This is a genomic window from Mesocryomonas lacus, assembly GCF_055730105.2.
In genome coordinates, this window is record NZ_JBUZWF020000004.1 from 395016 (window position 1) to 509360 (window position 114345).

General features: G+C 64.8%; 98 protein-coding genes, 3 tRNA genes and 3 pseudogenes (2 of these 104 running past the window's edge). 53 read left to right on the forward strand and 51 right to left on the reverse strand.

Translation table 11 applies throughout. The features are described from left to right. The 17 genes from ACZLZQ_RS16115 to ACZLZQ_RS16195 all read left to right on the forward strand — a co-directional run. Positions 1 to 670: the 3' portion of a hypothetical protein gene (locus tag ACZLZQ_RS16115; RefSeq protein WP_472950243.1), read on the forward strand. The gene continues 1646 nt to the left of window position 1, outside the view; 670 of the gene's 2316 nt are visible here — the last part of the coding sequence; the start codon falls outside the window, past its left edge; the stop codon is at positions 668 to 670. 9 nt (positions 671 to 679) lie between these two features. Beyond that, positions 680 to 865, forward strand: a complete 186-nt coding sequence (locus ACZLZQ_RS16120) for a hypothetical protein (RefSeq protein WP_472950244.1) — start codon at positions 680 to 682, stop codon at positions 863 to 865. Next, positions 837 to 1340 carry a hypothetical protein gene (locus ACZLZQ_RS16125; RefSeq protein WP_472950245.1) on the forward strand — a complete coding sequence of 168 codons (504 nt, stop codon included), beginning with the start codon at positions 837 to 839 and terminating at the stop codon, positions 1338 to 1340. Before ACZLZQ_RS16120 ends, ACZLZQ_RS16125 begins: the two co-directional genes overlap by 29 nt. Positions 1341 to 1348: 8 nt before the next feature. Then, complete coding sequence (locus ACZLZQ_RS16130; RefSeq protein ID WP_472950246.1) at positions 1349 to 1696, forward strand: hypothetical protein; 348 nt, start codon at positions 1349 to 1351, stop codon at positions 1694 to 1696. Positions 1697 to 2309: 613 nt separating this feature from the next. Beyond that, complete coding sequence (locus tag ACZLZQ_RS16135; protein ID WP_472950247.1) at positions 2310 to 2900, forward strand: DUF4376 domain-containing protein; 591 nt, start codon at positions 2310 to 2312, stop codon at positions 2898 to 2900. Positions 2901 to 2980: 80 nt separating this feature from the next. Further along, complete coding sequence (locus ACZLZQ_RS16140; RefSeq protein WP_472950248.1) at positions 2981 to 4201, forward strand: phage tail sheath C-terminal domain-containing protein; 1221 nt, start codon at positions 2981 to 2983, stop codon at positions 4199 to 4201. Beyond that, positions 4201 to 4704, forward strand: a complete 504-nt coding sequence (locus tag ACZLZQ_RS16145; protein WP_472950249.1) for a phage major tail tube protein — start codon at positions 4201 to 4203, stop codon at positions 4702 to 4704. The genes ACZLZQ_RS16140 and ACZLZQ_RS16145 overlap by 1 nt, the downstream gene beginning before the upstream one ends. Before the next feature lie 23 nt (positions 4705 to 4727). Then, a complete protein-coding gene (locus tag ACZLZQ_RS16150; RefSeq protein WP_472950250.1) occupies positions 4728 to 4991 on the forward strand; it encodes a phage tail assembly protein in 264 nt (87 codons plus the stop codon). Positions 4992 to 5005: 14 nt separating this feature from the next. Continuing rightward, complete coding sequence (locus tag ACZLZQ_RS16155; RefSeq protein ID WP_472950251.1) at positions 5006 to 5134, forward strand: GpE family phage tail protein; 129 nt, start codon at positions 5006 to 5008, stop codon at positions 5132 to 5134. Then, positions 5135 to 7357 (forward strand): tape measure protein, encoded by a 2223-nt coding sequence (locus tag ACZLZQ_RS16160; RefSeq protein WP_472950252.1) that lies wholly within the window; start codon positions 5135 to 5137, stop codon positions 7355 to 7357. Positions 7358 to 7368: 11 nt separating this feature from the next. Beyond that, positions 7369 to 7764, forward strand: coding sequence for a phage tail protein (locus ACZLZQ_RS16165; protein WP_472950253.1), 396 nt, complete (start codon positions 7369 to 7371; stop codon positions 7762 to 7764). Beyond that, positions 7764 to 7979, forward strand: a complete 216-nt coding sequence (locus ACZLZQ_RS16170) for a tail protein X (protein WP_472950254.1) — start codon at positions 7764 to 7766, stop codon at positions 7977 to 7979. The genes ACZLZQ_RS16165 and ACZLZQ_RS16170 overlap by 1 nt, the downstream gene beginning before the upstream one ends. Continuing rightward, positions 7976 to 9259, forward strand: a complete 1284-nt coding sequence (locus tag ACZLZQ_RS16175) for a contractile injection system protein, VgrG/Pvc8 family (protein ID WP_472950255.1) — start codon at positions 7976 to 7978, stop codon at positions 9257 to 9259. Before ACZLZQ_RS16170 ends, ACZLZQ_RS16175 begins: the two co-directional genes overlap by 4 nt. A 94-nt stretch (positions 9260 to 9353) precedes the next feature. Further along, positions 9354 to 10430: an N-acetylmuramidase domain-containing protein gene (locus ACZLZQ_RS16180; protein WP_472950256.1), complete on the forward strand. Its 1077-nt coding sequence runs from the start codon at positions 9354 to 9356 to the stop codon at positions 10428 to 10430. Beyond that, positions 10430 to 10720 (forward strand): hypothetical protein, encoded by a 291-nt coding sequence (locus ACZLZQ_RS16185; RefSeq protein ID WP_472950257.1) that lies wholly within the window; start codon positions 10430 to 10432, stop codon positions 10718 to 10720. The genes ACZLZQ_RS16180 and ACZLZQ_RS16185 overlap by 1 nt, the downstream gene beginning before the upstream one ends. Before the next feature lie 172 nt (positions 10721 to 10892). Next, positions 10893 to 11210 carry a hypothetical protein gene (locus ACZLZQ_RS16190; protein WP_472934137.1) on the forward strand — a complete coding sequence of 106 codons (318 nt, stop codon included), beginning with the start codon at positions 10893 to 10895 and terminating at the stop codon, positions 11208 to 11210. Beyond that, positions 11207 to 11644, forward strand: a complete 438-nt coding sequence (locus ACZLZQ_RS16195; RefSeq protein ID WP_472950258.1) for a hypothetical protein — start codon at positions 11207 to 11209, stop codon at positions 11642 to 11644. Before ACZLZQ_RS16190 ends, ACZLZQ_RS16195 begins: the two co-directional genes overlap by 4 nt. A 5-nt stretch (positions 11645 to 11649) precedes the next feature. On the opposite strand, the gene ACZLZQ_RS16200 is transcribed toward ACZLZQ_RS16195, so the two are convergent. After that, complete coding sequence (locus tag ACZLZQ_RS16200) at positions 11650 to 12219, reverse strand: hypothetical protein (RefSeq protein ID WP_472950259.1); 570 nt, start codon at positions 12217 to 12219, stop codon at positions 11650 to 11652. A gap of 52 nt (positions 12220 to 12271) precedes the next feature. Next, positions 12272 to 12718 carry an LbetaH domain-containing protein gene (locus ACZLZQ_RS16205; protein WP_472950260.1) on the reverse strand — a complete coding sequence of 149 codons (447 nt, stop codon included), beginning with the start codon at positions 12716 to 12718 and terminating at the stop codon, positions 12272 to 12274. On the opposite strand from ACZLZQ_RS16205, the gene ACZLZQ_RS16210 reads away from it, so the two are divergent. After that, on the forward strand, positions 12708 to 13043 hold the full coding sequence (locus tag ACZLZQ_RS16210) for a hypothetical protein (RefSeq protein ID WP_472950261.1): 336 nt from the start codon (positions 12708 to 12710) through the stop codon (positions 13041 to 13043). The genes ACZLZQ_RS16205 and ACZLZQ_RS16210 overlap by 11 nt on opposite strands. Positions 13044 to 13121: 78 nt before the next feature. Here the strand turns inward: ACZLZQ_RS16210 and ACZLZQ_RS16215 are convergent, their stop codons facing one another. Next, positions 13122 to 15107: a beta strand repeat-containing protein gene (locus ACZLZQ_RS16215; protein ID WP_472950262.1), complete on the reverse strand. Its 1986-nt coding sequence runs from the start codon at positions 15105 to 15107 to the stop codon at positions 13122 to 13124. A 545-nt stretch (positions 15108 to 15652) separates the two neighbouring features. Then, positions 15653 to 16024, reverse strand: coding sequence for a hypothetical protein (locus ACZLZQ_RS16220; protein WP_472950263.1), 372 nt, complete (start codon positions 16022 to 16024; stop codon positions 15653 to 15655). 1273 nt (positions 16025 to 17297) lie between these two features. On the opposite strand from ACZLZQ_RS16220, the gene ACZLZQ_RS16225 reads away from it, so the two are divergent. Next, positions 17298 to 17954, forward strand: coding sequence for a response regulator (locus ACZLZQ_RS16225; protein WP_472950264.1), 657 nt, complete (start codon positions 17298 to 17300; stop codon positions 17952 to 17954). A 60-nt stretch (positions 17955 to 18014) separates the two neighbouring features. Here ACZLZQ_RS16225 and ACZLZQ_RS16230 read toward each other — a convergent pair whose 3' ends face one another. After that, positions 18015 to 19307, reverse strand: a complete 1293-nt coding sequence (locus tag ACZLZQ_RS16230) for a sensor histidine kinase (protein ID WP_472950265.1) — start codon at positions 19305 to 19307, stop codon at positions 18015 to 18017. Between the two features lie 351 nt (positions 19308 to 19658). On the opposite strand from ACZLZQ_RS16230, the gene ACZLZQ_RS16235 reads away from it, so the two are divergent. The 6 genes from ACZLZQ_RS16235 (at position 19659) to ACZLZQ_RS16260 (ending at position 37032) form a co-directional block, all read left to right on the forward strand. Beyond that, positions 19659 to 28997, forward strand: coding sequence for a peroxidase family protein (locus ACZLZQ_RS16235; protein WP_472950266.1), 9339 nt, complete (start codon positions 19659 to 19661; stop codon positions 28995 to 28997). A 106-nt stretch (positions 28998 to 29103) separates the two neighbouring features. After that, positions 29104 to 30879 (forward strand): type I secretion system permease/ATPase, encoded by a 1776-nt coding sequence (locus ACZLZQ_RS16240; protein ID WP_472950267.1) that lies wholly within the window; start codon positions 29104 to 29106, stop codon positions 30877 to 30879. Positions 30880 to 31174: 295 nt separating this feature from the next. Continuing rightward, entirely contained in the window at positions 31175 to 33775 is a 2601-nt protein-coding gene (locus ACZLZQ_RS16245; RefSeq protein ID WP_472950408.1) for a cadherin-like domain-containing protein, read from the forward strand. A 39-nt stretch (positions 33776 to 33814) separates the two neighbouring features. Continuing rightward, complete coding sequence (locus ACZLZQ_RS16250; RefSeq protein ID WP_472950268.1) at positions 33815 to 35140, forward strand: HlyD family type I secretion periplasmic adaptor subunit; 1326 nt, start codon at positions 33815 to 33817, stop codon at positions 35138 to 35140. 899 nt (positions 35141 to 36039) lie between these two features. Next, positions 36040 to 36246 (forward strand): hypothetical protein, encoded by a 207-nt coding sequence (locus tag ACZLZQ_RS16255; RefSeq protein ID WP_472950269.1) that lies wholly within the window; start codon positions 36040 to 36042, stop codon positions 36244 to 36246. A gap of 342 nt (positions 36247 to 36588) precedes the next feature. Then, the gene (locus ACZLZQ_RS16260; RefSeq protein ID WP_472950270.1) at positions 36589 to 37032 is read left to right on the forward strand and encodes a thermonuclease family protein; all 444 of its coding nucleotides are present in this window, start codon (positions 36589 to 36591) and stop codon (positions 37030 to 37032) included. Between the two features lie 464 nt (positions 37033 to 37496). Here ACZLZQ_RS16260 and ACZLZQ_RS16265 read toward each other — a convergent pair whose 3' ends face one another. After that, complete coding sequence (locus ACZLZQ_RS16265; protein ID WP_472950271.1) at positions 37497 to 37766, reverse strand: hypothetical protein; 270 nt, start codon at positions 37764 to 37766, stop codon at positions 37497 to 37499. 124 nt (positions 37767 to 37890) lie between these two features. Between ACZLZQ_RS16265 and ACZLZQ_RS16270 the strand changes: the two genes are divergently transcribed. Further along, positions 37891 to 39267 (forward strand): methyl-accepting chemotaxis protein, encoded by a 1377-nt coding sequence (locus ACZLZQ_RS16270; protein WP_472950409.1) that lies wholly within the window; start codon positions 37891 to 37893, stop codon positions 39265 to 39267. Positions 39268 to 39507: 240 nt separating this feature from the next. Continuing rightward, a complete protein-coding gene (locus ACZLZQ_RS16275) occupies positions 39508 to 39741 on the forward strand; it encodes a hypothetical protein (RefSeq protein ID WP_472950272.1) in 234 nt (77 codons plus the stop codon). A gap of 606 nt (positions 39742 to 40347) precedes the next feature. Here the strand turns inward: ACZLZQ_RS16275 and ACZLZQ_RS16280 are convergent. From ACZLZQ_RS16280 to ACZLZQ_RS16300, 5 genes are all read right to left on the reverse strand, one after another. Beyond that, positions 40348 to 40773, reverse strand: a complete 426-nt coding sequence (locus tag ACZLZQ_RS16280; RefSeq protein ID WP_472950273.1) for an SRPBCC family protein — start codon at positions 40771 to 40773, stop codon at positions 40348 to 40350. A gap of 204 nt (positions 40774 to 40977) precedes the next feature. After that, positions 40978 to 41649, reverse strand: coding sequence for a class I SAM-dependent methyltransferase (locus ACZLZQ_RS16285; protein ID WP_472950274.1), 672 nt, complete (start codon positions 41647 to 41649; stop codon positions 40978 to 40980). Positions 41650 to 41854: 205 nt separating this feature from the next. Beyond that, the gene (locus tag ACZLZQ_RS16290) at positions 41855 to 42751 is read right to left on the reverse strand and encodes an NAD(P)/FAD-dependent oxidoreductase (protein ID WP_472950275.1); all 897 of its coding nucleotides are present in this window, start codon (positions 42749 to 42751) and stop codon (positions 41855 to 41857) included. After that, complete coding sequence (locus tag ACZLZQ_RS16295) at positions 42741 to 43208, reverse strand: Rrf2 family transcriptional regulator (protein ID WP_472950276.1); 468 nt, start codon at positions 43206 to 43208, stop codon at positions 42741 to 42743. The genes ACZLZQ_RS16290 and ACZLZQ_RS16295 overlap by 11 nt, the downstream gene beginning before the upstream one ends. Positions 43209 to 43296: 88 nt before the next feature. Next, positions 43297 to 44070, reverse strand: coding sequence for a methyltransferase family protein (locus ACZLZQ_RS16300; RefSeq protein ID WP_472950277.1), 774 nt, complete (start codon positions 44068 to 44070; stop codon positions 43297 to 43299). A gap of 139 nt (positions 44071 to 44209) precedes the next feature. Here ACZLZQ_RS16300 and ACZLZQ_RS16305 point away from each other — a divergent pair, with 139 nt between their 5' ends. Beyond that, a complete protein-coding gene (locus ACZLZQ_RS16305; protein WP_472950278.1) occupies positions 44210 to 44992 on the forward strand; it encodes a pentapeptide repeat-containing protein in 783 nt (260 codons plus the stop codon). Between the two features lie 237 nt (positions 44993 to 45229). Here the strand turns inward: ACZLZQ_RS16305 and ACZLZQ_RS16310 are convergent, their stop codons facing one another. Both ACZLZQ_RS16310 and ACZLZQ_RS16315 read right to left on the reverse strand, forming a co-directional pair. Beyond that, positions 45230 to 45613, reverse strand: coding sequence for a rhodanese-like domain-containing protein (locus tag ACZLZQ_RS16310; RefSeq protein ID WP_472950279.1), 384 nt, complete (start codon positions 45611 to 45613; stop codon positions 45230 to 45232). Positions 45614 to 45638: 25 nt separating this feature from the next. Next, positions 45639 to 46172 (reverse strand): annotated as a pseudogene (locus ACZLZQ_RS16315) (MBL fold metallo-hydrolase); the annotation flags it as partial. 119 nt (positions 46173 to 46291) lie between these two features. On the opposite strand from ACZLZQ_RS16315, the gene ACZLZQ_RS24290 reads away from it, so the two are divergent. From ACZLZQ_RS24290 to ACZLZQ_RS16325, 3 genes and pseudogenes are all read left to right on the forward strand, one after another. After that, positions 46292 to 46483: a hypothetical protein gene (locus tag ACZLZQ_RS24290; protein WP_502306320.1), complete on the forward strand. Its 192-nt coding sequence runs from the start codon at positions 46292 to 46294 to the stop codon at positions 46481 to 46483. Positions 46484 to 46524: 41 nt separating this feature from the next. Then, a pseudogene (locus tag ACZLZQ_RS24295) lies at positions 46525 to 46806 on the forward strand (efflux RND transporter permease subunit); the annotation flags it as partial. Between the two features lie 165 nt (positions 46807 to 46971). Then, positions 46972 to 47193 (forward strand): hypothetical protein, encoded by a 222-nt coding sequence (locus ACZLZQ_RS16325; protein WP_472950280.1) that lies wholly within the window; start codon positions 46972 to 46974, stop codon positions 47191 to 47193. 143 nt (positions 47194 to 47336) lie between these two features. Here the strand turns inward: ACZLZQ_RS16325 and cysG are convergent, their stop codons facing one another. From cysG to ACZLZQ_RS16380, 11 genes and pseudogenes are all read right to left on the reverse strand, one after another. Beyond that, positions 47337 to 48836 carry a siroheme synthase CysG gene (gene cysG / locus ACZLZQ_RS16330; protein ID WP_472950281.1) on the reverse strand — a complete coding sequence of 500 codons (1500 nt, stop codon included), beginning with the start codon at positions 48834 to 48836 and terminating at the stop codon, positions 47337 to 47339. After that, entirely contained in the window at positions 48817 to 51489 is a 2673-nt protein-coding gene (locus ACZLZQ_RS16335) for a molybdopterin-dependent oxidoreductase (RefSeq protein ID WP_472950282.1), read from the reverse strand. Before ACZLZQ_RS16335 ends, cysG begins: the two co-directional genes overlap by 20 nt. Positions 51490 to 51493: 4 nt before the next feature. Continuing rightward, on the reverse strand, positions 51494 to 51844 hold the full coding sequence (nirD, locus tag ACZLZQ_RS16340; protein ID WP_472950283.1) for a nitrite reductase small subunit NirD: 351 nt from the start codon (positions 51842 to 51844) through the stop codon (positions 51494 to 51496). After that, on the reverse strand, positions 51841 to 54297 hold the full coding sequence (nirB, locus tag ACZLZQ_RS16345; protein WP_472950284.1) for a nitrite reductase large subunit NirB: 2457 nt from the start codon (positions 54295 to 54297) through the stop codon (positions 51841 to 51843). The genes nirD and nirB overlap by 4 nt, the downstream gene beginning before the upstream one ends. Positions 54298 to 54329: 32 nt before the next feature. Next, on the reverse strand, positions 54330 to 55130 hold the full coding sequence (locus ACZLZQ_RS16350) for an ABC transporter ATP-binding protein (RefSeq protein ID WP_472933392.1): 801 nt from the start codon (positions 55128 to 55130) through the stop codon (positions 54330 to 54332). A 32-nt stretch (positions 55131 to 55162) separates the two neighbouring features. Beyond that, entirely contained in the window at positions 55163 to 56065 is a 903-nt protein-coding gene (gene ntrB / locus ACZLZQ_RS16355; RefSeq protein ID WP_472933391.1) for a nitrate ABC transporter permease, read from the reverse strand. A gap of 41 nt (positions 56066 to 56106) precedes the next feature. Beyond that, positions 56107 to 57411, reverse strand: coding sequence for a CmpA/NrtA family ABC transporter substrate-binding protein (locus ACZLZQ_RS16360; protein ID WP_472950285.1), 1305 nt, complete (start codon positions 57409 to 57411; stop codon positions 56107 to 56109). A gap of 357 nt (positions 57412 to 57768) precedes the next feature. Beyond that, positions 57769 to 58998: a CmpA/NrtA family ABC transporter substrate-binding protein gene (locus tag ACZLZQ_RS16365; protein WP_472950286.1), complete on the reverse strand. Its 1230-nt coding sequence runs from the start codon at positions 58996 to 58998 to the stop codon at positions 57769 to 57771. Positions 58999 to 59008: 10 nt separating this feature from the next. Then, the gene (locus ACZLZQ_RS16370) at positions 59009 to 59599 is read right to left on the reverse strand and encodes an ANTAR domain-containing response regulator (protein WP_472933388.1); all 591 of its coding nucleotides are present in this window, start codon (positions 59597 to 59599) and stop codon (positions 59009 to 59011) included. 121 nt (positions 59600 to 59720) lie between these two features. Then, a pseudogene (locus ACZLZQ_RS16375) lies at positions 59721 to 60290 on the reverse strand (recombinase family protein). Between the two features lie 612 nt (positions 60291 to 60902). Then, positions 60903 to 60992, reverse strand: a tRNA-Ser gene (locus tag ACZLZQ_RS16380). Positions 60993 to 61228: 236 nt separating this feature from the next. On the opposite strand from ACZLZQ_RS16380, the gene msrB reads away from it, so the two are divergent. The 5 genes from msrB (at position 61229) to ACZLZQ_RS16405 (ending at position 65668) form a co-directional block, all read left to right on the forward strand. Then, positions 61229 to 61636, forward strand: a complete 408-nt coding sequence (gene msrB, locus ACZLZQ_RS16385) for a peptide-methionine (R)-S-oxide reductase MsrB (protein WP_472950287.1) — start codon at positions 61229 to 61231, stop codon at positions 61634 to 61636. A 391-nt stretch (positions 61637 to 62027) separates the two neighbouring features. Further along, positions 62028 to 62495 (forward strand): iron-responsive transcriptional regulator RirA, encoded by a 468-nt coding sequence (gene rirA, locus ACZLZQ_RS16390; RefSeq protein ID WP_472933385.1) that lies wholly within the window; start codon positions 62028 to 62030, stop codon positions 62493 to 62495. Positions 62496 to 62780: 285 nt separating this feature from the next. Beyond that, the gene (locus ACZLZQ_RS16395) at positions 62781 to 64025 is read left to right on the forward strand and encodes an aromatic ring-hydroxylating oxygenase subunit alpha (RefSeq protein ID WP_472933384.1); all 1245 of its coding nucleotides are present in this window, start codon (positions 62781 to 62783) and stop codon (positions 64023 to 64025) included. Positions 64026 to 64035: 10 nt separating this feature from the next. Then, a complete protein-coding gene (locus tag ACZLZQ_RS16400; RefSeq protein WP_472950288.1) occupies positions 64036 to 65121 on the forward strand; it encodes an FAD-binding oxidoreductase in 1086 nt (361 codons plus the stop codon). Positions 65122 to 65263: 142 nt separating this feature from the next. Further along, positions 65264 to 65668, forward strand: a complete 405-nt coding sequence (locus ACZLZQ_RS16405) for a Fur family transcriptional regulator (protein WP_472950289.1) — start codon at positions 65264 to 65266, stop codon at positions 65666 to 65668. Between the two features lie 43 nt (positions 65669 to 65711). Here the strand turns inward: ACZLZQ_RS16405 and ACZLZQ_RS16410 are convergent, their stop codons facing one another. Beyond that, positions 65712 to 66461: a DUF1007 family protein gene (locus ACZLZQ_RS16410; protein ID WP_472950290.1), complete on the reverse strand. Its 750-nt coding sequence runs from the start codon at positions 66459 to 66461 to the stop codon at positions 65712 to 65714. Between the two features lie 126 nt (positions 66462 to 66587). Beyond that, positions 66588 to 67451, reverse strand: a complete 864-nt coding sequence (gene rlmB, locus ACZLZQ_RS16415; protein WP_472950291.1) for a 23S rRNA (guanosine(2251)-2'-O)-methyltransferase RlmB — start codon at positions 67449 to 67451, stop codon at positions 66588 to 66590. A gap of 204 nt (positions 67452 to 67655) precedes the next feature. Here rlmB and ACZLZQ_RS16420 point away from each other — a divergent pair. The 11 genes from ACZLZQ_RS16420 (at position 67656) to ACZLZQ_RS16470 (ending at position 78949) form a co-directional block, all read left to right on the forward strand. Beyond that, positions 67656 to 67739: transfer RNA gene (locus ACZLZQ_RS16420), tRNA-Tyr, on the forward strand. Between the two features lie 71 nt (positions 67740 to 67810). Next, positions 67811 to 67884, forward strand: a tRNA-Gly gene (locus ACZLZQ_RS16425). A 681-nt stretch (positions 67885 to 68565) separates the two neighbouring features. Next, positions 68566 to 69765 (forward strand): septal ring lytic transglycosylase RlpA family protein, encoded by a 1200-nt coding sequence (locus tag ACZLZQ_RS16430; RefSeq protein ID WP_472950292.1) that lies wholly within the window; start codon positions 68566 to 68568, stop codon positions 69763 to 69765. Positions 69766 to 69919: 154 nt separating this feature from the next. Continuing rightward, complete coding sequence (locus ACZLZQ_RS16435; RefSeq protein WP_472950293.1) at positions 69920 to 71098, forward strand: D-alanyl-D-alanine carboxypeptidase family protein; 1179 nt, start codon at positions 69920 to 69922, stop codon at positions 71096 to 71098. A gap of 22 nt (positions 71099 to 71120) precedes the next feature. Continuing rightward, on the forward strand, positions 71121 to 71825 hold the full coding sequence (tmk, locus tag ACZLZQ_RS16440) for a dTMP kinase (RefSeq protein WP_472950294.1): 705 nt from the start codon (positions 71121 to 71123) through the stop codon (positions 71823 to 71825). Next, positions 71822 to 72871 (forward strand): DNA polymerase III subunit delta', encoded by a 1050-nt coding sequence (locus ACZLZQ_RS16445; protein ID WP_472950295.1) that lies wholly within the window; start codon positions 71822 to 71824, stop codon positions 72869 to 72871. The genes tmk and ACZLZQ_RS16445 overlap by 4 nt, the downstream gene beginning before the upstream one ends. Positions 72872 to 72960: 89 nt before the next feature. Next, the gene (gene metG / locus ACZLZQ_RS16450; RefSeq protein WP_472950296.1) at positions 72961 to 74499 is read left to right on the forward strand and encodes a methionine--tRNA ligase; all 1539 of its coding nucleotides are present in this window, start codon (positions 72961 to 72963) and stop codon (positions 74497 to 74499) included. Beyond that, on the forward strand, positions 74499 to 75305 hold the full coding sequence (locus tag ACZLZQ_RS16455) for a TatD family hydrolase (protein ID WP_472950297.1): 807 nt from the start codon (positions 74499 to 74501) through the stop codon (positions 75303 to 75305). Before metG ends, ACZLZQ_RS16455 begins: the two co-directional genes overlap by 1 nt. Then, positions 75302 to 76114: an MBL fold metallo-hydrolase gene (locus ACZLZQ_RS16460; protein WP_472933372.1), complete on the forward strand. Its 813-nt coding sequence runs from the start codon at positions 75302 to 75304 to the stop codon at positions 76112 to 76114. The genes ACZLZQ_RS16455 and ACZLZQ_RS16460 overlap by 4 nt, the downstream gene beginning before the upstream one ends. A gap of 128 nt (positions 76115 to 76242) precedes the next feature. Beyond that, positions 76243 to 77847 (forward strand): GMC family oxidoreductase, encoded by a 1605-nt coding sequence (locus ACZLZQ_RS16465; RefSeq protein ID WP_472950298.1) that lies wholly within the window; start codon positions 76243 to 76245, stop codon positions 77845 to 77847. Positions 77848 to 77860: 13 nt separating this feature from the next. Next, positions 77861 to 78949, forward strand: a complete 1089-nt coding sequence (locus ACZLZQ_RS16470; RefSeq protein WP_472950299.1) for an enoyl-CoA hydratase/isomerase family protein — start codon at positions 77861 to 77863, stop codon at positions 78947 to 78949. A gap of 80 nt (positions 78950 to 79029) precedes the next feature. Here ACZLZQ_RS16470 and ACZLZQ_RS16475 read toward each other — a convergent pair whose 3' ends face one another. Then, entirely contained in the window at positions 79030 to 80412 is a 1383-nt protein-coding gene (locus ACZLZQ_RS16475) for a PepSY-associated TM helix domain-containing protein (protein WP_472950300.1), read from the reverse strand. Positions 80413 to 80518: 106 nt separating this feature from the next. Beyond that, the gene (locus ACZLZQ_RS16480) at positions 80519 to 80845 is read right to left on the reverse strand and encodes a hypothetical protein (protein ID WP_472950301.1); all 327 of its coding nucleotides are present in this window, start codon (positions 80843 to 80845) and stop codon (positions 80519 to 80521) included. 315 nt (positions 80846 to 81160) lie between these two features. On the opposite strand from ACZLZQ_RS16480, the gene gnd reads away from it, so the two are divergent. Continuing rightward, on the forward strand, positions 81161 to 82138 hold the full coding sequence (gene gnd, locus ACZLZQ_RS16485; protein WP_472950302.1) for a phosphogluconate dehydrogenase (NAD(+)-dependent, decarboxylating): 978 nt from the start codon (positions 81161 to 81163) through the stop codon (positions 82136 to 82138). A gap of 77 nt (positions 82139 to 82215) precedes the next feature. On the opposite strand, the gene cydX is transcribed toward gnd, so the two are convergent. Genes cydX through ACZLZQ_RS16500 form a run of 3 tightly spaced genes read right to left on the reverse strand, consistent with a single transcriptional unit; the run spans position 82216 to position 85174 of the window. After that, positions 82216 to 82359 (reverse strand): cytochrome bd-I oxidase subunit CydX, encoded by a 144-nt coding sequence (cydX, locus tag ACZLZQ_RS16490; protein ID WP_472950303.1) that lies wholly within the window; start codon positions 82357 to 82359, stop codon positions 82216 to 82218. Positions 82360 to 82395: 36 nt separating this feature from the next. Then, complete coding sequence (gene cydB, locus ACZLZQ_RS16495) at positions 82396 to 83544, reverse strand: cytochrome d ubiquinol oxidase subunit II (RefSeq protein WP_472950304.1); 1149 nt, start codon at positions 83542 to 83544, stop codon at positions 82396 to 82398. 28 nt (positions 83545 to 83572) lie between these two features. Beyond that, complete coding sequence (locus tag ACZLZQ_RS16500; protein WP_472950305.1) at positions 83573 to 85174, reverse strand: cytochrome ubiquinol oxidase subunit I; 1602 nt, start codon at positions 85172 to 85174, stop codon at positions 83573 to 83575. A 120-nt stretch (positions 85175 to 85294) separates the two neighbouring features. Between ACZLZQ_RS16500 and cydD the strand changes: the two genes are divergently transcribed. Beyond that, positions 85295 to 87073 carry a thiol reductant ABC exporter subunit CydD gene (gene cydD / locus ACZLZQ_RS16505; RefSeq protein WP_472950306.1) on the forward strand — a complete coding sequence of 593 codons (1779 nt, stop codon included), beginning with the start codon at positions 85295 to 85297 and terminating at the stop codon, positions 87071 to 87073. Continuing rightward, on the forward strand, positions 87070 to 88725 hold the full coding sequence (gene cydC / locus ACZLZQ_RS16510; protein ID WP_472950307.1) for a thiol reductant ABC exporter subunit CydC: 1656 nt from the start codon (positions 87070 to 87072) through the stop codon (positions 88723 to 88725). The genes cydD and cydC overlap by 4 nt, the downstream gene beginning before the upstream one ends. 70 nt (positions 88726 to 88795) lie before the next feature. On the opposite strand, the gene ACZLZQ_RS16515 is transcribed toward cydC, so the two are convergent. The 9 genes from ACZLZQ_RS16515 to ACZLZQ_RS16555 all read right to left on the reverse strand — a co-directional run bounded on the left by ACZLZQ_RS16515 (position 88796) and on the right by ACZLZQ_RS16555 (position 98575). Beyond that, the gene (locus ACZLZQ_RS16515; protein WP_472950308.1) at positions 88796 to 90037 is read right to left on the reverse strand and encodes a c-type cytochrome; all 1242 of its coding nucleotides are present in this window, start codon (positions 90035 to 90037) and stop codon (positions 88796 to 88798) included. Then, entirely contained in the window at positions 90034 to 90780 is a 747-nt protein-coding gene (locus ACZLZQ_RS16520; protein WP_472950309.1) for a cytochrome c oxidase assembly protein, read from the reverse strand. Before ACZLZQ_RS16520 ends, ACZLZQ_RS16515 begins: the two co-directional genes overlap by 4 nt. After that, the gene (locus ACZLZQ_RS16525; RefSeq protein WP_472950310.1) at positions 90777 to 91154 is read right to left on the reverse strand and encodes a hypothetical protein; all 378 of its coding nucleotides are present in this window, start codon (positions 91152 to 91154) and stop codon (positions 90777 to 90779) included. Before ACZLZQ_RS16525 ends, ACZLZQ_RS16520 begins: the two co-directional genes overlap by 4 nt. Then, positions 91154 to 93727 (reverse strand): cytochrome c oxidase subunit I, encoded by a 2574-nt coding sequence (gene ctaD / locus ACZLZQ_RS16530; protein ID WP_472950311.1) that lies wholly within the window; start codon positions 93725 to 93727, stop codon positions 91154 to 91156. Before ctaD ends, ACZLZQ_RS16525 begins: the two co-directional genes overlap by 1 nt. Next, entirely contained in the window at positions 93724 to 94608 is an 885-nt protein-coding gene (locus tag ACZLZQ_RS16535) for a cytochrome c oxidase subunit II (RefSeq protein ID WP_472950312.1), read from the reverse strand. The genes ctaD and ACZLZQ_RS16535 overlap by 4 nt, the downstream gene beginning before the upstream one ends. A 298-nt stretch (positions 94609 to 94906) precedes the next feature. Further along, complete coding sequence (locus ACZLZQ_RS16540; protein WP_472950313.1) at positions 94907 to 95911, reverse strand: alpha/beta fold hydrolase; 1005 nt, start codon at positions 95909 to 95911, stop codon at positions 94907 to 94909. A 77-nt stretch (positions 95912 to 95988) separates the two neighbouring features. Then, positions 95989 to 97086, reverse strand: a complete 1098-nt coding sequence (locus ACZLZQ_RS16545; protein ID WP_472950314.1) for a serine hydrolase domain-containing protein — start codon at positions 97084 to 97086, stop codon at positions 95989 to 95991. A 447-nt stretch (positions 97087 to 97533) separates the two neighbouring features. Beyond that, positions 97534 to 98427, reverse strand: a complete 894-nt coding sequence (locus tag ACZLZQ_RS16550; RefSeq protein WP_472950315.1) for an NAD-dependent epimerase/dehydratase family protein — start codon at positions 98425 to 98427, stop codon at positions 97534 to 97536. 1 nt (position 98428) lies between these two features. Continuing rightward, on the reverse strand, positions 98429 to 98575 hold the full coding sequence (locus ACZLZQ_RS16555) for a hypothetical protein (RefSeq protein WP_472933352.1): 147 nt from the start codon (positions 98573 to 98575) through the stop codon (positions 98429 to 98431). A gap of 259 nt (positions 98576 to 98834) precedes the next feature. Here ACZLZQ_RS16555 and mazG point away from each other — a divergent pair, with 259 nt between their 5' ends. Further along, positions 98835 to 99701, forward strand: a complete 867-nt coding sequence (gene mazG / locus ACZLZQ_RS16560; RefSeq protein WP_472950316.1) for a nucleoside triphosphate pyrophosphohydrolase — start codon at positions 98835 to 98837, stop codon at positions 99699 to 99701. Positions 99702 to 100011: 310 nt separating this feature from the next. Here the strand turns inward: mazG and hflX are convergent, their stop codons facing one another. From hflX to dusB, 7 genes are all read right to left on the reverse strand, one after another. Then, positions 100012 to 101400, reverse strand: coding sequence for a GTPase HflX (gene hflX / locus ACZLZQ_RS16565; RefSeq protein ID WP_472950317.1), 1389 nt, complete (start codon positions 101398 to 101400; stop codon positions 100012 to 100014). After that, complete coding sequence (gene hfq, locus ACZLZQ_RS16570) at positions 101401 to 101652, reverse strand: RNA chaperone Hfq (protein WP_472933349.1); 252 nt, start codon at positions 101650 to 101652, stop codon at positions 101401 to 101403. Positions 101653 to 101855: 203 nt separating this feature from the next. Then, positions 101856 to 103220: a nitrogen assimilation response regulator NtrX gene (gene ntrX / locus ACZLZQ_RS16575; RefSeq protein WP_472933348.1), complete on the reverse strand. Its 1365-nt coding sequence runs from the start codon at positions 103218 to 103220 to the stop codon at positions 101856 to 101858. Beyond that, positions 103220 to 105463: a sensor histidine kinase NtrY-like gene (locus tag ACZLZQ_RS16580; RefSeq protein ID WP_472950318.1), complete on the reverse strand. Its 2244-nt coding sequence runs from the start codon at positions 105461 to 105463 to the stop codon at positions 103220 to 103222. The genes ntrX and ACZLZQ_RS16580 overlap by 1 nt, the downstream gene beginning before the upstream one ends. A 90-nt stretch (positions 105464 to 105553) precedes the next feature. After that, positions 105554 to 106999: a nitrogen regulation protein NR(I) gene (ntrC, locus tag ACZLZQ_RS16585; RefSeq protein WP_472950319.1), complete on the reverse strand. Its 1446-nt coding sequence runs from the start codon at positions 106997 to 106999 to the stop codon at positions 105554 to 105556. Positions 107000 to 107012: 13 nt separating this feature from the next. Next, positions 107013 to 108140, reverse strand: a complete 1128-nt coding sequence (locus ACZLZQ_RS16590; RefSeq protein WP_472950320.1) for a two-component system sensor histidine kinase NtrB — start codon at positions 108138 to 108140, stop codon at positions 107013 to 107015. 1 nt (position 108141) lies between these two features. Beyond that, positions 108142 to 109143 (reverse strand): tRNA dihydrouridine synthase DusB, encoded by a 1002-nt coding sequence (gene dusB / locus ACZLZQ_RS16595; RefSeq protein ID WP_472950322.1) that lies wholly within the window; start codon positions 109141 to 109143, stop codon positions 108142 to 108144. Positions 109144 to 109352: 209 nt separating this feature from the next. Here dusB and ACZLZQ_RS16600 point away from each other — a divergent pair, with 209 nt between their 5' ends. Then, positions 109353 to 110540, forward strand: coding sequence for a bifunctional 2-C-methyl-D-erythritol 4-phosphate cytidylyltransferase/2-C-methyl-D-erythritol 2,4-cyclodiphosphate synthase (locus ACZLZQ_RS16600; protein ID WP_472950323.1), 1188 nt, complete (start codon positions 109353 to 109355; stop codon positions 110538 to 110540). Continuing rightward, entirely contained in the window at positions 110537 to 111052 is a 516-nt protein-coding gene (locus ACZLZQ_RS16605) for a CinA family protein (protein ID WP_472950324.1), read from the forward strand. The genes ACZLZQ_RS16600 and ACZLZQ_RS16605 overlap by 4 nt, the downstream gene beginning before the upstream one ends. Here ACZLZQ_RS16605 and ACZLZQ_RS16610 read toward each other — a convergent pair. The 4 genes from ACZLZQ_RS16610 to lpdA form a co-directional block, all read right to left on the reverse strand. After that, positions 111025 to 111489 (reverse strand): type II toxin-antitoxin system RatA family toxin, encoded by a 465-nt coding sequence (locus tag ACZLZQ_RS16610; RefSeq protein ID WP_472950325.1) that lies wholly within the window; start codon positions 111487 to 111489, stop codon positions 111025 to 111027. The genes ACZLZQ_RS16605 and ACZLZQ_RS16610 overlap by 28 nt on opposite strands. 1 nt (position 111490) lies before the next feature. Further along, positions 111491 to 112468 carry a lipoyl synthase gene (gene lipA, locus ACZLZQ_RS16615; RefSeq protein ID WP_472950326.1) on the reverse strand — a complete coding sequence of 326 codons (978 nt, stop codon included), beginning with the start codon at positions 112466 to 112468 and terminating at the stop codon, positions 111491 to 111493. 40 nt (positions 112469 to 112508) lie between these two features. After that, a complete protein-coding gene (locus tag ACZLZQ_RS16620) occupies positions 112509 to 112772 on the reverse strand; it encodes a GlsB/YeaQ/YmgE family stress response membrane protein (protein WP_472933339.1) in 264 nt (87 codons plus the stop codon). 457 nt (positions 112773 to 113229) lie between these two features. Further along, on the reverse strand, positions 113230 to 114345 hold the 3' portion of the coding sequence (gene lpdA, locus ACZLZQ_RS16625) for a dihydrolipoyl dehydrogenase (protein WP_472950327.1). 339 nt of this gene lie beyond the right edge of the window; only the last 1116 of its 1455 coding nucleotides appear in the window; its start codon lies beyond the right edge, outside the window; it ends in the stop codon at positions 113230 to 113232.

Here is a 114345-nt window from a genome sequence, read left to right on the forward strand (position 1 = left end):
GGCGCAGGGCGACCTGACGTTCGATTTCAACTTCCGGATCAACGGCTGCCGGTTCCGCAACGCTCGGACCGTGATCGACTTCAAGTCGATGACGCTCGCTGAGGGCATGACGCAATTCCATCTGCTCTACCCGAACTGGGAGCCGGACGGCACGGCCATATCCTGGGAGTTCCAGCCGGTCTATGGCGGGCAGAACGTCCTTTGGTACAAGATCGAGGCGACCGCCGGCGCAAGCCCACTGGTCGGCTTGCCGGGTATGGTTAATCTGCGCTGCACGCTGCTGACGACGCCCGACCTGGCGCCAATGATCGAGCTGTCGGCCGATGCCGTCTACAAGACGGCACGGGTCCGCAACACCTTCCTGGCGGTTTCGAAGCCGATCAACCTTGGCCTGACGACGACCATCATTGAGACGCTGACAGTCATCGACGACTTCGACCCCGCGGTTCACACGTTCACGCCGCGGATCATGGTCGGCAACGGCCCAGCGCTCATTGTGCCTGACAGTTCCACCACCGTCGTCGATACCGACAAGCCGTCTCGTCGCGCCATCCTGTCCCGCTACACCGTGCCGGCGGGAACCTCGATCGTGCGGAACGCGCCAGGCGGCAGCACTACGAACATCGTGAATGTCTTCTTCGTCCAAAACACCGCGCTGTTCGCCCTCTAGGAGCCCGCCATGCCTGCTGAAATGACGCCCGCCTACACGGATGAGGCCACCTATGCCGTCAAATTCATGCGGCTGGTGTTGTTTCGCCAGTCGAAATATTTGCCGCTGCCGATACATGAGATGAGCGGTGCTTTCCTGAAACAGATCATTGAACAGGAGGGTGCCGATGTCGTCGACAGTGCCGAGCCGCGATAACGATTACAGGTTCCCGCCGGCGCCCGCCAAGGCGGTCCTGACGCGCGAAGCATGGGACGGCGTAATGGCCGACCTGTCTGCGCGGCTGGCCGCCGTAGAGGCGCAGCGGACGGAGCTTGTGGACCTAATCAACGACCTGTCGTTCAACGCTCAGGCCCGCATTGATGAGGCCATCACGCCTCTTATCGAGCAGACGCAAGCGCAGCTTGCCGATCTTCAGGCGGACGCTGAAGCATTGCGGGCGCAGGTGGATCTCATCCTATCGGGCGGCATCCCGGCAGCCGACGTTGTGGAGAGCGTGAACCGCGTTTTTCTCTCCGCCGGTGAGAAGGCCGCGCTCGCCGAGGCGCTGCTCGATATCGCCGCCGTGGAGTCTGACGTCGCGGACATCGAAGCGGCTGAGTTGATCCAGAATGCTCGGCTGGCAGCGCTGGAAATATCGTCGCCCTTCACCTTCGCTTACGCCTTCCGATAGGAGCCGCCATGGCCAGCCAAAACCTCAAGTCGCCGCCGGGCTTCACGCTAACCACCGCTGCCGCCCAAACGCTCTACACATGCCCGACCGTCGCACCTCAGTACCGAGAGATCGTTCAGGTCACGTTCAACAACATCGACGGCGTCAACGATGCTGCGCTGCCTGTTTGCAACTGGATCGACGCCAGCGCCGCAAGCGCGGCGACGGCCATTCTGCCGGTCAACGCGAAGGTCGCGAAACTGGACAGCGTGATGGTGACGAAGACGCTCGACCCCGGGGACAGCATCGTGGCCAACGCTTCAGCGAACGGCGACATCTCTGCTGTCATCGAGGTTGTCGGGCGAGAGCTAGTCTGATGCGTACGCGCGGCGGTGTGCGGCGCGGCTTCTCGCGGCTGAGCGACCGGGTCGGACTCGGTAGCGCGCTGATTTTCGGGAAGAACTATTTCGCCTCCCAGACTGTGACTGTGCCGAAAGACGGCACCTATTCAATTGGCGTCTGGGGGCCCGGTGGAACGGGCGGAGGCGGATACACTGTTAGCGGAGCGTCTGGTGGGTTTTGCTTAAAGACCCTCGATCTGATTGCTGGAACCGCTATCGTTATAACCATCGGCGCTACATCAACCCAAGTTGTCGTTGCCGGATTTACGCTGACCGCCACCGCCGGCGGCACAGGCTCAAACTCAGGCGTCTCAGGTACAGCAAGCGGCGGCGATGTGAACCTAAACGGGTCTGCTGGTAAGACGACGGGCGACGGGAACCCCGGCCTTGGCGATAATGGTGGTGCTGGTGGTTTAGCTGCAGGTTCTGCCGGCGGGGCCGGCGCTCCGGGCGCTGGGGTATTCCAGGGCGGGAGGGGGGGGCAAGCAGCTCAGAACGGTGAAAGCCCAGGGGCTGGTGGGGCTAGGACAGCTAGCGGAATGACTAGCGGCGGCGCTGCTCAAGTTTCGATATTCGGAGTAGGAGCGCTATGACCGACCTTTTCATCCGCCCCGGCATCGATCCGCAGCCGCTCCCCTTTGACGCTCACGACGAGACCGGGCGCCTCTGGACAGACCTCGCGGGGAGCGCCGAGGGTCGCAAGGCGACTGGCTGGAACAAGCTGGCGCCCGCGCAGCCGCAATTCGACCCCGCTACGCAGGAGATGGTGTGGAGCGGAAAAGCCTGGGTCATTTCCGATCTACCGCCTCCGCCGGCCCCAACCTCCGACGATGTCAACACGGAACGCGACCGTCGCATCGCCGCCGGCTTCGACTTCAGCGGCAAGCCTTACGACTATGATGACAAGTCGCAGAAGCGGATTACGGGCGCGGCTACACTCGCAGGGTTCGCGGCCGGTGCCGGCGCTGAGCTTGGCAATCTTCGCTGGCATGGCGGCCCTGAGGACTTCGTGTGGATCGCACAGGACAACAGCCTTGTCCCGATGGACGCGCCGACGTGTTTCGCCCTCGGCCAGGCCGCCGCGGCATGGGAAAGCTCCAACGTCTTTGCGGCGAAGGCTATCAAGGACGCGGGCATCCCGGAAGACTATGCGGACGACGCTTACTGGCCGGCTCGCTAACAGCTTCGCGCCATATGCGACAATGACGATTTGCAAACCCCCGGTTATACCGTGTCAACGCGAGTAAACCGGGGGCCGACATGGCGGGCACTGACTTTCTGCATGGCGTCGAGGTCATCGAGATCGATGATGGTCCACGCCCAATCCGAACGGTTCGCTCGGCCATTATCGGCATCGTTGGAACCGCTCCCGATGCGGACCCGGTTGCCTTCCCGCTAAACACCCCCGTTCTGATCGCTGGCTCGCGCCTTGAAGCGTCGAAGCTCGACGTTTCCGTTGGCGCCACGCGCGCCGGCACGCTTCCGAACGCCGTCGATCTCATCCTCGACCAGATCGGCGCAGCCATCGTCGTCGTCCGCGTCGCCGAGGGCGCAGTCGGAGCAGGGCAGGCAGCGGGCACGTTGTCCAACATCCTCGGCGGCGCTGCGAACGGCACATATCAGGGCGTCCACGCTCTGCTTGGCGCTCAGTCGAAGCTCGGCGTTGCGCCGCGCATTCTGCTGGTTCCCGGCTTCACCGGCGACCGCCCCGTCGACCCCGACAATGCCGGCACTTACCTTGCCAACCCGGTCGTGTCCGAACTTGTCGGCATTGCCGAGCGGCTCCGCGCCATCATCGTGGCGGACGGCCCGAACTCCAATGACGCCGCCGCCGTCGCTTACACCGGCGATTGGGGGTCCAAGCGGGTCTATGTCGTGGACCCGTTCGTCAAGGTTCAGCGCGGCGCTGCCATCGTCAACGAGCCGGCGTCGTCCGTTGTCGCCGGCTTGATTGCCAAGATCGACAACGACCGCGGCTTCTGGTGGAGCCCGTCGAACCAGAACGTCAACGGCATCCTTGGCACGGCGCGCCCGATCGACTTTGCCCTCGGCGACGTCAACAGCCGCGCCAACTTCCTCAACGAAGCGAACGTCGCCGTGATCATCCGCGAGGACGGTTACCGGCTGTGGGGCAACCACACCTGTTCGTCCGATGAGAAGTTCACGTTCCTCAACGTGGTTCGCACGGCCGACATCATCAACGACAGCATCCTGCGGGCGCACCTGTGGGCCGTCGATCGCAACATTACTAAGACGTACATCGACGACGTCGAGGAGTCGGTCAACGCCTACATCCGCACGCTGGTCGCCATGGGTGCGATCGCCGGCGGCCGGTGCTACGCGGACCCCGACCTAAACAGTCCGACCAGCATCGCCGAAGGCAAGGTCTGGTTCAATGTCGAGTTCACGCCGTACTACCCGGCCGAGCACGTCATTTTTCGCTCGCGTATTACTAATGACTATTTGGAAGATATTGTCTGATGGCTCGGCTTCCGCGACTTCTCAAGCACTTCAACCTATACATCGACGGCGAAGACTATGCGGGGCGAGCGGACACGCTCACGCCGCCGCCGCTCTCCTTCACCATGGAGGACCACCGCGCGGGCGGCATGGACGGCGTTATGGCGCTGGAAATGGGCATGGAAAAGATGACGATGACATTCGTCATCTCCGACGCTACGCCGGCTCTGATCTCGCTGATGGGCCGCGCTTCGGTGCCGCTCGTTGCGCGTGGTTCTGTCCATGCGCAGGGCGTCGGCAAGCCCGAGCCCGTCGTCATCAACACACGCGGCTTCTTCTCGGGCCTCGAAATGGGCGAGTGGCGCGGGGCCAACAAGGCGGTCCAGACGCTGACCGCCGAGCTGGAATACTACCGCTACCGCCAGGCGGACGTCGAGTATTGCGAGATCGACGTCATCAACATGGTCCGTAAGTTCGGCGGCATCGACCAGCTCGCCGAGCACCGCGCCAACATCGGCCTGTAGGCCTTCTAACGACAGGAGCCGGCATGTCGGCAAGGACCATCCACACTCTCAAAGAGCCTGTCCTCGTCGACGGCGTCGAGAAAAAGACGATCGAACTGCGCCGTCTCAAGGGCAAGGATCTCCGCGCCATGGGCGAGGATAACGGCAACAACGTCGACAAGATGTTGAGTACCATCCAGCGCCTGTCAGGCTGGCCGCCGGAGGCCATGGACGAACTCGACGCCGCCGACATCGAGGCGATTGGCCTCATCGTCGAGGGTTTTATGGGTCGGAAGCGGCGAGCCTAGAGGTCATTGAAGAGATGATCGCGAACATCGCCGTCGTCTTTCACTGGCCGCCTTCCGAGATGTACGAAATGGACATCGCCGACCTCAAGCGATGGCATGAACGGGCGGAGGCGAGGGCGCCGCAGGCCCGCAAGGGGTCCTAGATGGCGAGCACGACCGTTGACGTCATCCTCAGCGCTGTTGATCGCATCACGGCGCCTATCAACGCTATCCAGCGCCGCATTGACCGCCTGACAGCGCCGGTCCGCAGGGTCTCAAAGGCCATCGGCAACATCGGCCGGGCTGCCGGCATCGATAAGCTCGCTGGCCGGCTTTCCAACCTTGGATCATCCATCGCAAATGTCGGCCAGCGAGTGTCGACGCTGGCGCTTGGCTTTGGCGGGCTCTTCGCCGTTGGCGCCGGGGCAGGGCTGTCGCAGTTCATCAGCGTCAACTCAGAATTTGAGAAGTTCGGAGCGGTCCTAGAGACGGTTCTGGGTAGCTCGGATCAAGCGAAGTCGTCGCTGTCGTGGATTTCGGATTTCGCGGCAAAGACGCCTTACGACCTGGCGGGAGTCACCGATGCCTTCGTCAAGCTCACCTCCTACGGCATGAAGCCTATGGATGGCGCATTGCTGTCCGCCGGCAACGCCGCGGCAGCCATGGGCAAGCCGCTCAACCAAGCCGTCGAGGCGCTCGCCGACGCGATGACCGGCGAAAACGAACGCCTGAAAGAGTTTGGCATCACGACGGAAAAGACCGGCAATAAGATCCGGTACAATTGGACGCAGAACGGCAAGGCGATGACCGCCGTTGCCAATAAGAACTCCCGAAAGCAGATTGAGGCCGTCATCACCGGTATCTGGAATCGCCAGTATTCCGGAGCGATGGATAAGCTGTCGACCACCTGGGACGGCATGACGTCCAACCTCGGCGACCAGTGGGCGCGGTTCATCCTGCGTATCGGCGACGCCGGCGCCTTCGACAACGTCAAAGGCATCCTTGAGGACGTGCTTAGCTGGTTCGACCGGATGGCGAACTCCGGCAACCTCGACGAGTGGGCGAAGAGCATCTCAGACAGCATCTCGGGTGTGGCAGACGAGTTTCGGAAATTCCTGCTCGGTTATGACGTCGTTGGCGACAGCTTGAAGGACAGCTTCCATGTGCCCGGCTTCCTTGACGAGTTCCCGACCCATCTGAAGGATTTCACGACAGCTCTTGGCGACGTAGCTGCAAACGTGAAGGGGCTTCATGAGGCGATGAAGCCCGCTATTGACCTTGTAGGAGGGCCGGGAAACGCGGCGCTTATTGCGTTGGGCGGAATAACATTCGGGCCGTTGATCGCTTCGCTTGCGGCTTTGGCGTTCGCTTTCGGCGGCCTGGTCGTGGCGATCTCGCTGCCAGTGTGGCTTGCCATCGGAACCATCGCCCTGCTCGGCGCCGCCGTCTACGCGCTATACGACAAGTGGGATGAATTCTCTGCGTATTGGGCCAACCTGTGGACCCGTATCGGCGACGCCTTCAACGAGTCGTGGACGACAGGCGTCATTGCCGTCCTGCAGGAATTCAACCCGCTCAAGCATATCCTTGTGGGGATGAATGCTCTCATCGAGTATTTCACCGGCATCGACCTGCTGGCCGAAGGTGACCGGATCATCGGCAGCTTCATCGACGGCCTGGCTCAGGGCCTTGCCGATGGCATCGACAAGCTGACGGCGGCTATGCCGGACTGGCTCAAAGAGAGCCTCGGCATTGAGGTCAAGGCGCCTGTCGTCGCGAATTATGGCGAGGGCTTGCTCGGACAGGCGGGCGTATCTCAAAGTCAGTACGACGCGGCAGGCAGTGTGCTGCCGCCACCAGAACCGCGCCGCCTTCCCGAGCCGACAGCGCCGGCCTTCGATCCCAATAAGGTTTTCAACGGCTCGCCGACGTTCATGTTCGGCGAGGCGCCGAAGCTTGATCTACAGATGCCGGACGTCGGGCCGGCTAGCATTGCCCCGCCGTCGTTCGATTGGAAGCCACCGGAGATCAAAGTCGCGCCGGTTGCTCCGCCTACGCCGACGCCACCACCGGTTCCGTCAGCTTACAGTAGCAGCCTCCTTGGCAGCGCGGGCGTAGCGCAATCCGGCTTGCCGCAGTCGGGGGGATCTGGACCGGTCCAGACGAGCCAGATCGATGCCGCGTCGGTCTCGGTCGGCTCTGCGACCTTCCCCGAGCCGATTGTCGCGAACCAGCCGCAAAACGTGAATGCGCCATTCAATGTCGGCGGGGTCACCATTTCAGGCACGGGGTTGAGCGCGCCAGAGGTGCAGGCCGCAATTCAAGGCGCAATGGCCGCATCGTCGGCGAAGCATGCTGCCGCCATCCGCTCCGCGCTCAACGACTAAGGGAGGCCACCATGCTTGTCATGATGGGCCTCGGCCCTTTCCGGTTCGGCCTTGATACCGCCGCCTATCAGACGCTCACCCGCGCGACCGAGTATCGCTGGGAAAGCCAAGAGCGCATCGGCCGACACCCGGCCATGCAGTTCATCGGAGAGGGGCATACGACCATCGATCTCGATGGGACAATTCTGCCGCTCTTTCGCGGCGGTCTGTCTCAGATTGATCGCATGCGGACGATTGCCGGCACAGGCACACCTCAGTTCCTGGCGTCCGGTCGCGGCAAGATATTCGGGCAGTTCGTCATCATGAGCGTCAGCGAGACGCAGACTATCTTCCTGCCGAACGGCGTCGCGCGAAAGCTCGAGTTCTCTGTCCAGCTTAAATCCTATGGCCCGGATCGGGGGTACTGATGGCAGACACCTACATCGCGAGCGACGGCGACATGGTCGACGCAATCTGCTGGAAGCACTACGCGAAAGGGCAGCAGCCGTTGGCCGTCGAGCGTGTCTACGAAGCCAACCGAGGCCTGGCGGATCTCGGCCCGGTGCTTGCCGCCGGCACGGTCATTATCCTGCCCGACCTTCCCGCGCCTGAGGCAACACCGATCGTCAGGATTTGGGGATGACGCCATTCTGTCGCATCACCGCCGGCGGCGTAGACATCACGGGGTCGCTCACCGACCGCCTGATGTCGATCGAGGTACATGACGAGGCCGAGGACAAGTCCGACCGCGTTACGATCACGCTCGATGACCGGCCGCGGTTCGCCGACAATGCAGTCGCAGCCATGCCGGCATTCGGCCTGACGCTCGGCGTGGTGATGGGCTACGTCGAAGGCGCGAGCCGGAATATGGGCAGCTATCTCATCGACAACATCGACGTCGCCTCGCCGCCACGGACGCTGACGATCGAAGGCAAGCCGGCGAACATGCCATCATCGTTCCGCACGCCGCGCAGCGGATCATACCATCAGAAGACAGTGCAGGAGATCGTTGACGAAGTCGCGGGACGGAACGGTTTCACGGCTCACGTCGACCCGGACCTCGCGGACATCGTCGTGCGGCACATCGACCAAAACGGCGAGTCCGACCTGAACTTCGCCAACCGCCTGGCGGCCGACCATGATGCTGTTGCCAAGCCGGTAGACGGTCGTCTTGTCGTCGCCAAGCGCGGAACCGGCAAGGCGATCACTGGCGCCACTCTGCCGACCATCACCCTGACCGAAGCCGACTGTTCGCAATGGAAGTTCAGCTATTCGGCACGAGACGAAGCGGGCGAGAGCGGCAAGGACATGGGCGCGTCCGAGTCTGCAGGCCAGCAAGCCGCCGGCGACAGCCGCTTGCCGGAAGTCGTCCAGTTCGATGTCGGCGGGACCAAGACACCGGCAGGGACCGAAAGCGCCAGCGGCAAGAAGGGTGGGGTCCGAGCCTACTGGACCGACATCCGGACAGGCGAGCGGAAGGAAGTGACGGTCGGCTCCGAGCCGTATCAGGATCTCCGGCACACCTACCACAATGAGGCCGAGGCGAAGGCGGCGGCATCCTCGACGAAGAACAAGGCGTCGCGCGGCAAGGCGTCGTTCTCCTGCACAATCGGGGGGCGTGTCGAGGTGCAGGCCGAGGCCGTGCTCATGGTGCCGTTCCGGTCGTACATGCCGAGCAAATGGCGGATCAAATCGGTCTCGCATCGCTACGAGCCTGGCGGTGGCTACACCACCGGAATCGATGCCGAGCTTTTCGACGATGCCGCGGATGACACGGCAGGTGGCGTCGGCAAGACCACGCCGACGAAAGATGACACGGTCGATAAGGACGCTCCGAAGAAGGCGAAGAAAGGCGGCAGGAAGGGCAAGAGCAAGGGTGGCGACGACGACACCGGTGGCGCAACCGAGGTCAAGCTCTTCTAGGCGTTGATATACGACAATCGCCCTTCGCAAGACGTATGCTAAACGTCAACCAAGATGCTGATTTCTAAGGGCCGCGGCTCTTGCGGAGACGTCCATGTTCACAAACGCGCAGCGGTTTGAAGTCGGCGAGGCGGCTCGGGCTTTCGGGCTTCCCGAGGCTCACGTCCTCGCCATCACCAAGGTCGAGAGCAACGGCGTCATCTTCGCGACCGTGAGCGGCGAACAGAAACCGGTCATCCGTTTCGAAGGGCATATCTTCTATCGGCGCCTGGCGGGGAAAGAGCGCGACGTCGCCGTTGCCAAGAAGCTCGCTTCCCCGAAGGTCGGCGGGATCCCGAACCCCTCTGAGCAAGCCGATCGCTGGCGACTCTTGGCAAAGGCCATGAACATCAACCCGGCTGCGGCGCTGGAAAGCTGCTCTTACGGCGTTGGGCAGGTGATGGGCTTCCACTGGAAGGCGCTCGGTTACGCCAGCGTGCAGGCGCTCGTTGCTCGGGCGTGCGAGGGGCTTGGCGGCCAAGTCGAGCTGATGCTCCGCTTCATCCGCGAGAACGGCCTCACCGACGAGTTGCAGCAGGGTCAATGGGCGCCGTTCGCCCGCGGCTACAACGGCGACGGCTACAGGGCCAACAAGTACGATACGAAGATGGCTGCTGCTGCGGCCGAGTTCGGCGGCCTCATTTCTGAGAGCCCCGGCATGCTCCGTATGGGCTCGACCGGCCGCAGAGTTCGCGAGCTGCAGGCGTTGCTCATCCGCGCTGGCTACGCCGTCAAAGAGGACGGCGACTTCGGGCCGACGACGAAGAAGGCGCTGGCGGCATTCCAGACGGCGCGCGGCCTTACGCCGGACGGCATCTATGGGCCGCAAACCGAGACGGCGCTGGCGGACCTGCGCCAGGCGGCCAACGACAGCCCCGGCCACCAGTCGATTGCTAAGGTGCTCGATGTCCAGAAGGGGCTCGGCGCAGGCCTCGGTGCCGCGGTAACCATTGCGGGCGCTAAGTCTGCCCTGCAGGAAGCCGCCATGCAGGTGGCCAGTGTCGGCGTGCAGTCGGCAATCGTCGACTACCTGCAGACGGCACTTACGGTCGGCATCACCGGATGCACGATCGCTGGCCTTGGCTATGCCGTCTACGGCTGGATCAAGAGCAAGCGGACGGTGGAAGCCTGATGCTCACTGCTATCGCCGCCATCATCACCAACCGCGCGTTCCTGCCGTTCGCTGGCGGCCTCTTGCTGGGCTGGATCTTGTTCATGCCCATCGGCCAGTGGCGCGGCTGGACTGACGGCAATGCAGCCGGGCGCGCCGCCATCCTCTCGGAAATCGCACTGAAGGCCGCCGAGGCCGAAAAGGAAAGGGTGTCCGACGATGCGGCCCTATCGAAGCTGTCTGACCATGACCTTTGCGTTCGCAGCCTTCGCGCTAGCGGGATGCCAATCGACCTCTGCGCCGACCTGTAGTGGCTTCCGGCTCAATGATCTTTCGCCGGCAGGAACCGTCGCGCTCATCCAGGCTGACCGGCCCGGCGCCGAGCGGGTCATCGGCAACGATGCCAACTATCGACGGCGAGCCTGCTGACCGGCAGCCAAACGACGACGAGAGCTGACGATGTCGAACAGCAGGATAGGTGCTATGGATAGCCAGCGCCGCCATGAGGACGCCGGCCTTCCGACTCCTCAGGCGATGACCCAATTGCCGGAAAAGACGAAAGCGTTCCTTGGGCAGCTGAGAGAGGAGGAGGTCGAGACGCTTCAGCGTTTCTCTCGCCTCAGCAAGGAGGAACAGGAAAAGTTCTTTGCTGGCGTGAAGTTTATCACCTCGGCGATCGGCGTTGGGAAGGTCATGAAGTGGGCAATTTTGGCCCTCGTCAGCACGTTCTTTGGCTTCATGCTCCTGTGGGACCAGATCGTAAAATTCCTCGATTTTATCGGAAAGGCGAGCGGAAAATGATCAAGATCATTGCTGCGGTAGTGTTCGCTGTGCCTGGCGCCATGCTCGGCATTTGGGCCTCGGACCGGGCGCCGACCACTGATACTATCCGCGTTGAGGTGATGCCGGCCATCATCTCCGCCGGCGGGGAGGGTGAGGTCGTGTACACCTACCAGCGCTTCCGCCAGTGCCCGCGCCGTTCGGTTCAGGAGATCATCGACGCGACTGGCCGCATCTATTCGGCTGGCGTCCAAGAGAGCCCGCCATTTGCAAACCGCCTGAAGGAGCGACCGGACACTTTTGCCCAGCCGATCAAGATACCGCTGACTGCTCGGCCTGGTCCGGCAATTTACCACGTCATGATCAAGGACTTCTGCAACCCGCTGCACTACGTCTGGCCGATTTCGAAGGAGATCAACGTGCCTTTCGACATCGGGCCGCAGCCTGGTCACTGAGTGGCCTACCTGACGAAGGTGATGCCCTCGCCCCGCAGAGCTGCGTCTACGTCAATTAGTGGTGCAGCTGAGTTTATTTTTAAGCGCTTGTCCTCGGGAAGCAGGTAGAAAGCCCGCATGAAATTTATTGCGTGAAACGGCGCAACCTTGGCATCATCACGCTGGGGGCGCAGCCAACGATTAATTGTTACATGATGAATACCGAGCAGCCGTGAAAGAGATCGTTGATTGACGCGGCATACCGCCATCATGGATACTAGCTCCTGCCCCCTCGCTGATAGAAGCTTTACCTCTCTCAGCGAGGTCTTCGGTGCGTTATCTAATTCCATCATAACTGCATGGATGTCGATTACAGGAGTCAAATCTCCTAAACGTACGCGCGACACATCGGGCAGTAATAGGTAAGCCCTTAGAAAATTAACAGTGTAATACGGGGGCTCTACTGTGCCCTGTCGTTCTGGGCGAACCCAGAGATTAACGTTACCGACTTTGACCCCCATGAGTGATGCAATGAATGCTTGTGAAACTTGCAGGCCATGTATCATCGCGATTAGCTCGCGGCGATTGTCTGACATCGTTTCGTATCGCAAATCACCGGCATTTATCCGCATTTTCTGAACTCAGGTTTCACGAAGACCCTCGCGCATTTGCCCCATTGGAAGGCATGTTAGTCCTTGAAGGACGCTTGTCGAGACCGGCCGGCGTCCTTCGTCCATTTAGGCTAGGCGTTCGCTGGCTGGGGTGTGGTTTGATCAAACACGAATTGTTGGCCGTTCTGACGGTGATGCGTTGGAGGGTGTCGAGGAGGGTGTCAATGGAGCCGGCCGCGGCCTTTGCGGCGATCTGAGCGAGAGCGACGGCGCACTGGCGCCAGTCGATCGGCGCGTCCCGCATCCGCGCGAGGTCGTAGCGCCACCAGGGCGCGCGCTGCAGGGCGGCGATGGTGGCTGCGTCGAACCGCCCGCGGATCACCTTGGCCGGAACCCTGCCGACGATGCTGTAGGGCGCGACGTCCTTCGTCACGACGCTGCCATAGCCGACGATCGCCCCGTTTCCGATGGTCATGCCGCCCATCACCGCCACCCGCGAGCCGATCCAGACGTTGTTGCCGATGGCGACGGGCGAAAGCTCGTCGTGCCGCCCCGATCGAGCAGTAGCGCCCGACATGGACAAGGTTGAGCGTCGACTGGGGGAAGACGTAGCTGTAGGCGCCGAGATGGCAGTCGAGGAGCCTGGCATTCGAGAACAGCCGGATGGTCGGCTCGAACTGCAACTGTCCGGTGATCAGCGGATCGCCATCTGTGATCAGGCCACGCTGCAGAAACCAGTCGCGGTTTCTGTAGGCGTTGATAGGCGTCATGGGAAGGGCATTGTCCGGAGAACGCAGCAGTCGCCGTAATGCGATGACATTTGCGTGGTCGGTTTAAGTGAAAAAAGGGCGGTCTCGCGACCGCCCTTTCTAAAGTTTGAAAACTAATTAGGACGCGAAGAATTCAGATGCGTCCAAGGTGCCGGTAAAGCCAGTGACGTTGATGACGATATCTGCGCTAGCACCATCGAGAACCAAGTAGGATCCAGCACCCGCCCCAGCCGTGAAGGTAAGGATCTGAGCTGTATTATCGCCATTGGTAGCCAATGCGGTCGTGATGGCGGCGTTAACCTCAGCAACAGTTGCGGTTGCTGTAGTAGCCGTCGTGACGACCGTCACGCCTGTAGTGAAGCCCCCAAACTCAATCCTGTCTGCAGAAGCGCCGGCCGCACCACCGAAAGCTGCGTCCGTGATGACATCAGCAGTTGTGGAGACTGTCGTGCTGTCGCCAGCAACGAAGGTAAACGAATCGCTACCCGCGCCGCTGGTAAGGACGTCACGACCCGCACCGCCGATGATCGCGTCATCGCCAGCACCACCGATAATGGTATCGGCAAACGCGCTACCCGTAACCGAGAACGAACCGTCGGTCTCAGCAGAGCCGACAAAGTTCAGGCTATCTGCATCAGAAGCATCGAAAGAGACAGTCTCTTCGGATCCAACCAGCGTATCGGCGGTGACAACCGAAACGGCGCCGTCAGCGATGATAGTCTCAAAACCGGTGACATTCGTCAGTTCGGCAGTGCCAGCACCGCTGTCGGTAAACGTCAGGGTGTCCGTACCACCAGCACCGCCGTCGACGGTATCAAGCGAGTTCAGCGTAGTATCGAACGTGATCGAGTCATTGCCCAGACCGCCGTAGATCTGATCATTACCGCCGCCGCTGTCGATGGTGTCATTACCGCCGTTGCCGTAGATCACGTCATTTCCAGCGCCACTAATGATGCTGTCTTCGCCGTCAGCAGCATCGGTGAATCCGTTGCCGCCATAGATCGTCGAATCACCGGGACCGGTAACCGTGATGACCTCGGTGGTGCCGACATCGTTCGTGCCGCCGTAGATTACAGCGGTCGCGGCTGCATTGTTCAAATTGACCGAAATCGTGTCCTCATCGAGACCACCGTAGACGATCGTCGAGACGTCCGCATCAACGAAGATCTGATCAATGCCAGCGTTACCGTAGACAACGCTTGCGCCGCCGGAGATGAAAATCTGGTCGCCAGCATCAGCTTCGTCACTAACGCCAAGGCCGCCATACACCGTGGCGTTCGCCTGGGCGGCCAATGCAACCTGAATCGTATCGATATCTGCAGTGCCACCGTAGACTACTACATCGCCCAAAGCAGCGTCAGTCACTACCCCGGGGCCGAAGAAGGTACCTACGGTGATGGCATCGGTGCCGAGGCCGCCATAGATCGTGGAAGAACCACCGGTCTGCGTGACGTTGATATCATCTGTGCCGGCGTTACCGTAAATAGTCGCCGTGCCAGCGTTTGTAATATTGAACGTGTCATTAACGCCGCCAACGGTCGACGTGTCAACGACGCCGCCACCACCGTAGTAGGAGCTGGTCTCGCCAGCCAGGACACCAGCCGTGATAACGTCTTCACCAGCGCCGCCGTAGATGACGTCGTTGCCGGAAGTGCTGGAGATAGTGTCGTCACCGCCGTTGCCGTAAATGCGGTCGTTGCCGGTACCCGACGTGATGGAGTCATCACCATCATTAGGATCAGTGACGCCCGAACCACCGAGGATGAAGTTGTCGCCGTTGCCGCCAACAATTGTATCCACGTTTGCAGTGTCGGTCCGACCGATGAGAATGTCGCCACCTTCGCCGCCAACAACCGAGAAAGCGCCGAGTTCACCGAGCTGGATCACGCCGCCGTTGTCGGCCGCAAAGTTCAGGCTCTGAAGATCAGCAAGCAGCACCCCGGTTAGGGTCAGCGAGCCTGTGGTCGTGGTAACGACGACATTGGCGCCCGACTGCGTGAAGTCGACGATTTCCGAAGCAGGGACCTGGAAGATGATGGTGTCCGAGGCCGGATTGAATGTCGCAGTCGTCAGGCTTTCACCTGTAAATGTGTAAATAGCCATTTATTCGTCTCTCCTTGGAGCATTTAGGACGGGTGCCGCCGTGCAGGCGCGCACCGCCCCCCTCAGATCTCTGCTACCCACTGGTATCCAATGGTGACGCAAGGGCAGATATGCACGTCCAGAGCCATCTAAGCAAGCTGTCAAGTCGGGTGACATTACCCTTAGGTTAGGTTGGTGCTAAGAGATCACACATAGCGAGATTGAGGCGCACAAACCGCCGTAAAGTAACAGGTTTTCAATGTTTCGTCGCGACAAGGCTGCCGTGATCCACGGCGCACCAAGATGCTTTCAGCGCCTTAGGTTTCGCTATGATGATCAGACCCCCAGAGAGTGATTCGGCCGGTCTGGTAAAAATGTCGGTTCAGCTTCGGGGCGTGGAGCGCGAACTGCGGTTCGTCCGGTCCTGGGACAAAGGGCCTAGTTGCCTGTCTGGCGGTCAGCCGACATCGTGTGTTTGGCTCAACTGGATGTAGGCGCGAATGAAATTGATTGCGTAGAAAGCGGTTCAACGCATTTTCCCGGCGCGACGTCACGGATCATGCTTATCAGCGGCGGCTCCGTCGTGAGTTCGTCGTGCTGATCGAAGGCGTAGCATAGTCTGGGCGATAGAGGGCATCAGCTTCCGCTCTTTCAATGCCGTCGACGAAGACGGCATTGCGCCATTGAACGGGCAGGGGGAGCGTTACGCCTTTCTCAAGGTAGGGCTGAAGCTCGGCCTCGTGGCGTAGCTCCAAGCCCACCGACTGCGGCAGAAGGCGATCATACTCGTCCTCGAGGAACGCCGCGACCTCGCGTGGCGATCCGGCTATGTGGCCCCTGGCGTTGTAGACTGGCATTCGCAAGCCGGTCAGGCCCCACATCCATTGCCCTTCATCCGAACCGGATGTCAGCAGGCCGACCCAACCGAACTGCAGCACACAATCCGTTCCGCCGAAAGACGTATTGCTGCCACCCGAACTGCGGCGCCAGCTATATCAGAGGGTGGCCATATACAGAACGAAGCACGAACCATGGCTCAGAGTCGAGTGACATCGGACGAGTGCTGGCGTGGTAGCAGCTTGGCAGCACCTTGGTAGCAGACTGGTAGCAGAACCGTAGCAACGGGTAGCAACGCAAAATATTTCATAACGATCTAAAGCGAGGATTTTGCTAGCAAAATGCCTTTAACGGCAACGCATAACAAAGTTTGCGATATGATTTGTAATCAGGGGGTCGCGGGTTCGAGCCCTGCAGCCGGCACCACTTAAACTCCTGCGCAGTAAGGCTTTTGGAGTATATCGGGAGGTATCATGCCAGCCGCCATGTTGCACCCGTGCCCCCCTCGTGACCCTTTGCATGCGACACGGCTCGGAGCTCCCCCGGGATGTAGCGAGGCCAAGAACCCCGAATCGATAGACGTTAGTGTCTAACTCGGATCCTTAAGAAGTATAACTCTATGCCGGCAAACGCCTTGCCTTGAGCAGGGGGGCGAGGCGGGTGTTTGAAGCCGCTCGATCTTCCGTTGCGGCCTCAGAACGCTTCCAGAAAATCCCGTGTTGGGTGGGAAGTTGTCTCCGTCCTACTCCAGCTCTTGGCAAAGCCGATGCGTAGGAGGCAAAATCATTAATTGAATTGCGGTCTTCCGCCTGTTCGGCACGGAAGGTCTCCGCAATCGTCCCGAAGTTTGTTTCCGGGACCGCGCAGCGTACGAACCGCGGTAGTTCCAGGCGGTCCCCCTCGACGCTGAAGCTGCATGTCGTGTCCAAGAGCTGGATTAGGCGATAAGACCAGCCGACCTCGATGTCAGTTTTTGTCTCGCGAGCGGCGTCGACAACGCGGCGTCGCCGCACAGCGGATGCGATATCGTCGAGGTGTGCGTTCATTCAATTTGTCTTGGCGCGGAAGAGTTGGTCGATCTGGCCCATATGGTGATCACGGCGGTTGATCTCATGGGCAGGTTGGCCAGCAGCAGGCGCCAGAAAAGCCCGGGGTCTCCCAGAGAAGTCACAAGCTTTGTGAGGAGCAATGGAACAGGCAGTCAATCAAAAATGATAGCAGGATTTAGTTAGCGTGCTACTGATCTTGGTATCACTCTTGGTTAATTCTCTACCTCGTCATCTAAGAGTTGCATAGGCCGGACTGAACCTTCACTTGACACTTCCGCACACCAAGCAAATGATAAAGAGGTAATCCTCATTTGCCGGTGCCAATATGCCCGTCTCTATATTGATTGTTGACGATCATCCGGCCTTACGAACTGGCCTGGTAATATTACTGTCTGGCGTGCATGATTATTCTGTTGTCGCCAGTGGTGGAAGCGTGCGGGAGTTGATCGAGCTTTATTCAACCCACGCTCCGCAATTGGTAATTGTCGATATCTATATGCCCGGCGATGTTTTTGGCGCTATTTCACAGTTGAGAATGCAAAATCAGTCGCTAAAAATATTGGTTTTTACCGCATCTGATCGCGTGGACCATGCCATCAATGCGTTAGAGTCGGGCGCGAACGGATATCTCCTCAAGGGAAGTACATTGGAGGAGTTGATCGGCGCGGTATCGACTGTGCTCAAGGGGGAGACATTCGTGACCCCCAGCCTATCAGGCAAAATCATTTCGTCCCTCAGCAGCAAAAAACCGGAGGCAGAACAGGTTAAACTCAGCTCGCGCGAGGAGCAGATCATCAGGCTTTTGATGCGCGGTCTAACGAATAAGGAGATCGCCTCGATCTTGGCGATCGGCGAGAAGACCGTGAAACATTATATGACGATATTAATGCAGAAAATGAACGCGAGAAATCGAGTAGAGGTTGTCATCGCTGCTCAGCAAATAGGTGAATACAGAAATAGCAAATCCCTGCAGGTAAACTGAATGGTGGTAGCGCTCATTTCAATGTAAAACATTAAGTTGGCAACATAGCAGTAATTGATATTAAGCAAGGCTACTGGTCGGGAATGCGACGATCAGGCTGGATTTCCCCCCTTTTCGGCTGTCGAATTCAACGGTTCCGCCAAAAGTTTGTGCTCGTTGGCGGGCGGACAGCAGTCCAAGCCGCGGTCGGTCTAAGTCCGTCGGCGGCCCGGTGTCATCCGGCGCCGCATTCTCGACGATAAAGCGGAGTCGCTGGTCCGTCATCCGCGCGGTGACAGCTTGCTCTCTTCCTTTGGCGTGCGTCGCGGAATTATTCAGGGCTTCCTGCAAGATCCGGTAGATGCAGGCCCTGAGTTCGAGGGATGTCTCGGGCATTTGGTCAAGTTCCAGTTGCACTGCCGTCCCTGTCCTGCGTTCGTGCCGGCTTACGACGAGATAGATGGTTTCCTCGAGGTTGAGCTCTGCAAGTTCTGGCAGAATGAGCCCCGCGGACATCGAGCGGAGTTCCGTGATCGCCTCCGCAATGAGATTGGCCGGCATCGACGCGCCGGACGTCATGTCGGACTGTTGCCCGGATGCCCCCACCTGCAACATCGCGAGCGCCAGGACCTGAATTGGGCCATCATGAATATCGCCGCCAATCCGGCTCAGCAGCAACTCCGTCGCCTGTGCGGCGTGGCGCCGCGACTGGTCTGCGAGCGACTGTAGCATCCTGACCTCGTGGCGATAGCGAAGGGTGGTGCGCGCATGCTGGCGAATGGCCAGCCGCTGCCGTTTGATGGTCTTTGAAGCTTGGTTCACCAGGCCGAACAGAACGAGGATGGCGAGCAGGCTGAACAGAATGCCGATGGTCCAGCTGCCGACCAGGGTCTTGGCCAGACGGTCACGGAAAACCGACAGAGATTGGTAGAATTCCCCGACCATCACGACACGGCCGTCGAGATTGCGAAGGGGAATATAGATTTCTACGATTTCCTCATTGTCGATCCCGAGAGAACTGTTGTGCGTATCGGGTTTGATAAAGTCTTGGGCCAGCATCCCGGAGGCTGCCTTGGTGACCTCTTCCGAAGCAAAACGGCGTCCGATCAGACCCTGATAGGTGCTGAACACGACCGTGCCGTCCGGTCGCCATAGCGTGACCGCGCGGATGCCTGACTTCGACATCAAGGCCGTCACGTCCAGCTTTAGTGCCTCCTCCTCCACCTCGGTCAGGCCGGCGTCCGAACTGGCCCGGACATGCGGTTGGATCACCGCCTCCATGTACAGCGAGGCCATCTCGGCGTTCGCTTCGAATAGCGTCTTCGTGACCCACCAAGACTGGGTCACGCCCGCCAGGGACAGGATCGCGATCATCAAGGCGACCGATGCGACCATGAATTGTGCGGAGAGGCTGAGCCGCGCCCAGAGGCGCCGTGGCGCATAATGCGATCTCATTTATTGGACCTTGGTCGGATCATCTTTTCGACCTTTGTATTCAGCGCATCGGGACCAAGGCCCCGAAAATTCGTCCGACCTTAAGTCCTTCCGCAGCTGTAACAAAGCGTAAAGAATGTAATTCTGATTTTTCAGTATCGTTTCGCATTCTTGCGCGGGGCTGTGATGTCGATGGATTGGCGCATCTACTTCGCGCATAGCCGTTATAGTTGGTAAGGCTGCCTGCGATCGTGCTGCACTGCAATTATTCATTCTGAGGGAGTTAAAGCGATGGCCGTCAAGCTGAACACAGCAGACCTTCAGTTTATCCTGCGGCAGATCAAGATCGCCGAGGCGAATTCAAGCGGCATTCCGTTGATCGAACTTCGAACCGGTCCGGACGGAAGCCTTCTGACGGACCGCAGCCTCTACGATGCCACGAGCGGCGTGTGGCTCGGCGATCCCGCGGCACCGAAAGCGATCTCCGATCCGCACCTGCCCTACGGCCTTCGCACCGTCGACGGTTCCGACAACAACCTCGTCCCGGGCCGGGGCACATGGGGTTCCGCCGGCCAGCCGATGCCGCAATTGTTGGAGCCTCGGTTTCTGGACGATAATGACGGCGACGAGATTTCATTCGGCCCCGGCCAGGCGCCGATAAGCGGCGGCAACTACGGCAATCCGTCCAATATCGTCGACAGCGATCCGCGCACCATTTCCAACCTCATCGTCGACGTCACCCTCAACAATCCGGCCGCCATTGCCGCGGCCCTGCAGCTCAGCGGATCGACGAATGTGATCGCCGACCAGCAGGCGATTACCGCGGCCTTCGAAGCGCTGAAGGCGGCCCGTGCGTCCGACCCTGGCGGTCCTCATACGGAGCTGGAGAACGCGCTGGATGAGCTGGTCGAGGCAAAGGGCCTCGTCGTCACCAACGGTTCGATCAATATCCTCAACGTTGCGCCGGACGACGGGCTGTCAAAACCCTTCAACCCTTGGATGACCTTCTTCGGTCAGTTCTTCGACCATGGTCTCGACCTGATCTCGAAGGGCGGCAACGGCACTGTCTATGTTCCGCTCGAGGCCGACGATCCGCTGATTGCCGGCAAGGACGGCGCTCTCGGCACCGACGACGACCTGCCCGAACACCTGCGCTTCATGACCTTGACGCGCGCGACGCCCGTCGACGGCTCGCAGCGCAACGTGACGACTCCCTTCATCGACCAGAACCAGACCTACACCTCCAACCCCTCGCATCAGGTGTTCCTGCGCGAATACGTCCTCGTCAACGGACAGCCGCAGGCCACGGGCCGGCTGCTCGGCGGCGCGGATGACGGCCTTGCCACCTGGGCCGATGTAAAGAACCAGGCGAAGACGATGCTCGGCATCGACCTGCAGGACTCCGACGTCGGTTCCGTGCCGATGCTGCTGACGGACGCCTATGGCGCGTTCGTTCGTGGCGCGAACGGGCTGCCGCAGGTGATGGTAGGCATCTCGCCAACAGGCGAGGCGGTCTATGCCACCGGGAGCCTTGAGTCCGGGCAGGCTTTAAAACTTTCCGCCATCCAGCTGGCGGTCGGTACGGAACTGGTGGGTGTCGGCGGCGCGATCAACATGATCGAGGCGGGCGAGACCGTCGGTGCGGCCCGGACGCTGAACGCCTTCCTCGACGATATCGCGCATACCGCCGTCCCTGTTCTCGTCGGCGGCGTGCTGCAAAAAGACCTAGACAATAGTGCCGGCAATGAGGTGGCGGTTAATTCGACCGGGCGCAATACCGAGTACGACGACGAGCTTCTCGACCGGCACTACGCGACCGGCGACGGACGCGGCAATGAGAACATCGGTCTCACCGCCGTTCACCACCTGTTCCATTCCGAGCACAACCGTCAGGTTGCCGCACACAAGATGACCATCCTGCAGTCGGGGGATCTTGCCTTCGTCAAAGAGTGGGTCACGAGCCCGATGAGCCAGGAGACGCTCGACGCGATCAACAGCGGACTATCCGCGGCCACGAACAAGGCCGCATTCTTCGCGCTTCTCGAGGACGACGACATCGCATCCGGCGTCGCCGGCGTGAAGCTTGCCTGGGATGGCGAGCGGCTGTTCCAGGCCGGCCGCTTCGCAACGGAAATGCAGTACCAGCATCTGGTTTTCGAGGAGTTCGCCCGCAAGGTTCAACCGCTGATCGATCCCTTCGTCTTCAACCCGGTAACCGACATCAATCCGGCGATCTTTGCCGAGTTCGCCAACACGGTCTACCGTTTCGGCCACTCCATGCTGACGGAGAGCATGCCGCGGATCGGGCCGGACGGCAAAACCATTGTTCACGTCGATGCCGAGGGGAACGAGCTGACCGGCGAGCTCGGTCTGATCGAAGCCTTCCTCAACCCCATCGCCTTCGACAATAACGGTCAGCTTTCGCCCGACGAGAGCGCCGCCGCCATCATTCGCGGCATGACGATCGAACGGGGCTCGGAGATCGACGAGTTCGTCGTCGACGCGCTGCGCAACAACCTCCTGGGCCTGCCCCTCGACCTCCCGGCGTTGAACATCGCCCGCGGCCGCGACACCGGCACGCCATCGCTGAACGACGCGCGGGCGCAGCTCTATGCCGCGACGCAGTCCTCCTTCCTCACACCCTACAAGAGCTGGGTCGAGATGGCGGGCAACCTCAAGAACCCGATGTCCATCGTCAACTTCATCGCCGCCTACGGCACCCATTCCACGATTGAAGCCGCCACGACGCTCGAGGCCAAGCGCGCCGCCGCCATGGCTCTCGTCTTCGGCGACGACGATTCCCTGGACCCGAACGAACGGCTCGACTTTTTGAACGCACGCGGCGAGTGGGCCAGTAAGGAGACCGGCCTCAATCTGGTCGACCTCTGGGTCGGCGGCCTCGCCGAGAAGCAAATGCCGTTCGGCGGCATGCTGGGCTCGACGTTCAACGCCATCTTCGAGGCACAGCTCGAGAACCTCCAGGATGCCGACCGCTTCTACTATCTCAGCCGCACCCAAGGTCAGAACTTCCTGAACGAACTCGAGCAGAACTCCTTCTCGAAGCTGATGCTGGCCAACACAACCCTGGCCGATCCCGGCGCCGACGGCATTCGCGGCACGGAGGACGACATCGTCACGCGCCACATCGGCATCGATGCCTTCGCCGACTACGACTACGAGTTCGAGGTGAACGTCGCCAACCAGCTCGACCAGAACGGTGCGGAGGGCGGCAAGGACCCGACGGGCATCGACCCGCTTCTCGAGGCGATGGGCCTCAGCAAGGTCCAGCGTGACGATCCGCGGACCATCAGCATCGACGAGAGCGTTGCCGATCCGACCGCCGACCAGTCCGGCGCGACCGGCCACTACCTGAAGTTCACCGGCGGCGAGCACGTCCTCGTCGGCGGCACGGCCGGCGATGACACGATCATCACCGACTTTGGCGACGACGCGGTCTGGGGGGATGCCGGCGACGACCGGATCGAGTCCGGGGCGGGCGTCGATCTGGTGAACGGCGGTGGCGGCGACGACATCATCACCGACAGCGGCGACAGTGGCGACTTCCTCAAGGGTGAGGAGGGCAACGACGTGATCGCCAACTCCAACGGCATCGACATCCTGATGGGCGGTCGCGGCAAGGACGTGATCTTCGTCGGTGTCGACGATACAGAGGTGTTCGGCGGCGATGGCGACGACTTTATCCTAGGCGGCGACGGCGTGAACCTGCTCATGGGCAATGAGGGCAACGACTGGATGGAGGCCGGCGGCGCCTTCGACACCACGGCCGGCGACAATTCCGAACTCTTCTTCAACTCAAAAGTCGTCGGTCACGACGTCATGTTTGCCGGTAATGACGAGCACGACTTCGACGCGGAGTCCGGTGACGACATCATGGTCCAAGGCGAGAGCGTCATGCGCAGCGAGGGCATGTTCGGCTTCGACTGGGCGATCTTCAAAGGCAATGCTCGCGACGCCTACGCCGACATGCGCATCCCGATCTTCACGACCGAGGAAGCCGACATCCTGCGCAACCGCTTCGACAAGGTCGAGGCCCTGTCGGGCTGGGAGAACGATGACACGCTGATTGGCGACGACCGCACTTCTGAAGCTCTTGCGGGGGCTGAGGAGCCAGGCGCGCCGACCGTCGGCGCCAACGAGAATGTCTTCTTCGGGGACGGTCTGGACCAGGCCGGCATCGACCGGATCGACGGGTTGGACGAGATCGTCTCGGTCTCGGGCAGCGGCTTCTTCGACGCCGGCAATATTCTTCTCGGGGGCGCTGGCAGTGATCTCCTGACTGGCAATGGCGGCGACGACATCCTCGATGGCGACCGCTGGCTCAACGTGCGCATCCGCATCACCAAGGCCGACATTCCTGCGACCGGGGGCGTCAACGCAGCGACCGTCGACAGCGCCGAAAACGAACTGACCAGCGTCGACAGCCTCAAGCACATCTTCACGGCGACGCAGGTCTCGAGCGAAGATCTGCCGTCCGCCTGGGCCGGAAAGTCGCTGTTCGAGCTCATGATCTCGCGCGAGATCCGGCCAGAGCAGATGCACATCGTTCGTGAGATCAAGATGAGCGGCCCGTCGAACACGGACGTCGACACCGCCGTCTTCTCTGACGTGCAGGCCAACTACACGCTGTCTCGCCGCGCCGACGGCTCGGTCGTCGTCACCCACAGCACTCTCACCAACGGCCTTCCCGACGACGGGACGGACACCTTGCGCAACATCGAAAAGCTGCAGTTCGCGGATGGCAGCGTCGACGTCGCCATGGTGCTCGACCAGCCGTTCGAACGGCTTAACATCACGGCACCGAACGGGGACGTCGGCACGCTTGAAGCCGTCTTCACTGATCTTGATGCGACCCGGCCCGTCACGCTGCAATGGCAGGTCCTCGGCGCCAACGGCAGCTGGCGCGATGTCGGAGCCGGCGACGGCGCCGTGGCGGGCGCCCGCTTCACCCCGACCGCCGCCCTTGCCGGCAGCGAGATCAGGGTCGTCGCGAACTGGACGGGCACGCTTGCCGGCTCCGGTGCACAGCGGACGGTTTCGGTCGAGACCGGTATCGTCGGTACAGCGGCCGACGAGGATCTGGCGGGCTCTACGGCGCCCCACGTCATTCTCGGGCTCGCCGGCGATGACGATATCGAGGGCGACGCCGCAAACGACGTTATCGATGGCGGTGACGGCGACGACCGGCTCGACGGCGGCGACGGCGACGACACGCTTCGCGGCAATGACGGCGCGGATGTTCTGGTCGGGCGCACCGGCAACAACCGGCTCGACGGTGGCGCCGATGACGACGCGCTGTCCGGCGGGCACGGCAACGACACCATCGATGGCGGCACCGGCACCGACACGGTGGCCGTCAGCGGCCCCGTGGAGGCCTACTCCTTCGAGCGCAGCGGCGCGGCGATCATCGTGCGCGACAATCTCGGGCTCGAGGGCGACGGCGTGGACTCGCTGGTGAATGTCGAGCTCCTTCAGGTCGGTGACATCGACGTCTACACGCTCGGCGCGGACGGTACCGCGGCTGCCGACATCGTGGTCGGCACGGGTGGCAGCACCACGCTTTCCGGCAACGCCGGCAACGACCGGATCTTCGCCGGGGCCGGCAACGACTCCATCGCCCATCGTTCCGGCGACGGCAGGGACTTCATCGACGGCGGCGCCGGCGTCGACACCTTCCAGTTCGACGGCACCGCCGCAGCGGAGACGTTCCGCGTCTACACCCGCCTCGCTTGGCAGCAGGCCGGCAACAGCCTTCTTGGGCTCAGCGAGGAGACGGAGATCGTCGTCACCCGCAATGGCACGACTGATGCAAGCGTCGTTGCCGAACTCGCCGGTATCGAGGAGATCCACATCAACGCCGCGGCCGGCGGCGCCGTCGGCGGAGATGCCGTTCTCGTCATCGGCGACTTTACGCCGACGAGTTTGCTCCTCAGCACGATCACCATCGACGGCGCAGCCGGCGACGACACCATCGACATCTCCGCGCTCGGCTCCGCGCATCGGATCGTCTTTCGGTCGCATGGCGGCAACGACACGATCGTCGGCAATCTACGGCCACTGGACGTAATCCAGCTTCCGGCGGGACAGTCGCTGGCGTCCTTCAGCCTCACGTCCAATCCCAACGGTACGAACACCTTCTCGAACGGCTCTCACTCGATCACCTTCACCGGGGCAGTGCTTCCCCAGTTCCAGGAGACCGCGCCCGGGCAGAACGGCGGCGCCGACGGGGGAGAAGACGAAGGCGAGGGCATCACCGGCGCTTTCAGCTACACGGCGCTGGATATCGATGGCCTTGAGGCTTTGGTTAAAGGCCAACGGCCGGCAGCCGCCGGCGATGACGACGTGCCGGTCGGGCCGCGCAATCTCAGCGGCTTCGGCAACAATGTCGACCATCCGACCTGGGGCAGCGCCGAGCAGCCCTTCCTTCGTCTGACCGAGGCCCATTATGGCGAAGCGGACGCCTTGGGAAATCGGGCGATCAACCCGCTCTTCGAGGGGCTCGACGCCCGCGAAATCTCCGACATCCTCGGCGTTCAGGAAGCCGGACTGCCGCTGGCGGGCAACGATGCCAACATCTTCTTCATGGCCATGGGGCAATACATCGACCATGGGCTCGACTTCCTGCCGAAAGGCGGCAACGGCACGATTGCCATTGGCGCCCCCGGCGGTGGTGGTGCTCCCGGCACTGCCAACCCCGCCGACCTGACCCGCGGCACGGTGCTGGCCACCGACGCGGACGGCATTCCGCAGCACGAGAACCAGACCTCTCCCTTCATCGACCAGAACCAGGCCTACGGGTCGAACGCGCTGGTGGGCCAGTTCCTGCGCGAAAGCGACGGCGCCCAGGGCCACGGCATGCGGCTCCTGGCCGGCGTTGCGGATCCCTCGAACCCCGATTTCAAGCTGCTGCCAACCTTGCGGGAACTGATCCAGCACCACTGGAACGCCAACACCATCTTCACCGCACCGGGCCTGCCCGGCGGCTCGATCAGCTTCCGCGACTACTATACGAATTTCACATTGGCGCAGGGCGTGACGGGCACGCTTTTTGACAGTGCCACCGGCACTTACAATCAAAGTGTCCTGGACAGCGTGGTCTCGAACTTCATGGGGTCCGGGTATCCCCTGCTGATCGACACCAATCCTTTCGTCAACGTGCTCGACCACTTCGTGGCGGGTGACGGACGTGTCAACGAGAACTTCGCGCTGACCTCGATCCATACGATCTGGGCACGAAACCACAATTTCCACGTCGAAACACTTTTGGCCTCCGGTTTCCAGGGCACCGCCGAGGAGGTGTTCCAGGCCGCCAAGATGGTCAACGAGGCCGAATATCAGCGGGTCGTCTTCGACGAATATCTCGACACGCTGATCGGTGGGATAAGATCGCCGGGGACCCATGGCTTCGAGGAATACAATCCGAACGTCGACTCCGGTATCAGTCACGAGTTCGCCGCCGCCGTGTTCCGTTTCGGCCACTCGTTGATCGGCCAGACGATGGAGGTCCGCGGCGCCGACGGCAGTACGACGAGCGTCAATCTCTTCGACGCCTTCCTGAACCCCAGCAACGCCCCCGGCGTCTTCAACGGTCAGCTCCCTCCAGGCTACGTTCCCCAGCCGGGCTATGCCCAGCATGGCGTCGGCAACATCATTGCCGGAACCGTCGGACAGCCGGCGGAGGACGTCGACTTCAACATAGTCGATGCCGTGCGCAACGATCTCGTCCGCATTCGGGCCGATCTCTTCGCCTTCAACGTCGCCCGCGGCTGGGATGTGGGTCTCGGCACGCTCAACCAGGTCCGCATGGACCTCGCCAAATCCACCAATCCCTATATCCGGGACGCGGTGGGCTTCGCCGGCGGCGATCTGTCAGCCTACGTCTCTTGGGAGGATTTTCAGGCCCGCAACGGTCTCAGTGACACGGTCATCGCGCAGTTCAAGGAGGCCTATCCGGACCTCGTGCTGAGCGCAGCCGACATCGCGGACTTTCGCGCCATCAATCCGGACATCACCATCGCGATGCAGGCGGACGGCACCGGCATCGTCAAGGGGATCGACCGCGTCGATCTGTGGGTCGGCGGCCTGGCCGAGGCGCACATTAACGAGGGCATCGTTGGGCAGACCTTCTGGGTCGTCCTGCATGAGCAGTTCGATCGCCTGCAGGACGGCGATCGTTTCTACTATCTCTCTCGCTTCGAGAACTTCGACTTCTACGAGAACTTCATCGACGGCCAGCAATTTGCCGACATCATCGCCCGCAATACCGGTCTCGAGAACCTCCCCGAGCGTGTCTTCGAGACCAATGAAGGGGTTGGTGCGCCCGCTGGCGGACAGGACGAGGATGAAGATGAAGATGATGACGACGACGACGATGACGCCGGAGGTGGACAGGGCGACGGTGACGAGCCCGTCGGCTCGGGTGACGACGACGACGATGACGATGACGATGACAACGATGGCGAAGGTGACGGCGACGAGCCCGTTGGCTCTGGCGACGACGACGACGAAGACGACGAAGACGAAGACGGGGAAGGCGATGGCGAAGAGCCCGTCGGCTCAGGCGATGATGACGACGACGACGACGATGGCGATGGCGACGATGAGGGCTCCGGCGACGAGGATGATGATGGCGAAGTCGACCCCGGCAATGGGGATGGCGACGACGACGGATCGGACAACGAGGGCGACGATGATGGCGGAACCGTCGTGGTTCCTCCCCCGGTGGTCGTACCGGCCGGACAACCGCTCATGGGGACGGCAAACGGCGACACGCTGAGCACGGGAGACGGCGACGACGCCATCATGGCGCTGGACGGCGACGACATCGTGATCAGCGCCGGCGGTGCTGATGTCGTGACGGCGGGTGCCGGGGGCGACCTCGTCAAGCTCGGAAGCGGCGCCGATGTCGGCTTCGGCGGTACCGGCAACGACCAGATCTTCGGCGGCGAGGGGGCGGACCTTCTCTTCGGCGAGGCGGGGGACGATACGCTGTTCGGCGAAGCCGGCGACGATGCCATCGAAGGCGGCAGCGGCAGCGACGACGTCTTCGCCGGTGCAGGCGACGATCTGGTGCTGGCGACACGAACGGATGGCGACGACACCTACTGGGGTGAGGCGGGCACGGATACGCTCGATTACTCCGCGATCTCGGCGAATATTACCGTCGAGCTCGGGTCGGGAGCGCTCAACCGGGGCTCGGTCACGAGTGCCCAGAGTGGCGAAGACGTCGTCTACAGCTTCGAGAACTTCCTCGGCGGCTCCGGTGCCGACCGGATCGTTGCCAACACGCACGTCAATGTCATGGACGGTGGTGCCGGTAACGACACCTTCGTCTTCCAGACGGCGGACGCGGCGGACGGGGACGTGATCACCGGCTTCCAGCCCGGCGACAAGATCGATCTGTCACCGCTGAACGGCGGCCAGCCTCTATCGCTCATCACAGGCTCCGCCTTCACCGCAACGGGCCAGGTCATGGTGACCCACGAGACGCGTGCGGACGGAGACCACACCCTTGTCCTCGGCAATCTCACGTCGGACGCGGGCTCCGAGTTCACCATCGACATTCAGGGGCGTCACAACCTCGGGGTGAACGACTTCCAGGGCGTCGCCTGAGGACCAAGCTTGGCCGGCAGGCCGATGTTCAGCCTGCCGGCCAAAGACAGACGGGGATGGCAGACGCAGGGGTGCAAGGCGCGGGACGCTTTAGAGGGGCAATCGGATGACACATCAGCGCAAGAGTGGCGCCGCGAACGGGCAGAGGTTCAAACGCGTCGAAGGATACAAAGGGGTCGTCCTGTTTCTGTTCGGGCTGTCGGGCATCATCAACCTGCTGGCGCTGACCGGATCTTTCTACATGCTGCAAATCTACGATCGGGCGCTGACAAGCGGCAGTGTCCCAACGCTGCTCGCCCTTTCAGCGCTGGCGATTGGCCTCTATTTGTTTCAAGGCTGCTTCGACGTCCTGCGGTCGCAGATTCTGGTCCGCGTCGGGTCGCGCATCGACACCCGCCTCGCGCCTCTCGCACACCAGGTGGCGATCGAAATGCCGCGCTATGGCTATTCCACCGCCGATGCGCTGGAGCGCGGCCGCGACGTCGACGTCGTCCGCGGCTTCGTCGCCAGCCAGGCACCGATCGCCTTCTTCGACTTGCCTTGGATGCCGCTCTTCCTCGCCTTCATCTACCTCCTGCATCCAATGCTCGGCCATCTGACGGTCGCGGGGGCGATCGTGCTGATTGCCTTGACGGTCCTGACCGAACTGATGACCCGCCGCTCCAGCGTCGAGATGTACCGGGCCGCCTCGATCCGGGCCAATCTCGCCGACTCCCATGCCCGCAATGCCGACATTCTACGAGCCATGGGGTTCGGCGGCCGGGCCGTCGAGCGCTTCACTAAGGCGAACAAACGGCATGCGGCGCTGCAGACCCGGACGAGCGATATCGGCGGATCGCTGAGCGGCGTCTCCAAGGTGGTGCGCATGCTGCTTCAGTCCGCGCTGCTCGGCCTCGGTGCGTATCTCACGATCGGCGGCGAAATTTCAGCCGGTTCGATCATCGCCTGTTCCGTCGCCTCGGCACGGGCGCTGGCCCCGATCGATCTTGCCATCGGCAACTGGAAGAACTTCACCGCCGCGCGCCGCTCCTTCCGCCGGCTAAAGGAGACCTTGGCAGCGATGGACGACGACACGGCCCTGCTGGATCTCCCGGCGCCGACGCAATCGCTGAAGGTCGAGGGCATGACCGTCGTGGCGCCCAATAGCGGCACCGTTCTGGTCTCCGACGTGTCGTTCGAACTCCGGAGCGGGCAGGCGCTCGGGCTGATCGGCCCGAGCGGCGGCGGCAAGACGAGCCTTGCCAAAGGCATTGTCGGGGTCTGGCCATTGTTGCGCGGCAGCGTGCGGCTCGACGACGCCGAGCTCAGCCAGTGGAGAACCGCCGAGCTCGGGGCGAGCCTTGGCTATCTTCCGCAGGATGTCTCCCTTCTCGACGGGTCGATCGCTGATAACATCGCGCGGTTCGATCCGGACAGGAAGGTGCGCGGGATCGTCGGTGCCGCCAAGGCCGCTGGTATCCACGAGATGATCGTGCGGCTGGAGACCGGCTACCAGACCGAACTTGGTTTTGGTGGAACGGCTCTGTCCGCTGGCCAGCGCCAACGGATAGGTCTTGCACGCGCCCTCTATGGAAATCCGTTCCTGGTGGTTCTCGACGAGCCCAACTCGAACCTTGATGTCGAGGGCGAAGCAGCGCTGACGGAGGCGCTCTGCAAGATCCGGCAGCGCGGTGGCATCGCTATCGTCATCGCGCATCGCCCGAGCGCGCTGGCGGCCTGCGACATGGTCGGCGTCGTGCAGAACGGCAAGCTCGTCGCCTTTGGGCCGAAAGAGGAAATCATTCGCCAGCCCGGGCGCGCCGCCAATACCGCTGCCGCCTCCGTCGCCTTTGGCGGGGCGTCACCGCCCCGGTCCACGGCCACCGCGTCGCCGGTCCTGTAAGGAGACGAAGATGGAAGAGCGTCTCGCCCTCGGACTGCCCAACGCCAAGGAAGCTGACGCTCCCCGACGGAAATTCGCGGTAGAGGAGAAGGGCACGCAGCTGAATGGTTTTGCGGTCTTTCCGCTCTTTGTTGCGTCGCTTTTGGCTGCACTGCGGCAGTTCTTCTCGGAGGACGAGCCTCGCGAAAGGCCGCCTGGCTCGCCGTTCCCCGACCATGGCATGCCGCCGCCCGTTCCGGAGGCGGGCGCAACGGACCCATCCATCGCCCGGACATTCGCCTCCGACGATCAAATCATGGCGTTTCCGTCGGGTCTCGATGCCTCGCCGCTGCAGCGGCTTGAGATTGATCGACTGTCTTTCCAGCGGTCGAGAAGCGATGACGGCACCCCGCAGTCCCATCGGCAGAGTGCCGGGACGGCGAACGATAATCATGGTCAGCCAGACATCAGAAGCCTCGATGGGGGGGCGCCGGCCCCCGGTGAAGCAGGGGCACTGCGCCCGGTCGAGCGGCCTCAGGGTGCGAACCCGGCACCCTCGTCATCTCCGCCGGGACCTTCCATTCCCTGGCCCTCCGCCGACGGACTGGGCCCGGCCAGCGCAATTCCCGACGTGAACGGGCCGGGTGCACCCTCCGGGCAGGCCGGGACTGATGGGCCCGCCGGACCCGGCGGCGACGACGACGGCAACAACGGCAACGAGGGCAACGACGGCTCGGGTGGTGGTCAGCCCGGTGACGACGACGGGGACACCGGAGGGGATGGCGGTGTCGCGCCGCCCTCGGCTGGCGGCAAGCAGAACCGTCGGCCGGTTCTGTCTGGTCCCGTTCAACTCAATGACGGCACGATGGGCATTGCGGTCATCATCAGCATGTCCGAATTGCTCGCCGGGGCCAGCGATCCGGACGGCGACCGTCTGATCGTTCGTCTGTTGCAGGTGAGTTCGGGCGAATTGCAGCGCATCGGACTCGAGCAGTGGCTCTATACGCCGGCCGTCGGGGATACCGGCGAGGTCACGTTCACCTACCAGGTCTCCGACACCCAGGAGGTGGTGGCCCAGACCGCTTCGATGCTGCTGAAGACGGCGCATGGCGCATCGATCAAAGGGACCCAAGGCGACGATCTCCTCATCGGCACGCCGCTGGACGACGCGATCGATGCCGCCGACGGAAACGACATCGTCTACGGCCGCGAGAGCGATGACGGGATCAAGGGTGGCAAAGGCGACGACCGTCTCATCGGCGGCGAGGGCGATGACGTGCTTTGGGGGAGCGAGGGCAATGATGTGCTCTTCGGTGGCGACGGTGGCGATACGCTCTTCGGCGAAGAAGGCCGCGACATTCTCTATGGGGACGACGGCGACGACATTCTCCTCGGTGGGAGCGAGGATGATTTCCTCTACGGCGGTGTCGGTGCCGACAACTTGGACGGTGGTTCCGGCCGGGACGCCTTATTTGGTGAGACAGGCGTCGACATTCTCGATGGCGGTTCCGACGCAGACACGATCGACGGCGGACTCGGCGCCGACACGATCTTCGGTGGGGACGGGCAGGACTCCATCATGGGCGGCGAGGGTGCCGACGTCATCAGGGGCGGCAGCGGCGACGACGTCGTCGACGGCGGGTCCGGCTCGGACCTGCTCTATGGGGACGAAGGCGGCGACGATCTCAGGGGCGGCGCCGGGGCTGACACGATCTCCGGCGGGGATGGCCGGGACACGCTGAACGGCGGGGAAGGCGTCGATCTCCTCTCCGGCGGCAACGGAGACGACGACCTCGCGGGAGGCGCGGACGCGGACACGCTGCAGGGCGGCGACGGCGCGGACACGCTCAATGGCGGCGCCGACAACGATACCCTTTACGGCAATACCGGCGACGATCTCCTGGCGGGCGGGTCGGGGGACGACCTCGTCTATGGCGGGGACGGTGCCGACTTTGCCGACGGCGGCGAGGGAAACGATGCCGTCCAAGGCGGCGATGGCGCGGATACGCTGCAGGGCGGTGCCGGGGCCGACCAACTCTCCGGCGAAGCGGGCGACGACACGCTGGCCGGCGGCGCCGGCGACGACACCCTCTACGGCAATGCCGGCGACGATCTCATGGCGGGCGGGGCCGGCGATGACCTGGTCTATGGCGGAGACGGTGCTGACCTTGTCGACGGCGGCGAGGGCGACGATGTCCTAGACGGCGGCGAAGGCGCAGACGGACTGCAAGGTGGGAGCGGCGCCGACGAGATTTCCGGGGGCGCGGGCAGCGATACGCTGACCGGCGGCGATGGCGCCGACATGCTCAATGGCGGTTCGGGGGGCGACGTCCTCGTTATCGACGCTGACGGGAGCGTCGACATGATTTTCGGGGGGGACGGAGACGACACCGTCGATCTCTCCGACATTGTCTTCGACGCCGATGTCGATCTGCCCGATGGCTGGGTGTTCATCGGCAACCAGCGCGAGGCCCGGCTCTTCGAAATCGAGAACGTTCACGGCGGAAGGGGCAATGATCGGCTGGTCGCCAATGATGAGGTGAACATCCTCTACGGCGAGGGCGGCAACGACACCTTCCTCTTCCGCTCCCTCGATGCCCTGCAGAACAAGGGCGGTCCCCGCGACCACATCATGGACTTTCAGCCCGGCGATCGGATTGATCTCTCCCAGATCGCCGGGGAGGGCGAGTTTAGCGCCCAGAAACTGTTTTTTGCCGGTGCGGCCGCGGCAAACATCGCGCAACTCGGCGCGATGACCTTCGAGCACCGCATGGTGCAGGATGCCGAGATCACGGTTCTGCAAGGCCAGCTCAACAATGATGACGTCAGCGATTTCGAGATTGTCATCGATGGCCATCACGAATTGACCCGTCAGGACTTCATTCTGGCGGGCCGCGATCTCGACCAGACGACGTGAACAGGCCGGTTCCTTCGAAACGAAGGGGAAGCAGATGGGATGGGGAAGACGATGAATGATGCTGGCGAACGACCCAAAGCTTCCTCTGAGCCTTCTTCGGGCATCGGCTCGCGGGTGGCCGTGGCCAGCCTTCTTGGCGCGGCCCTCATTCTGGGCTGCGGGGGCTGGGCGGCACAGGCCGAGCTTTCCGGTGCGGTCATCGCTCAGGGAAAGGTCGCCATCCGCTCGCAGGTCAAACTGATCCAGCACCGAGACGGCGGCATCGTCGGCGATATCCGCGTGTCCAATGGCGATCGCGTTGCGGCGGGAGCGGTTCTCATCCGCCTCGACGAGACGCAGACCAAAGCCGAGCTCGGCGTGGTCCGCACGCAACTGGCGGAGTTGGAAGGGCGCCGTGCCCGGCTCCAGGCCGAGCGCGACGGGCTGGACAGCGTCACCTTCTCCCAGCGTTTCACGGAAGCCACGCAGACCTCGGCCATTGCGGCCGGTGAGACCCGCCTGTTCGAAAACAACAGGGCGACGCGGAACGCGCAACGGGCTCAGCTTGCCCAGCAGATCGATCAGTATGGCGAGCAGGTCCGCGGGCTCGAGGCGCAGAAAACGGCCAATAGCGCAGAGCGCAAGATGGTCGCGCACGATCTCGAAAAGCTGCGCCCGCTCGTCAAGGTCCGGCTTGTGGAGGAAACCAAGACGCGTCTGATGGAGCGTGATCTCATCACGATCGACGGCCTCAGCGGCGAAATTCTCGCCAACATCGCGCGGGTGAACAGCCAGATCAGCGAGGCGCGGCTGAAGATCATAGAGCTCGACCAGCAGGTGCGCACCGATGCCCAGCGCGAACTCCGCGACCTCGATGGCCGCTTCGCGGAGCTCGAGCAGCGGCTCCTCGCCGTGGAAGACCGTTCCAAGCGGATGGAACTGCGCGCACCGATGGCCGGGATCGTCAACGATCTGTCCGTTCACACCGTCAACGGGGTGATCGAACCCGGACAGACGGTGATGTCGATCGTGCCCGACGGCGAAGACCTGGTCGTCGAGGCCCGCTTCATGCCAGGCGATGTCGATCAACTGATGAGCGGACAGCCTGTCCGTCTTCGTTTCTCGGCCTTCAATCAGCGAACGACCCCTGAAGTGCCCGGACGCGTCGATGTTCTGGCGGCAGCGCCGACCATGGATCCGGCCACCGGGCAACCCTATTTCCTGTCGACCGTCACCATCGAAGGCGGGGCGCACGCGGTCGCCGGCAAGTCACTTGTTCCCGGCATGCCGGTCGAGGTCTTCGCATCGACCGGTGATCGAACTGCCTTGTCCTATCTGTTGAAGCCCTTCTCCGATCAGATGATGCGATCCCTCCGGGAGGAATAATCCATCCAGCTTCGATGCGCGGCAGCAGACAGTATCTTCGCCGTTCGTGGCCATGGCACGTGCGTCCGCATGGTCAGCGAGATTTGACGGTCGGGTGCGGTCTCTTTCTGACGCGCCATTGTTCGCATGTCGCGCATTGTGTGGCAGAGCGCCTCGATCCGCTCGTTCAAACGCCTCTTGCGGATCTCGGCAACGTCCGTCTCCTGCCGATCGACGGAGTCCAGCTTGTCGAGGTAGCACTCGATGCTCGACTTGCGCCCAGAGGAGGCGGATCGAACCCGGCGTGTAGTTCTTGTCTGGCGTGTTTACGGCCCTGAACCAACTGCCCTAAACCGCCACAGTGCCGCCCGCGATCAGCCCGATCCGACGGCACAGGATGACGAACTGTTTGCACGTGGCACGAACCTCTCCGCCGTTGTCGCGTCAAAAGTTTACGATCGTCTCAAAGTCGAGGCGCAAGCTTGACCGTCAGCCAAATGCTGCCGGATGACAGATTGGTCCTTAAAGCTCCGACCCTTTATCCTAAGAGTGACTTTATTCCTTAAATGATAATGAAGTTAATCTATATAACCTGATTTTATAATTGCGCAGCAAATGTGGTAAAGTAAAAGCAACAATTATGAGGCCCAAGCGAACCTGGACAGCATCGTATCTTCACCTTATTCGGGAACTTGCGCTGGTGGGCGCATCGGCCTCATTGCGGGCCATGATTTTACTGATCGTCTAGGATGGCGAGATGGCTGACACCTCGGACGCACGCCGATCCACCGGATAAGTCTCTCAGCCGACATTCGATGGCGTCGATAGTTGCAAGATCGCTAGGCATGGCGGACGACACGCAGCAACGGAACCGGAGTGCTGGCCAAAACTTTCTCCATCACCAACAGGAGAAAGTTCCAATGTCCGAGATCAGCAAGACGACCAAGGATGCTGAGTACCGCGAGGACGGCTCGAAGGTCGCCACCGAGGACAGCCCGCACGGCGAGACGGAAACCGAACATGTCCAGCGCCAGCAGAGCAAGCTGCCCAACGGCGGACGATCGCCCGATTACGAAGAATCCGATGCGGACGACATCGTAGCGCCGTCTCCTCCGACCGGAGCGTAGTCTCTCCAATTCAAACTAAAACCCAACAGGGCCCCGGCGAGAGATCGTCCGGGGCTCTCCTGAAAGTGACACCAGGTCACAAGGTCATTGGTGCGCCTGTAGGCGCCACACTCGAATGCGATTCTGCTTTGACCGGCGAAGCCTATCGCGTCGTTCTCGGAGGGCACGAAACGCCAGCGGCATTTCGCTGCCGTATACGGCCGGAACGATTGGTAGAATGCGCCACTGTCGCTCCCGCTTGATTCACTAGCCGGCAAATGCAGAGTGCAGGGTGCGATCCCTACAGCGGGGGGCGACTTGCGCCGAACGGAGCTGCGGATATTGGCGGGACGGGGAGGGCAGATGCGTGCTTTACCAGGATGGCCACTGGCCGGGATGGCTGTCGCAGCGCTTGTCTTGTCAGTCGCGACGTCCGCCGCCGCTGTGCTACCGGCGTGTGAGGGCGCGAACCGGCCCGGACGCGGCGGTACCTGCATCTATGACGGCGACACCGGCTGGCAGGATGGCCGCAAGTGGCGGTTGAAGAACGTTGACGCGCCAGAACTCAGCGGGCGCGTCGCCGCCTGCCGGGCCGAGCAGATCATGGCGATCCGTGCCCGCGACCGGCTGCGGCTGTGGCTGGCACGCGGCTTCACCATCCTGCCGACCGGGCAGAGCGACAGCGACGGTACCGCCCTCGTCGCCATCGAGCTCGCCGATGGCCGCGACGCCGGGATGCAGCTTCTCAGCGAAAATCTCGTCCAGGCCTTGCCGAACACAGGCAATCCCTGGTGCGCCCCGCGCTGAAGCCTGCTGCGAAGAGTTGATATCTGCTCACCCAAGCCGCAATTCTTCCGAAGTGTGAGACCTGTGAATTCGTGCGCGCCGGCGGTCCCACCCGGCGTCAGAGCAAGCGTTCCGAATGCCGGCCGACGAATCGGCGGCACATAGGACTTGCGATTCCTCTGCCGGCCTCGAAGGGATTCCTTGGTTGGAAAAACGTAGGGACCCGTCGGTAATGTCGGAGGCCCGCCCGAGCGGCACTTCAACTATTCGCGCCATATAATACGTATTAATTATCATAATATAACTATATCGCATACATAAAGAATCTATAGTATTTTTAGTTATTTTTAATAGCAGGTTTACGAATTTCTTCTAATGCTAGTTTAGCTGAAGTCGAGAAGCTAGCTTCTTGTATTCTGCTGGAATTTGCCCTCAGATATATGGTTCGAGGCCGCGCTATGTTTCATTCGCCGTTCCACAGCAAGCTAACGTCGCATAAGATCGCGGCGATCGAAGCCTTGCGCACCAACATCATGCTGGCAGACAAGGATCTGCGGATCACCTACATCAACCCGTCGCTGCATGAGATGCTGAAGTCGTCTGAAAGCGAGATCAGGACGGACCTGCCTAAATTCAGCGTCGCCACCCTGATCGGCAGCAATATCGACGTCTTCCACAAAAATCCCGGCCATCAACGCAATATGTTGGCTACGCTCGAAAAGCCTCACAATGCCACCATCAGGGTCGGCTGCCATGTGTTCGACCTCCTCGTCGCGCCCTTGCGTGAGGGCGGCAGGACCGCCGGCTTCGTTGTCGAATGGGCGGATGGATGCGAAGGAGCGCCTCCTCAACCTCGACTTTTCCGGACAGATTCAGGCGATGTCGCGGTCGCAGGCGGTGATCGAGTTCAAGGTCGATGGAACCATCACGCACGCCAACGCCAACTTTCTGAAGGTCATGGGCTACGAGCTCGGCGAAATCGTCGGAAAGAACCACTCGATCTTCGTCGACAGCGCCTACCGCGAGAGCTCGGAATACCGCAACTTCTGGAACCAGCTGCGGGAGGGAAAATACCAGGCCGACGAGTTTCACCGCGTTTCCAAGAGCGGCAAGATCGTATGGATCCAAGGCGCCTACAATCCGATCATCGACGCGCATGGCAAGGTCACCAAGGTCGTCAAGTTCGCTATTGACGTCACGCAGCGCGTCGATGCCGTCACCGAGATCGCCAGCGCCCTCAGCGCCTTGGCCGAGGGCGAGCTTGGCCGCCGCATCCACACGCCGCTGACCCCCGAACTCGACAAGCTGCGCATCGACTTCAATAAGGCGTTGGAAGGGCTCGAAACGGCAATGAGCCTGGTCAAGCATGCGTCGGGCACGATCGGCGAGGGCATGAAGGAGATCGGGGTCGCCGCCTCCGACCTCTCCCAGAGGACCGAGCAGCAGGCCGCGACGCTGGAGGAGACGGTCGCCTCGCTGTCGGAAGTGACGAGGGGCATCAACAGCACGGCCGCCGACGCCAACAAAGCCAATACCGCGGCGACCAGCGCGCTCGCCAATGCCGAGAATGGCGGTGCGATCGTCTCCAAGGCGGTCGTCGCAATGAACCAGATCGAGGAATCGTCGCAGAAGATCGGCAACATCATCGGCGTGATCGACGAGATCGCCTTCCAGACCAATCTCCTCGCGTTGAACGCTGGCGTCGAGGCGGCGCGGGCGGGCGAGGCGGGCAGGGGATTTGCCGTCGTCGCCCAGGAGGTGCGTGGCCTTGCCCAGCGTTCGGCCGAGGCTGCCAAGGAGATCAAGAACCTGATCTCGGTTTCCTCGCGCGAGGTCGACAACGGCGTCCAGCTCGTCACCGCTTCGGGCAAGAGCCTCGAGGAAATCGTCACCACCGTGCGGCTGATGGGCGATCTCATCGGCGACATCGCCCGCAATGCCGGACAGCAAGCGACGACGCTGCGCGAGGTTTCGGGTGCCGCCGACCAGATGGACAAGGTCACCCAGCAAAACGCGGCAATGGTCGAGCAGACGACCGCGGCCGCCCAGAGTTTGCGAACCGAAACCGAGCAGCTCAGCCAGTTGATGATGCGCTTCCAGACCAGCGACTCCACCAACACGGCCGCGCGGCCCGCGCCCCGCGCCCCCGCCCGCAAGCCCGCCCCCCCGGCAAGGTCGGTGCCGATGTTGAAAGTCGCCGGCGGCGGAGGGGTAAGCGCAGCACCCGCCGCCGAGAGCAGTTGGGAGGAGTTTTAAACCTGAGGCGGCCAGCGAGTTGCTGTCGACGAAGCCAACAAGTGTGATCGCTGGCAGATGATGGAGCGATTGGGGGATGGAGTGGGACCACTTGCCGATCTCCGCCACAAGCCACTGAAATCGCACTTCGGGAGTGCGACCGTCTTCCGCGGCATCTAAGAAGGGGGCGGGATTGGTACTGCTGCCGAGGCGGTCGAGGCTTGCTACGGCTCCCTGAAAAGGAAGGCGTCCGTCGAGAAGTTGGCGGAGTGCGCGGCCCTCGACATCACGGCCGCGAACATCGACGGGCAAGCCGCGGCGAGCCTTGGCGTGCCCGCATACGCCTTCTTCTCCGGACCGAAGCTCAAACGGCGCGTTGCGGCCGGGATGAAGGCGGCGGGCCTGACCAAGGGGGAGCGCGCTGCGTTCAACCTCGCGATCATGGCAGCGCTGGGCGGCGGGTCACTGAACCTAAGCGCCCGGCGGCGGGCCTGACCAAGGGGGAGCGCGCTGCGTTCAACCTCGCGATCATGGCAGCGCTGGGCGGCGGGTCACTGAACCTAAGCGCCAAGCCGCGCCATCCGCGATGTGCTGAGGGTTCAGTATACGTTCAGAGCGCGGTAACTGACGCTATTCCATTCCGCTTAGAGGTTCTTGATTGACCAGCCCCGCAGCCGCGGTGGATCAGTTCGGGATCAGCATTTGAAAGACGGCGAGGGCACCATCTGTGTTGTCTGATCGAGAGGGTATCTCGTCCTTGGATCACGGATGTTGCGATAGGCAGTTGGAATGGCTGGGAACGTACCCGTCGCCGGGTCGCATCTGTAAGCATTGCCGTGACGGATGAAGCGGTCGGCGTAGGTCCGTTGATCCGAGCTTGCCGCGATCTACCAGTATGCCATGCGTTCTCCCATGCCTCCGGCCGGGCTACAACCGCACACGGAGACTAACGTTGCCGCACTTCCGAAGCCGTGCTCCACCAGGACATGTGTCTTTGCGGCATTCGGTAGCAAAGGCCACCAATTCAGCAGGCGGCCTCGAGCTGAGCGGGAAGCGAATGGCTGGAAAGCGGTCGTTGCGGCACCAACCACCTCGCGTCAGCTATGTACGAGCTGGTGTGGCACTCACGTGCTTAGCGAAGTTGTCGAGAATGGCCTGCCAGCCGCTGCGCTGCTGGTCGACGGAATGCTCGGTTTCTGCGTCGAACGCCACCTGTACATGCGTGTAGTTGCCATGAGGCTTGAAGCTAACGGTTACCTGACGACCGCCAAACTCATACTCAATCCGCTTGTTCGGGATGAGCTTCGTATACGTGCCTGCAAACTCGAAGCCGGTGCCGCCGTCCTTTGCTTCCATACGAGAGCTAAATCGCCCCCCTTCGCGAAGGTCAACGCTGGCAGCTGGGCAATGCCAGTCGTCAGACGCAAAGTTCCACTGTGTGATCCGGTCGGGCGAAGTGTAGGCATCCCATGCTTCCGTGACCGATGCGGACACCTCGGCCTCCACAATAATCTGCTCGCCAGCCATTCTGCATCCCCTGTTCGATGTATTTGGGCCTCGCTTCCATTCTTCCGCTTGCCTAATCCTAATACCATAAAATGGATCTAAGAGAACAACAGCGTGGTGTCAGCAACGGGTCAATGGCGGCCAAATCGTTCGATGCTTCTGCTGCCTAACCCGCTTCGAAGGGCGAGGCGAGGCCTCGGGCAAGGCATCTACGTGTCCTATCGGTCAGGCGTATCCCACCCAGCCCCTGAACGTAAATGCGGCATAGAACAAGGCGACCCCGTCGAACCCTGCCTCCTGGAGCAGAGCCTCGTCCTCTTCGGGAGACATTGTTGGCAGGCGCTCGCCGATCGCAAGGGCCGCGACGCGCATCTGTGAAGCGGACATGCCCGGCGCCGTGGCGAACGCTGCGAAGCGATCCAGCCATAGCGACTTCTCCGTAGGTTCCTGCGGGAAGCTATGGTGCGCGACGACAAAGGGCGCGCCGGGCGCCAGTCGCCGCCGGACCTCGACCAAGGTGCGCAGGCGCTCGTCCCGCGGCAGGAAGTGAAGCGTCAGCAAGCACGTCGCGCCGTCGAAAGGTCCTTCGGGTGCGATGTCGATCGTGCCCTTGTGGAAGCCGACGCGTGAGGCGAGCGGCCCGAGCGTGCGTGCCGCAAGCTCCAGCATCTCTGCCGACGGGTCCACTCCGTCGAACCGCCAACCTGAACGGTGTTCGGCGAGCACTTTCAGTTCCAAGCCGCCGCCCGCTCCCAGAACCAGCACGCGACCGTCGTTTGGAACGCGCTCCTCCAGCAGCAGCGCGGCCATACGCTGCATATGGTGAAAGCCAGGCACCATTCGAACCGGACCATCAGCGTATCGGGCCACCGCTTCAGGATCGGAGAAAGACGACAAGCAGCAACTCCAACATGTTCGGGATGATCGTAGGTGGATCGGTCGGCGGTGGTGGGGTGGACAAACGGCATTCCTCACGAAGGCCTTCGCGCCCACGCTCCAAACAGGGTGTCTTCGACGTCGGTCGCTTCCGAGGCCACACGGTTATGGTCGAGGCGTCTTGCCAAAGCTTTCGGTGTCGACCTCGTCCGCTGCGGCGGCGTCCTCAGCCAAACACAAGGGACCGGTGGACCGAAAGTCCGGCGGTGACGCCGTCGCTGGCCGCCCAAGTCACTGTATGAGGCGCGCGGGCGACGTCACCCGCGGCGTAGACACCAAGCACGGTCGTCATCTTTTCCGCATCCGTCCTGATGATCGGCCCGAGCGGCCCATCGTCGACGGCACATCCCAGCCGTTCGGCGAGGTCGCTGTTCAACCGGGTCCGCGCGGCGATGAAGAGCGCGCCGACGAGGGCGCTCCGACCGTCGTCGAGCAGCACGTCGAGAGGCCGCGCGTCGCCGCCGTCCAGAGATTTCACGGGACTTTCCTCAATCGCGACGCCGCGCCCGGCGAGCGCCTCGCAGGTCGCCGCGTCCGGCATGTCCGCGCCGCTGAGGAACAGGGTCGTCTGCCCCCATTCCGCAATCAGCATTGCTTGATGGGCGGAATGGGGTGCCGTGTGCAGAACGCCAAGGCTCCGGCCCGCGAACTCGTAGCCATGGCAGTAGGGGCAGTGGAGCACGTCGCGGCCCCAGCGCGAGCTCAGCCCCGGGACGTCCGGCAGAACGTCGCTGACGCCGAAGGCGAGGACGAGCTTCGCAGCCTCGAGAGTGTCGCCGTTGTCGAGGACGACTGCGAAGCCGCATTCGATCGGCCGAGCGTCCATCACGGTTGCCTTGATGAGTGAGGCCTCCGGGTAGGCGGCCAGTTGCCGCCGCCCGGTCGACAGGATGGCCTGGGGATCCGCGCCGTCCTGCGAGAGATAGCCGTGGGAGTCGTCAGCAAAGCGGTTGCGCGGCGAACCGGCGTCCATCACCGCAACCCGCCGGCGGCCGCGGGCGATGTAGGTGGCTGCCGACAGGCCGGCGAAGCTGCCACCGATGACGATCGCGTCATGCCGCATGGGGTTGTTCCTCGAAGTCGCATTGGCTGGCCCGCCGTGTCAGCCGGGCATGGAAATCGGCATGGAGCGCGGCCAGCGTCACCGCGCCGAAACGTTCGAGAAGCAGAGCCTCGGCCGTGGCGAACGTGTCGTCCAACGCCGCGTTGACCGCCTCCTCGACGAGGCAGCCGGGCGCGTCCGTGCGGTTGCCCATGGAGAACAGGCCGGGCGATCCGAGGGCCGCGTAGACGTCGCGCAGCGTTACGCTCGACAGGTCGCGCGCGATGGTCCAGCCGCCGCCGTGCCCCTTTTCGGACCGCACGAGACCGTCGTCGCGCAGTCCCGCCATGATCCGACGGATCACGACCGGGTTTGTCTGCATCGCCTTCGACAGGTGTTCTGATGTTACCGGACCGTCGGTCTCGGCCATGTGGAGCAGGACGTGCAGGACGCCCGATAGTCGGCTGTCTCGTTTCATGTATCATACCATGTTACATGAAATGGTTTTGGTCAACACAGTCGAATTAGAGTTGCCACATCCCTCGGATGCGATCGGTCACGGGTGATTAGGATTTTCGGCCGAACCATCGCCGTGTCGAACTCTCATAATCGCGGTAGGCCGTTCCGAACTTGGCAGCGAGATGAACCTCCTCCCGCCGCACAGCGAGACGGTCCGTAAGGGCTATCGCGACAGCCGCGGCTGGCAGGAACCAGGCGATGTCCGCGGCCAACCCAATGCCCGTCAGCAACAGGGCGTTGCCAAGGTAGATCGGGTTGCGCGACCAGGCGAAGACGCCGTCGGTCAGGAGCGTGCCCGCCGGGCGGTGCGGCAGTATGTTCGTCCCGGAACGATGCATGGACGCCATCGCGAGAACATCGAGGAGCAACCCGCACGCAACAAGGACAATGCCCGCCACGCGGACCGGGAGCTGGCCTCCAAGGCCAGCGGGGAACCAGGCATTGAGGCCTAAACTGACCATGGCGCTCGCGCCGAGGACCAGCGGCGGCCAAGGTATGGAGTTGGGCGACGCTTGACGGGAGTTCATGTGCTGAATCTCCTTCGAGAGCTGCGGGCACAGGACGGACGGATGTAGGCGCCGAGACAAACGCACAAAAAACGGAGCACGCCGCGAGATCGTTGCGTCCTCGATGACGGGAGCGCAAGCCTGCCGGGAGACCGCACCGAAGGATGCCGTGACGACCCTGAAGTTCAGACTTGCCTTCGTCGGGCCTGGCCTCGCCGCGATGAGTGGCGCAGCCTTCGCGGCGGAAATGAAGTCCTTCGACCGCGCTGGCTTCGACGTGGCCGACGCTGCGGACCGATCGATCGTCGTCGACATCTCTGCGCCGTGGTGCCCCACCTGCGGCACAGAAACCGACCGTCGACAGGCTCGTAGCGTCCGCCGAGTTCAAGGAAAAGCAGTCCGCGGATGAGCCGACGGCTTGCACAATGGAAGCAGCGACTTCCCGGGAGAGAACATGCAAGACCGATCCAGGCTGACCGTTGTCGCAACGCTCGCCGTCACCATTCTTTGTCATGGACCGAGCGCGGGAATGGCCCAGATGGCCGGACTGGACATGAAGTCCGCAAAGATGACGCAGGCCACCATGACCCGGGCAGATGTTGAAGACGTGCTAGCACGGGCAACCCCTTCCGCTCCCGCCAACTTCACCTTGAAGTCCCTCAACGGGCTCGACCTGTCCGGTCTCGACTTCAGCGGCGCGACGCTGAGGTCCGCGTACTTGAACGGCACGAAGTTCGTCGGCGCGAAGCTCGATGGGGCCATCCTGGACCAAGCCTGGGCGCTCAAGGCGGACTTCACCAACGCGAGCTTGAAGAAGGCGAGCCTCTTCCAGGCACAGATGATGGATGCCGACTTCGACGATGCCGACCTGTCGGGCGGACGTTTGACTGCGGACTTCTCACGGGCATCGATGGTGAAGGCGAACATGGAGGGGGCCAACCTCTCGGCCGACATGAAGAACCAGTCGATGGGCATGATGCGGGGAATCCTGAACTCTGCGAAGCTGCGGGGCGCGAACCTGAAGGCGGCGAACCTGTCCCGCGCGCAGGCGAAGTTCGCAGACTTTACCGATGTCTCCTTCGAGGGAGCGGACATGAGCAGCGTGGAGGCGCAGGGAGCGAAGTTCACGGGAGCCAACGTGGCAGGGACCGACTTCTCCGGTATGCGGATCCAGTCGGCCGACATGGCCGGGACGAAGGGTACGCCCGTCCACGCCGACAAGGTCCTGCTCAGGTGACGGCCCAAGCTCTGGGTTTACGATTGCTGCCTCTGGCAACAATGCCTGTTTGGCTCTCGTTTCCTGCGAACTGCCTGCTTTAGGGGTCGTTGGGCAGCCGCCCGTCCAGGATGCCGGCGGCAAACTATCGCCCCGCGAGGATGATATGGGCGGCGGTTCGCTCGATCGATGTCTCCATGAAACGAAACGGTTCTGGATTCAAATCATGTCCCTCGTGGACGCGTCTGTGCACTCCGTTCAGCGGATTGTCGGCGCGCCAGCCTCCTTAAGCGCGGGAAATCCACCCTCCACCGAGACGACGTCTGTGAAGCCCATGGATTGGAGCGTGGCGGCGGCTAAGGCCGACCGTCCGCCCGAGGCGCAGAAGAGGACGAGGCGCTTGGCCGGCTCGAGTTCGGCCTTGTGACTTGGACTGGAGGGATCGGCCTGGAACTCGAGAAAGCCGCGCGGCACATGGACGGCGCCCTCCAGGGTTCCGGTCTTTTCCAGTTCGTTCGCCTCGCGCACGTCGACGAAGATCGCGCTTGGCGACTCGACGAGCTTGGCGGCGTCGCCGGGTGCGATCGTCTTCACCCCGGCGGAGGCCTGCAGGACGACGTCCTTGGCGCTTCGAATGGTCATGCCAATCTCCTTCGGTTGTTGGTGTTCACCACGCGACGCCTTCAAGGGCGTCGGGCGGGATCTTAAAATAGCATCGGCCGTCATCTTCGGCTTCAGGCAGTCGGCCGCCGCGAATGTTCACCTGGAGAGAATGCAGGATGAGGTTCGGAATGGCTAGGTCGCGATCGCGCGCCTCTCCAAGCGCCACGAAGGCTTCCCTCGTCGGCGCCTTAACGATGTGGACATTGGCACGTCGCTAGTCTTCAACCGTAGATCCCCAACGCGGCTTGCGTCCGCCTGGCCGGTAGTCGTGCCCGGTGAAGACGCGTGTTTCTCCGGGCAGGGCAAGGATGACGCTGATGCTGTCCCACAGCGCTTCGGCGCTACCGCCCGGGAAGTCCGCGCGTGCCGTTCCGCCGCCCGGCATGAACAGCGTGTCGTGGACGAAGGCAGCGTCGCCGATGCAGTAGGCGATCGAAGCCAGCGTGTGGCTAGGCGTCAACATGACCTCGACCTCGAAGTTGCCGATCGGGAAGCGATCCCCGTCGGCGAAGAGACGACTCCATTGCGAGCCGTCGGACGGGCAGCATCCCTTGATGTGGGCTAAGGCCAGTCGATGACATCAAATCTTCTAGCATTACCGGGCTTGCCGTCGGTACCGGGACCGACGTCGCCATCGAGAGTGCGGACGTCGTCCTGATGTCGGGCAACCTGATGGGCGTCGTCAACGCGATCGCGATCTCCAAGGCGACCATCGCCAACATCCCGCAGAATCTCTTCTGGGCGTTCGGCTATAACGTCGTCCTGATCCCGGTCGCCGCTGGGGCGCTCTATCCGTTCACCGGCATCCTCCTGTCGCCGGTTCTGGCCGCGGGGCCATGGCGCTGTTGAGCGTCTTCGTGCTCGGCAACGCGCTGCGCCTGAGGCTGTTCGAGCGGCTGACGCCCGTCCTCATGACGGCGCTGTCGGCGGGTGTCGCCCTGGTGCCGCTGATGATCGATGCCTCTGCGCCGGGCAAGGAGATCCTCCACCCGGTCGCGGTGACGATTTTCGGCGGCCTCGTCTCCTCGACGCTGCTTGACACCTTCCTGACCCCCGTCCTCTTCCTGCGTTACGGCGAGAAGCCGCTGAAGCGCCTCGTGAATGCCGCTCGTCAGGCCATGTCGGGGACCGCCGAAGCGGCACCCGGCGCGGCAGCCGTCCATTCCTTCTGACCTCAACCAGAGACCCGAACCCATGACCATCCGCACATTGATCATCGTCGCCGCACTCTCGCGGCCGGCATCGCGCAGGCCCATGAACCCCGCAAGGGACCCAACGGCGGAACGCTGGTCGATGCCGGGGCCCACCATGTCGAGCTCGTCACCGCGGGAAGCGAGGTGAAGGTGTTCGTCAGCGACGCCGCCGACGCTCCGGTTGCGGTCGACGGCTTCAAGGGGACCGCGGTCCTCATAGTCGGCGGCAAGCCGGTTCGCGTCACGCTCGCCCCGGCCGGCCCGTTCCTGTCGGGGACGCTTGCGAGTCCGTCCGAGGGTCCGGTCAAGGGAGCGGTTCAGCTCACGGGTCCCGACGGCAAGACCTCGCAGGCGAAATTCAACTGATCACGCGGCCGGCGGTTTGTCGTCGCCCACAGTCATCACCCAAGGGCCATCCAAGGAGACCAGGCGCAGGATACTCGATCGAGCCGTTGATAGGGTGGCGTTGCGGCTGTTTCTTAACGCAGTTTGCGAGCGTGATGGATCGGCTAACTCGCCTTCGAAAGGACGAGGTCCGTCGCGTCCATAGTGCGTCCGAAGTCCTCTCCTTCCAGGCATCCGAAGAATACCCGACCGATGCCAATCAGGATCGGACGGTCGACGCCGATGCGGCTGACGATGGCGGCAAGGTTCTCCAGCGTGCCAGCGGCCCGTGTTTCGTCGATGCGGGAGATGTTCGCGGCGACCGCCACAGGAGTGTTGCCTGGCAGCCCGTGTGCCATCAAACGTAATGCAATGAGGGGGGCCATACGGCCGCCCATGTAAAAGATCGTGGTGGCGTGGACGTCGGCAAGCGCCGGCCAGTCCAGCGTGTCGGGCAAGCCGCCCTTCTTCGAATGGCCGGCGACGAAGCGAACCTGGCTCGCGTGGTCGCGGTGGGTGAGCGAGACGCCGAAGCCGGCGGCGAGTGCTGATGCGGCGGTGATGCCGGGCACGATGCGGACCGGGATGTTCTCCGCCTTCAGCGCCTCGATCTCCTCGCCGGAGCGGCCGAACACCGAGACGTCACCGGACTTCAACCGCACCACATGCTTGCCGGCCTTGGCGAACTGGATCATCAGCGCGTTGATGTCCTCCTGGCGGCAGCTCTCGCGCGCGGCGCGCTTGCCGACCAGCAAGCGTTTGGCCTCTCGGCGGGCAAGTTCCAGAATCTCGTCGGAGACGAGGTCGTCGAATAGGATGACGTCCGCCGCCTGGAGAGCGCGCACAGCTTTCAGCGTCAGCAGTTCGGCCTCGCCGGGGCCGGCGCCGACCAAAGTCACACGACCTCGAACGTCCTCAGCGTTTGCGATTTCGTCGACGAGACTTTTGATGTCGCCCTGATCTTCACATGTCGGCGTCGCCACCGTGAATGCCTTGCTCGCGAAACGCTCCCAGAACGCGCGTCGTAGAGGCCCCGGGGCGAGCCGAGCCATCACCTCTTCGCGGATGGTGGCGGCGAGTTGGGCCCAATCGGCAAGAGCGGGCGGCAGCAGGGTCTCGATGCGGCGTCGGATCGCCTGTCCGAGGATCGGAGCGGCCCCGTCCGTCGAGATCCCGATCACCGCAGGCGAGCGATTGACGATCGTCCCGAATTGAAAGGTACAGAAAATCGGCTTGTCGATGACGTTGCACGGCACACCGGCATCGCGCGCGGCACATGCGAAGGCTTGAGCCTCTGCATGGTCGGCGCAATCACCCACGGCAAGCGCCGCATTGGCAAAGGAATCGAGGCCCCAAGGACGATCGAGATGCGTGAGCGAGCCAACGGAGGGACCGTTGGCGAGCAGCGCCGCCATTTCCTCGCCCAGCTCCGCGGCAGGGGCATGCAGAACGACAACAGCCCCAGCCGCCGCAAGCAATTCAGCCTTCCAAGCCGACGCGGCCCCGCCACCCGTCATGACGACCCGTTTCCCCGTCAAGTCGAAGAAGACGGGCAACGTCGCCAGCGGTTGGATGCGTTGGCTTCGGGCGCGGCGATCGTTCGTGTCAGGCTTCGTCGCGGACAAGGCAGCCATCGATAATTCCCTGGATTTCTGTACGGCATGATCCGCAGTTCGTGCCCGCCTGAAGTAGACTGCCGATGTCCGGAACCGTCCGACATCGGCCATTCCTTACGGCGCCGCTGATCTCAGCGGAGCCCACTGCGAAGCAGGCGCAGACGATGGCACCGATATCGGGTCGGTCGGCCCCGCCGCGTCCCGCCAGAAGGCGCTGTCGCGAGAGCGCATGAGCCGCAGTCAGTTGCTCGACAGCCCAGGCACGTGCCACAGCCACGGGCGCCGCGGCGATCCAAAGAGCGCCAGCCAGCGCTTCGCCATCGAAGGCGGCAAGGCGCGTAGATGTCGCGTCACGGTAGGAAACGAGCTCCTCCTTCTCCGTGCCGAAGAGGTCCGCCGCAAACGTCGACCATTGCGCGGGAACGGTTAGCCCGGCTAGTTCCAGTCGCCAGCCTCCTTCGGTGCGGACGATTGCCCAGTACTCGGCCGGAATGACCCGCGGCCGATGCCGAACAACAGCGAACCCGTGCCATGACACGGGAAATCGCTGTACCGAGACCGCAGTCGCCTTCAATGCGGGCTGGCCTGAATGCGGATCCGTTCGTTTTTGAGCCAGCGCACCCGCCCGAGATGCTGACGCGAACTGATCCGTCCAGTGCATCGGCACGAAGATGGAGCCCCGTCGTTGGCGGGTTGTAAGGCAGGCCCGGAAAAGGCCGCTTCCCTGCCGCGTCTCCAGTCGCACGATCTCCGCGTCCAAAATGCCGAGACCCAGGGCATCATCGGGATGGATCTCTGCGAAGGGCTCCGCGATGTGCGCGGACAGGCGCGGAGAGCGGCCCGTGCGGGTCATGGTGTGCCAGTGGTCGCGGATGCGTCCAGAATTGAGGATGAATGGGCGTTGCGGATCAGCGGGAACCTCCGCCGTCGTGCGTACGGGGACAAAGCGCGCCCGGCGATCCGGGTTGAAGAAGCCCCCTGCGGCGAAGAAGCGACGATCGGAAGGCTGATCGCCGAGCGCGTGGGCATCGTTGGCAGGCACGGGCCACTGCACCGGGGACATCAGGTCGTATCCGTCGGGGGTCAAAGAGGTGAGGCCGGCAAGGTTGAAGTCACGGGCTCCGTCGTTTTCCATCGCAGACAAACGGGCATGCTCGTCGAACACCTCGCCGACGCTCAGCCAGTCGAAGGCCCCGTCGAAGCCCATGCGGCGCCCGACCTCGGCAAGGATTTGCCAATCGGGCCGCGCTTCCCCCGGCGAGTTGAGGAAGCTGCGCTGGCGCGAAATGCGGCGTTCGGAGTTCGTCACCGTGCCGTCCTTCTCGCCCCAGCCGGCCGCTGGCAGCACGATATGGGCAAGCGGCAGGGTGTCTGTATCGGACACGATGTCCGACACGACGACGAAGGGGCAAGCGGCGAGGGCAGCCCGCACGCTGTCGGCGTCCGGTAGGGAGTCGACCGGGTTGGTGCCGATGATCCAGAGCGCCTTGATCCTTCCGTCGCGAACGGCGTCGAAGAGGTCCACCGCCTTGAACCCCGGTGTCGCGGCGATCCGGGGGGACTGCCAGAAGTCCTGGACGAGATTGCGATGCCCGGCGTCTTCGAGGTCCATATGGGCGGCGAGCTGGTTGGCGAGGCCACCCACTTCGCGTCCGCCCATGGCGTTCGGCTGTCCGGTGACGGAGAAGGGCCCCATCCCCGGCCGACCGATCCGCCCCGTGGCGAGGTGACAGTTGAGGATCGCATTGACCTTGTCGGTGCCCGAGGCCGACTGATTGACGCCCTGGCTGTAGACGGTAACGACCTTTTCCGTCCGGGCGAACAGATCGAACAGCGTCGCGATGTCGGTGGCGGCAAGCCCGGTCGCCTTGGCGATGTCCGAAGATGACCTCGCTGCCGCCAATGCTGCGTCAAAGCCGTTGGTGTGATCGGACACGAACCCGGCATCGACCATGCCGGTATCGGCGAGATGGGCGAGAAGGGCGCAGAAGAGCGCGGTGTCGCCGTCTGGCCGGATCTGGAGGTGGAGGTCCGCCGCATCGGCGGTCGCGGTGCGGCGGGGATCTACGACGACGATCCGCATGGCGGGCCGGGCGGCCTTGGCTGCCATGACGCGCTGAAACAGCACCGGATGACACCAGGCAAGGTTCGATCCGACCAGCACCAGCAGGTCCGCTTCCTCGAGGTCGGCATAGCATCCCGGCACCGTATCGGCACCGAAAGCCCGTCGGTGGCCGGCGACCGACGAGGACATGCAGAGGCGCGAATTGGTGTCGATGTTGGCCGAGCCGATGAACCCCTTCATCAGCTTGTTGGCGACGTAGTAGTCCTCCGTCAGCAGCTGGCCGGAGACGTAGAAGGCGACGCTGTCGGGGCCGTGCGCCGCGATGGCCTGGGAGAAGACCGTCGCCACAACGTCCAGGGCGCGATCCCAGGTGACCGGCTTGCCGCCGATGCTTGGCCGGAGCAGCCGCTGTTCCGGTCCGATCGTCTGGCCGAGGGCGGAGCCCTTGGAGCAGAGCCTGCCGAAATTGGCGGGATGGTCGGGATCGCCCGCGATGGTCACCGTGCCGTCGGCGCGGGGCGTCGCGAGCACGCCGCAGCCGACGCCGCAATAAGGGCATGTCGTGCGGACCGTCAGATCGGCAGGCGCGGCTTCCACCGGCCTATTCCGCAGCTTCGGCGAGCGCGGGGGCGAGGTCGATCAGCATTTCCAGCTCGCCCGCAGCGCCGAGGCGAACCGGGAAGGTCCGCACGGCGCCGAGGTCCGGTCCCTGCACCAGGCCGCTGTCGAGCGCGATGACCTGATTGTGCAGCGGACAGGAGACCGAGCTGCCGTGGACAATGCCCTGGCTCAAGGGGCCGCCCCGGTGGGGGCACCGATCCTCGGTGGCGAAGACCTGGTCGTCGGCGGTGCGGAAGACGGCGATGCGGCCGAGCGGCGAGACGACGCAGCGGGCGCCGCGGCGGGGGATGTCGTCGAGATGGCCAATCGCCAACCACTGCGCACCGGTCATTCCGCGGCCTCCCCGAAGCCCGTGAGATCGGCCATCGGCCGGAACTCGTGCGCCGCCACCCGCCCGCTGGCGCGCTCGGCCCAGGGGTCCTTCTGGACGAACTGCTGGCTGTGGACGAAGCGATCGAACAGCGTGGCGCGTTTCGCCAGATCGTCGATCACCGCTGCGCGGATGCTGTCGATGCCGACGCGCTTGTTCCATTTGTAGATCCGCTCGAGGTAATGACCCTGCTCGCGGTAGAGCTGGGTCAGCGCGACGATCACCTCCAGGGCCTCGTCCTCGCTGCGGACATGGCCCAGCACCTCCGTCGGCTTGATGTCGAGCCCGGCGGCCCCGGCGAAGTGGATCTCGTAGCCACTGTCGACGCAGATCACGCCGATGTCCTTGCAGGTCGCCTCGGCGCAGTTGCGCGGGCAGCCGGAGACGGCGAGCTTCAGCTTGGCGGGCGTCCAGGAGCCCCACATGAAGCGCTCCAGGCGGATGCCGAGCCCGGTCGAATCCTGCGTGCCGAAGCGGCACCAGTCGGTCCCGACGCAGGTCTTCACCGTGCGCAGCGCCTTGCCGTAGGCGGCGCCCGAGACCATGCCGGCGGCGTTGAGATCGGCCCAGACGGCCGGAAGGTCCTCCTTCTTGACGCCCAGCATGTCGATGCGCTGGCCGCCGGTGCATTTCACCGCCGGGATCTGGAACTTGTCGACGACGTCGGCGATGGCGCGCAGCTCGTGCGACGTCGTCATGCCGCCCCACATCCGCGGCACGACGGAATAGGTGCCGTCCTTCTGGATGTTGGCGTGGACGCGCTCGTTGATGAAGCGCGACTGCTTGTCGTCCTGGTAGGTGCCTGGCCATTCCGCGAGGAGATAGTAGTTCAGCGCCGGCCGGCATTTCGAGCAGCCGCAAGACGTTTTCCACTCCAGCTCCTGCATCACTTCGGGGATCGAGGCGAGATGCTTGGCGACGATCAGCCGGCGCACGTCGGCATGGCTGAGATCGGTGCAGGCGCACATCGGCTTCACCGCCGCGGGATTGAAAGCCGCGCCGAGCGTTAGTCTCATCAGCTGCTCGACGAGGCCCGTGCAGGAGCCGCAGGAGGAGGAGGCTTTCGTATGGGCACGGACGTCGTCGATCGTCGTCAGGCCCCTGGCGGTGATCGCCGTCGTAATCTTGCCCTTGCACACGCCGTTGCAGCCGCAGATTTCCGCATCATCCGGCAAGGCTGCAACGGCCGCCATAGGGTCCAGCGGGGATCCTCCCTGGTAGGACTGGCCGAAGATCAGGGTGTCGCGCATCGCCGACACGTCGCTCTTCTTCTTCACGAGGTCGAAGAACCAGGCGCCGTCCGACGTCTCGCCATAGAGGACGGCGCCGAGAATGCGTCCTCCCTCGAGCACCAGTCGCTTGTAGACGCCGGCGGCGGCGTCGCGCAGCACGATCTCCTCGCGCCCCTCGCCCTCGGCGAAATCGCCGGCGGAAAACAGATCGATGCCGGTGACCTTCAGCTTGGTCGCGGTGACCGAGCCGAGATACTGTCCCTCGGCCTGCTCCGCGAGCTGCGAGGCCACCACCTCGGCCATCTCGTAGAGCGGCGCGACGAGGCCGTAGACCATGCCGCGGTGCTCGGCGCATTCGCCGAGCGCGAAGATGTCGGGGTCGGAGGTGCGCATGTCGTCGCCGACGACGATGCCGCGGGCGACCTCGAGGCCGGCGGCCTTCGCGAGCGCAGTCGATGGCCGGATGCCGACCGCCATGATCACCGTCGTGCAGGCGATCGTCGTTCCGTCTTCGAGCAGCACGGCCTCGACCTTGCCGTCGCCGAGGATCGCCTTGGTGTTGGCCTTGCACAGGATGTCGATGCCGCGCTCTTTGAGCGAGCGCTCCAGCAGCCAGCCGGCCGCCTGGTCGAGCTGGCGCTCCATCAGCGTCGGCATGATGTGGAGGACGGTGACGTCCATCCCTTTCGCCTTCAGACCGGCGGCGGCTTCCAGTCCGAGCAGCCCGCCGCCGATGACGACGGCCCGCCCTCCGCGGCGCGCGGCGTCCCACATCTTCTCGACATCGTCGAGATCGCGATAGGCAAGGACGCCAGGCAGGTCGTGCCCGGGCACCGGCACGATGAAGGGCGTCGACCCGGTCGCGATGATCAGCCGGTCGTAGTCCGCCACCGTGCCGTCTGCGGCGGTGACGGTGCGGGCAGCGCGGTCGATCGCTTCAATGCGCTTGCCCTTGTGCAGCGTCACGCCGTTCGCAGCATACCAGGCATCGTCATGGGTGATGATGTCCTCGTAGCGCTTCTCGCCCGACAGGACCGGCGACAGCATCAGCCGGTTATAGTTCACGCGCGGCTCGGCGTTGAAGACCGTCACGGCGTAGCGGCCGGGGCTCTTCTCGAAGAGGTGCTCAAGCGCCCGGCCGGGCGCCATGCCGTTGCCGATGATCACCAGTCGCTGGGGCATGGAGGGGACCTCTCCGGGGATGCAGGCCGCGGTCATGCCGCCTCCACGAAGCGGTTGCGCTCGTAGAGGAATTTCAGCACCGCGGTGCGGCAGCGGATGTAGGCGGGGTCGGCGGCGAGTTCGAGCCGCCGCCGCGGACGGGCGAGCGGCACGTCGAGGATCTCGCCGATCCGCGCCGAAGGGCCGTTGGTCAGCATGACGATGCGGTCCGACAGCAGCACCGCCTCGTCTACGTCGTGTGTGATCATCATCACCGTGGTGCCGAGATTGGCCTGGATCGCCATGACCTGATCCTGGAGATGGGCCCGCGTCAGGGCGTCGAGGGCACCGAAAGGCTCGTCGAGGAGCAGGATCTTCGGCTCCATCGCGAGCGCGCGGGCAATGCCGACGCGCTGCTTCATGCCGCCGGAGATCTCGGACGGGCGCTTGTCGCGGGCATGGCCCATGTGAACGAGCTCGAGATTGCGCATCACCCATTCGCGCCGTTCCGCGCGGCTCTTCGTGCGGCCGAACACCTTGTCGACCGCCAGCGCGACGTTCTCGTAGACGGTGAGCCAGGGCAGCAGCGAATGGTTCTGGAAGACGACGCCCCGGTCGGGGCCGGGCGCGTCGACGACCTTGTCCTCAAGCAGCACGACGCCGCGCGTCGCGTCCGTCAGCCCCGCCACGATGTTAAGGAGCGTGGACTTGCCGCAGCCGGAATGGCCGATGATCGAGATGTACTCGCCCTTGGCGACTGTCAGGTCGATGTCGAGGAGGACTTCGGTGACCGCGCCGCCGCGGGCGAACTGTTTGGTGACGCCCTCGATGGACAGGAAGGGTTTGGTGCTCATCGTCTTGATCTCCGATCCAGTCAGGTGGCCGCTCATGTGGCCGAGGTGCCGCGGGTGACAGCCTTACCGATCGAGGCGACGATCCGGTCGAGCACGAAGCCGACGATGCCGACGTAGACGAGGGCCAGGATGATGTCGCTGATCAGCGAGGAGTTCCACGCGTCCCAGATGAAGAAGCCGATGCCGACGCCGCCGATCAGCATCTCGGCCGCCACGATGGCGAGCCAGGACAGGCCGACGCCGATCCTGAGGCCGGTGAAGATGTAGGGGGCGGCGGCCGGGATCATGATCTTCCAGAAGAACTCGAAGCCGTTCAGCCGCAGCACCTTGGCGACGTTGCGATAGTCGTCCGGGATGTTGCGCACGCCCACCGCGGTGTTGATGATGATCGGCCAGACGGCGGTGACGAAGATGACGAAGATCGCCGAGGGCTGGCCGTCCTGGAAGGCGGCGAGCGAGAGCGGCAACCAGGCCAGCGGCGGCACGGTGCGCAGCACCTGGAAGATCGGGTCGAGACCGCGCATCGCAAGGTTCGACTGGCCGACGAGGACGCCGAGCGAGATGCCGGCGACGACGGCGAAGGCATAGCCGAGCGCGACCCGCTGGAGGCTCGCCCAGATCTGCCAGCCGAGGCCGACGTCGTTGCCGCCGTTGACGTAGAAGGGGTTCGCAATCAGCTCCCAGGTATCCTTGACCACCTGGCTCGGCGGCGGCAGCCGAGCCCCGGCGCCCGAGCAGAGCGCTTCCCAAAGCGCCAGGAGGAGGACGAGCGTCACCAGCGGCGGCAGCGTGTTGCTGGCGATGCTTCTGCCGATGCGGCCGAGGCGCGCTGCCGGCGTCTCGCCGCGCGGCCTCAGCGGCACCACCGGCGCGATCCCCGCCGGTTTTGCAATGACGTGGAGGGTGGCTGGGGTCTTCAGGACGGTCTGTGACATCGTCAGTCTCCGGTGCGGCGGGTCTGTCGGCGCGGGCCGGCTCAGACCATGCGGGTGATGGCGAGGCTGGCGAGATAGGCGGCGGGATTTTCGGGGTCGAAGACCTTGCCGTCGAAGAAGGTCTCCTTGCCGCGCGAGGCCGAGGCGGGGATCGCCGAGACGCCGAGCGCCTTGGCCGCCTCGCGCCAGAGATCCTCCCGGTTCACCCGGTCGACCATGGCCTTGACGTCGGTCGCGGCCTCGAGCTTGCCCCAGCGCATGTCCTCGGTGACGAACCAGGCGTCGTGGCTCTTGAAGGGATAGGACGCGTCGTCGCGCCAGAACTTCATAAAGTGCGGGGAATCCGCCACCACGCGGCCATTGCCGTAATCGATGTTGCCCTTCATCCGCGGGCCGATATCGGCCGGCTTGACGTTGAACCAGGCGCGCTTGCCGAGGATTTCGGCGAGTTCGTCCTTGTTGGCCATGTCGTCGGCCCATTGCGCGGCCTCTTGCACCGCCATCAGCAACGCGACCGTCGCTTTTGGGTTCTTCTCCACCCAGTCGGCGCGCATCGCGAAGCTCTTCTCCGGGTGCTTCGACCAGAGCTCGCCCGAGGTCAGGGCGGTGAAGCCGATGCCCTGATCGACCAATTGCGCATTCCACGGCTCGCCGACGCAGAAGGCGTCCATGGTGCCGACCTTCATGTTCGCGACCATCTGCGGCGGCGGGACGACGATGGTCTCGACATCGCTGTCGGGATCGATGCCCCCGGCCGCCAGCCAATAGCGCATCCAGAGATCGTGGTTGCCGCCCGGAAAGGTCACCGCGACCTTGGCCGGGGCACCGGCCGCCTTCTTCTGCGCGAAGCTTTCGCGCAGCACCGAGGCATCGAGCCCGACCTTAAGGCCCGCATATTCCTTGCCGATCGAGATCGCCTGGCCGTCGAGATTGAGGCGGGCGAGGATGGCCATCGGCAGCGGCTGGCCGTTCTGCGTGACCTTGCCCGCCGACATCAGGTAGGGGATCGGCGTCAGGATATGGGCGCCGTCAATGCCTGAGCCGGCCGAGCCAAGCACGAGATTGTCGCGCGTTGTGCCCCAAGACGACTGCTTGACCACCTCGACGTCCGGCATGCCGTGCTTCTCGAAATAGCCCTTCTCCTTGGCGACGATCAGCGGTGCGGCATCGGTGAGGGCGATGAAGCCGAGGATCGCCTTGGTCGTCTCGGGGCCCGCCCCTTGAGCAAAGGCGCCGGCCGGAAAGGCGGCGCCGATCGCCGAGAACAGCGCCGCCGTGCTTGCGGTCGCGGCGGCATTTTGCAGGAAGCGACGCCGGTTGAGGCCGGCGGAAATGGGGTCGGACATGTCGATCCTCGGACGGAAGGGGGGCTCGGCTCGGAAACAAAAAAAACGCCGCGGTGCCGGCAAGGCGACCTCCGGTTACGGAAGACGATTGCAGGTCCAGCGACGTCGATGTCTGGTGAATGCTTCGCGTTCGAAGCTGTTCGATGCCCTGTCTTCTTTGACGGGCACGCTCTTATTTGATCCGAAGACGCACCATTTGGAAAGTCCAAATAGACGGCAGGCGTGTGTGTTCTTTTTGTAGGCAGAATCGAACAAACCGCTGATTTACAAAGGTTCCAATCCGGCTCAGGCGCTGCGCATTTCCGTGTCGTGGTGACTAAAGATGCAGCAGGACTCGCGCGGCTGTTTGCGTGTCGATCAATCGCCTGCGGCGGAGGGTGGCGCGCCGTCTCCCGCGTGACGAATGGGGAACTGCGCGACGTAGCCCACGATCTGCGAGGGGTCGAAGCGGGCGCCGGGGACGGGCCCGTCGCCCGGTGGGCCGGTCTCGATCCGCTGGTCCGCCAACGGCAGGCGATCGATGCGGTCGGCGAAGACTGCGCGGTAGAGATCTGGGCGGAAGGCGCTGGCGGCCAGCTTGGCCTGCCGCTCGCTCCAGCCGACCTGGCCCCAGCGCACCATCTGGCTGTAGGTCCACAGCGCCTGGCTCTGCCAGGGAAAGTTTGCCGTTTCGGCGTGAAAGGTGAGGTAGTCCGGGATATGGCGGCGGGTGCCGTCGGGCCCGATCGGGATGTCGCCGGCGAGAATGGCGGCGATCATCGTCGCCGATCCGCCGATGTAGTCTGGCCGGGCGAGGATGTCAGCCAGCGCCGGGCGGTTCGCCGGCACATCGCACCACCTGGCGGCGGCATCGAGGGCGATGAGCAATCGCTCGCCGGTCTCGCGGTTGGCGTCCCACCAGTCCGGCCGCATGCCGAGCACCTTTTCCGGCGAGGCCGGCCAGATGTCGGCCTTGACCGCGACGACCCGGCCGATGCCGGCCTCGACCGCGAGGACGTTCCACGGGGCGTTGACGCAGAAGCCGTCGATGACGCCCGCCTTCAACGCGTCGGCGGTCATCGGCGGCGGCACGATCGTCATGGTCACGTCGCGGTCCGGGTCGATCCCGGCTTGTGCCATCCAGTAGCGGAACTCGTAATTGTGCGAGGAAAACGGATAGGTGCAGCCGAGCACGAGCGGCGGCTTGCCGCTCCGTCGCCGCACGTCGATGACGCGCTTCAGGGCCCGCCCGTGCGCCGCGGACGTCTCGCCGCCTTCGCTTGCCGCCTGCATCTCGGCGAACAGCGGGGTCGACAGCGTGATGGCGTTGCCGCCCATGCCGAGCGCGAAGGGCGCGATGACGGGATAGGGGTTGGAGCCGAGGCCGAGCTGCGAGGCCACCGCCATGGGACCCAGCATGTGCGCCACGTCGAACTGGCGAAAGGCCAGACGGTCGCGGATGTTCGACCAGGACACCTCGCGCACGAGCTCGAGGCGGACGCCGTGCTCCCGGTCGAGCCCGAGCGCGCTGGCGGCGATCAGCACCGCCGCGTCGAGTAGTGGAATGAAGCCGGCACGCACCACCGGATCATGTCGAAGGACGGTCATCGGCTCGCTCTCATTTCGACAACAGGGAAGCCGCGGTGACGACGCTGCGCGCAATGTCGACCAGTCGCCTCTTCTCGTTCATCGCCGTCTCGCGCAGCATCCGGTACGCCTGCTCCTCGGAAATGCCGCGCATCGCCATCACGAGCCCCTTCGCCCGCTCGATCACCTTGCGGTCGGCCAACTCGGATCGGGCTTCGTCGAGCTCGCGGGTAAGTCGCGAATAGGCGTGGAAACGCAGGATCGCCATGTCGAGAATCGGCTTGACCCGCTCCTTCTTCAAGCCGTCGACGATATAGGCGGAGACACCCGCCGCGATGGCCGATTCCATGGAGGCGGCATCGGAGCGATCGACGAACATGGCGATCGGCCGTTGCACGGTGCGCGTCACTTGGAAGAACTGTTCGAGCCGGTCGCGGTTGGGATTTTCGAGATCGACGACGATGACATCCGGCTTGAAGGCCTCTATCTCGCGCACCAGCCCCGTCATCTCCTTGACGACATGAACACGGTGATGCCCGGCCTCGAGCAGGCCCTCCTCGATGATCGATGCACGAGCCCGATTTTCGTCGACGATCAAGATGGCAAGGCCGATGGACTCCATCCGACGATGTTGCGCACGCCCTGACGCAGCGCAACATGAAAGATTCAAGCGGCTCAATCGCTATGTATCGAAAGCAGCCGACCAGCTGCTCGGCACCGTAATGGAGAGGTCCCTGCCGGCTTCAGTCGGGTCTTGATCGGGCATCTGTCAAAATCCGGCTCATCGTCGGCTGGCACACACTGTAGAGCCAGGACATGTCCGCTGCAGTTCTCTGTCCGGACAAGACGCTCTCGACGATCTCTTGGCGCTGGCGGGCGGTCAGCTTCGGGCGACGCCCGCCGATGCGGCCTTCGGCCCGAGCCTGTCGGAGACCGGCACTGGTGCGCTCGCGGATCATCGTCCGCTCGAACTCCGCGAACGCCGCGACCATATGCATGAGCATCCGCCGTGGTGCCGTTGCCGGGTCGATGGGCTTGGTCAGGGATCGGAACCCCGAGCCGGTCTTCTCGACTCATTCCATGATCGCAAGAGCGTCCTTCAACGGACGCGACAAGCGGTCGAGTTTCCAGGTCATGAGGGTATCACCAGGCCGAAAGTGGTCGAGCAGCCGTTGAAGCTCCGGGCGATCCGAGCGCCCGCCGGACGCGGTCTCCTCGAACACGCGATCGCATCCGGCATCCCGCAGCGCGCGGGCCTGCGCGGCGGTGCTCTGGTCGTCGGACTTGGAGACACGGGCGTAGCCGAGCAACATAGGGAGGAGCCTTTCGCAAACGGCCGTTTGAGGAAGGCTTTTGCGTCGACGGCGGCACCTGCGTTCTAGCTTTTCACAATCCTCTTGCGCTGGGTTCTCAACCCGCAAGTGGTTTTCGAAAGGCCGTCGCGGTCGGGGAGGGGGGCGGACCAGCCGGTGCGAAGCGGTCGAATTAGGATGTCGCTCGCTGGGTGAAGCCGGAGCCAAAAACGTAGCATTTACGCTGTCGCAACCGCCGCGAAGACGACCTATGGCGACGGCAATGGCGGTGCGGGAGGATGTCTCGTTGCGGCAGGCGATAAGGGTGGTTCTGAGTTTACCAACAGCGGAACAAACACTGCCATCGTTGGCGCTTCAGGCGCTTGCCTCAAGGGCGGAACCATCGACTTTGCCGTCGATCAGCGTCGGCCGCGACCCTAGCCAGCCATGGGGACTACCGTATCGATCAACGGTACAAATACCCCCGCCCCATCTTAAAATACCCCATTTTCTACCCCGCATACCCTTGGCTTGAAGCAGGATTTGACGAAGGGTTACGAGCAATCTTTGAAATTGCAAAGGCTCGTTCTGCGGGCTTTTGCAAGGCTGGGCGTGAAACTGCGAAAAGAGAAATGGCGGATGGGGTGGGATTCGAACCCACGAGACGGTCTCCCGCCCGCCGGTTTTCAAGACCGGTGCCTTCAACCGCTCGGCCACCCATCCGTGGTCTCTTCGCTAGACAATCGCGGCCGGGGGGATCGAGGATGATCCGCCGCGGCCGTTTCTGCTACCGAACGGTTTTGTCCTTCAGGCTTTAGCGTTCACCGGCGCGCGGCGTCAACCGGGGCTCGGCGTTCCGGGTGTTGCGACAGACCGATGCACGCGGGTTTAAGACCGGCAGCGATTGCCAGGTAAGGGCGGCGTGCCCATATCCAGCCGATCCAGCGAAAGGACGAGATATGGACGCCCACAACTTTGCCGTCACCCGAACCGATGCCGAATGGCGCGCAAGATTGACGCCGGAACAGTATCAGGTGATGCGCGGCCATGGCACCGAGCGGCCAGGCAGCTGCGCGCTGAACTACGAGAAGCGCCACGGCATCTTCTCTTGCGCCGGCTGCGATCAGGAACTCTTCGATTCGACCCGCAAGTTCGAGAGCGGCACGGGCTGGCCGAGCTTCAACGACCCGGTGGAAGGCTCGACGGAAAGCACTGTCGACCGCAGCCATGGCATGGTCCGCACCGAAGTGCACTGCAGCCGCTGCGGCAGCCATCTTGGCCATGTCTTCGACGACGGCCCGCCGCCGACTCACCTGCGCTATTGCATCAACGGCGTCGCAATGAACTTTCAACCTGCCGCCGACTGAGACCTCTCTGGAGGGGGGCACGCTCCCCTCCAGAACATGGGTTGGTTCAAGCAGACTGCCCTGCGCTTATTTTCGAAGAGCAGGTCGTTCAAGACATGCTGGGGTTGGGTGACACGCCCCATCGCTACTTTCGGTCGAACAGGCCTGTGCCCGTGCGATGTCCAGCATGGTCTCGGGAGCGGTCGTCATCCGGAAATCCTGGTCTATGAGACTTACATCGGCGGATTGCCGCGGGAAAATCGGCATTTTTACCCGCGGTCTCGCGAGCTGAGCATCTTCCCGGTAGAAGCAGACCAAACTGATTTGCGATCAGCCCTTCTCTTAGTTTTGGAATCCTTCTAATGTGGGGGATCGACGCCGGCTTGCGTCGTCTCGTGCATGGGAAGCTAAGATGCGCCTGACCCGCCAGACCAACCACGCCATCCGCATGCTGATGTATTGCGCGGTGAACAACCATCGTCTCAGCCGCGTCGGGGAGATCGCCACCGCCTATTCGGTCTCCGAACTGTTCCTGTTCAAAATCCTGCAGCCGCTGGTCGAAGCCGGCTTCATCGAGACCGTTCGCGGTCGCAATGGCGGCATCCGGCTCGGCCAGGACGCCAGCCGCATCACCTTGCGGGCGGTGGTCGAGGTGACCGAGGACAATTTCAACCTCTCCGAATGCTTCGAGACCGGCAAGAGCGACTGCCCGCTAATCGACAGCTGCAGCCTCAACGCCGCGCTGCGCGCCGCGCTGGCTGCCTTCATGGGCGTGCTCGGCGGTTACACCATCGCCGACCTTGCCGGAGAGAAGGCCTCGATTCGGCGCCGGCTTGGTCTCGGAGACATGCTGCCGCAACAGGCACTTGCCGCCGTCTGAGGCAGTACAGGCTCCGCCTTTTCAAGCGCTTCAACCGTGATCCATACCCGGCGGCCCGGATGTCGTAGACAGTGGGGAATGCTGTCGCTTTTATCGGCTCGTTCACGCCGTCCGGGTGGTGTGATCACCGGGTCCTGGCTTGCTTCGGCGCAAGGGTCGAGGACGCGGCGAGGCCCCGACAGAACGGGACATCGTCCCTCCGGAAGAGCCGCAGAACGGCGGTTCACCGGGGATCGGGTTTTCCCCGATAGGCGGAACGGGAATTAGACGGTGCGGGAGATGGGCATGAACGTTCGCGACGATATGCTGGCCAAGCTGCAGCGGCGTAAGCCCGGCTATAGCCTCGAGCAGGCCTTCTACAGCGATCCCGACTACTATCAGGTCGATCTCGAGACCATCTGGTACCGCGACTGGCTGTTCATGGGCCATGACTGCGAGCTGCCGAAGCCCGGCAGCTACATGACGGTGCAGATCGGCGTCTATCCCGTGCTGATCGTCCGCGACGGGCAGAAGAACATCCGCGCCTTCCACAATTCCTGCCGTCACCGTGGCTCGCGCATCTGCTCGGCAGCTAAGGGCGTCACCGCCAAGCTCGTCTGCCCCTATCACCAGTGGACCTACGAGCTCGACGGCCGCCTGCTGTTCGCCCGCGACATGGGCGCGGACTTCAAGCCGGCCGAGTTCGGCCTGCAGCCGGTCCACTGCGAGACCGTCGGCGGCTACATCTTCGTGAGCCTTTCAGACGTCGCGCCGGACTTCGAGCCCGTCCGCACGATGGTCGGCCCTTATCTGGCGCCGCACCGGCTCGGCGAGACGAAGGTAGCCTTCGAGATGAGCATCGTCGAGGAAGGCAACTGGAAGCTCACCTGGGAGAACAACCGCGAGTGCTACCACTGCGCCGGCAGCCATCCCGAGCTGTGCCGCACCTTCCCCGAGGCGCCGGGCGTCACCGGCGTCGACGCGATGGACGAGCCGGAGATCGCCGAGCACTGGCAGCGCTGCGAGGCCGCCGGCTTGCCGAGCCAGTTCAGGATTTCCGAGGACGGCCAGTTCCGCACGGCCCGCATGCCGCTGCTGCGCGATGCCGTGAGCTTCACCATGTCCGGCAAGGCGGCGGTCAAGCGCCCGCTGAGCGAGACCGTGCTGACGCCGCAGATCGGCTCGATGCTGCTGTTCCATTATCCCACCACCTGGAATCACGTCCTCGGCGACCACGCGACGTCGTTCCGTGTGCTGCCGATCGGCCCGAACAAGACCGAGGTCACCACCAAATGGCTGGTGCACAAGGATGCGGTCGAGGGCGTCGACTACTCCATCGACGAGATGACCAAGGTCTGGATCGCCACCAACGACCAGGACCGCCGGATCATCGAGGAGAACCAGTTCGGCATCAACTCGCCGGCCTATCTGCCGGGCCCGTACTCGCCGGTGCACGAAGGCGGCGTGCTGCAGTTCGTAGACTGGTATTGCGGCTTCATGGAGAAGCGCCTGACCAGCGATCGTGCCCCGCGGCTGGCCTCGGTCGCCTGAGACGGAGCAGATGATCCCCGCATCGCGTCCCAAGCATCTCGATGAGATGCGCCCCTGGAATGACGTCCAGGTCCTCGAATGCGTTGCGGTGCTGCCGGAAACGTCCGACGTCATGACGTTCTCGTTCCAGACGCCGGATGAATCCTGGTTCCGCTACCATCCCGGACAGTTCGTGACGCTGGAGCTGCCGATGCCCGGCGGGCCGGTGCTGCGCACCTATACGTTGTCGTCGAGCCCCTCACGGCCGCTGTCGGTCTCGGTGACGGTAAAGGCGCAGGCCGGCAGCGTCGCCAGCCGCTGGATGTTCGACAATGTGCATGAAGGCGTGCGGCTGAAGGCCTATGGCCCCGCGGGCATCTTCACCTTCCACAACCATCCGGCCGAGCGCTATCTCTTCATCTCGGCCGGCTCCGGCATCACGCCGATGATGTCGATGACGCGCTGGCTTTACGACAATGCCCGCCACACCGACATCAAGTTCATCCACTGCGCGCGCAGCCCGTCCGACATCATCTTCCGGGCCGAGCTCGAGCGGATGGCGGCGCGGGTCAACGACATCGACCTTGCCTGGATCGTCGAGCGGGCCGATCCCTTCGACGCCTGGACCGGCTACAAGGGCCGCATCAACAGCCTGATGCTGGAGCTCATCGCCGCCGACTACCACGGCCGCGAAATCTTCTGCTGCGGCCCGGCCGTGTTCATGCAGGCGGTGCGCGACATCCTGAATGCCGCCGGCTTTGACATGGCGCATTATCACGAGGAGAGTTTCAGCGCGCCCGAGGTGATCGAGGGGCCGCCGCCCGGCGCCGACGACGTCATTCCGGAAGACGGGAAGGGCGCCCGCATCGTCTTCACGGCGTCGGGCCTCGAAGCAGCCTGCACCGAGACCGATACCGTGCTGCAGGTCGCCAAAAGCCTCGGCCTGAACATTCCGAGCGCGTGCCAGTTCGGTGTCTGCGGCACCTGCAAGACGCTGAAAATCTCCGGCGAGGTCCACATGGTGCACAATGGCGGCATCCGGGACGACGAGATCGAGGAAGGCTACATCCTCGCCTGCTGCTCCAAGCCGATCGGCCGCGTCGAGGTGAAGGTCTGACGCGGATCGCGGCGACCTGAAGAAGCAAGCGGGCCTTGGCCGGGGCCGGCGGTAATCTTATAACAGTTGCTTGTCCGGCCCTCCCTCGTTTGCGATAGGGAGGAGGATGGGGAACGACCGCCTTCCCGCAGGGAGCCATGTCATGAGCGACGCGCCCGCACTGACGAAGAATCAGGGTCTGGTGATGGGGGCGCTGGAGCGGGCCGAGGGGCCGCTCAGCGCCTATTCCATCCTCGACGCGCTGCGCGAGGACGGGCTCCGCGCGCCGCTGCAGGTCTACCGTGCGCTCGACAAGCTCGTCGACGCCGGTCTCGTCCACCGCCTGGAAAGCGTCAACGCCTTCGTTGCCTGCGCCCATCCGCACAGTCACGCCACATCGATGATGGCCTTTGCGATCTGCGAAACATGCGGCAACGTCACGGAATTCTCCGAACCGGACGTGCAGGAGCGATTGACCCGCTGGGCCGCCGACAACCATTTCAGGCCGTCCAAGACGGCGATCGAAATCAAGGGCATCTGCGCGGCTTGCACCGAGGGCAACGTCTGATCGCTTCCGGGGCCGCTGGACGCTGCACTCGCGACGACGCCTATTAGGCCTTGCTGCAATCCAGGCTGAACTTCGTCGACAGGACCTCGGAGAACTTGATCCCGTCCTCGGGCACCGTGTCGCTGGTTCCCAGCGCCGAGATCGAATCCATCCAGGACTTTGCCGCCTGGTCCGGTGTGGGTGCCGCCGTGGTGGTTTTGCATTTCTTCGGCAGGCCCTTCACCGAAAAAGCCTTGTCCCCGCCGGTGAAGTCGAACGCGACGAAGTAGGTGTCGTCGAAATTGGAGACCGTCGTGGTCTTTCCCTTCAGCTCTAGCGGCGCGGCAGGCGCCATGCTGAACGAGAATCGCAGCTGGCCCCTCTTGGCATCAAAGATCACATCGAGCGTCGGCGGGGCCGTCAGCGGCACCTTCGCGCCGTTCTGGGTGACAAAGGTGTAGTAGGACCATTCGGCGATCGAGGAGCCGACCTGCTTGCCGATCGCCTTCAGTTCGTCCGGATCGAGCGTGCCGTTGCCGTTCTTGTCGAAGTCGACAACGACGCTCGACGAGAACAGCTCGTCCATCCACCAGTTGTTGTGCAGCGACACCATCCGCCCGTCGGCGCCGACGACGATCTGCACAGTGGAGTTGGCGAATACATGTGGGTGCGCCGCAGCGGGCGTGGCGCCCGCGACAGCCGACGCCATCGCAATGCTCGCACAGGCGGCGAATCGCATGGTTGGGTTCATGGCAAGGCTCCTCGGCGTCAGGGCGATGGAGCCGACGAGAATGGCGAATTTGCGAAGCGCCATGGCCGGCTCGCGATTCGTTTGCGGACGGTCATGACTGACGCTTCTTGGAAAAGCAGGATGCAGGCGGCCATCGGTCGATTCGGAATGCGGTTGCCGGGCCGAGACAGACCGCTTAAGCCGCTCTGATCACCGTGGTGCGAGGAAGCGCCGGGCTGCGTAGAGGGCGACAGCGGCCGCGTTGGAGACGTTGAGCGAGCGGATCTCGCCGGGCACCTCCAGCCGCGCCAGAACGTCGACCGTTTCGCGGGTCTTCTGCCGAAGCCCCTTGCCCTCGGCACCCAGCACCAGAGCGAGACGCGTTCCGGCGAAAGCCGATTCGAGCTGGCCTTCGCCCTCCGAATCGAGACCGACGGTCTGGAAGCCGCGCTCGCCGAGCTTCTGCAGGGCATCGGCCAAATTGGTCACCTGGACGTAGGGCACGAGTTCCAGCGCGCCGGAAGCTGCCTTGGCGAGAACGCCGCTCTCCTGGGGCGAATGGCGCGAGGTCGTGATGATCGCGCCCGCCCCGAAAGCCGCTGCCGAGCGAAGGATGGCGCCGACATTGTGCGGGTCGGTCACCTGGTCGAGCACCAGCACGATCTCGGAATCGCCGACATCCTGCAGCGACTTCGTCTTCAAGGGCGCGGCTTCCAGCATCACACCTTGGTGGACGGCATCCGAGCCGAGCTCGACGTCCAGCTGCCGCGGCTCCACGATCTCCAGCGGGCAGGGCAGGGCCGCCTCGTCGATTTCCAGCCGCACCAGCGCGTTGCGCGTGGCGAGAAGGCGGAAGGCCTTGCGCTTCGGGTTCTTCAGCGCCGCCGCCACCGTGTGCAGGCCGTAGAGCCGCACCCGGTCGTCCGGTCCCGGCTTGCCGGGATGCGAAGGCCGCTCGCCGCGCGGCTTCTCGCCGCTCTCGGTCTTCGCGCCGGGCTTGGCATCTCGATAGGCACGCCGCAGCGTTGCGTAGTGGCTATCCTTGGGGGTGTGGGTCGGTCGGTCTGCGCTCATGCCGTCTCTCTATCGAAGCGGGCCCGCCCGCACAACGTTCGCTGGGGATTTCCGATGCTTCACGGCATAACGCGTGTTGACAGCATCGGCGCCGCTCTGCATAACGCCGCCCGGAGCCCAAGGCGACGCGGTCAGCCGCACTGCCCAATGGTTCTGGCGTACCACCGATAGCGAGCTGCATGCTTGCCTTTCGACGCCGGTTATGGAGGGATGCCCGAGTGGTTAAAGGGGACGGACTGTAAATCCGTTGGTTCGCCTACGTTGGTTCAAATCCAACTCCCTCCACCATAACCTTGCCGGCCCATTAGGCCGGATCTGAACAGCCCAATGCCGGCACGGTGCCGGAGACTGCAAGCGACGCGGGTATAGCTCAGTGGTAGAGCAGCAGCCTTCCAAGCTGAATATACGGGTTCGATTCCCGTTACCCGCTCCACTCCCCAGATGACGACCACCTTAGACAACGGCCGAATACGCCCTCGCTTCATGGTACCCCTTTAGCGCAACTCCTGACTTCGTCGTCAGAAGCATTGTGGATCGCCGTTGCGTGGCATTCTCGTGCGCTCGCCCAGAACCGCGTTCTCGGCGCCAGCAGAAAAGCGAAGGCGATAGGACGTTCCTTGAGGTCCTTCCGGCGTCTCTCACGCCGGCTGGCGACCCAATCCATCCACCCGTGATGGTCGCCGCCAAGCTCCAATGTAACAAATTGTGATGGAAATTTATCGCAGCCGACGAATCAGGCGGCTTTGTGACGAAAAAGCGGCAGCTGCCTTGGTTGATGGGCGGCATCAAAGGCCAGCCGACAGCCCTTGGCCACCTCAGCGAGCTTATCGAAAAGCCAAAAGATTCAGTCTTCTAACTGCATTTATCAGAAGCCGGATGGTGGCCGCCAATTCGGCTGCAGCGTCAACATGTATGGCGCGATCATGACTGTCATCGCAAAAGCACAGTCAATCGAGGATCGTTTGCGGCGGTCCGTTTCGACGCGGTTCCCCCAAGTTGCTTCACGGATTAATCCGCTGATAACTCTTTCAGCCGAGGGATGCGGTCAAGGCGAGGGGCCTCGCATCCCACTGTTCGAATGCGCCTGTCGACTGTGCCCGGGGATCAAAGCCGAATGACCACTGTCCATGCTACGCTGCGACGCTCGCTGACTGTTTCCGCGGTCATTCTGTCGACCATCGCCATGACGGCATGCCAGTCCGGTTCTTCCACCCACGGCGGCGACAAGCACGAGCGCATCAAGAGCGACCCGAACGAATCCTTCTCCTCCGCCGAATACGGCGTGAAGGCGAGCCCGCGCGTCACCGACCGCAAGATCGTTCCGAAGGGCGGCGGCCGCGAGCAGGTCGGCAAGCCCTACAAGGTACGGGGCATTTGGTACTATCCGAAGGAACAGCCGGGCTACAAGAAGTCCGGCAAGGCCTCCTGGTACGGCTCGAGCTTCCACGGCCGGCTGACCGCGAACGGCGAAGTCTACGACATGTTCGGCCTCTCGGCCGCCCACCCGACCTTCCCGCTGCCCTCCTATGCCCGCGTTACCAACAAGAAGACCGGCGCGAGCGTCATGGTGCGCGTTAACGACCGCGGTCCCTACGTCGCCGACCGCGTGATGGACGTCTCCTCGCGCGCCGCCGAAATGCTCGGCTACAAGCAGGACGGCGTCGGCGACGTCACGGTCGAATATGTCGGCAAGGCGCCGCTCGAGGGCGACGACACGCCGATGCTGGTGGCGAGCTACCGCGCCGGCACGGCCAGCCCGCTGAATGACGGCCTGCCGACCGGCGTGATGGTCGCCTCCAACGATGTTCCGACGCGTGGCTATGCGACGGCCCTCGTGGCACCCCGCGCCGCCGCGCTTCCCGGCGTCCGGCCGCTTGGCCTGACGCAGCCCGCCGCCAGCCGCTCCAGCGGTTCGCTGGTCGACACCAGCAGCCTCAGCGTCGATTCCATCATCAGCGGCGCTGGCAGCGAAGGTGTCTCGGCACCGCGTCCGACCCCAAGGGCCAATGCTTACGGTTCGCTCGTCGCTTCCTATGCCCCAGCGGCGGCATCGTCGGGCGCCTCCGGTGCCCTGTCGGCGATCAGCCAGGGTTATGCCGGCGAGCGCATCGAAATCGGCACCGTCGGCGACAAGAAGCTGGTCGAGACCATCCGCCAGCTGGCGAACGGACACGGCCGACTGGTCGTCGACACCGGCGACCAGCCGGGCACGGTCTCGCTGGCGCTCGACGCCAATCCGGGCGAGGACACCGACGGGCTGTTGCAGGCGCTCTGGCAGGCCGGTGCCGACAGCGCCTTCGTCCTGCACGACTGATCCCGCGCACGCCACGTCCTGATTCCCGCAGCGCTGAGACAGCGCGATGAGTGGGGATAGACGTTTTGATGTGCTCTCGGCAGCATGTTTTCTGGTAGGCTTGCAAGACCGGTGCGATCCCCCGATCGATGCACCCTCTGAGCCCCGAGAGCCCATGCGCGTGACCCTCGCCGCCCGCCAGTTCCTTGCCGTCACGACCCTTCTCTGTGCCCTCCTGCCGCTGTCCGGTGCCCTTGCCGCCGAGGCGATGACGACGAAGGCGCGGAACGCCATCATCATCGACGGTGAGACCGGCGCGGTGCTGTTCGAGAAGGATGCGGACAAGCCGTTTCCACCGGCTTCCCTCGCTAAGCTGATGACCATGGAAGTGGTGTTCACCGCGATCGAGGAAAACCGCTTCGCGCTGACGCAGGAGTTCAAGGTCAGCGAGCATGCCTGGCGTACCGGCGGCGCTCCCTCCGGCAGCTCCACCATGTTCGCCAAGCTGAATTCCGTCGTCCCGCTGCAAGACCTGATCCGCGGCACCATCATCCAGGCCGCCAACGATGCGGCGATCGTCATCGCCGAGGGCTTTGCCGGCTCCGAGGCGAATTTTGCCGGCCTGATGAACGAGACCGCCCGCAAGCTCGGGCTGAAGAACTCGACTTTCGTCAATCCGACCGGGCTGCCGGCGGACGGTCAGTCCGTCACCGTGCGCGACCTCACCGTGCTGGCCCGCCATATCCAAGAGGCGCATGGCAGCTTCTACGGCCTCTACGCGCAGCCGGATTTCGAGTGGAACAAGATCAAGCAGCGCAACCGCAACCCGCTGCTCGCCATGAACATTGGCGCCACCGGCATGGGAACGGGCTACACCGAGGCTTCCGGCTATTCGCTGGTCGGCGTCACCCAGCTCGACGGGCGCACCACCTTCATGGCGCTGGGCGGCCTTTCCAGCATTCCCGAGCGCACCGAGGAGGCAAAGCGCCTGCTCACTTGGACGAACACCGCCTTCCGGCGCGAGCAGCTATTCGCCGAGGGCAGCAGCGTCGGCACCGCGACCGTCTATGGCGGCGACCAGCCGGGCGTCGCGCTGTTGACCCGGGAGCCGGTGATCGCCTACGTCCCGAGCGACCGCCCCGAGACGGTCACCGCAATGATCCGCTATGACGGCCCGCTGCAGGCGCCGATCGACGCCGGCGCGCGGATCGGCCGGCTCGAGGTCAACATCGACGGCCAGCTGAGCGTCGCGCACGACCTCTATGCCGGCCAGAGCGTCGCCCGGGGCACCTTTGCCATGCGCGCCCTCGATGCGGCGCAGGAGCTTGCCTTCGGATGGATCAAGTCGCTTTGACGCTACACCGCCGGAAGCCCGAGTGACGGGCTATTTCGTGACGTTCGAAGGCGGGGAGGGCAGCGGCAAGACCACGCAGATCAGCCTCCTGGCAGAGAGCTTGCGCCAGCGCGGCACGGACGTCGTGCTGACTCGCGAGCCCGGCGGCTCGCCCGGGGCCGACGCGGTTCGCCACGTGATCCTCTCCGGCGCTGCCGAGGCTTTAGGGCCGGAAGTTGAGACCATGCTGTTCGCCGCCGCGCGCATCGACCACATCGCCGCGGTCATCCGGCCGGCGCTCGACGCCGGCAAGACCGTGCTCTGCGACCGGTTCCACGATTCGACGCGGGTCTATCAGGGCCTTGCCGGCGTCGATCCGGCGCTGCTGACGGCGCTGGAAAAGGCCGCGCTGGGGAGCGTCTATCCCGATCTCACGATCATCCTCGACATTCCCGCCGCCGAGGGCCTCAGCCGAGCCACCGCGCGCCGGGGGCCCGACACGGCCGACCGGTTCGAGCGCGAAGGCGTCGCGCTTCACGAGGCGCGGCGCGCAGCTTTCCTCGCGATCGCCGCCTCTGAGCCGGACCGTTGCATTGTGGTGGACGCGTCCCGCGAGCCAGAACTGATCGCCCGAGAGATTGCGTTCCTCGTGCAGGATGGCATCGAACGTCACCGGCTCGCCCGCGTCGGCCGCGCGGGCGCGGAGAAGGCGCCGGCCGCAGCGGCCAGCGGCGAGGCATCGGCATGAGCGACGTCGAGGCGACAGAAGAACACGACAGCATTCCCGGCATCGCGGCACCGGTGGCGAGCTACGACCTGCACGGTCATATCGCGGCCTGGCGGCAACTGGTCGAGGCGCACCGAAGCGGCCGCTTGCACCATGCCTGGCTGCTGCAGGGACCGCGCGGCATCGGCAAGGCGACCGCCGCCTTCGCCTTCGCCCGGCGGCTTTTGACTGTCGCTGACGATGCCGATGACGAGGGGCCGGCGAGCGATCCCGACAATCCGGTCGTCCGCAAGATCGCCGGCGGCAGCCACCCGAACCTTGTCCACATCACCCGGCCCGCCAATGACAAGGGCACCGGCTTCAAGACGCAGATCACCGTCGAGGAAATCCGCAAGCTCAACCGGTTCTTCCGCACCACCACCTCCGCGCGGCAGTGGCGGATCGCGATCATCGACCCCGCCGACGACATGAACCGCAATGCGGCCAACGCCTTGCTGAAGATCCTTGAGGAACCACCCGAGCGCTCGATCTTCCTCATCACCAACCATCTGCCGGGACGCCTGCTGCCGACCATCCGCTCGCGCTGCCGGGTGCTGCGCTTCGATCCGCTCGGCGAGGACGACATGGCGGCGACGCTCTCGACCATGCCGCTCGGGCTCGGCGACGACGAACTGACCGCGGCGATCGGCCTTTCCGACGGCAGCGTCCGCACCGCCGTCTCGCTGATCGCGAGCGGCGGGCTGGAGCTCGAGGTGCACCTTCGCCGCGTCCTCGGCGCGCCCGCGCCGGTCTGGTCGGACATCCATGCGCTCGCCGACGCACTGACCCAGAAGGGCCGCGAGACTGCCTTCGAGCTGACGCTGGCGGCCGCCTTCAAGCACCTCGCCGAGGAGGCCGAGGGCCGGCTGGCGAAAGGCGAGGTCGCATTGGCCAGCCGGCAGGCGGCGCTCTGGGCCAGCGAGCACGACCGGCTGCGCGAGGGCCTTGCCTACAATCTCGACCGCAAGCAGCTGCTCTTGACGTTCTTCGACAAGCTCTTCGCGCTGCGGGCCGGGCGTCCGGGCTGACGGGCGCCGGCCGCTTTGCCGATTGAGGCGGGCGGCGCGATGGCCTATGACGCTGGCAATCATCCCGCAGCCGACCGCAAGAAGACACGATGGCCGAACGCTATTATCTCACCACCGCCATCTCCTATCCCAATGGCAAGCCGCACATCGGCCATGCCTATGAGCTGGTGGCGACCGACGTCGTCGCGCGCTTCAAGCGGCTCGACGGCTATGACGTGATGTTCCTTACCGGCACCGACGAGCACGGCATGAAGATGCTGCAGACGGCGCGCAACGAGGGCATCGAGGTCAAGGCGCTGGCCGACCGTAACGCCGCGGAATTCCAGCGCATGGGGCAGGCCGTCGGCGCCTCGAACGATGACTTCATCCGCACCACTGAGCCGCGCCACCACGCCGCCAGCCAGGCGATCTGGAAGCGCATGCAGGACGCCGGCGACATCTACAAGGACAGCTACGCCGGCTGGTACTCCGTCCGCGACGAAGCCTATTACGCCGAGGACGAAACCACCGTGCGCGAGGATGGCGGCCGCTTCAGCCCGCAAGGCACGCCGGTCACCTGGGTCGAGGAGGAGAGCTACTTTTTCCGCCTTTCCGCCTTTCAGGACCGGCTGCTGAAGCACTACGAGGAGAACCCCGCTTTCATCGGCCCGTCCGAGCGCCGCAACGAGGTCATGTCCTTCGTCAAGTCGGGCCTGCGCGATCTCTCGGTCTCGCGCACCACCTTCGACTGGGGCATACCGGTGCCGGGCGACGAGAAGCACGTGATGTACGTCTGGGTCGACGCCCTGACCAACTACCTCACCGCCACCGGCTACCCCGAAGAGGGCGAGCGCAGCGCCTTCTGGCCGGCCGATCTCCACATCATCGGCAAGGATATCGTGCGCTTCCACGCCGTCTACTGGCCGGCCTTCCTGATGTCCGCGGGGCTGCCGCTGCCGAAGCGCGTCTTCGCGCACGGCTTCGTCTTCAACCGCGGGGAGAAGATGTCGAAGTCGGTCGGCAACGTCGTCGACCCGCTGGCGCTGATCGAGGCCTACGGGCTCGACCCGTTCCGCTACTTCTTCCTGCGCGAAGTGCCTTTCGGCCAGGACGGCAACTATTCGCACGAGGCGATCGTCAACCGCACGAATTCAGAACTCGCCAACGATCTCGGCAACCTCGCCCAGCGCTCGCTGTCGATGATCAACAAGCACTGCGAGGCCAAGGTGCCGGTGCCCGGCGCCTTCACTGCCGAGGACGAGGCCATGCTGACGGCGAGCGCGACGCTGCTTGAAAAGGCACGGGAAGCCATCGACCGGCAGGAAATGCACGCGATGCTTGCGCCGATCGTCGCCGTCGTGTCCGAGGCCAACCGCTACTTCGCCGGACAGGAGCCCTGGGCGTTGCGCAAGAGCGATCCGGCGCGCATGGCGACGGTGCTCTTCGTCACGGCCGAGACGCTCCGCCGCGTCGCGATCCTGCTGCAGCCGGTGATGCCGGGCTCGATGGCAAAGCTCCTCGACATCCTTGGCGTCGGGGCGGATGAGCGGACCTTTAACGAACTGGTGCCGGACGCCGCCCTCGTCTCCGGCCGCGACATGCCGGCCCCGGCCGCGATCTTCCCGCGCTATGTCGAGCCGGAGGCCTGATGCGGGAGCTCTTCCTCGTCGACAGCCACTGCCATCTCGACTTCCCGGATTTTGAGGCCGAGCGCAGCCAGCTCGTCGCAAACGCCGCCGAGAACGGCGTTGGGCTGATGGTGACGATCTCGACCTATGTCAGCCGACTCGAGCGGCTGACGGCGCTGACCGATGCCTATGCCAACGTCTACGCCTCGGTCGGCACGCACCCGGTCAACGCCGGCGAGGAGCCGGACGTCTCGACTGCCGAACTGGTGCGCCTCAGCCGTCATCCGAAGATCGTCGCGATCGGCGAGGCCGGGCTCGACTACTTCCACGACAGCGCCCCGCACGGTCTGCAGGCCGCGGTGTTTCGCCGGCACATCGCGGCGGCGCGCGAGACCGGGCTGCCGCTGGTGATCCATTCCCGCCAGTCGGACGACGACATGGCCGCGATCCTGAAGGACGAGAGCGCCAACGGCGCGTTTCCGTTCATCCTGCACTGCTTCTCGGCCGGAAGGGCGCTTGCCGAGACGGCGCTGACGCTCGGCGGTCACATCTCGTTCTCCGGCATCCTCGCCTTCCCGAAATCGACCGAGATCCGCGCCATCGCCGCCGATATCCCGATGGAGCGGCTGCTGGTTGAGACCGACGCGCCCTATCTCGCGCCGCCGCCGTTTCGCGGCAAGCGCAACCAGCCGGCCTATGTTCGCCACACCGCCGAAGTGCTGGCCGAGGTGAAGGGCGTCGATCTCGCGGGAATCGCCGAGGTCACCTCCGACAACTTCTTCAAGCTGTTCGCCAAGGTGCCGGACCCGCGGAGCGCGGCTGCGTGAGCGCGACGCTGCGCCTGACCGTGCTCGGCTGCGGCTCTTCGCCCGGCACGCCGCGGATCAACGGCGATTGGGGCGCCTGCGACCCGCAGGAGCCGCGCAACCGCCGCCGCCGCTGCGCCGCGATGGTCCAGCGCATCACAAGCGGTGGCACCACGACGGTGGTGATCGACTGCGGTCCGGATTTTCGCGAGCAGATGCTGTCGGCCGAGGTTTCGCGCATCGACGCCGCGGTCATCACCCACCCCCATGCCGACCATATCCACGGGCTCGATGATCTGCGCGGCTACGCCCTCGACACCGAGCGTCGGCGCATCGCTGTCTTCTCCGATGACGAGACGCATGCGCGGCTGCTCGAGGCTTTCGGCTATTGCTACGAGACGCCACCTGGCAGTTCCTACGAGCCGATCGCCGAGCACCGCCGGATCGTCGCCGGAGAAGCGTTCGCGATCGACGGGCCGGGCGGCGCCGTGGTGCTTCGCCCTTTCCGCCAGGTCCACGGCCGGATCCATTCGCTCGGCTTCCGCATCGGCCCGGTCGCCTATTGCAGCGACGTCAGCGACTTTCCGGACGACGCCATCGCGGCGATCACCGGCGCCGAGCACCTCGTCATCGGCGCGCTGCAGCACCGTCACCATCCCAGCCACCTGACGCTCGCGCAGTCGCTTGCCTGGATCGAACGCTTCGGCGTGCCGCGGGCGACCTTGACCCACATGCACACGCCGCTCGACTACCGGACGCTCTGCGCCGAACTCCCGGCCCATGTCCGGCCGGGACATGACGGCCTGGTGCTGGATTTCCCTGTCGCCTGACGGCTGAAACCGGCCGCCACCGAGAGGGGAAACCTCCGGCCCGCGACTTTCGGATGCTTTGCGCCCGCGCGGTCAGGCGGCTACAACGGTCCCCGCGACACGCGGCCAACGCGGCGCCGGGAGGATGCATGCAAGGCGAATACGACTACATCGTCGTCGGGGGCGGCAGCGCAGGCTGCACGCTCGCCAACCGTCTCTCGGCCGAGGGGCGCCACACCGTCCTCCTGCTGGAAGCCGGCGGCCGTGACAACCATCCCTGGATCCACATCCCGGTCGGCTATCTCTTCTGCATCGGCAATCCCCGCACCGACTGGTGCTTCACCACCGCACCGGAAAAAGGGCTCGGGGGCAGGGCGCTCGGCTACCCCCGCGGCAAGGTGCTCGGCGGCTGCTCGTCGATCAACGGCATGATCTACATGCGCGGCCAGGCGCGAGACTACGATCTCTGGCGGCAATCCGGCTGCACCGGCTGGGCCTGGGACGACGTGCTGCCCTTCTTCAAGCGATCAGAGGACTATTTTGCCGGGGCCGACGAGATGCACGGCGCCGGCGGCGAATGGCGCGTCGAGGCGCAGCGGCTGCGCTGGGACGTGCTGGAGGCTTTTCGCACTGCCGCCGAGGAATACGGCATTCCCCCGGTCGAGGACTTCAACCGCGGCGACAACGAAGGCTCCTCCTACTTCAAGGTCAACCAGCGGAACGGCTTTCGCTGGAACACCGTCAAGGCCTTCCTGCGCCCGGCCAAGGGCCGCCCCAATCTCACCGTCGCGACCTCCGCGCATGTGCGCCATCTGGTCATCGGCGGAGAGGGGGAGGAGCGCCGCGTCGAGGCCGTCACCTTCGACCAAAACGGCACCGTCCACACCGTGCGCTGCCGCCGCGAGGTGGTGCTGTCGGCTGGCGCCATCGGATCGCCGCAGCTGCTGGAGCTTTCCGGCATCGGCAACCCTGCGGTGCTGGCGGAAGCGGGCGTCGACACGCTCCTCGCCCGCCCCGCGGTCGGCGAGAACCTGCAGGACCATCTGCAGCTGCGCTGCGCCTACAAGGTCACGGGCATCCCGACCTTGAACGAGAAGGCGACGAACCTCTTCGGCAAGGCGATGATCGGGCTCGAATATCTCGCCCGTCGCTCGGGCCCGATGTCGATGGCCCCGAGCCAGCTCGGCCTCTTCACCCGCTCCGACAGCTCCTTCGAGACCGCGAACCTCCAATACCACGTGCAGCCGCTCAGCCTCGAAAAGTTCGGCGAGCCGGTGCACGCCTTTCCGGCCTTCACCGCGAGCGTCTGCAATCTGCGCCCGGAGAGCCGCGGCACCGTCCACATCGAGAGTGCCGACCACCGGCGACAGCCCTCGATCCGGCCGAACTACCTCTCCAGCGAGACCGACCGCCGGGTCGCAGCCGACTCCATCCGCATCACCCGGCAGATCGTCGGTCAGCCGGCCTTGCGGCCCTACCGGCCGGAGGAGTTCAAACCGGGCCCGCGCTACGAGACCGAAGCCGAGCTGGCGGAAGCGGCCGGCCTCATCGGAACGACGATCTTCCACCCCGTCGGCACCTGCCGCATGGGCGCCGATCCCGCGAGCGTCGTCGATCCCGAGCTGCGGGTTCGCGGTGTCCGGGGCTTGCGCGTCGCCGACGCCTCGGTGATGCCGACCATCGTCTCCGGCAACACCAATTCGCCGACCATCATGATCGCCGAGAAGGCGGCCGCGATGATCCTCGCGGCCTGACCGGAAGCCCCGCATGTCCCTCGATCAACCGCTTGTCCTCACTGAGCGCCTCGGCGCCGCCGGCATCATCCGCCTCAACCGGCCGAAGGCGATGAACGCGCTGACGCTGCCGATGGTCCGGCTGATGCGACAGGCGCTCGAAGCCTTCCTCGCCGATCCCGCGGTCGGGCTCGTCATCCTCGAGGCGATGGAGGGTCGCGCCTTCTGCGCCGGCGGCGACATCCGCGCCTGCGCCGAGAGCGGCAAGGCCGGCGACGGTGTCGCCGAAGCCTTCTGGCGGGAGGAGTACGAGCTCATCTCCCGTCTCGCCGCCGCGGACAAACCGGTCGTCGCGCTGATGGACGGCATCGTCATGGGCGGTGGCGCCGGCCTTGCGATGCACCTGAAGCACCGTGTCGTCACCGAGAAGGTCCGCTTTGCGATGCCGGAGGTCGGCATCGGCTTCCTGCCCGACGTTGGCGCAAGCTATCTGCTGCCGCGGCTGCCGAATTCCTTTGGCCATTATCTCGCGCTGACCGGCCAGTCGATCGGGCCCGGCGACATGCTGGCGGCGGGTCTGGCGGACCATTTCGTGCCGTCGGCAGCGCTCTCTGCGCTTCGCCAGGCGCTGATCGAGATGCCAGCTGCGGGCCTCACCCATGCGGACGTGTCGGCGTTGATCGCCGGCATGGCCTCGACGTCCGAGCCCGACCTCTTCGCCCGCCACGGCGATCTCATCCGGCAGGTCTTCGCGGAACCTGATGTCGGGACAATCCACACGGCGCTCTCCGCCGTCCCATCCGGCGATCCCGACACAGCTTTCGCCGAGGCGACTACCGCCACCATCGCCGCCGCCTCGCCGTTCTCGCTTGCCCTAACGGCGGCGCTACTCAGCCTCGGTGCGGCGTCGTCGACGCTGGAGGAGTGCCTCGTCCGCGAATACCGCGCCGCTTGCTTCTGCCTCGGCGCGCCTGACTTCCATGAGGGCGTCCGGGCCGCGGTGATCGACAAGGACCGCACGCCGCTCTGGCCGTCGAAGGCGCCGGGTGTCCCGCTGCCGGCGATCGAGACGATCCTCGCCCCGCGCGACGGCCAGCCGGATCCGGCCTTTTCGGGCGGCTGAAACCGAACCGCCTGTCGCCGCCAAGCATCGACCGCTGGCGGAACTCGGCGGCGCGAGATATCTCCCGCGCCGCCGAGGGTTCAGGACATCACGCGCCGCAAGGCTGGGACATTGCGGACGACGACGAGGTCGAAGGCCAACATGGCGAGGATCAGCAGGCCGCTCAGCGGAAACAGCACGCCGAAGGCCAGCGCCATCGCCCACAGCGCGCCGTAGACCTTTCGGCTGGTCGGATAGGGCGGAACACCCATGCGCCCGGATGGCCGCCGCTTCAGCCACATCACGACCGCCGCCACCGACATCAGGATGATCGACAGGCACGTCGCCAGCATCAGCAACTGGTTGGCGAGGCCGAACTCCTGCCCCATGTGGATGTTGATCCCCAGCTCGGTCAGTTTGGCCACCGCGCCGTAATCCTTGTAGCCGACGTCGACGAGCGGGACGCCGCTGTACTGGTCGAGGTGGATGGTCCGCACCTTGCCGAGATCGTCCGGGAAGATCGCGGCGGTGTAGACGCCAGACGCGTCGGCCGGCACCGTCATCTCGAAGCCCGGCGAGATGCCGAGCCTCCGCGCTGCCTGCATCGCCCGGTCGAGGCCGATCGGCGCCATCGCCATGTCCATGCCCGGCATGTCCAGGCCGGACATCGGCATCGGCGAGGCCTCCATCGTCCAGCCGACCTTGGCGAGCGCATGGTCGGCGTGTTCGCCCGACACCGGCACGTTGTCCCAAAGCGCGGCGGGATAGCTTGTGCCGGTCGCCACCGCGATCCGGGTCAGCGTGCCGCCCCAGAACGACGACCACGGCAGGCCCGACAGCGCGAGGAAGGCGATGAAGAGACCGGCGAACGCGCCTGTCACCGCATGCGTGTCGCGCCAGAACACCCGCTTCGACGGCGTTCCCCGCACCGTCACGACGCCGCCGCTCTGCCGGCGCGGCCACCAGAGATAGAGGCCGGAGACGACCAGGATGATGGCAAAACCCGCCATCGCCTCGATCACCCGGTTGGCGTATTTCCCGACATATTCGAGGCTGTGCAGCTTGCGCACGACCTCGTTGAATTCCTGCTTCTTCACGACGACGTCGAGGACGGCTCCGCTATGGGGGTCGACGAAGGCGTAGGTCGGCCCCGCCGCGGTCGACAGCGTCACCCGGGCGGAAGCCGTCGCGCTGCCGGGATCGCGGAGCGCCGTCAGCTTCCCGCCGGGCACGGCCACGAGCGCGCGAGCGGCGAGCTCGCTCTCGGGCAGCGACACGTTCTCCGCCGCCACGACGTTGCGGTAGGCGAAGAGGCTCCCGTCGATCTCGTCGCGGAAGAGATAGAGCGAGCCGGTCACGGCGAGAAGTATCATGAAGGGCACCGCCATCAAGCCGGCGTAGAAATGCCAGCGCCAGATCGCGCGATAGGTATCGACGGCAAGCATCGGCACGGCGCGCGGCGCCGCGGTGGAGAGGTTGGTCATCTCAAAATCTCTGTCCCGTGCGGTTCCCGGCACCGGTCCCGCAGGACGGGGTGCACGCGGAAGACGCCGTCAACCAAAGCAGCGGGGGATATGCCCCCGCGGTGGATCAGCTTTGGAGAAAGGCCACGGGCGGTGCGCGCGCCTGTCGTCTTCTGTCGGTGCGCGGCTCGCGTGCCGGGACCGGCGCCTCAGCAACCCGTTCGACGCGGTCGGCAAAGCGGATCGGCAGCGAGGGGGCATCCGACGCCGCAAGGGCGGACGGCACGGCCATGCCAGCCTGGCAGAAGAGGCCGCAAGCGCATTCCGGAATATGGTCGGGGGCAGTGGAGCGGTGCGTCCCGTCGGGCGCCGCGGTACAGATGATCGCGCCAGGGCCCGCCATCGCCGCCATCGCGGCGGTCGACAGAAGGACCTGGAAAACAAGCGTCAGCATCAGGAGCGCGCACAGCGCACCCCCCGATGATCTGTCGCCCGCTATCGCCCGCCAGAACTGCATGATCGTCCATCGCATGGAGCACGGGGATTGTCGACTGGCGCAAGCGCCGGGAGAGGTGCCGCCGCTGCGACCGATCCGCCGGGTGCCCGGCAGCGCGCCGCGTATCGTCAGCGCGGCCCCGGCTGCGGCATGCTGGCCTTCGCACTTGCGAGCATGACGGCCAAGCCTAGTTCTGCGCAGACGGCGCTGCGGCCACGCCCCGATCCGGGCAGGCCCCGGCAATGCCCTGGCACCAGGATACCGGAGACTTCAATGCAGCTTGCAATGATCGGCCTCGGCCGGATGGGCGGCAACATCGTTCGCCGCCTCATGCGCGGCCATCACAGCGTGGTCGTCTTCGACCGCAACCCGGACGCGGTCGCCGCACTCGCCTCGGAAGGCGCCATCGGCGCCACCAGCCTCTCCGACGCTGCGGGTCAGCTGCAAGGCCCACGGATCTTCTGGGTCATGCTGCCGGCCGGCGTGCCGACCGAGAGCACGGTCCAGGACATCCTGGCGAAGGCGGAAGCCGGCGACATCATCATCGACGGCGGCAACAGCTTCTACAAGGACGACATTCGCCGGGCCAAGGAATGCGCCGCGAAGGGCGTCCGGTATGTCGACGTCGGCACCTCGGGCGGCGTCTGGGGGCTCGAGCGCGGCTACTGCATGATGATCGGCGGAGACGCCGAGACGGTGCGGTTCCTCGATCCGATCTTCGACACCCTGGCGCCAGGCTATGGCGACGTCGTCAGGACCGCCGGCCGGAATCCCGCGGACGACCGAGCGGAGCGCGGCTACATCCATGCCGGTCCCGCGGGGGCCGGCCATTTCGTCAAAATGGTCCACAACGGCATCGAATACGGCCTGATGCAGGCCTATGCCGAGGGCTTCGACATCCTCAACTCGAAGGCCTCCACCAACCTTCCCGAGGAGGAGCGCTTCCAGCTCGACTTGCCGGATATTGCCGAGGTCTGGCGCCGCGGCAGCGTGATCTCGTCCTGGCTGCTGGACCTCACCGCCACCGCACTCGTCGGAGACCGCAAGCTGGAAGGCTATAGCGGCAGCGTCGCCGACTCCGGCGAGGGGCGCTGGACGATCGAGGCGGCGATGGAAGAGTCTGTACCCGCCAACGTTCTGACCGCTGCCCTCTTCGAGCGATACCGCAGCCGGGTTGATTCGACCTATGGCGACCGGCTCCTGTCGGCGATGCGTTTCGGTTTTGGCGGTCACGTCGAAATCCCGCAATAGGCGACGGTTGGACGCCCACGAATGAAGAAGGCGGCATCCCCGATGCCGCCTTCTCTTTTGCGCGAGTCGCGCATGCATTAGCGGCGCGCCGCTGCCCGAGGTCCCGATGTCTCGGGGAGCGCGGACAGCCGCAGGTCTTCTCGCATCTCGAACCACATGGCGTTGATGATGGCGAAGGCGCAAGCGAGACCAACGCCGAGGACCCAGGAGAAATACCACATCTTTTCATTCCTTTACGCGTCTTGCCTCGACCGGGATCAGTAGGCGTTGGGGTTCTTGCCGATGCTGTCCGCCGTCACCGGGCCACGCATGACCCAGTAGACCCAGCTGGTGTAGGCGAGGACGATCGGCAGGAAGAAGACCGTGGCGATCAGCATGATGAAGAGCGTGAGATGGCTGGACGACGCGTCCCAGACCGTCAGGCTCATTACCGGATCGACCGTCGAGGGCATCAGGAACGGGAAGAGCGACACGCCGGCGGTGGCGATGATGCCGAAGATCGCCAGCGACGATCCCGCCAGCGAGGTCCGCCAGTCGCCCTTGCCGAAACCGGCATAGGCGACGACGGGGCCGACCAGGCCGAACATCGGGGCGACGATCATCCAGGGATGCGCCGCGAAGTTGTCGAGCCAGGCGCCGGCGACGAGCACCACGGTCTTCGTCAGCGGATTGGACGGTCCACCGTCGACATGCGCGCTGGCGATACGGAAGCCATCCATGCCGAAAGCCACCCAAAGGCCGGCGAGGGCGAACAGCGACACGGCCGCCAGCGCCGCATACCGTCCGTAGGTCGCCGCGCGGACCGCCACGGGACCCGGACACCGCGCCGCCAGCATCACCGCCCCATGCGTTACCAGCATGGCGACGCTGAGGAGCCCGGCAATCAGCGGAAACGGCGTCAAGAGGCCGAAGAAGCTGCCTTGATAGGATGTCCGCATCGTCGCATCGATGGCGAAGGGCACGCCGACGAGGAGGTTGCCGACTGCGACGCCGAAGATCAGCGCCGGCACGAAGCCGCCGATGAACAGGGCCCAGTCCCAGACGCTGCGCCAGGCAGCATTGTGGATCTTGCCGCGGAACTTGAAGCCGACGGGACGCAGGATCAGCGCCAGGAGGATGGCGATCATCGCGAGGTAGAAGCCTGAGAAGGAGGCCGCATAAAGCGCCGGCCAGGCGGCAAAGATCGCGCCGCCGCCGAGGATCAGCCAGACCTGGTTGCCTTCCCAGGTCGGGCCGATCAGGTTGATCGCCTGCCGCCGCTCGGCCTCGGTGCGGGCCGCGAAGGGCAGCAGCGCGCCGACGCCGAGGTCGTAGCCGTCCATGATGGCAAAGCCGATGAGCAGGACGCCGAGCAGCGTCCACCAGATCAGCCGCAGCGTGTCGTAGTCGAGGGGAAGATGGGTCATATCGGGAACTCCTGATGCCTGAAGCCGGTCAGCGGTCGGGATGGGACGCGGCGCCCGCGGGAAGGCCGGCCATGCCGCCGCTGCCGCCGAGCCCGCCAAGGCCCTCGATCAGTCCGGGACGGTCGACCGGGCCGACCTTCACCACCCGCACCATCAGCCAGACCGCGATGATCGCCAGCGTCGTGTAGAGCGTCAGGAAGAAGCCGAGGCTGATGGCAAGGTCGGTGATCGTCAGGCCCGAGGCGGCGTAGAAGGTCGGCAGCACGCCCTCCACCACCCAGGGCTGGCGGCCGTATTCGGCAACGAGCCAGCCGAGTTCGATGGCGACCCACGGCACCGGCAGACTGTAGAGCGCGATCTTCAGGAAGGTGCGGCTGCTCTCGATGCGGTGGCGCGAGACGATGACGAAAGCGGCGATGAAGAAGGCGATGAGGTAGAAGCCGACCGCCACCATGATGCGGAAGCTCCAGAACAGCACCGGCACGTTCGGAACCGTGTCGAAGGCCGCGGTGCGGATCTGCTCATCGGTTGCGAGCGTCACGTCGTCGACATAACGCTTCAGCAGCAGCGCATAGCCGAGGTCGTGCCAGGTCTCGGCGAACTCGGCCCGGGCAGCCGTGTTATTGCCGTCGGCGCGGATCAGTTGTAGCGCGGCATAGGCCTTGATGCCGTTGCGGATGCGGTCGGCGGCATGTTCCACCAGCGGCAGGATGCCCGGCAGTTCGGTCGAGAGCGAGCGCGTGGTCATCAGGCCGAGGACGTAGGGAATTTTCAGCTCGTAGCCGTTCGCCTTGTCGCCGGGGATGGCGAAGAGGCTGATGCCGGCCGGGGCGGGCTCGGTTTCCCACATCGCCTCCATGGCGGCGATCTTCATCTTCTGGTGCTCGGTCGCGACATAGCCGCTCTCGTCGCCGAGGACGACGACCGACAGCGAGGCAGCAAGGCCAAAGCTTGCGGCCACCGCCATCGAGCGGCGGGCAAATTCCGAATGGCGATCGCGCAGGAGGAAGAAGGCGCTGATCGAGATGACGAAGATCGCCCCGGTAACGTAGCCGGCGCTGACGGTGTGGACGAATTTCGCCTGCGCCACCGGGTTGAAGATCACCGCCATGAAGTCGGTCACCTCCATGCGCATGGTGTCGGGGTTGAACACCGAGCCGACCGGGTTCTGCATCCAGCCGTTGGCGATCAGGATCCACATCGCCGAGAAGTTGGCGCCGAGCGCCGTCAGCCAGGTCACCACCAAATGGCCGACGCGGCTGAGACGGTCCCAGCCGAAGAAGAACAGGCCGATGAACGTCGCCTCGAGGAAGAAGGCCATCAGCCCCTCGATCGCCAGCGGCGCGCCGAAAACGTCGCCGACGTAATGGCTGTAATAGCTCCAGTTCATGCCGAACTGGAACTCCATGACGATGCCGGTGGCGACGCCCATGGCGAAGTTGATGCCGAACAGGGTGCCCCAGAACATCGTCATCCGCCGCCAGACGTCGCGGCCCGTCATGACGTAGACGCTCTCCATGATGGCGATCATGAAGCTGAGGCCGATGGTCAGCGGCGGGAAGATGAAATGGTACATCGCCGTCGCCGCGAACTGCAGCCGCGATAGGTCAACGACCGTGAAGTCGATCATGGGAAGGTCCGCCTTGTTTGCCGGCACGCGCCGGTTCCCAGCCTGCCTACGTGGCGCCGGCACCCTCTGCCTTGATCTGGATCAAGGCCGGTCACCGGGCATCGCGCTAACCCTCCCGGCATGGATGATCCGACAGAAGAAGACCGTCGCGCCGCGGCAAAGGCCGAGACCGCCTGGATGATGGGCTTGCGGCGCCAGGGCGGCTACGCGCTCACGCTGGCCATGGCCGCCCCGCTCGCCGGCGGCGTCGCGCTGGTAGGGCAAGCGATGCTGCTGGCCTCGGTACTCGACCGCGCGATCGTGGGCAGCGCCCCGTTGGCGACGCTGCTGCCTTCGATCGCCGGCATTGGCGGACTTCTCGCGGTTCGCGCGCTGCTCGCCTTTGCCGCCGAACGGGCGGGTATCGCGGCCAGCGAACGCATCAAGCTGGCGGTGCGCGAAAGCCTCTTCGCCCAGCTCCTCGCGCGTCGTCCGGACTGGACGGCGGCGCGCTCCTCCGGCGCCCTGTCGGCGGCGATCATCGACCAGATCGAGGCGCTCGACGGCTTCTTCGCGCGCTACCTTCCGGCCATGGTGCAAGCCTCTGTGCTGCCGCTCGCCTTCGCCGCCGTCGTCATGCCGGTCGATGCCTTCGTCGGCCTGCTCTTCCTCCTCACCGCACCGCTCATTCCGCTGTTCATGGCCCTCGTCGGATGGGGGGCCCAGGCGGCGACCGACGCGCAGGCCGGCGCCCTGACGCGGCTCTCGGGCTATTTCGCCGACCGGCTCCGCGGCCTTGTCACGCTGAAACTCTTTGGGCGGACCGCGATCGAGGCAGCGGCCATGCGCGGGGCGACCGACGCGTTGCGCCAGCGCACGCTCGGCGTCCTCAGGATCGCCTTCCTGTCCTCGGCGGTGCTCGAGTTCTTCGCCGCCCTCGGCGTCGCCGGCGTCGCGCTCTATGTCGGACTTAGTTATCTTGGCTTTGTCGACCTCAGGGTCGCGCCGCTCGGCCTCAAGGCCGGCCTGTTCTGCCTTCTGATGGCGCCGGAGGTCTACCAGCCGCTTCGCCTCCTGGCCTCGCACTATCACGACCGGGCCCGCGCTAAGGCCGCTGTCGCCGAGATCGCCACCCATCTCGGCGCTTTGCCCGTCATCGGAACCGCAGCCGGACCGGTTGCGGCAATCGCCGTTCCGGAGGCGCCTTCCCGCCGGCGCGGCGCCGCGCCGCTGGAGATCAACGGCCTCACCTTGCGCACGCCCGGCAGCGGACGAACCGTGCTGCAATCGACAGATCTCACCGTCCCCGCCGGCCTGCACCTCGCCGTCCTCGGCCCGAGCGGCAGCGGCAAGTCGACCTTGCTGGAGGCGATCGCCCGCCTGCGCGAGGCGGAGGGCACGATCCTGATCGACGGCATGGCGCTGGCCGACCTCGACGAAACGGCGCTCCGGGCGCGCGTTGCCTTCCTCGGACAGCGGCCGCGGCTGTTTCATGGCACCATCGCCGACAACATCCGCCTCGGCGGGCCGGAAGCCGGCATGGTGGAGGTCCGCGCCGCTGCCCGGCGGGCCGGCGTCCTCGGCTTTGCCGAGAACCTGCCGCTCGGCCTTTATACGCCGGTGGGGGAGGGTGGTCTGGGGCTGTCCGGCGGGGAGGCGCACCGCGTCGCGCTCGCCCGCCTCTACCTCCGGCAGCCTGGGCTGATCCTGCTGGACGAACCGACCGCCCATCTCGATGCAGAAACCGAGGCGGATGTTCTGGACGGGCTGGCGACGTTCGCGGCCGGCCGCACCATGATCGTCGCCACCCATTCCGCAGCGGTCGCCCGAAGGATGCACCGCGCCGTGCGTCTTGCCGATGGCCGCCTGTTCCCCGAGCCGATACCGCAGACCATCGGCCTGCTGGAGGGCGCGGCATGAGCGCGCTCTGGTTCTTCCGCCCGCTGTTCCAGCGCCATGCCTTGCGCTTTCTCGCAGCCCTTCTGCTCTCGCTCGCGACCCTTGCCGCCGGCGCGGCACTCCTCGGCATTTCCGGCTGGTTCCTCACCGGCGCGGCCCTGACGACGGCCGCGGCTTCCTTCAACCTGTTCGGCCCGTCCTCGGCGATCCGCGGCCTATCGCTCCTGCGGATTTCGTCCCGCTACGGCGAGAAGCTGATCGGGCACGACGCGACGCTCCGGGTGCTGGCCGACATCCGCGCCTGGCTGTTCGCAGGGCTCCTGCCGGAGGGACTGTCGGTCGGCCGCGGCCTGCGCCACGGCGACCGGGTCTCGCGCCTGACCGCCGACGTCGACGCGCTCGACAGCGCCTTCCTCGTCGCCGTCGGACCGATGGTGACGGGGCTGGTGCTCGGCGCCGGGCTCGCCTGCGTGCTCTTCGCCTTTCTCCCCGTCGCCGGCATGGTTTATGCCGCCAGCATGACGGCAGCCGCCGTGCTGGTGCCCGTCCTCCTCATCGCCGCCGGCCGAAAGGTCGGGGCGGACGCCGTTGCCGCATCGGCCGAGGCACGCTGCTGTGTCCTCGACGGGATCGAGGGCCACGCCGATCTCCTCGCTTTCGGGCGCCTCGCCGAGACCGAAGCCGGGTTCGGCACGGCGGCACGGCGCATGGGGATCGCGCGGCGCCGGCTCGCCAGTGCTTCGGCCGCCGCCGCCGTCGCGGTGCAGCTCCTTGCGGCTATCGCCCTGCTCGGCGTCCTCCTCGCCGGCATCGACGCGCTCAGCACTGGCGCGATCGGCGGTCCGCTGATGGTCGGCCTCTTGCTGGCCGTGCTCGGCAGCTTCGAGGCGGCGGCATCGATCGTGCGCAGCATCGGCCAGCTTGCCACCGCGGCGGCCGCGGCCGAAAGGCTCCGGGCGCTCGGCACCGCCGTGCCCGCGGTACAGGACGCGGCCGAGCCGCGGCAGCTCCCGCCGGGCGCCGGCTTCGCCCTCGTCGGCGTCGTCTATGGCCACGACCCGGAAAGGCCTGTGCTCAATGGGCTTTGCCTCAGCGTGGAGTCCGGCAGCCGCGTGGCGATCCTCGGCGAGAGCGGCAGCGGCAAGTCGACGCTCCTTGCGCTGCTTCTTCGGCTGGCCGATCCGCAGAAGGGATCGGTGCTCGTCGCCGGCCGCGACATCCGCCGCACGGCGCAGGCAGCGCTGCACGCCCGCGTCGCACTCCTCGAGCAGAACGCCCCGGTGTTCATCGGCAGCATCCGCGACAACCTCCTGATCGGCCGAGCCGATGCCGGGGAGGGCGCATTGTGGGAATCACTCGAGCGTGCGCGGCTGGACACGTTCGTGCGCAGCCTTCCCGAAGGGCTCGACACGCTGCTCGGTGAAGCCGGCAAGACGCTGTCGGCAGGGCAGGCACGGCGCCTCTGCCTCGCGCGGACGCTGCTGTCGCCGGCCGCGATCATCGCCCTCGACGAGCCGACCAGCGGCCTCGACCGCGAGACCGAACTCGCCTTCTTCAGGGACCTCGGCCCGGCGACCGCCGGCCGCACCGTGATCCTCGCCACCCATTCGGCGCTGCCCTCCGGAACCGTCGACCGAACGCTTCGGCTGCGCGGCGGCCGTCTGGTGCGTTGAGCGCTGCGGTTGCTACCGACCGCGCCGTCCAAGACAGCGACAGCGCAGCCAAGCCTCAACTCACCTGCGCTTACCGTCCGGCGGGCAGCGAGGCATACCAGGCGGCAACCGCAGCGATCTGCTCGTCGGTCAGGTGGATGGCGATCTTGTCCATCAGATGCGCATCCGCCGTCCCGCCGCGCTTGTCGTCGCGCCAGAGCTCAAGATGCGTCGCGGTGTACCAGGCGGGCTGACCCGCCAGATAGGGATAGCGCACCGCATCCGCGCTGCGGCCGTGACAGCTGTCGCAGGAGGGCAGCTTGCGCTCGGGCAGTCCCTCCATGGCGATGCGCCGACCGAGGTCGACGAGCCCGGCCTGATCGTACGGCGCGCCGTAGGCCGCGGAGTCCGGCACGGTCTTGGCCAGTGCCGTCCGTGTGCGGGCCAGCGCCGAGCCGGGCTCTGCGGGCGCCGGCAGCGCCGCCGAGGTTTCCGCTCCGGCCTTTGCAATCCCCCCGTCCGAGCCGCCCGCGGGTTGCGCCGCGTAGTGCCGGGCGAGTTCGGCGAGAACGGCGTCGTCGTAGCGCTTGGCCGGTCCTTGCATATAGCCGCTGTGACGGGTGCCGCTGGCGAAGGCACGCAAGGTGGCGAAAAGGTAGGCCTCCGGCTGTCCGGCGATGATCGGCACCGCGCCGGCCGCGGCACCTGCGGCATTAGCCGCGCCACGGCCGCTTTCGCCATGGCAGCGCGCGCAGTCGGCCAGTGCCGACACGGCGTCGCCGGGACGCGGCATCGGGCGGGATGCCGAACCGCCGAGGGCCATGTCGGCGAATTGTTCGGGCGACAGCGCGGGGAGGGCGCGCAGGAAGGCGACCATCGCCCAGACCTCGTCCGGGCGTTCCTGCGTGACCCAGGCCGGCATGCCGGAATACTTGATCCCGTGTTGGCCAATCCAGAACAACTCGCGGTCGCGCCAACGGCCCACTTGCCGCTCCAGCCGCGGCGGCGGCGGCATCATCGCCTGCGTCACCGGCGACTGCTCGACACCCGGCGCCCCGTGGCAGAAGGCGCAGTCGGTAGCGAAGTGCCCGGCCGCGCGCTGGACGAGGGCGGGGTCGTCGAGGTTGACGTCGGAAGGAACCTCGATCCCTGAAGCTTGCGTCACCACCGCATTGCGCATCGTCCAGTGCAGAAACCAGCTGACCGGCGCGAAGTGGCCCGACGAGGCGGCGATCGAGACGAAGCCGGACCAGCCGACAACAAGGGCCGCAAAAACGCCCGCGGCGGCCAGTGCGACGAGCTTCTTCCAGGTGAGGGTAAAGGCGATCTTCATGCACCGGCTCCCGGTCGGCTGGGCGATGCAACGCCGGCAAAGGCTGCGGACGGTTCGGTGCCCGCGGGACCGCGCAGCACGGTGGACAGAAGCGCGAGGCCGCCGGCAAGGTAGCTCGCGCCGCCCACCAGCAGCATGATGACCCCGCCGAGCGCCTGATCCTGCAGCGGCGTCATCGACGCCGCTGGCGCGCAGAGATCGGCACAGGCGTAAAGCGGCCGGGGCGAAAACAGCAGCAAGGCGCCGAGCAGCGTCATGTGCATGGATGTCACCAGGAGGGCCGCGACCCCCGCGGCCCGGGCCGCCAGGCGATGCGGTCCCGAGGCCGCACCGAGCGCCGTCATCCAGACAAAGAGCCCGGCGCCAAGAAACGACGCCTGCTCGGCGAGGAACAGCGGCGCCGAGACTCGCGCGGCATTGTGCAGCGCGGGCGCGTGCCAGCCCCAGACCAGCGCGAATTCGGCAAAAGAGGCGGCGAGCGCCAGTTTCGGCGGCACGCCCTTCAGCGCCGCCGGCCAGAGGCGGGACAGGCCGAGCACCAGCAGCGGCGCCGCCACCGCGACGATCCCCATGTGCACCACCATGTGCGCCGCGAACGAGCCGCGCGAGCGCTCCGGCAAGGGCCCGAGCCAGAGCGCCGCCAGCAGCGCAAAGCCCAGGAACAACGGCCAGAGGCGAAAGGCGCTGGGCACGCCGTCGGAAGCGTTGGCTTTCACCGGGGCGGGTGCGCGGAGCGTGGTCACCGGCAATCCACGAAGACGAGCGCCGGCAGCGCGACGAAGATCACGGCGATGAAGGACAGGGCGGCCAAGAGCAGGCTGGAGAACTCCAGGAAGCGCTCGCGGTCCTCGGCCGTGTCCTCGCTGTGCGGGAAGCTTCCCGCGTTGTTCCGCCATTCATGGTAGGCGCGAACACCGATCACGGCGATGATGCCGAGCGAGACAAGGGTCACAACGGCAATGGCGATGCGGCTCTCCTCGATCGTCTCGAAGACCTGGCTGTTCGGCGCACATTGAGACGCCGCGACGACGTAGCAGAACAGGAAATGCAGCGCCCAGATCGTCGGCGTGGCGATCAGCGTCCACAGCGTGTCCCGGGTCTGGTTCTTGAGGTCCATCAGCTGCCTCCCGCAGCCAGCGGGAAGAGCGCGATCGTCGTCAGCGTGACCAAAGCGGTGACGCCCATGAAGTGCCAGTACAGCGCGACATTGTGGATATCGATGTCGTAGACCGGGGTCAGCAGCCCGCGCAGCGAGCGGGCGAGGCAGTAGAACAGCATCAAGGCGCCGACCGCGGCATGCACCGCCGTCCAGATGCAGAGCGTCCAGACGATCGCGGGATAGACGTGGACGCTCGGCTCGAGGCCCGTCGTATAGGGCGCCCAGAGCAGCGCCCCGCCCGCCGCGATCGCCAGCACGCCGCCTGCCGCCATGGCGAGCCGCGCCTCGGAGACCCGGCCCGAGCGGTTGAGGGGAAGGGCGATCCGCGCCCCGCCCCAGGCGAGCGCGAACAGCACCAGGGAGACGGCGGGCCACAAGAGCCCCGGTCCCTCGACGCCGGTCGGCGGGAAGTCGGTGTGGATGGTGAAGAAGAAGAAGTAGCCGAACACCAGGCTGAAGAAGGCGGTGGCGTCACCGGTCATGGTGATGAACATCGCCCACCAGGATGCCGAGGCCGGACCGGAAGCATAGAGCGGCAGCGTCAGGCCGAGCCCCACATCCTTCTCCGGCTTTTCCGGGATGAAGGAGGTGCCGCGCCAGAGCCAGACGAGGATCGAGGCGATGCTGAGGGCGAGGGTGATGAGCGTCGCCGTCCAGTAGTGGAAGGTGGCAAGAATGAACATCGCCCCGGTGACAAAGGCGGCGATCATCGGCATAAAGCTCGGGCCGGGCACGCGCAGCACCTGGATCGGCTCGGCGTCGAGAACGCCCGTCACCATGGTCTCGCGCTTCATCTCCTCGGCGTCGGGCATGTAGAAGCGGCCGGCATCGTAGTCGGCGACGAAGTTCTCCTGCTCCCAGATCGGATAGCGCGTGGTGATGATCGGCACCGTCCGCACGCCCCAGGGCTTGCCCGGCATCTCCGCCAGCCATTCCAGCGTCCCGGCATTCCAGGGATTGCGCTTGGCATAGGGCTCCTTGCCGCGGGGCCGGAGCACGTCGAACACCACGACCAGGAAGCCGGCGGCGAAGATGAAGGCGCCGACCGAGGAGATCATGTTGGCGGTGCCGAGCCCGAGGGCTTCCGGATAAGTCCAGACCCTGCGCGGCATTCCCACGAGGCCCGACCAGTGCATCGGCAGGAAGGCGGTATTGAAGCCGACGAACATCAGCCAGAACGCCCAGCGCCCGAGCTTTGCCGACAGCTGGCGGCCGAAAGCCAGCGGGAAGTAGTAGTAGGCGCCGGCGACCAGCGGAAACAGCATGCCGCCGATCAGCACGTAGTGAAGGTGCCCGACGATGAAATAAGTGTCGTGCGCCTGCCAGTCGAACGGGGCGAGCGCCACCATCACGCCGGTCAGCCCGCCGAGGACGAAGATCGCCAGCGCCCCGGAGACGAAGAGCATCGGGATCGAGTAGATCACCCGGCCGGTCATCAGCGTTGCGAGGAAGACGAAGATCTGGACACCGGTCGGGATCGCCACCGCCTCGGAGGCGGCGGAGAAAAAGCCGAGCGAAATGCCCGGCAAGCCCGTCGTGAACATGTGGTGGACCCACAGGCCGAAAGACAGGAAGCCGGTGCCGACGGCGGCCAGCACGATCCAGGAATAGCCGAGCAGCGAGCGCTGCGCGAAGGTCGGCACGATCATCGCGAGGAGCGCGATCGCCGGCAGGAAGACGATGTAGACCTCCGGATGGCCGAAGATCCAGAACAGGTGCTGCCAGAGCATCGGATCGCCGCCGCGCGACGGATCGAAGAACGGCCAGTCGAACAGGCGCTCCAGCTCGAACAGGATGTCGCCGGCGATCAGCGGCGGGAAGGCGAAGAGGATCATCGTGGCGACGACCAGCACGTACCAGCCGTAGAGCGGCATCAGGTTCAGCCGCATGCCCGGCGGCCGGCACTTCAGCGTGCCGACGATCAGCTCGACGGCGGCCGCGATCGAGGCGATCTCGATGAAGGAGAGGCCGAGCAGCCAGATGTCGGCGCCGTAGCCCGGCGTGAACCGCTCCTCGGTGGTCAGCGGCGGGTACATGAACCAGCCGGAATTCGGTGCCGAGTTGAAGAACAGCGAGCCGCAGACGAAGATGCCGCCGATCAGGAAGCACCAGTAGCCGAAGGCCGAAAGCCGGGGGAAGGGGAGGTCGCGCGCGCCCAGCATCTGCGGCAGGATGATGATCGCCACCGCCTCGAAGATCGGGACGGCGAACAGGAACATCATCGCCGTGCCGTGCAGGGTATAGACCTGGTTGTAGAAGGCGGCCGTCAGGAAGTCGTTGTCGGGGACCGCGAGCTGGACGCGGATCATCAGCCCGAGCACGCCGGCGAACAGCATGAAGGCGAAGGCCGTCGCGGTGTACCAGATGCCGATCTCGGTATTGTTGACGTCGGACCAGTAGCGCCAGCCCTTCGGCGAGTCCCAGGTCTTCTCGAGCCGTTCCTCCTGCGCCTTCCGGCGAAGGATGTCGGCCTCGGTTTCCGGCAGTCCGGAGCCAACGGCGGCGAGGGCGGCCTTCTTGGCGTCGCTCATGTCAGGTCTCCGAGCCAGGCGGCGATCGCCGCGGCGTCGGCCTCGGACAGGGTGCTGAAGGCCGGCATTTCGACGCCGGGCTTGGTATGGTTGGTCTCGCGCACGAAGCGCGAAATGTTCTCCGCCGTCACCGGGAGCAGCCCGGCACCCAGCGTCTTGCGGCTGCCGAGATGGGTGAGGTCGGGTCCGACTGCACCCTTCGCCTCCGTCCCGCGCACGGCATGGCAGGCGTCGCAGCCGTTCTGCATGAACAGCGACCGACCGGGATGATCGAGGACCACCGCCGGCTGAGCTTCCGCGGCCACCCGCGCGGCGTAGTCGGCTTCGGAGACGACGACGACCCGGAACCCCATCTGAGCGTGCGCCTCGCCGCAGAACTCCGCGCAGACACCGTTGTAGACGCCGAGCCGGGTCGGCTCGAGCACCAGCCGGTTGACACGGCCCGGGATCGCATCGGTCTTGCCGGCGATCGAGGGCACCCAGAAGGAGTGGATCACATCGGGGCTGCCGATCAGGATCTCCGAGCGCTTGCCGATTGGCAGATAGAGTTCGTTGGCGCTCTCGATGCCGCCCTTCGGCAGCGACTTGGCGACACCCGGCGTCCCCTCGACTTCGTAATTGACCCGCCACCAGAACCGCTCGCCGGAGACGGCGATGATCGGACCGTCGGCCTTGCCGCGCAGGCCCGGCATCATCGCCAGGCCGAAATAGAGGAGGGCGCCGAGCGTCACCACGGGAAAGATGCAGCCGCCCCAGACGATCAGGCGCACGCCGGCCTTGTCGCTGTGCCGACCGGGCTTGACCTTGGTGACGTAGACCGAGATCCCGACGACGATCAGCCAGATAAGCGTCGCGCCGGCCAGCATGACCCAGAACAGCATCAGGACGCTGCTGGCCTCCGTGCCCGCCGTGTTGAAAGTCGACTGCTCGCCCGTGCATCCACCCAGCACCGTGAGGCCAGCGATGGCGGGAAGGGTGGTCGCCCTCCTCCAGGCAGCGGGACAGAGCCGCCCACGGGGTATCGTCGAAGAGGGGGCACAGGCGTAATTCAGCGTCTCGTCCTATCCGTCGGCTGCGCCGCCCTCCAGGATTCGCCTCGAAGGGTGCGCAACATTGTCGCGGATGGAGGTAGCTGAGAACGCGTGAAGGCGTCTGATCACATTTGCGTCAAACGCACCTTCACCGCGCCTTATTCCAGCCTTTCAGGACTTCCATCAACGCTGCATTGAAACGCTCGGGGGCCTGTACCTGCGGCGAGTGTCCAAGGTCCGAAAACGTCACCAGTGTCGCGCCGGGAATGGCAGTCGCGGCGGCCGCCCCGAGAGCCTTGTAGTCGCCGAGATTTGCTTTCAGCGCATCGCTCGCCCGGTTCTTGCCGATGGCCGTGTTGTCCTTCTCGCCGATCAACAGCGCGGTTGGAACGTCGATATTGCCGAACTCGTGCACGACCGGCTGGTTTAATACCATGTCCGACGTCAGCGCCTGGGCCCAGGCGACGATCTCGCCGCCGTCGCCGGCATACATCGAGGCCAGCATGTCGACCCAGCGATCATAGTCCGGCTTCCAGGTGCCGGCATAATAGGTCGCCTGCTGATAGGCCTTCATCGAAGCCGCATCGCTGCGCTTCTCCTCGGCAAACAGCGCGTCCACGGTGATCTCGGGAACGCCCTTGGCCCGCCAGTCCTCGAGCCCGATCGGGTTGACCAGCACCAGACCGCCGACGTCCTCGCCATACATCAGTGCATAGCGCGCGGCGAGCATGCCGCCCATGGAATGGCCGAGGATGACGGGCTTCTCGACATCGAGCCGGGCCAGCAGCGCATGCGTGTTGGCCGCCAGCTGATGGAAGCCGTACTGGTAGCCCATCGGCTTGGAGGACTTGCAGAAACCGATCTGGTCCGGCGCGATCACGCGGTAGCCGGCAGCGTTCAGCGCCACGATCTGGCCCTCGAACGTCGCGCCGCAGAAATTCTTGCCGTGCAGGAGGACGACCGTCTGGCCGTTCGGCGATGCAGGCGCGACGTCCATATAGGCCATCGTCATCGCCTGGCCTTGAGAGACGAAATCGAACCGCTCGACGGCATGGGGATAGGTAAAATCCGACAGCAGCGCATCGGCAGACGCGGGACCAGGCATCGCCGTGAGGATCGCGACCAGCGGGAGAGCAAGAAGGTGACGCTTCATCGTGGAGTGGCTCCGGAAGGGGTTGAGCAGGACGCGGCACGGCAAAGCGGCGGCGCAGGAAGAACGGGTCGCGGGGTCTAGCCCTCCGGCTTCGGCGCAACCTCGGCAGCCTGGGCGGCCTCGACGGCCGGTACGATCTGCTCCGAGACCAGACGGTGCAAATCTTCCTTGTAGCCGGTCCGGGCGGATGGTGCGTTCTCGTCCGAGGTGATCGCGACGGTCAAAGCAAGGTCCGGAACGACATAGATCATTTGGCCGCCATATCCCCAGCCGTAGTGACCGACATGGCCGCCGAAATCGGCGGTGAACCAGCCATAGCCATAGTCTTCACCGGAAAAACGCGACCGCGTGCGCGGCTGCCACGACTGCGCGATCCAGGCCGCCGGGATGACCTGCTCGCCATCGCGGCTTCGGCCGCCATTGCGGTAGAGCTCGCCGAAAGCCAGCAGCGATGTCGGCGTCATCGCCATCTGGTTGCCGCCGAGATAGATGCCTTGCGGGTCCCGGTCCCACGCTGTGATCACAACGCCAGCCGGCTTTCCCAGCCAGTCGCGGGCCAGAGCGAGCGTGCTACGGCCGCTGACGCGGGTGAGGATGGCCGACAGGAGATGCGTCGATCCCGTCGAGTAGAGCATTGCGCCGCCGGGCTCGTCGACGAACGGCGCGGCGAGCGCGGAACGGACCCAGTCCCTGCTGGAAATCCAGGCGCCATAGTTCGGCCCCGACGTCCGCTCGAGGCCGGCCTGCATCGACAGGAGGTGGCCGATCGTCACCGTGCCAAGACGCGGATCGGCATCCCGTGGCAGCTTGTCCTTCAGGAGCGGCGCGATCTTCTGGTCCGTGCCGGTCAGCAATCCCTTGTCGATGGCGATGCCGACCAGCGCCGAGACCACCGACTTCGACGCGGACTTGATGTTGGTCGGCGCGCCCGTCCGGTGACCGCGAAAACCTTTGTCGACGAGAAGCTTGCCGCCGAACGACACCTGCAGCGTATTGAGCGGCTTTAGCCGACGCGCCACTTCGACCGCACCCGCAAGCTGCGCTGTCGCGTTAGGCTCGACCAGTACCGGCGTGGCGCGCACAGGCGTTGGCAGGACCGTTGCCGCTGTCGCTGCAAGGCAAGCAGTGAGGAACAGCGACAGTGCTGAATGGGACGGGGATGCGGGTTCTCTCATGGGTCCTAGCTGGTGCGGGGCCGGACGAATGAAAACCGCCGTCACCGGTTGGTGATCACCAGGTCGGTCTCAGCCCATCAAAGGATCCGGTGCGGTATCTTCATCATTGGCACCGCAGTGTGTCGACCGCCGTAGCACTCGTCAGCCAGCCCAACCAGCAGCGCAGATGGGAGAGCGGAGAAGGGTGACGCGCTATTCGGCTCTGGCCAACAGTGCATTTCACCCAAACCCCACCCCAACGGGATCAGATTGGTTCCATAATCTATCTTATGCAACTTTTGGATTGGCGGAAACGGGCACGTCTTTAGAGGATGCCGCCATGCTGTCCCCTGCTGGAAATCTCGAGACCGTTCAGGCACACGGCGGAACAGAGAGGTCGTATTCTCTGTCCCGCCATCCTGGCAACAACGATGCGTCCGGTCTGCAGGCTGTGCCGAAACGCTCGTCCTACATCCCCAGCGCGGCGTAGAGATCGTCGGAGGGTCGATAGCCCAAAAGCTGCCGGGCGGTCGTCAGGTCCCAGCCCATGCCGCGGTTGTCCGAGGTGCCGTTGACGGTGATCGAGCGTGCCGGCCAGCCCTCAGCCGGCGCTCGGATCGCGGCCTCGAACAGCGCGGCGAAGTCGCGGTTCGACAGCCACATGTTTCTGTACCATTTGAGGTCGCGCCGACCCTCGGCATCCTCCGGCTCGCTCGCGGCGGTGAAGGCGACGTCGCCGGACAGGCTGATGCCCTCGGGCCGGTTCTCGCCGGGCAGCACCCAGCCGATCCGCACAGCAACGCCCGTCAGCGCCGGTGTGCGCGCCGAAACGGCGACGAGCGCCCGCTCGCCCGCCAGCTTGGCGGTGGCATAGGGCGTTGAATCCATCCAGCCGCCGCCGGTCTCCCAGCGTGTCCCGACGCCTGGTGGCAGATCGGTCGTCAGGAACCCCGCATCGGGCTGCGCCAGCGGTTCGTCCTTGTAGCCGCCCATGACGTGGTTCGAGGAGGCGAAGACGACGCGCTGAACACCGGCGGCCGCAGCGGCGTCGAACACCGACAGCGTCATGTCCATCGAGGCCGCTGCATCCGCCCAGCTCGCATCGGTGTGCGGGTTCTGCGCCGCGAAATGCACGACCGCGTCGCATTCCGCCATGGCGGCGACCCACGCGCCGCTGCGGTCGAGGAGATCGGCGGCGACCGGCTGCACCCGGGAACCGCCGATACCGATCGGCGGGACGAGATCGACGGCGGAGACGCCCGCGCACCAGTCGGTCTCCAGCAAATGGGCGATCAGCTTGCGGCCAAGGCCGCCGCCCGCGCCGGTGACGAGAACCCGTATGCCCTTCTCACCAAACGCCATCTCAGACGACCTTCGCCGGCACCGGAAACACCGCCAAAAGCAGCCGCTCCGACAGCACCCAGTCGCAGACGCCCCTTGCGCCGCCGGTGACCGCGGTCACCATGCCTTCCCATTTTCCCATGTCCATCTGCTCTCCCAAGGCTGTCACGTGATCCTCCGCCGAAGCTAAGTCGTCACGCCTTCAAATCGGCTTTCCGCCGGCACGAGGACGCCGGAATGATCCGGGTATAGGGCGGCAGCACGCCCGTGGCATCCATCCCGATGGAAAAGGAAAACGGCTGCATTGTCTGGTGCACAGGGCAAGCCGTGCCCTGAGGAAGACGGCACGCGCATTTCCGGCCGATCCGGGCTTCGATCCCGCGCGTATCTGTGACAGAGCTTCGGTGGCAAGAGCTATCGGAGATCCCATGCAGCCAGCGCGCGACGTCACGAGACTGATCGAGATCATGCGGGCGCTGCGCGATCCCGTGGACGGCTGTCCCTGGGACATCGAGCAGTCCTTCGAAACCATCGCGCCCTACACGATCGAGGAAGCCTACGAGGTCTCCGACGCGATCGAGCGACGCGATGCCGAGGACCTCAAGGAGGAGCTCGGCGATCTCCTGCTGCAGGTCGTCTATCACGCTCAGCTTGCCGAAGCGGCTGGTCTTTTCAGCTTCGAGGATATCGTCGAGGGCATCACCACCAAGATGATCCGGCGCCATCCACACGTCTTCGGCGATGCCGTCGCCCGCAGCGCTCGCTCCGCCAAGGGCCAGTGGGAGCGGATCAAGAGCGAGGAACGGGCTGAGAAAGCCGCGCGCAAGGCGGCGCTGGCGGAAGCTGGCGGCACCGTCCGCGACTGGGCGGGCACCGCGGCGACGGTCCATGCGCCGCTGCTCCTCGACAGCGTGCCCTCGGCCTTTCCCGCGCTGACCTTGGCCCTGAAGGTGCAGCAAAAGGCCGCCCGCGTCGGCTTCGACTGGGACGCCGCCGCGCCGATCCACGCCAAGATCGAGGAGGAACTCGCCGAGTTCGATGCCGCCTTGGCGGCAAACGACACCGACGCGATGGAGGACGAGTTCGGCGACCTCCTCTTCACCCTCGTCAACCTCGCCCGCTTCCACGGCGTCGACCCGGAAAAAGCCCTCCGCCGCTGCGTGCGAAAATTCCGGACGCGCTTCGACCATATCGAGCGCCGGGTGACGGCCGCCGGCAGCAGCCTCGAGGCGGCGGCGCTGGATGAGATGGAGGCGCTGTGGGTGGAGGCGAAAACGGCGGCGGCAGCGGGTTGAGGGGTGGCTGGTCTGGCGTTCAGCGGGAAGCGAGAGAGCCGAGAGCCGAGAGCAGCAGAGCCTAGAGGCGCAGAGCGGAGAGGCAACGATGTTCAGCGCTTCAATGCGACGGGCGCCAACCCGTCCGCTTCGTCATCCCGGACTTGATCCGGGATCCATTCCAAACCGTTGAACATACGTGGGACACTCCCTTTCGACAGCGGAGCGTCGGCCGAAAGGGAGAGGAATGGATCCCGGATCAAGTCCGGGATGACGATGATCTGCCGGTGGAGTCAAGACTACGCCGTCCTCTCCGAAGCCGGCGCCACCCTCAGCTAATCTTCAGCCCCGGATACCGCTCCGAACGCCGCACCAGTTCCTTGCGGGCCTGCGTCGTCATCTGCACCGTCAGCTCGACGCCGCCATCCTCGAGGTCCTCGCGGTCCTGGACGGCCGTGTTCTCGTAGATCCAAGGGATCAGCGTCATTGCATCCGCTGGGATCGCCAGCGTCAGGTCCGACGGCAGACCGGCAATGCGGGCCTCGAGGTCGGTGAGGAGGGCCGGGACGCCCTCGCCGGTCAGCGCCGAGAGCATGTGGATGCCCTGCCCGGTCGCCTGGCGGTCGGACGCGGTCTTCAGCTGCAGCAGTGCACTCTCGTCGAGCAGGTCGACCTTGTTCCAGATCTCGATCACGTGGTCGACGTCCGAGGTGTCGATGCCGAGGTCGGACAGGATCTTGTTGACGTCACCGGCCTGCGCCGACGCATCGGGATCCGACATGTCGCGGACATGCAGCACCAGCTCGGCCTCGATCACCTCTTCCAGCGTCGCGCGGAAGGCGGCGACGAGGTGCGTCGGCAGGTCCGAGATGAAGCCCACCGTGTCCGACATGATGACCTCGGTGCCGTGCGGCAGCGTGATGCGGCGCAATGTCGGGTCGAGGGTCGCGAACAGGAGGTCCTGCGCCAGCACGCCGGCGCCGGTGATGGTGTTGAAAAGCGTCGACTTGCCGGCATTGGTGTAGCCAACGAGCGCGATCACCGGGTGCGGCGCCTTCTTGCGCTTGGAGCGGTGCAGCGTGCGCGTGCGCACGACGCCCTCCAGCTCCTTCTCCAGCCGCTTGATCTTCTCCTGCAGTTGACGGCGATCGGATTCGATCTGCGTCTCGCCGGGACCGCCGAGGAAGCCGGCACCGCCGCGCTGGCGCTCCAGATGCGTCCAGGACCGCACGAGACGGCCCTTCTGGTAGTTGAGATGGGCGAGGTCGACCTGCAGCCGGCCTTCCTTGGTGCGCGCGCGACGGCCGAAGATCTCGAGGATCAGGCCGGTCCGGTCGATGACCTTGGTGCCCAGCTCCTTCTCGAGATTGCGCTGCTGCACCGGGGTCAGCGGATGGTCGACGATGACGAGGCCGATCTCCTCGGCCGCCACGATCGCCTTCATCTCCTCGACCTTGCCAGAGCCGACCAGCGTCGCAGGCCGCGTGCGCGAGACCTGGATGATGCCGCGGGCAACTATGTCGAGATCGATCGCGGCGGCAAGACCAGAAGCCTCCTCCAGCCGCTGCTCCGGCGAGCGGCGCACGACATCGGACGCAGCATTCGAGGCGTCCTCGGCTGCCTGCACCCGCTTCAGCACCGGCACAAAGACCGCGGCTTTGGTGGCGATGACCTTATGGTCGATCGGGCCCTTCGGACGGGCTTCCTCGTGCTCGGTCAATCAGGCTTGCCCTGCCGGCTCATCGCCGCCTTCGAACATGTGCACCGGCTGCGACGGCATGATCGTCGAGATCGCATGCTTGTAGACGAGCTGCGAGTGCCCGTCGCGGCGCAGGAGGACGCAGAAATTGTCGAAGGAGGTCACGACGCCGGTCAGCTTGACGCCGTTGACGAGAAAGATCGTCAGCGAAATCTTCTGCTTGCGGACGGTGTTGAGAAAGACGTCCTGCAGGTTCTGCAAGCGGTCGGCCATGGTGCGTTCCTATTTTCTTCTTGGCGGAACCCGGGACGTTGCCCGGGCTATCGCGGCTCGTATCTACCGACCGTCCGGGAAAACCGGCACCGGCGGCCCATCAAATAGCACTTCCGTCAACAGCGAAGCAACTGGCCGGATTGCCGCAAAACAGGGCAAGGCGAGCACCCTTTCGGCACGCTACCAGGTGTCCGCTGCAAGGCTCAGATTCCCAGCGATTTCAGCTTGCGGTGTAAGGCCGAGCGCTCCATGCCGACGAATTCGGCGGTGCGCGAGATGTTGCCGCCGAACCGGTTGATCTGCGCCATCAGGTATTCCTTCTCGAACACCTCGCGGGCGTCGCGCAGCGGCAGCGCGAGAATGCGGCCATCGGACTGGCTGGGCGTGCGCGGGAGCATGTCGCCGACCTCGTTCGGCAGCATGTCGGCCGAGATCGTCGCGCCCTCGTCGCCCTCGCGCGACAGGATCATCAGGCGTTCGACATTGTTGCGGAGCTGCCGGATGTTGCCCGGCCAGTCGCTCGACTGCAGCACGGCCATCGCCTCCGGGCTGATCTCGCGCGGCTTGATGCCGGTCTGCTCGCCGACCTGCTTCATGAAAGCCTCGATCAGCATCGGAATATCGGCGCGGCGCTCCGAGAGCGGCGGCACGAGGATCGGGACGACCGAGAGCCGGTGGTAGAGATCCTCGCGAAAACTGCCCTCGGCGATCATCGATTCCAAATTCTGTGCCGTCGAGGAGACGATGCGCACGTCGACCTTCACCCGCTTGGTGCCGCCGACCCGCTCGAAGGTCTGCTCGGTCAGGACGCGCAGGATCTTGTTCTGCGTCTCGCGCGGCATGTCGCCGACCTCGTCGAGGTAGAGGATACCGCCATGGGCTTCCTCGAAGGCGCCGACCTTGCGCTCGACGCCCGGCGGCGTCTCGGTGCCGAAGAGTTCGACCTCCATCCGGTCCGGGGTGATCGCCGCCGCGTTCATCGCGACGAACGGTCCCTTGGCCCGGCTCGACCCCGCATGAATGGCGCGCGCCACCATCTCCTTGCCGGAACCGGAGGCGCCGAGGATCATCACCCGGCTGTTGGTCGGTGCCACGCGCTCGATCGTCGTGCGCAGCTGGTTCATCGGATGCGACTTGCCGATCAGCTCGGCAAAGTCAGCCGAACGGCGCCTGAGGTCCGAGACCTCGCGCTTCAGCTTGGACGTCTCCAGCGCCCGCTCGGCGACAAGGATCAGGCGGTCCGCCTTGAACGGCTTCTCGATATAGTCGTAGGCGCCGCGGCGGATCGCCGAGACCGCCGTCTCGATGTTGCCGTGGCCGGAGATCATCACCACGGGCACCTCTGGATGCTGGGTCTTGATCGCCTCCAGGAGGTCGAGCCCGTCCAGCCGGCTGCCCTGCAGCCAGATGTCGAGGAAGACCAGCCGCGGCACGCGGTCGGCGATCGACTGGAGCGCCGCGTCCGAATTGCCCGCGACCCGCGTCTCGTGGCCCTCATCCTCGAGGATGCCAGCGACGAGTTCGCGAATGTCGGCTTCGTCGTCGACGATCAGGATATCCGATGCCATCAGCTACCTGTCCTTTCTGCATGGTGTGCTGGTGCCGCGGCGAGCTCCTCCGCCGGCGGCGACGCCGGCAGAAGAATCCGCACCATGGCGCCGTGTTCCTGGTTCGGGGCGTCGTCGAGCTCGATCGTCCCGCCATGTTCTTCGATGATCTTGCGCACGATCGCGAGGCCGAGCCCGGTGCCCTTCTCGCGCGTGGTCATATAGGGCTCCAGCAGCCGATCTCGATCCTCGTGCGGGAAGCCCGGGCCGTTGTCGATGATGTCGACGCGGTGGAAACCGTTCTGGGTAGAGGCGAGCAGGCGGATCTGGCCATCGGCGACCTCCGCGCCCTCGAGCGCCTCGACGGCGTTCTTGACGAGGTTGCCGAAGGCCTGGCTGAGCATGCGGATGTCGAAGACGCCGTTCAGCGGGACCTCGCCGAAATCGGCGGTGAAGGTGATGCCGTGATCGCCCATCTCGCGCATGAAGACCGCTTCCTTCAAAGCCTCGCGGAGATCCCTGCCCTCCATTTTTGGCTTCGGCATCCGCGCAAAGCTCGAGAACTCGTCGACCATCCGGCCGATGTCGGAGACCTGGCGGATGATGGTGTCGACGCAGCGGTCGAAGACCTCGCGGTCTCCCTCGACCATCTTGCCGTAACGGCGGCGGATGCGTTCGGCCGACAGCTGGATCGGCGTCAGCGGGTTCTTGATCTCGTGCGCGATTCGGCGGGCGACATCCGCCCAGGCCGACGAGCGCTGGGCATCGACGAGGTCGGTGATGTCGTCGATGGTCACCACGCTCGAATGCCGGTCGACGGTCTCCTCCGAGGTGACTCGGATCGCCAGCACGCGCTCGCGCTCGCGGGTCCGCATCTTGATCTCTTCCTGGTACTCCGCCTTGCGCGACGAGCTCGCCGCCCTGTGGATCTGGGCGATCAGCGGGAAGAGCTCGCGCAGCGTCTTGCCGACGGCGTTCTGCGAGGAGATGGCGAGGATCCGCTCGCCGGAGGGGTTGAGCATCGAGATCGTGCCGTCCTCCTCGACGCCCATGACGCCGACGGTGACGCCCGACAGCACCGCCTCGGTGAAGCGGCGGCGCTCGTCGATCACGTCCTTGGCGTTGATCAGTTCGCCGCGCTGGGTGCGCAGCTGCTGGATCATGTTGTTGAAGGTGTTCGACAGCGAGCCGACGTCGCCGTCGGAATTGCGCACCGGCACCGAGACGTCGAGATTGCCTTCGGTTACCTCGTCCGCCGCCGAGATCAGGAGGCGGATCGGCCGCACCAGCCGATCGGCGACGCCGATGCCGGTCCAGATCGCCGACAGCAGCACGATCAGCGTGATGCCGAGATAGAGCAGCGCGAAGGCGATCTGCGTGCCGATGCGGTTGCCCTGGAGGCTCGAATATTCCGCCGAACGGTCCTCCATCAGCCGCAGTGCCGACAGGACGTCCGGGTCCACGGCGCGGATGGTGTAGAGGTAGATGTCGTCGCCGAGCGTGCGCATCTTGACGATGGCGCCGACGAGATTGGTCACCCCCGGCGGGATGAAGACGAGGTTGCCCTGCTTGGCCTGTTCTCGCGCATCGGTCGGCGGCGCCGGCAGCGGCCGCTCGACCGGAATGTCGGCGCGCAGCAACGGCGTCCCCTCGCCGCTGAGAAGCTGCGCGCCGACCAGCGAGCGGCCGCGTGCCTGTTCGGTCAAAAGCCCCTGGAACCCGGTGCGGTCGAGATCGTAGAGCCGGCGCTGCGAATCGAGGTCGTAGGCCATCGACAGCGTCGTGCCCTGCAGGTTCCGCGCATTCTCGTTGACATAGGCGCGCGCCACGCTGACCGAGGATTCGACGATCGCCCGGGTGCGGATCTCGAACCAGCGGTCGAGGCCGAGGTCGAGCGTGATGCCGGCGACGATCGCGACCAGCAGGGCCGGCAGCGCCGCCACGATGGCGAAGAGCACCACGATGCGAACGTGCAGGCGGGACGCCGCCTTGCCTTGGCGCCGCGCCCGCGCCATCCGCGCGACCTCGCGCCAGATCAGCCCACACAGGACGAGCACGAAGGCGCCGTTGACGACCGAGGCCGTGCGAACGACGAAGGCCGTCGGCTCGATCGGCGTCAGGCCCATCAGGATGACGAAGGAGATGGCGCCCGTCACCAGCGCCCCGATGACGGCGATCACCCCGGGCACGAGCATGAAGCGCCGTCGCTCGCGCGAAAACGTCTCAGCTTGCGGGGTCGCGTGGGTTGCCATCTGGTCAGTCATCGAGTCGCTTCAGCAGCCGCATTACGTTGCCAGATTGCAACGTAATGTGTTCAAAATGCAACGTGATGACGATAAAGTGCCGTGGTTTTCTCAGCGGATCGAGCGGATCACCGAGATGTCGAGGTCACGGATTTTCTTCCGCAGCGTGTTGCGGTTGACGCCGAGAAGATCGGCCGCCTTCACCTGGTTTCCGCGGGTTGCCGCCAACGCTGCGGCAATCAGCGGATATTCCACCTCCCGCAGAATGCGACCGTGCAGCCCCGGCGGCGGCAACTGGTCGCCGAAACCCGAGAAATAGTCAGAGAGGTAGCGCTCGACGGAGGCGCTAAGGTCCACCGGCCGGTTGGCATCGCCCTCACTGTCGAGCGAGCGGGTATATTCGTTGGAGAGCTCGTGCTCGACCAGCTCGCCGGAAATCTCGTCCTGCGGATAGAGCGCTGACAACCGGCGGATCAGGTTTTCCAGCTCGCGCACATTGCCTGGCCACGGATAGCGCCGCATCACGTCGAGCGCACCCTGGCTCAGCGTCTTGCGCGGCAAGCTTTCCTTCTGCACCTCGGTGAAGAAGTGGCGGGCGAGGTCCGGCAGGTCCTCGATGCGCTCGCGCAATGGCGGCAATCGCAGCGGCACGACGTTGAGGCGGTAGAACAGGTCCTCGCGGAACAGCCCGCGGCTGATCAGCTGGCGCAAATCCTTGTTGGTCGCCGCCACGATGCGCACGTCGGTGGCGATCGGCGTGCGGCCGCCGACGACGGTGTACTCGCCTTGCTGCAGCACCCGCAGCAGGCGCGTCTGCGCCTCCATGGGCATGTCGCCGATCTCGTCGAGGAACAGCGTTCCGCCCTCGGCCTGCTCGAAGCGGCCGCTCGATCGCGCCTGCGCGCCGGTGAAGGCGCCCTTCTCGTGACCGAACAGCTCGGACTCGATGAGGTCGCGCGGGATCGCCGCCATGTTGATCGCGACGAACGGGCCCTTCCGGCGGCGGCCGTAATCGTGCAGCGCCCGGGCTACCAGCTCCTTGCCGGTGCCGGATTCGCCGGTGATCGTCACCGTCAGGTCGGTCTGCATCATCCGCGCCAGGGCGCGGTAGATGTCCTGCATCGCCGGCGAGCGACCGACGAGCGGCATGTTGTCGCCGGCGTCCTCGGGCGCGGCGCCGTTCGGCTGCGCCTTGGGTTCGGCCAGCGCCCGGCGGACGATCGAGACGAGCTCGGTGAGGTCGAAGGGCTTCGGAATGTAGTCGTAGGCGCCCTTCTCAGAGGCCTTGATCGCGGTCATGAAGGTGTTCTGCGCCGACATCACGACCACCGGCAGGTCGGGCCGGCTGTTCTTGATCTTCGGCAGGACGTCGAAGGCATTGCCGTCGGGCATCAGCACATCGGTGATGACGAGGTCGCCCTCGCCCGCCGAGATCCAGCGCCACAGCGTCGCGATGTTCGCCGTCACCCGGACTTCGTAGCCCGCGCGCATCAGCGCCTGCGAGATCACGGTGCGGATTGCGGCGTCGTCATCTGCGACGAGGATTTGGGCGGCCATCAGATCTGGTCCTTTACTGGTCGCGGAACGTCGGTTCGGCGCCGGTCGGCACGTCGGTCTCGCGCCACATCGGCATGAGCACGCGGAAAATGGTGTGGCCCGGCTGCGACTCGCATTCGATCACGCCGCCATGGTCGCCGATGATCTTGGCGACGAGGGCAAGGCCAAGACCCGAGCCGCTCGGCTTGGTCGTCACGAACGGGTCGAAGATATTCTGGCGAATGTCGTCGGGCACGCCCGGCCCATTGTCCTCGACGATGAACTCGAGCGGCAGCGTTACCCGCTGCTTCGTGCCGGGCACCGACAAGCGCACGCCCGGCCGGAAGGCCGTGTAGAGCTTGATCTCGCCATCCGGCTGCCCGGCGATCGCCTCGCTGGCATTCTTCACGAGGTTCAGGAACACCTGCACCAGCTGGTCGCGGTTGGCGAAGACGAAGGGCAGCGACGGGTCGTAGACCTCGCTGAACTTCAGACCGCGGGCAAAGCCGCTTCGCGCCAACGTCTTAACGTGCTCGAGGACGGAGTGGATGTTGACGGCCGAGCGTTCGATCGGCCGCTGGTCGGAGAACACCTCCATGCGGTCGACCAGCTTGACGATGCGGTCGCTCTCTTCCTGGATCAGCTGCGTCAGCACCCGGTCCTCGTCGCTTGCCGCCGTCTCCAGCAGCTGCGCGGCGCCCTTGATGCCGGACAGAGGATTGCGGATCTCGTGCGCCAGCATGGCGGCAAGGCCGGTCACCGAGCGCGCCGCCGAGCGGTGTGTGAGCTGCCGGTCCATCTTGTCGGCGATCGAGCGCAGCTGGATCATGATCACCACGTGGTCGGGGTCGTCGACCAGCATGGAGACGTAGAGATCGACCAGACGCTCGCCGCCGAGCCGGGGCGAGGAGACGTCGACACGGTACTCGCTGATCCGCGCCCTCTCCTGCCGCACCTGCTCGATCAGCGCGAACAACGGGCTGTCGGCCGGAATGAACTCGGACAGCTGGCGCTTCATGAGATGCGCGGCACCGGCCGAGAAGAACTGCTCGGCATCGGAATTGGCGAAGACGAAATAGCCGTTTGCGTCGATCACGATGACCGGATGCGGCAAGGCGTTGAGAATGCGAAGCTCGCGCTCGGACGGTGTCGTCTTGGTCACGTCAGGCGGCCTCCCGCCGGCAGGTGGCAGGGGAATCGAACTCGACGGCCGCGATGCTGGCAGTGCCGAAAAGCTGGCGGATCAGGCTGATCGCCACCGGCGGCTCGGCGGTCGCCATGATCGCGGCGCGGTCCGCGGCCAGCGTCTCGCCGGTCGCCAGCGCGAAGCGGTCGAGATACCAGCCGAGGTGCTTGCGGGCGTGGCGGACGCCGGTATAGGCGCCGTAGTGCTCGAGCATGGCCTCGTAGTGCTCGACGACGAGATCGGCGAAGTCGATGGCTTCCAGCTCGCGGCGACCAACTGCGCCCGCCATAAGACCCGGCAACCAGGGACGCCCGCAGGCGCCGCGGCCGATCATCACCGCATCGGCCCCGCTGGCCGAGAGCATCGCCGCCTGCTGGTCGAGCTCGACCAGATCGCCATTGGCCACCACCGGCACCGAGACCGCCGCCTTCACCGCCGAGATCGCCGACCAATCGGCCGAGCCCTCGTAGAACTGCATGCGCGTGCGGCCGTGCACGGTGATCATCTTCACGCCGGCGGACTCCGCGCGGACGGCGAGTTCCGGCGAGTTGATGGTCTCGTGGTCCCAGCCGAGGCGCATCTTCAGCGTCACCGGAATGGCGCCGGCGCCCTCGACGGTCGCCTCGACCAGCGACAGCGCAAGGTCGGGCTCGCGCATCAGCGCAGAGCCGGACTGGCCGCCCACCACCTTGCGGGCCGGACAGCCCATGTTGATGTCGATGATATCGGCGCCAAGATCGACCAGCCTTTCGGCCGCAGCCTTCATCCAGACCGGGTTGCGCCCGGCGAGCTGCACGACGTGCAGCCCCTCGCCGTCGTGCATCGCTCGCAGCGCACTCTCCCGCAGGCCTTTGACGAATTCACCGCTCGCGACCATCTCTGAAACCACGAGACCGGCGCCGAGCCGCCGGGCGATGCGCCGGAACGGCACGTCGGTGATCCCCGACAAGGGCGCCAAAAACACCGCGTTCAAAGGCATGGCGGCGCCGATCGCCAGCGTCGGTCGCGCCGCGTCCGGGACGGAAGCGTCGCCTCCGCCTAATGGTTGGGCATCCGTGTGCGTTGTCGATTCTTTTGTCATGTCCCCGGCAATCTATCGAGCGATGCACAAAAGACAAGCACATCTCTTGCAGCGCACACACTGTTATGGTCCTTCCCCACCAGATTGATGAAGGGGAGCTGAAAAGGATGCCGGATCGCAGGACAGCCGCCGTCATCCTGGCGGCCGGACGCGGCGAGCGCGCCGGCCAATCCGCCGAGGGGCCGAAGCAGTACCGGACGCTCGCCGGTGAGGCCGTGCTGACCCACACCCTGCGCGCCTTTGCCGCCTCTGGCCTCGTCGACACCATCGTCGTCGTCATCCATCCCGATGATGCCGCGCTGTTCGAAAAGGCCCGCCGGTCCATCGCCGCAGAACTGATCGTCGTGCCGGGCGCCGGCACCCGCCAGGGCTCCGTGCGCTGCGGCATCGAGGCGCTCGCCGACCTCGCGCCGGATATCGTCCTGCTGCACGATGCGGCCCGCCCCTTCATCGACGCCGCCACCATCGCTCGCGTCGTCGATGCCGTCGCCGACGGTGTCGGCGCCTTGCCGGCGCTGGCGGTCGCCGATACGCTGAAACGCGGCGGCGCCGAGGGCCACATCGCCGAAACGGTCGACCGTGCCGGCATCTTCGCGGCGCAGACGCCGCAAGGGTTTCCCTATTCCGAGATCCGTGCGGCCCATGCTGCTGCTGCCGAGGCCGGCCTTTCGGACTTTACCGACGACGCCGCGGTGGCGGAGTGGGCCGGGATGGCCGTCCGCCTCGTCGAGGGCACGCCGGCCAATGTCAAACTCACCCGGCAGGACGACATCGTCCGGGCCGACCGACTGATGCGGGGAAGCATGATCGACGTTCGCACCGGCAATGGCTACGACGTGCACCAGCTCGTGCCCGGCGACCACGTGACCCTCTGCGGCGTCAGGATCGCGCACGACCAGACGCTGCTCGGCCATTCCGACGCCGATGTCGGCCTGCACGCCCTCACCGACGCGCTGCTCGCCACCTGCGGCGAAGGCGACATCGGCACGCATTTTCCGCCGAGCGATCCGCAATGGCGGGGTGCGGCCTCGCACATCTTCGTCCGCCATGCCGTCGAACTGCTGCGCCGTCACGGCGGCCGGATCTGCAATGTCGACATCACGCTGATCAGCGAGGCGCCAAAGGTCGCACCGCACCGCGAAGCGATGTGCGCGGCGATTGCCGATATGACCGGCCTCGAGCCCTTCCGCGTCTCGGTGAAGGCGACAACGAACGAGACCATCGGCTTCATCGGCCGCCGCGAGGGGATCGCCGCGATCGCGACGGCCAGCGTCGTCTACGGCGACGGCGCATGAGCGTCTCGGCGGAACAACTCGGCGAGCACGCAGCCCGGCTGGTCGCGGCCTTCACCGAGAGAGGCGCGATGATCGCCACCGCCGAATCCTGCACCGGCGGCCTTATCGCCGGCTTCATTACCGACATCGCCGGCTCATCGGCAGTGCTAGACCGCGGCTTCGTCACCTATTCCAATGCGGCGAAGACGGAAATGATCGGCGTTCCCGCAGCGCTGATCGACGCGCATGGCGCCGTGTCGGAGCCAGTGGCGCGGGCGATGGCGGAAGGCGCCCTCACCCGCTCGAAAGCCGCGGTCGCCGTCGCGGTGACCGGCATTGCCGGTCCCGGCGGCGGCTCGCCGGAGAAGCCAGTCGGCCTTGTGCATTTCGGTCTCGCCAGTCGCGCTGGTACGGTTCACCGCGCCATGCGCTTCGGCGATCTCGGCCGACGCCGGGTGCGGCTGGAGACCATCGCCACGGCCTTCGCAATGCTCGACGCCTGGCTTCAGGAGACGGCGGGCACCACGCCGTAGATCTCGTCGGCGCGCTTCTCGAAGGCCGCGCTGAAGCGGCGGAAGGCGTAGTCGAACATCGAGCCCATCACGAGCCCGAGCGTCCGGCTCTTGAACTCGTAGTCGATGAAAAATTTAACTTCGCATCCGCCGTTCGGCAGAGGCTCGAAATTCCAGCGGTTGTTGAGGTAGCGGAACGGACCGTCGATGTATTTCACGTCGATCTGCCGCTCGGACGGCTTAAGCAGCACCTGCGAAGCGAAGCTTTCGCGCAGCAGCTTGTAGGCGACGGTCATGTCGGCCACCAGCAAGGTCTTGCCCTCGCCTTCACGCCGGTCCCTAATTTTCAGGCTCTGGCAAAGCGGCACGAACTCCGGGTAGCGCTCGACATCGGCCACCAAGGCAAACATCTTGTCGGCGTCGTGCCGCACAGGGCGGCTTGTCTCGAATGTCGGCATGTTAGGCTGCGACCTGACGCGCTATACGGGCTGCCTTCAGCCGCAGAAAATCCTCGCCGGCATGGTGGGACGAGCGGGTCAGCGGGCTCGAGGCCACGACGAGAAAGCCCTTGCTGAGGGCCACCGTCGCATAGGAGTCGAACTCGGCAGGCGGAATATATCGCATGACGGCGTGATGCTTCTTGGTAGGCTGCAGATACTGGCCGATCGTCAGGAAGTCGACGTCGGCGCTTCGCAGATCGTCCATCAATTGAAGGACCTCGTTCCGCTCCTCGCCGAGCCCGACCATGATGCCGGACTTGGTGAAGATTTCTGGATCGAGTTCTTTCACTTGCTGCAGCAATCGAATGGAATGAAAATAGCGGGCCCCCGGACGAACCGTGAGGTAGTTCGACGGGACGGTCTCGAGATTGTGGTTGAAAACGTCGGGCTTGGCCGCGACCACCGTCTCCAGCGCGCCGGGCTTGCGCAGGAAATCGGGCGTCAGGATTTCGATCGTTGTCATCGGGGCCGCAGCGCGAATGGCGCGGATCGTCTCGGCAAAATGCTCGGCGCCGCCGTCGGCAAGATCGTCCCGGTCGACCGAGGTGATTACCACATGGGTGAGGCCCATCTTGGCGACGGCCCTGCCGACGCTCGCCGGTTCGCTGGCGTCCAGCGCATTCGGCTTGCCGGTCGCGACATTGCAGAAGGCGCAAGCCCGCGTGCAGATACCGCCCATGATCATGAAGGTCGCGTGTTTCTTCTCCCAGCACCCGCCGATGTTAGGGCAGCCGGCTTCCTCGCACACGGTGACGAGGTTGTTCGATTTAACGATTTCCTTCGTCTCAAAATACCCAATGGACACCGGCGCCTTTACGCGGATCCAGTCCGGCTTCGGCAGCGTATCCACGGAGTCAGGACGATGGGCTTTTTCGGGATGACGAAGCCGGGGAACAACGTCCCCGGCTCCACGAAGAGTATCAATGACCGTGACCATGGCACCAATCTAAGGTTCCGCCGCGGTCCTTGCAACGCTGCTAGGCGCGGCTGCCGCGGAACATCCGTGCCACTGCGATCAGCAGGCAGGCACCGATGAAGCCGGTGATGAGATAGGCGATGAGACCGGTGCCGAAGCTGAAGCCGATCGCCGCGAGAATGGCATTGAGGACGATGGCGCCCACGATGCCGAGAATGATATTCATGAAGAGACCCATGTTGCTCTTCATAAACTGCTCGGCCAGCCAACCCGCGACTGCACCGACGATGATGGCACCAATCCAGCCCACGCCATTCGTATTCATGTTCATTCTCCGCTGTCGACATTGTTGTCGTGAACGAAGTCGTGCGGGTCACGAATTTGGCAAGATGGTGGCAGGATTAAATATTATTTCGCGAGAATGGAACCAAGATGGAGTTGGCCGGAGTACTGTTCGCCTACGCCGCAGCAAGCGTGGAAATGCGTTGTTAGCGCCGTCGGTGAACTGGGGCGATAGTGATCAAACCAACCCCCGTTGCCCGCCGACCCTTCAATTTTGTCATCCCGGGCTTGACCCGGGATCCATTCCTCAACCGCCATGAAGCATGGTCCGAGACAGAAAGACGGAATGTCCACCGGACATGCCTCGTTCGGTGGCTTGGAATGGATCCCGGGTCAAGCCCGGGATGACGAACCGGAAACGTCAGGCCCATTTCGGACGTGTCGCCTTCAATTCGCAGCGCATCCAATACCGCCGCCGCCGTATTCTACTTGTCTCCCGCTTACTGGTGGATCACCCGCCCATACGCGTCGAGCACGCTCTCATGCATCATCTCCGAGAGAGTCGGGTGCGGGAACACGGTGTGCATCAGCTCCTCCTCAGTCGTTTCCAATCCCATCGCGACGACGTAGCCCTGGATCAGTTCGGTCACCTCCGCGCCGATCATGTGGGCACCGAGGAGCTCGCCGGTCTTGGCGTCGAAGATCGTCTTGACCATGCCTTCCGGCTCGCCGAGCGCGATCGCCTTGCCGTTGCCAGCGAACTTGAACCGGCCGACCTTGACCTCGCGGCCGCCCTCCTTGGCCTTGGCCTCGGTGAGGCCGACGGAGGCGACCTGCGGGTGGCAGTAGGTGCAGCCGGGAATGCGCTCCTTCTTCATCGGATGCGGCTTCAGGCCCTTGATCGCCTCGACGCAGATGACGCCCTCGTGCTCGGCCTTGTGCGCCAGCATCGGCGGGCCGGAAACATCGCCGATGGCGTAGATGCCCTCGACATTGGTCTTGCCGAAGCCGTCGGTGGTGATGATGCCGCGGTTGATCGCGACGCCGATCGCCTCGAGGTTCAGCCCTTCCGAATTGCCCTGCACGCCGATCGCCGAGATCAGCCGCTCGGCGGTGAGGCTTTCTTTCTTGCCGTCCTTGCCCTCGGTCTCGACGGTGACGCCGGTCGAGGACTTCGTGACCTTCGTGACCTTGGTGTCGGTGACGATCTTGATGCCTTGCTTCTCGAAAGACTTGCGGGCAAGCGCCGAGATTTCGGCGTCCTCGACCGGCATGATGGTTGGCAGCAGCTCGACCACGGTCACCTCCGCGCCCATGGTCCGGTAGAAGGAGGCGAACTCAATGCCGATGGCGCCCGAGCCCATGACGATCAGCGATTTCGGCATTTCCGCCGGCTTCATCGCCTCGAAATAGGTCCAGATCCGGTCGCCGTCCGGCTCGATGCCGGGCAGAACGCGCGGCCGGGCGCCGGTGGCAACGATGATGTGCTTGGCCTGATAGGTGCCCTCCCCGAGAACGCCCTTCGGCACGGGGTTCTGCGGCGTCACGACCGGCTTCTGCATCTTGCCGACCACGATTTCGGCGGGCGCGCCCTTGCCGGCCTTGGTGATCTTCGC

What these genes read in the sequence shown, in the direction of transcription:
- ACZLZQ_RS16370 (WP_472933388.1), bottom strand. Translation starts at nt 59,599, where the DNA reads ATGGAGTCCATCGGCCTTGCCATCTTGATCGTCGACGAAAATCGGGCT.
- ACZLZQ_RS16395 (WP_472933384.1), top strand. Translation starts at nt 62,781, where the DNA reads ATGAACGTTCGCGACGATATGCTGGCCAAGCTGCAGCGGCGTAAGCCC.
- lipA (WP_472950326.1), bottom strand. Translation starts at nt 112,468, where the DNA reads ATGGTCACGGTCATTGATACTCTTCGTGGAGCCGGGGACGTTGTTCCC.
- metG (WP_472950296.1), top strand. Translation starts at nt 72,961, where the DNA reads ATGGCCGAACGCTATTATCTCACCACCGCCATCTCCTATCCCAATGGC.
- ACZLZQ_RS16250 (WP_472950268.1), top strand. Translation starts at nt 33,815, where the DNA reads ATGGGGAAGACGATGAATGATGCTGGCGAACGACCCAAAGCTTCCTCT.
- ACZLZQ_RS16160 (WP_472950252.1), top strand. Translation starts at nt 5,135, where the DNA reads ATGGCGAGCACGACCGTTGACGTCATCCTCAGCGCTGTTGATCGCATC.
- ACZLZQ_RS16255 (WP_472950269.1), top strand. Translation starts at nt 36,040, where the DNA reads ATGTCCGAGATCAGCAAGACGACCAAGGATGCTGAGTACCGCGAGGAC.
- ACZLZQ_RS16290 (WP_472950275.1), bottom strand. Translation starts at nt 42,751, where the DNA reads ATGCGGCATGACGCGATCGTCATCGGTGGCAGCTTCGCCGGCCTGTCG.
- ACZLZQ_RS16150 (WP_472950250.1), top strand. Translation starts at nt 4,728, where the DNA reads ATGTCGGCAAGGACCATCCACACTCTCAAAGAGCCTGTCCTCGTCGAC.
- ACZLZQ_RS16190 (WP_472934137.1), top strand. Translation starts at nt 10,893, where the DNA reads ATGGATAGCCAGCGCCGCCATGAGGACGCCGGCCTTCCGACTCCTCAG.
- ACZLZQ_RS16580 (WP_472950318.1), bottom strand. Translation starts at nt 105,463, where the DNA reads ATGACTGACCAGATGGCAACCCACGCGACCCCGCAAGCTGAGACGTTT.
- ACZLZQ_RS16295 (WP_472950276.1), bottom strand. Translation starts at nt 43,208, where the DNA reads ATGAAACGAGACAGCCGACTATCGGGCGTCCTGCACGTCCTGCTCCAC.
- ACZLZQ_RS16195 (WP_472950258.1), top strand. Translation starts at nt 11,207, where the DNA reads ATGATCAAGATCATTGCTGCGGTAGTGTTCGCTGTGCCTGGCGCCATG.
- ACZLZQ_RS16225 (WP_472950264.1), top strand. Translation starts at nt 17,298, where the DNA reads ATGCCCGTCTCTATATTGATTGTTGACGATCATCCGGCCTTACGAACT.
- ACZLZQ_RS16280 (WP_472950273.1), bottom strand. Translation starts at nt 40,773, where the DNA reads ATGGCTGGCGAGCAGATTATTGTGGAGGCCGAGGTGTCCGCATCGGTC.
- ACZLZQ_RS16620 (WP_472933339.1), bottom strand. Translation starts at nt 112,772, where the DNA reads ATGAATACGAATGGCGTGGGCTGGATTGGTGCCATCATCGTCGGTGCA.
- ACZLZQ_RS16550 (WP_472950315.1), bottom strand. Translation starts at nt 98,427, where the DNA reads ATGGCGTTTGGTGAGAAGGGCATACGGGTTCTCGTCACCGGCGCGGGC.
- ACZLZQ_RS16540 (WP_472950313.1), bottom strand. Translation starts at nt 95,911, where the DNA reads ATGAAGCGTCACCTTCTTGCTCTCCCGCTGGTCGCGATCCTCACGGCG.
- cydC (WP_472950307.1), top strand. Translation starts at nt 87,070, where the DNA reads ATGAGCGCGCTCTGGTTCTTCCGCCCGCTGTTCCAGCGCCATGCCTTG.
- ACZLZQ_RS16270 (WP_472950409.1), top strand. Translation starts at nt 37,891, where the DNA reads ATGTCGCGGTCGCAGGCGGTGATCGAGTTCAAGGTCGATGGAACCATC.
- ACZLZQ_RS16600 (WP_472950323.1), top strand. Translation starts at nt 109,353, where the DNA reads ATGCCGGATCGCAGGACAGCCGCCGTCATCCTGGCGGCCGGACGCGGC.
- gnd (WP_472950302.1), top strand. Translation starts at nt 81,161, where the DNA reads ATGCAGCTTGCAATGATCGGCCTCGGCCGGATGGGCGGCAACATCGTT.
- ACZLZQ_RS16405 (WP_472950289.1), top strand. Translation starts at nt 65,264, where the DNA reads ATGAGCGACGCGCCCGCACTGACGAAGAATCAGGGTCTGGTGATGGGG.
- ACZLZQ_RS16170 (WP_472950254.1), top strand. Translation starts at nt 7,764, where the DNA reads ATGGCAGACACCTACATCGCGAGCGACGGCGACATGGTCGACGCAATC.
- ACZLZQ_RS16205 (WP_472950260.1), bottom strand. Translation starts at nt 12,718, where the DNA reads ATGGGCGGCATGACCATCGGAAACGGGGCGATCGTCGGCTATGGCAGC.
- rlmB (WP_472950291.1), bottom strand. Translation starts at nt 67,451, where the DNA reads ATGAGCGCAGACCGACCGACCCACACCCCCAAGGATAGCCACTACGCA.
- ACZLZQ_RS16210 (WP_472950261.1), top strand. Translation starts at nt 12,708, where the DNA reads ATGCCGCCCATCACCGCCACCCGCGAGCCGATCCAGACGTTGTTGCCG.
- ACZLZQ_RS16245 (WP_472950408.1), top strand. Translation starts at nt 31,175, where the DNA reads ATGGCGTTTCCGTCGGGTCTCGATGCCTCGCCGCTGCAGCGGCTTGAG.
- nirD (WP_472950283.1), bottom strand. Translation starts at nt 51,844, where the DNA reads ATGACCGGTGCGCAGTGGTTGGCGATTGGCCATCTCGACGACATCCCC.
- hfq (WP_472933349.1), bottom strand. Translation starts at nt 101,652, where the DNA reads ATGGCCGACCGCTTGCAGAACCTGCAGGACGTCTTTCTCAACACCGTC.
- ACZLZQ_RS16165 (WP_472950253.1), top strand. Translation starts at nt 7,369, where the DNA reads ATGCTTGTCATGATGGGCCTCGGCCCTTTCCGGTTCGGCCTTGATACC.
- nirB (WP_472950284.1), bottom strand. Translation starts at nt 54,297, where the DNA reads ATGCCCCAGCGACTGGTGATCATCGGCAACGGCATGGCGCCCGGCCGG.
- ntrX (WP_472933348.1), bottom strand. Translation starts at nt 103,220, where the DNA reads ATGGCATCGGATATCCTGATCGTCGACGACGAAGCCGACATTCGCGAA.
- ACZLZQ_RS16200 (WP_472950259.1), bottom strand. Translation starts at nt 12,219, where the DNA reads ATGTCAGACAATCGCCGCGAGCTAATCGCGATGATACATGGCCTGCAA.
- ACZLZQ_RS16230 (WP_472950265.1), bottom strand. Translation starts at nt 19,307, where the DNA reads ATGATCGCGATCCTGTCCCTGGCGGGCGTGACCCAGTCTTGGTGGGTC.
- ACZLZQ_RS24290 (WP_502306320.1), top strand. Translation starts at nt 46,292, where the DNA reads ATGTCGGGCAACCTGATGGGCGTCGTCAACGCGATCGCGATCTCCAAG.
- ACZLZQ_RS16435 (WP_472950293.1), top strand. Translation starts at nt 69,920, where the DNA reads ATGCGCGTGACCCTCGCCGCCCGCCAGTTCCTTGCCGTCACGACCCTT.
- ACZLZQ_RS16185 (WP_472950257.1), top strand. Translation starts at nt 10,430, where the DNA reads ATGCTCACTGCTATCGCCGCCATCATCACCAACCGCGCGTTCCTGCCG.
- dusB (WP_472950322.1), bottom strand. Translation starts at nt 109,143, where the DNA reads ATGCCTTTGAACGCGGTGTTTTTGGCGCCCTTGTCGGGGATCACCGAC.
- cydB (WP_472950304.1), bottom strand. Translation starts at nt 83,544, where the DNA reads ATGACCCATCTTCCCCTCGACTACGACACGCTGCGGCTGATCTGGTGG.
- ACZLZQ_RS16470 (WP_472950299.1), top strand. Translation starts at nt 77,861, where the DNA reads ATGTCCCTCGATCAACCGCTTGTCCTCACTGAGCGCCTCGGCGCCGCC.
- ACZLZQ_RS16480 (WP_472950301.1), bottom strand. Translation starts at nt 80,845, where the DNA reads ATGCTGACGCTTGTTTTCCAGGTCCTTCTGTCGACCGCCGCGATGGCG.
- ACZLZQ_RS16455 (WP_472950297.1), top strand. Translation starts at nt 74,499, where the DNA reads ATGCGGGAGCTCTTCCTCGTCGACAGCCACTGCCATCTCGACTTCCCG.
- ACZLZQ_RS16140 (WP_472950248.1), top strand. Translation starts at nt 2,981, where the DNA reads ATGGCGGGCACTGACTTTCTGCATGGCGTCGAGGTCATCGAGATCGAT.
- ACZLZQ_RS16265 (WP_472950271.1), bottom strand. Translation starts at nt 37,766, where the DNA reads ATGGCAGCCGACCCTGATGGTGGCATTGTGAGGCTTTTCGAGCGTAGC.
- ACZLZQ_RS16430 (WP_472950292.1), top strand. Translation starts at nt 68,566, where the DNA reads ATGACCACTGTCCATGCTACGCTGCGACGCTCGCTGACTGTTTCCGCG.
- ACZLZQ_RS16120 (WP_472950244.1), top strand. Translation starts at nt 680, where the DNA reads ATGCCTGCTGAAATGACGCCCGCCTACACGGATGAGGCCACCTATGCC.
- ACZLZQ_RS16350 (WP_472933392.1), bottom strand. Translation starts at nt 55,130, where the DNA reads ATGAGCACCAAACCCTTCCTGTCCATCGAGGGCGTCACCAAACAGTTC.
- ntrC (WP_472950319.1), bottom strand. Translation starts at nt 106,999, where the DNA reads ATGGCCGCCCAAATCCTCGTCGCAGATGACGACGCCGCAATCCGCACC.
- ACZLZQ_RS16125 (WP_472950245.1), top strand. Translation starts at nt 837, where the DNA reads ATGTCGTCGACAGTGCCGAGCCGCGATAACGATTACAGGTTCCCGCCG.
- cydD (WP_472950306.1), top strand. Translation starts at nt 85,295, where the DNA reads ATGGATGATCCGACAGAAGAAGACCGTCGCGCCGCGGCAAAGGCCGAG.
- ACZLZQ_RS16180 (WP_472950256.1), top strand. Translation starts at nt 9,354, where the DNA reads ATGTTCACAAACGCGCAGCGGTTTGAAGTCGGCGAGGCGGCTCGGGCT.
- ACZLZQ_RS16500 (WP_472950305.1), bottom strand. Translation starts at nt 85,174, where the DNA reads ATGATCGACTTCACGGTCGTTGACCTATCGCGGCTGCAGTTCGCGGCG.
- ACZLZQ_RS16300 (WP_472950277.1), bottom strand. Translation starts at nt 44,070, where the DNA reads ATGTCGACGACGATCGATCGGTCCGCAGCGTCGGCCACGTCGAAGCCA.
- ACZLZQ_RS16135 (WP_472950247.1), top strand. Translation starts at nt 2,310, where the DNA reads ATGACCGACCTTTTCATCCGCCCCGGCATCGATCCGCAGCCGCTCCCC.
- ACZLZQ_RS16535 (WP_472950312.1), bottom strand. Translation starts at nt 94,608, where the DNA reads ATGCTGTTCTGGGTCATGCTGGCCGGCGCGACGCTTATCTGGCTGATC.
- ACZLZQ_RS16515 (WP_472950308.1), bottom strand. Translation starts at nt 90,037, where the DNA reads ATGAAGATCGCCTTTACCCTCACCTGGAAGAAGCTCGTCGCACTGGCC.
- ACZLZQ_RS16465 (WP_472950298.1), top strand. Translation starts at nt 76,243, where the DNA reads ATGCAAGGCGAATACGACTACATCGTCGTCGGGGGCGGCAGCGCAGGC.
- ACZLZQ_RS16215 (WP_472950262.1), bottom strand. Translation starts at nt 15,107, where the DNA reads ATGGCTATTTACACATTTACAGGTGAAAGCCTGACGACTGCGACATTC.
- ACZLZQ_RS16130 (WP_472950246.1), top strand. Translation starts at nt 1,349, where the DNA reads ATGGCCAGCCAAAACCTCAAGTCGCCGCCGGGCTTCACGCTAACCACC.
- ACZLZQ_RS16545 (WP_472950314.1), bottom strand. Translation starts at nt 97,086, where the DNA reads ATGAGAGAACCCGCATCCCCGTCCCATTCAGCACTGTCGCTGTTCCTC.
- ntrB (WP_472933391.1), bottom strand. Translation starts at nt 56,065, where the DNA reads ATGTCACAGACCGTCCTGAAGACCCCAGCCACCCTCCACGTCATTGCA.
- cydX (WP_472950303.1), bottom strand. Translation starts at nt 82,359, where the DNA reads ATGTGGTATTTCTCCTGGGTCCTCGGCGTTGGTCTCGCTTGCGCCTTC.
- ACZLZQ_RS16410 (WP_472950290.1), bottom strand. Translation starts at nt 66,461, where the DNA reads ATGGCGCTTCGCAAATTCGCCATTCTCGTCGGCTCCATCGCCCTGACG.
- ACZLZQ_RS16260 (WP_472950270.1), top strand. Translation starts at nt 36,589, where the DNA reads ATGCGTGCTTTACCAGGATGGCCACTGGCCGGGATGGCTGTCGCAGCG.
- ACZLZQ_RS16475 (WP_472950300.1), bottom strand. Translation starts at nt 80,412, where the DNA reads ATGACCAACCTCTCCACCGCGGCGCCGCGCGCCGTGCCGATGCTTGCC.
- mazG (WP_472950316.1), top strand. Translation starts at nt 98,835, where the DNA reads ATGCAGCCAGCGCGCGACGTCACGAGACTGATCGAGATCATGCGGGCG.
- ACZLZQ_RS16525 (WP_472950310.1), bottom strand. Translation starts at nt 91,154, where the DNA reads ATGGACCTCAAGAACCAGACCCGGGACACGCTGTGGACGCTGATCGCC.
- ACZLZQ_RS16360 (WP_472950285.1), bottom strand. Translation starts at nt 57,411, where the DNA reads ATGTCCGACCCCATTTCCGCCGGCCTCAACCGGCGTCGCTTCCTGCAA.
- msrB (WP_472950287.1), top strand. Translation starts at nt 61,229, where the DNA reads ATGGACGCCCACAACTTTGCCGTCACCCGAACCGATGCCGAATGGCGC.
- ACZLZQ_RS16305 (WP_472950278.1), top strand. Translation starts at nt 44,210, where the DNA reads ATGCAAGACCGATCCAGGCTGACCGTTGTCGCAACGCTCGCCGTCACC.
- ACZLZQ_RS16310 (WP_472950279.1), bottom strand. Translation starts at nt 45,613, where the DNA reads ATGACCATTCGAAGCGCCAAGGACGTCGTCCTGCAGGCCTCCGCCGGG.
- ACZLZQ_RS16610 (WP_472950325.1), bottom strand. Translation starts at nt 111,489, where the DNA reads ATGCCGACATTCGAGACAAGCCGCCCTGTGCGGCACGACGCCGACAAG.
- ACZLZQ_RS16145 (WP_472950249.1), top strand. Translation starts at nt 4,201, where the DNA reads ATGGCTCGGCTTCCGCGACTTCTCAAGCACTTCAACCTATACATCGAC.
- rirA (WP_472933385.1), top strand. Translation starts at nt 62,028, where the DNA reads ATGCGCCTGACCCGCCAGACCAACCACGCCATCCGCATGCTGATGTAT.
- ACZLZQ_RS16400 (WP_472950288.1), top strand. Translation starts at nt 64,036, where the DNA reads ATGATCCCCGCATCGCGTCCCAAGCATCTCGATGAGATGCGCCCCTGG.
- ACZLZQ_RS16235 (WP_472950266.1), top strand. Translation starts at nt 19,659, where the DNA reads ATGGCCGTCAAGCTGAACACAGCAGACCTTCAGTTTATCCTGCGGCAG.
- ctaD (WP_472950311.1), bottom strand. Translation starts at nt 93,727, where the DNA reads ATGAGCGACGCCAAGAAGGCCGCCCTCGCCGCCGTTGGCTCCGGACTG.
- ACZLZQ_RS16175 (WP_472950255.1), top strand. Translation starts at nt 7,976, where the DNA reads ATGACGCCATTCTGTCGCATCACCGCCGGCGGCGTAGACATCACGGGG.
- ACZLZQ_RS16365 (WP_472950286.1), bottom strand. Translation starts at nt 58,998, where the DNA reads ATGACCGTCCTTCGACATGATCCGGTGGTGCGTGCCGGCTTCATTCCA.
- ACZLZQ_RS16240 (WP_472950267.1), top strand. Translation starts at nt 29,104, where the DNA reads ATGACACATCAGCGCAAGAGTGGCGCCGCGAACGGGCAGAGGTTCAAA.
- ACZLZQ_RS16605 (WP_472950324.1), top strand. Translation starts at nt 110,537, where the DNA reads ATGAGCGTCTCGGCGGAACAACTCGGCGAGCACGCAGCCCGGCTGGTC.
- ACZLZQ_RS16445 (WP_472950295.1), top strand. Translation starts at nt 71,822, where the DNA reads ATGAGCGACGTCGAGGCGACAGAAGAACACGACAGCATTCCCGGCATC.
- ACZLZQ_RS16155 (WP_472950251.1), top strand. Translation starts at nt 5,006, where the DNA reads ATGATCGCGAACATCGCCGTCGTCTTTCACTGGCCGCCTTCCGAGATG.